Annotated in this window: 81 protein-coding genes; 34 read left to right on the forward strand and 47 right to left on the reverse strand. The window is 68.4% G+C overall.

Features of this window, described 5'->3' with window-relative positions:
• Window positions 1-119: 119 nt before the first annotated feature.
• Genes AC1DXX_RS11060 through recA form a run of 3 tightly spaced genes read right to left on the reverse strand, consistent with a single transcriptional unit; the run spans window position 120 to window position 2,145 of the window.
• Window positions 120-548 (reverse strand): SRPBCC family protein, encoded by a 429-nt coding sequence (locus AC1DXX_RS11060; protein WP_478134231.1) that lies wholly within the window; start codon window positions 546-548, stop codon window positions 120-122.
• Window positions 532-990 carry a recombination regulator RecX gene (gene recX / locus AC1DXX_RS11065; RefSeq protein ID WP_478134232.1) on the reverse strand — a complete coding sequence of 153 codons (459 nt, stop codon included), beginning with the start codon at window positions 988-990 and terminating at the stop codon, window positions 532-534. The genes AC1DXX_RS11060 and recX overlap by 17 nt, the downstream gene beginning before the upstream one ends.
• Before the next feature lie 48 nt (window positions 991-1,038).
• On the reverse strand, window positions 1,039-2,145 hold the full coding sequence (gene recA, locus AC1DXX_RS11070) for a recombinase RecA (RefSeq protein WP_478134233.1): 1,107 nt from the start codon (window positions 2,143-2,145) through the stop codon (window positions 1,039-1,041).
• Between the two features lie 146 nt (window positions 2,146-2,291).
• On the opposite strand from recA, the gene AC1DXX_RS11075 reads away from it, so the two are divergent.
• Complete coding sequence (locus tag AC1DXX_RS11075; protein ID WP_478134234.1) at window positions 2,292-2,777, forward strand: MarR family winged helix-turn-helix transcriptional regulator; 486 nt, start codon at window positions 2,292-2,294, stop codon at window positions 2,775-2,777.
• Between the two features lie 57 nt (window positions 2,778-2,834).
• Window positions 2,835-3,509, forward strand: a complete 675-nt coding sequence (locus AC1DXX_RS11080) for a response regulator transcription factor (RefSeq protein ID WP_354352822.1) — start codon at window positions 2,835-2,837, stop codon at window positions 3,507-3,509.
• 22 nt (window positions 3,510-3,531) lie between these two features.
• Here the strand turns inward: AC1DXX_RS11080 and AC1DXX_RS11085 are convergent, their stop codons facing one another.
• Window positions 3,532-4,485, reverse strand: a complete 954-nt coding sequence (locus AC1DXX_RS11085) for a hypothetical protein (protein WP_478134235.1) — start codon at window positions 4,483-4,485, stop codon at window positions 3,532-3,534.
• A 149-nt stretch (window positions 4,486-4,634) separates the two neighbouring features.
• Between AC1DXX_RS11085 and AC1DXX_RS11090 the strand changes: the two genes are divergently transcribed.
• Window positions 4,635-6,077, forward strand: coding sequence for a sensor histidine kinase N-terminal domain-containing protein (locus AC1DXX_RS11090; protein ID WP_478134236.1), 1,443 nt, complete (start codon window positions 4,635-4,637; stop codon window positions 6,075-6,077).
• 18 nt (window positions 6,078-6,095) lie between these two features.
• Here AC1DXX_RS11090 and AC1DXX_RS11095 read toward each other — a convergent pair whose 3' ends face one another.
• The 3 genes from AC1DXX_RS11095 to AC1DXX_RS11105 are packed head-to-tail and all read right to left on the reverse strand — an operon-like array spanning window position 6,096 to window position 7,797.
• Window positions 6,096-6,293, reverse strand: a complete 198-nt coding sequence (locus AC1DXX_RS11095) for a sporulation protein (RefSeq protein ID WP_478134237.1) — start codon at window positions 6,291-6,293, stop codon at window positions 6,096-6,098.
• A gap of 8 nt (window positions 6,294-6,301) precedes the next feature.
• Window positions 6,302-7,114 carry a biotin--[acetyl-CoA-carboxylase] ligase gene (locus AC1DXX_RS11100; RefSeq protein WP_478134238.1) on the reverse strand — a complete coding sequence of 271 codons (813 nt, stop codon included), beginning with the start codon at window positions 7,112-7,114 and terminating at the stop codon, window positions 6,302-6,304.
• Window positions 7,115-7,116: 2 nt separating this feature from the next.
• Entirely contained in the window at window positions 7,117-7,797 is a 681-nt protein-coding gene (locus AC1DXX_RS11105) for an SET domain-containing protein (RefSeq protein WP_478134239.1), read from the reverse strand.
• An 85-nt stretch (window positions 7,798-7,882) separates the two neighbouring features.
• Between AC1DXX_RS11105 and AC1DXX_RS11110 the strand changes: the two genes are divergently transcribed.
• Window positions 7,883-10,843: a DNA topoisomerase III gene (locus AC1DXX_RS11110; protein WP_478134240.1), complete on the forward strand. Its 2,961-nt coding sequence runs from the start codon at window positions 7,883-7,885 to the stop codon at window positions 10,841-10,843.
• Between the two features lie 6 nt (window positions 10,844-10,849).
• On the forward strand, window positions 10,850-11,830 hold the full coding sequence (locus AC1DXX_RS11115; protein ID WP_478134241.1) for a tripartite tricarboxylate transporter substrate binding protein: 981 nt from the start codon (window positions 10,850-10,852) through the stop codon (window positions 11,828-11,830).
• 12 nt (window positions 11,831-11,842) lie between these two features.
• Here the strand turns inward: AC1DXX_RS11115 and AC1DXX_RS11120 are convergent, their stop codons facing one another.
• Window positions 11,843-12,766: a LysR substrate-binding domain-containing protein gene (locus AC1DXX_RS11120; protein ID WP_478134242.1), complete on the reverse strand. Its 924-nt coding sequence runs from the start codon at window positions 12,764-12,766 to the stop codon at window positions 11,843-11,845.
• A 110-nt stretch (window positions 12,767-12,876) separates the two neighbouring features.
• Between AC1DXX_RS11120 and AC1DXX_RS11125 the strand changes: the two genes are divergently transcribed.
• The 3 genes from AC1DXX_RS11125 (at window position 12,877) to AC1DXX_RS11135 (ending at window position 15,104) form a co-directional block, all read left to right on the forward strand.
• On the forward strand, window positions 12,877-13,839 hold the full coding sequence (locus tag AC1DXX_RS11125) for a tripartite tricarboxylate transporter substrate binding protein BugE (protein ID WP_478134243.1): 963 nt from the start codon (window positions 12,877-12,879) through the stop codon (window positions 13,837-13,839).
• Window positions 13,840-13,942: 103 nt separating this feature from the next.
• Window positions 13,943-14,815, forward strand: a complete 873-nt coding sequence (locus tag AC1DXX_RS11130; protein ID WP_478134244.1) for an N-formylglutamate amidohydrolase — start codon at window positions 13,943-13,945, stop codon at window positions 14,813-14,815.
• Between the two features lie 97 nt (window positions 14,816-14,912).
• Window positions 14,913-15,104 (forward strand): hypothetical protein, encoded by a 192-nt coding sequence (locus tag AC1DXX_RS11135; protein WP_478134245.1) that lies wholly within the window; start codon window positions 14,913-14,915, stop codon window positions 15,102-15,104.
• A 4-nt stretch (window positions 15,105-15,108) separates the two neighbouring features.
• Here AC1DXX_RS11135 and AC1DXX_RS11140 read toward each other — a convergent pair whose 3' ends face one another.
• On the reverse strand, window positions 15,109-15,990 hold the full coding sequence (locus tag AC1DXX_RS11140; RefSeq protein ID WP_478134246.1) for a gamma-glutamyl-gamma-aminobutyrate hydrolase family protein: 882 nt from the start codon (window positions 15,988-15,990) through the stop codon (window positions 15,109-15,111).
• 136 nt (window positions 15,991-16,126) lie between these two features.
• Here AC1DXX_RS11140 and AC1DXX_RS11145 point away from each other — a divergent pair, with 136 nt between their 5' ends.
• A complete protein-coding gene (locus tag AC1DXX_RS11145) occupies window positions 16,127-17,182 on the forward strand; it encodes a sugar phosphate isomerase/epimerase family protein (protein WP_478134247.1) in 1,056 nt (351 codons plus the stop codon).
• A gap of 11 nt (window positions 17,183-17,193) precedes the next feature.
• Here the strand turns inward: AC1DXX_RS11145 and pdxR are convergent, their stop codons facing one another.
• The gene (pdxR, locus tag AC1DXX_RS11150) at window positions 17,194-18,669 is read right to left on the reverse strand and encodes a MocR-like pyridoxine biosynthesis transcription factor PdxR (protein ID WP_478134248.1); all 1,476 of its coding nucleotides are present in this window, start codon (window positions 18,667-18,669) and stop codon (window positions 17,194-17,196) included.
• An 81-nt stretch (window positions 18,670-18,750) separates the two neighbouring features.
• Between pdxR and AC1DXX_RS11155 the strand changes: the two genes are divergently transcribed.
• The 4 genes from AC1DXX_RS11155 to dbpA all read left to right on the forward strand — a co-directional run bounded on the left by AC1DXX_RS11155 (window position 18,751) and on the right by dbpA (window position 22,510).
• Complete coding sequence (locus tag AC1DXX_RS11155) at window positions 18,751-19,995, forward strand: MFS transporter (protein ID WP_478134249.1); 1,245 nt, start codon at window positions 18,751-18,753, stop codon at window positions 19,993-19,995.
• A 389-nt stretch (window positions 19,996-20,384) separates the two neighbouring features.
• Window positions 20,385-20,645, forward strand: a complete 261-nt coding sequence (locus tag AC1DXX_RS11160; protein ID WP_478134307.1) for a hypothetical protein — start codon at window positions 20,385-20,387, stop codon at window positions 20,643-20,645.
• Between the two features lie 61 nt (window positions 20,646-20,706).
• A complete protein-coding gene (infA, locus tag AC1DXX_RS11165; protein WP_013544282.1) occupies window positions 20,707-20,976 on the forward strand; it encodes a translation initiation factor IF-1 in 270 nt (89 codons plus the stop codon).
• Window positions 20,977-21,079: 103 nt separating this feature from the next.
• Entirely contained in the window at window positions 21,080-22,510 is a 1,431-nt protein-coding gene (gene dbpA / locus AC1DXX_RS11170; protein WP_478134250.1) for an ATP-dependent RNA helicase DbpA, read from the forward strand.
• On the opposite strand, the gene AC1DXX_RS11175 is transcribed toward dbpA, so the two are convergent.
• Window positions 22,485-23,945, reverse strand: coding sequence for an MATE family efflux transporter (locus AC1DXX_RS11175; protein ID WP_478134251.1), 1,461 nt, complete (start codon window positions 23,943-23,945; stop codon window positions 22,485-22,487). The two genes, dbpA and AC1DXX_RS11175, sit on opposite strands and share 26 nt — an antisense overlap.
• 59 nt (window positions 23,946-24,004) lie before the next feature.
• On the opposite strand from AC1DXX_RS11175, the gene AC1DXX_RS11180 reads away from it, so the two are divergent.
• The 4 genes from AC1DXX_RS11180 to AC1DXX_RS11195 all read left to right on the forward strand — a co-directional run bounded on the left by AC1DXX_RS11180 (window position 24,005) and on the right by AC1DXX_RS11195 (window position 26,877).
• Window positions 24,005-24,175 carry a hypothetical protein gene (locus AC1DXX_RS11180; RefSeq protein ID WP_177224862.1) on the forward strand — a complete coding sequence of 57 codons (171 nt, stop codon included), beginning with the start codon at window positions 24,005-24,007 and terminating at the stop codon, window positions 24,173-24,175.
• A gap of 81 nt (window positions 24,176-24,256) precedes the next feature.
• Window positions 24,257-24,577 (forward strand): hypothetical protein, encoded by a 321-nt coding sequence (locus AC1DXX_RS11185; RefSeq protein WP_478134252.1) that lies wholly within the window; start codon window positions 24,257-24,259, stop codon window positions 24,575-24,577.
• A gap of 17 nt (window positions 24,578-24,594) precedes the next feature.
• A complete protein-coding gene (locus AC1DXX_RS11190) occupies window positions 24,595-25,629 on the forward strand; it encodes a MerR family transcriptional regulator (protein WP_478134253.1) in 1,035 nt (344 codons plus the stop codon).
• 33 nt (window positions 25,630-25,662) lie between these two features.
• On the forward strand, window positions 25,663-26,877 hold the full coding sequence (locus tag AC1DXX_RS11195) for an acyltransferase family protein (protein ID WP_478134254.1): 1,215 nt from the start codon (window positions 25,663-25,665) through the stop codon (window positions 26,875-26,877).
• On the opposite strand, the gene AC1DXX_RS11200 is transcribed toward AC1DXX_RS11195, so the two are convergent.
• On the reverse strand, window positions 26,784-27,701 hold the full coding sequence (locus tag AC1DXX_RS11200) for a LysR family transcriptional regulator (protein ID WP_478134255.1): 918 nt from the start codon (window positions 27,699-27,701) through the stop codon (window positions 26,784-26,786). The two genes, AC1DXX_RS11195 and AC1DXX_RS11200, sit on opposite strands and share 94 nt — an antisense overlap.
• Window positions 27,702-27,782: 81 nt before the next feature.
• On the opposite strand from AC1DXX_RS11200, the gene AC1DXX_RS11205 reads away from it, so the two are divergent.
• Window positions 27,783-28,673, forward strand: a complete 891-nt coding sequence (locus AC1DXX_RS11205; protein ID WP_478134256.1) for an EamA family transporter — start codon at window positions 27,783-27,785, stop codon at window positions 28,671-28,673.
• Window positions 28,674-28,681: 8 nt separating this feature from the next.
• Here the strand turns inward: AC1DXX_RS11205 and AC1DXX_RS11210 are convergent, their stop codons facing one another.
• From AC1DXX_RS11210 to AC1DXX_RS11260, 11 genes are all read right to left on the reverse strand, one after another.
• The gene (locus tag AC1DXX_RS11210; protein ID WP_478134257.1) at window positions 28,682-29,614 is read right to left on the reverse strand and encodes a fatty acid desaturase family protein; all 933 of its coding nucleotides are present in this window, start codon (window positions 29,612-29,614) and stop codon (window positions 28,682-28,684) included.
• Window positions 29,615-29,686: 72 nt separating this feature from the next.
• Window positions 29,687-30,382, reverse strand: a complete 696-nt coding sequence (locus AC1DXX_RS11215) for a GntR family transcriptional regulator (protein ID WP_478134258.1) — start codon at window positions 30,380-30,382, stop codon at window positions 29,687-29,689.
• Entirely contained in the window at window positions 30,379-31,659 is a 1,281-nt protein-coding gene (locus AC1DXX_RS11220) for an FAD-dependent oxidoreductase (RefSeq protein ID WP_478134259.1), read from the reverse strand. The genes AC1DXX_RS11215 and AC1DXX_RS11220 overlap by 4 nt, the downstream gene beginning before the upstream one ends.
• A 5-nt stretch (window positions 31,660-31,664) precedes the next feature.
• The gene (locus tag AC1DXX_RS11225) at window positions 31,665-31,913 is read right to left on the reverse strand and encodes a (2Fe-2S)-binding protein (protein WP_478134260.1); all 249 of its coding nucleotides are present in this window, start codon (window positions 31,911-31,913) and stop codon (window positions 31,665-31,667) included.
• The gene (locus tag AC1DXX_RS11230) at window positions 31,910-33,013 is read right to left on the reverse strand and encodes an NAD(P)/FAD-dependent oxidoreductase (RefSeq protein ID WP_478134261.1); all 1,104 of its coding nucleotides are present in this window, start codon (window positions 33,011-33,013) and stop codon (window positions 31,910-31,912) included. Before AC1DXX_RS11230 ends, AC1DXX_RS11225 begins: the two co-directional genes overlap by 4 nt.
• 2 nt (window positions 33,014-33,015) lie before the next feature.
• Window positions 33,016-33,951 (reverse strand): 4-hydroxyproline epimerase, encoded by a 936-nt coding sequence (locus tag AC1DXX_RS11235; protein ID WP_478134262.1) that lies wholly within the window; start codon window positions 33,949-33,951, stop codon window positions 33,016-33,018.
• Window positions 33,952-33,961: 10 nt separating this feature from the next.
• A complete protein-coding gene (locus AC1DXX_RS11240) occupies window positions 33,962-35,104 on the reverse strand; it encodes a branched-chain amino acid ABC transporter substrate-binding protein (RefSeq protein WP_478134263.1) in 1,143 nt (380 codons plus the stop codon).
• A 38-nt stretch (window positions 35,105-35,142) separates the two neighbouring features.
• On the reverse strand, window positions 35,143-36,057 hold the full coding sequence (locus tag AC1DXX_RS11245) for a dihydrodipicolinate synthase family protein (RefSeq protein WP_478134264.1): 915 nt from the start codon (window positions 36,055-36,057) through the stop codon (window positions 35,143-35,145).
• A gap of 177 nt (window positions 36,058-36,234) precedes the next feature.
• A complete protein-coding gene (locus tag AC1DXX_RS11250) occupies window positions 36,235-37,233 on the reverse strand; it encodes a tripartite tricarboxylate transporter substrate-binding protein (protein ID WP_478134265.1) in 999 nt (332 codons plus the stop codon).
• A gap of 17 nt (window positions 37,234-37,250) precedes the next feature.
• Window positions 37,251-38,453: a M20 aminoacylase family protein gene (locus tag AC1DXX_RS11255; protein WP_478134266.1), complete on the reverse strand. Its 1,203-nt coding sequence runs from the start codon at window positions 38,451-38,453 to the stop codon at window positions 37,251-37,253.
• 68 nt (window positions 38,454-38,521) lie between these two features.
• Entirely contained in the window at window positions 38,522-39,544 is a 1,023-nt protein-coding gene (locus tag AC1DXX_RS11260) for an alcohol dehydrogenase catalytic domain-containing protein (protein ID WP_478134267.1), read from the reverse strand.
• A 119-nt stretch (window positions 39,545-39,663) separates the two neighbouring features.
• Here AC1DXX_RS11260 and AC1DXX_RS11265 point away from each other — a divergent pair, with 119 nt between their 5' ends.
• Window positions 39,664-40,590, forward strand: a complete 927-nt coding sequence (locus AC1DXX_RS11265; RefSeq protein WP_478134268.1) for a LysR family transcriptional regulator — start codon at window positions 39,664-39,666, stop codon at window positions 40,588-40,590.
• On the opposite strand, the gene AC1DXX_RS11270 is transcribed toward AC1DXX_RS11265, so the two are convergent.
• From AC1DXX_RS11270 to AC1DXX_RS11335, 14 genes are all read right to left on the reverse strand, one after another.
• Window positions 40,587-41,861, reverse strand: a complete 1,275-nt coding sequence (locus AC1DXX_RS11270; protein ID WP_478134269.1) for an aspartate aminotransferase family protein — start codon at window positions 41,859-41,861, stop codon at window positions 40,587-40,589. The genes AC1DXX_RS11265 and AC1DXX_RS11270 overlap by 4 nt on opposite strands.
• Window positions 41,854-42,930, reverse strand: a complete 1,077-nt coding sequence (locus tag AC1DXX_RS11275; RefSeq protein ID WP_478134270.1) for a phosphotransferase — start codon at window positions 42,928-42,930, stop codon at window positions 41,854-41,856. Before AC1DXX_RS11275 ends, AC1DXX_RS11270 begins: the two co-directional genes overlap by 8 nt.
• Window positions 42,927-43,955, reverse strand: a complete 1,029-nt coding sequence (locus AC1DXX_RS11280) for a histone deacetylase family protein (RefSeq protein ID WP_478134271.1) — start codon at window positions 43,953-43,955, stop codon at window positions 42,927-42,929. The genes AC1DXX_RS11275 and AC1DXX_RS11280 overlap by 4 nt, the downstream gene beginning before the upstream one ends.
• Complete coding sequence (locus AC1DXX_RS11285) at window positions 43,952-44,695, reverse strand: GntR family transcriptional regulator (protein WP_478134272.1); 744 nt, start codon at window positions 44,693-44,695, stop codon at window positions 43,952-43,954. The genes AC1DXX_RS11280 and AC1DXX_RS11285 overlap by 4 nt, the downstream gene beginning before the upstream one ends.
• 14 nt (window positions 44,696-44,709) lie before the next feature.
• Window positions 44,710-45,624, reverse strand: coding sequence for a DMT family transporter (locus AC1DXX_RS11290; RefSeq protein ID WP_478134273.1), 915 nt, complete (start codon window positions 45,622-45,624; stop codon window positions 44,710-44,712).
• Window positions 45,621-47,015, reverse strand: coding sequence for an aspartate aminotransferase family protein (locus AC1DXX_RS11295; protein WP_478134274.1), 1,395 nt, complete (start codon window positions 47,013-47,015; stop codon window positions 45,621-45,623). Before AC1DXX_RS11295 ends, AC1DXX_RS11290 begins: the two co-directional genes overlap by 4 nt.
• A 49-nt stretch (window positions 47,016-47,064) precedes the next feature.
• Window positions 47,065-48,003 carry a 2-hydroxyacid dehydrogenase gene (locus AC1DXX_RS11300; RefSeq protein WP_478134275.1) on the reverse strand — a complete coding sequence of 313 codons (939 nt, stop codon included), beginning with the start codon at window positions 48,001-48,003 and terminating at the stop codon, window positions 47,065-47,067.
• Window positions 48,003-49,655 (reverse strand): ABC transporter ATP-binding protein, encoded by a 1,653-nt coding sequence (locus AC1DXX_RS11305; protein WP_478134276.1) that lies wholly within the window; start codon window positions 49,653-49,655, stop codon window positions 48,003-48,005. Before AC1DXX_RS11305 ends, AC1DXX_RS11300 begins: the two co-directional genes overlap by 1 nt.
• Window positions 49,652-50,494, reverse strand: coding sequence for an ABC transporter permease (locus AC1DXX_RS11310; RefSeq protein ID WP_478134277.1), 843 nt, complete (start codon window positions 50,492-50,494; stop codon window positions 49,652-49,654). The genes AC1DXX_RS11305 and AC1DXX_RS11310 overlap by 4 nt, the downstream gene beginning before the upstream one ends.
• Before the next feature lie 2 nt (window positions 50,495-50,496).
• Complete coding sequence (locus tag AC1DXX_RS11315; protein ID WP_478134278.1) at window positions 50,497-51,471, reverse strand: ABC transporter permease; 975 nt, start codon at window positions 51,469-51,471, stop codon at window positions 50,497-50,499.
• 34 nt (window positions 51,472-51,505) lie between these two features.
• Complete coding sequence (locus tag AC1DXX_RS11320; protein ID WP_478134279.1) at window positions 51,506-53,074, reverse strand: ABC transporter substrate-binding protein; 1,569 nt, start codon at window positions 53,072-53,074, stop codon at window positions 51,506-51,508.
• A gap of 75 nt (window positions 53,075-53,149) precedes the next feature.
• A complete protein-coding gene (locus AC1DXX_RS11325) occupies window positions 53,150-53,941 on the reverse strand; it encodes a class II aldolase/adducin family protein (RefSeq protein ID WP_478134280.1) in 792 nt (263 codons plus the stop codon).
• 277 nt (window positions 53,942-54,218) lie between these two features.
• A complete protein-coding gene (locus AC1DXX_RS11330; protein ID WP_478134281.1) occupies window positions 54,219-55,082 on the reverse strand; it encodes a pirin family protein in 864 nt (287 codons plus the stop codon).
• A gap of 35 nt (window positions 55,083-55,117) precedes the next feature.
• Complete coding sequence (locus AC1DXX_RS11335; protein ID WP_478134282.1) at window positions 55,118-55,492, reverse strand: DoxX family protein; 375 nt, start codon at window positions 55,490-55,492, stop codon at window positions 55,118-55,120.
• A gap of 84 nt (window positions 55,493-55,576) precedes the next feature.
• On the opposite strand from AC1DXX_RS11335, the gene AC1DXX_RS11340 reads away from it, so the two are divergent.
• Window positions 55,577-56,506 (forward strand): LysR family transcriptional regulator, encoded by a 930-nt coding sequence (locus AC1DXX_RS11340; protein WP_478134283.1) that lies wholly within the window; start codon window positions 55,577-55,579, stop codon window positions 56,504-56,506.
• A 37-nt stretch (window positions 56,507-56,543) separates the two neighbouring features.
• Window positions 56,544-57,020: an FKBP-type peptidyl-prolyl cis-trans isomerase gene (locus tag AC1DXX_RS11345; protein ID WP_478134284.1), complete on the forward strand. Its 477-nt coding sequence runs from the start codon at window positions 56,544-56,546 to the stop codon at window positions 57,018-57,020.
• 99 nt (window positions 57,021-57,119) lie between these two features.
• Here AC1DXX_RS11345 and AC1DXX_RS11350 read toward each other — a convergent pair whose 3' ends face one another.
• Window positions 57,120-58,676, reverse strand: a complete 1,557-nt coding sequence (locus AC1DXX_RS11350; RefSeq protein WP_478134285.1) for a CYTH and CHAD domain-containing protein — start codon at window positions 58,674-58,676, stop codon at window positions 57,120-57,122.
• Window positions 58,677-58,718: 42 nt separating this feature from the next.
• Between AC1DXX_RS11350 and AC1DXX_RS11355 the strand changes: the two genes are divergently transcribed.
• The 3 genes from AC1DXX_RS11355 to AC1DXX_RS11365 all read left to right on the forward strand — a co-directional run bounded on the left by AC1DXX_RS11355 (window position 58,719) and on the right by AC1DXX_RS11365 (window position 61,832).
• Window positions 58,719-60,089: an amidase family protein gene (locus tag AC1DXX_RS11355; RefSeq protein ID WP_478134286.1), complete on the forward strand. Its 1,371-nt coding sequence runs from the start codon at window positions 58,719-58,721 to the stop codon at window positions 60,087-60,089.
• 106 nt (window positions 60,090-60,195) lie between these two features.
• Window positions 60,196-60,618: a VOC family protein gene (locus AC1DXX_RS11360; RefSeq protein WP_478134287.1), complete on the forward strand. Its 423-nt coding sequence runs from the start codon at window positions 60,196-60,198 to the stop codon at window positions 60,616-60,618.
• Window positions 60,619-60,773: 155 nt separating this feature from the next.
• Entirely contained in the window at window positions 60,774-61,832 is a 1,059-nt protein-coding gene (locus tag AC1DXX_RS11365) for a pirin family protein (protein WP_478134288.1), read from the forward strand.
• 22 nt (window positions 61,833-61,854) lie between these two features.
• On the opposite strand, the gene AC1DXX_RS11370 is transcribed toward AC1DXX_RS11365, so the two are convergent.
• The 3 genes from AC1DXX_RS11370 to AC1DXX_RS11380 all read right to left on the reverse strand — a co-directional run bounded on the left by AC1DXX_RS11370 (window position 61,855) and on the right by AC1DXX_RS11380 (window position 64,397).
• Complete coding sequence (locus AC1DXX_RS11370; RefSeq protein WP_478134289.1) at window positions 61,855-62,145, reverse strand: YciI family protein; 291 nt, start codon at window positions 62,143-62,145, stop codon at window positions 61,855-61,857.
• Window positions 62,146-62,265: 120 nt separating this feature from the next.
• The gene (locus AC1DXX_RS11375; RefSeq protein ID WP_478134290.1) at window positions 62,266-63,273 is read right to left on the reverse strand and encodes a Bug family tripartite tricarboxylate transporter substrate binding protein; all 1,008 of its coding nucleotides are present in this window, start codon (window positions 63,271-63,273) and stop codon (window positions 62,266-62,268) included.
• Window positions 63,270-64,397 (reverse strand): tartrate dehydrogenase, encoded by a 1,128-nt coding sequence (locus tag AC1DXX_RS11380; protein ID WP_478134291.1) that lies wholly within the window; start codon window positions 64,395-64,397, stop codon window positions 63,270-63,272. The genes AC1DXX_RS11375 and AC1DXX_RS11380 overlap by 4 nt, the downstream gene beginning before the upstream one ends.
• A gap of 112 nt (window positions 64,398-64,509) precedes the next feature.
• Here AC1DXX_RS11380 and AC1DXX_RS11385 point away from each other — a divergent pair, with 112 nt between their 5' ends.
• The 6 genes from AC1DXX_RS11385 (at window position 64,510) to AC1DXX_RS11410 (ending at window position 68,650) form a co-directional block, all read left to right on the forward strand.
• Window positions 64,510-65,439, forward strand: a complete 930-nt coding sequence (locus AC1DXX_RS11385; RefSeq protein WP_478134292.1) for a LysR substrate-binding domain-containing protein — start codon at window positions 64,510-64,512, stop codon at window positions 65,437-65,439.
• A gap of 106 nt (window positions 65,440-65,545) precedes the next feature.
• Complete coding sequence (locus AC1DXX_RS11390) at window positions 65,546-66,613, forward strand: M4 family metallopeptidase (protein WP_478134293.1); 1,068 nt, start codon at window positions 65,546-65,548, stop codon at window positions 66,611-66,613.
• Entirely contained in the window at window positions 66,610-66,945 is a 336-nt protein-coding gene (locus AC1DXX_RS11395) for a protealysin inhibitor emfourin (RefSeq protein ID WP_478134294.1), read from the forward strand. Before AC1DXX_RS11390 ends, AC1DXX_RS11395 begins: the two co-directional genes overlap by 4 nt.
• 102 nt (window positions 66,946-67,047) lie before the next feature.
• Window positions 67,048-67,356, forward strand: coding sequence for a putative quinol monooxygenase (locus tag AC1DXX_RS11400; RefSeq protein WP_478134295.1), 309 nt, complete (start codon window positions 67,048-67,050; stop codon window positions 67,354-67,356).
• A gap of 88 nt (window positions 67,357-67,444) precedes the next feature.
• A complete protein-coding gene (locus tag AC1DXX_RS11405) occupies window positions 67,445-68,041 on the forward strand; it encodes a hypothetical protein (protein ID WP_478134296.1) in 597 nt (198 codons plus the stop codon).
• 18 nt (window positions 68,042-68,059) lie between these two features.
• Window positions 68,060-68,650 (forward strand): hypothetical protein, encoded by a 591-nt coding sequence (locus tag AC1DXX_RS11410; protein WP_478134297.1) that lies wholly within the window; start codon window positions 68,060-68,062, stop codon window positions 68,648-68,650.
• 66 nt (window positions 68,651-68,716) lie between these two features.
• On the opposite strand, the gene gap is transcribed toward AC1DXX_RS11410, so the two are convergent.
• Together gap and AC1DXX_RS11420 are read right to left on the reverse strand one after the other, a co-directional pair.
• A complete protein-coding gene (gene gap / locus AC1DXX_RS11415; RefSeq protein WP_478134298.1) occupies window positions 68,717-69,718 on the reverse strand; it encodes a type I glyceraldehyde-3-phosphate dehydrogenase in 1,002 nt (333 codons plus the stop codon).
• Window positions 69,719-69,781: 63 nt separating this feature from the next.
• Window positions 69,782-71,893 carry a transketolase family protein gene (locus AC1DXX_RS11420; RefSeq protein ID WP_478134299.1) on the reverse strand — a complete coding sequence of 704 codons (2,112 nt, stop codon included), beginning with the start codon at window positions 71,891-71,893 and terminating at the stop codon, window positions 69,782-69,784.
• 145 nt (window positions 71,894-72,038) lie between these two features.
• Between AC1DXX_RS11420 and speD the strand changes: the two genes are divergently transcribed.
• From speD to AC1DXX_RS11435, 3 genes are read left to right on the forward strand one after another with little or no spacing between them, the layout of a single operon-like run.
• Entirely contained in the window at window positions 72,039-72,419 is a 381-nt protein-coding gene (gene speD, locus AC1DXX_RS11425; RefSeq protein WP_478134300.1) for an adenosylmethionine decarboxylase, read from the forward strand.
• Between the two features lie 23 nt (window positions 72,420-72,442).
• Window positions 72,443-73,153, forward strand: coding sequence for a nucleotidyltransferase family protein (locus tag AC1DXX_RS11430; RefSeq protein WP_478134308.1), 711 nt, complete (start codon window positions 72,443-72,445; stop codon window positions 73,151-73,153).
• Window positions 73,150-74,544 carry an aminopeptidase P N-terminal domain-containing protein gene (locus tag AC1DXX_RS11435; RefSeq protein WP_478134301.1) on the forward strand — a complete coding sequence of 465 codons (1,395 nt, stop codon included), beginning with the start codon at window positions 73,150-73,152 and terminating at the stop codon, window positions 74,542-74,544. Before AC1DXX_RS11430 ends, AC1DXX_RS11435 begins: the two co-directional genes overlap by 4 nt.
• Here AC1DXX_RS11435 and AC1DXX_RS11440 read toward each other — a convergent pair.
• Window positions 74,465-75,430 (reverse strand): LysR substrate-binding domain-containing protein, encoded by a 966-nt coding sequence (locus AC1DXX_RS11440; RefSeq protein ID WP_478134302.1) that lies wholly within the window; start codon window positions 75,428-75,430, stop codon window positions 74,465-74,467. The two genes, AC1DXX_RS11435 and AC1DXX_RS11440, sit on opposite strands and share 80 nt — an antisense overlap.
• Window positions 75,431-75,585: 155 nt before the next feature.
• Between AC1DXX_RS11440 and AC1DXX_RS11445 the strand changes: the two genes are divergently transcribed.
• Window positions 75,586-75,993: a tautomerase family protein gene (locus tag AC1DXX_RS11445; RefSeq protein WP_478134303.1), complete on the forward strand. Its 408-nt coding sequence runs from the start codon at window positions 75,586-75,588 to the stop codon at window positions 75,991-75,993.
• 58 nt (window positions 75,994-76,051) lie between these two features.
• On the opposite strand, the gene AC1DXX_RS11450 is transcribed toward AC1DXX_RS11445, so the two are convergent.
• From AC1DXX_RS11450 to AC1DXX_RS11460, 3 genes are all read right to left on the reverse strand, one after another.
• A complete protein-coding gene (locus AC1DXX_RS11450) occupies window positions 76,052-77,404 on the reverse strand; it encodes an esterase-like activity of phytase family protein (RefSeq protein WP_478134304.1) in 1,353 nt (450 codons plus the stop codon).
• Window positions 77,405-77,505: 101 nt separating this feature from the next.
• Window positions 77,506-79,791 carry a penicillin-binding protein 1C gene (gene pbpC / locus AC1DXX_RS11455; RefSeq protein WP_478134305.1) on the reverse strand — a complete coding sequence of 762 codons (2,286 nt, stop codon included), beginning with the start codon at window positions 79,789-79,791 and terminating at the stop codon, window positions 77,506-77,508.
• A gap of 140 nt (window positions 79,792-79,931) precedes the next feature.
• Window positions 79,932-85,946 carry an alpha-2-macroglobulin family protein gene (locus AC1DXX_RS11460; RefSeq protein ID WP_478134306.1) on the reverse strand — a complete coding sequence of 2,005 codons (6,015 nt, stop codon included), beginning with the start codon at window positions 85,944-85,946 and terminating at the stop codon, window positions 79,932-79,934.
• Window positions 85,947-86,243: the final 297 nt, after the last annotated feature.

Here is an 86,243-nt window from a genome sequence, read left to right on the forward strand (position 1 = left end):
GGGCACCGGGTGCTCCCCGCAGCGAAATAAAGGAGGAGCGAAGCGGGGGACATTCGCGGAGGGGAGCACCCGGTGGCCTGTGCACGCCCCCCCGAATTCCCCGTGCACCAGTGGCCGAGTCAGCCAGCTTCGAGCAGGTGCCGCAGCGACTGCAGGTCGCGCGCCACCCATTCCGCATCGCGCTCGAAGGCCGCATCGTCCATGTGCGGCTGGCGCAGCAGCGTGAACTGCAGTTCGCAGGCGCCCGGCGCCACACCGATCACGCGGAACGGCAGGTAGACCTCGGGCACGCCTTCGGGCGCGACCCAGTGGTCGAGCACGCCGAACTCGTTGGCCGGCGCAAAGCGCAGGCGGGCTTCGCCATCGGGTGTCGTCGCCACCCAGTGATCGCCATGGCGCACCAGCGCGCTCTTGGCCAGTCCACTGGCCCAGTCGGGCAGGCGCGCCGGGTCGGCGGCCAGTGCGTAGGCGCGGCGCCATTCGCAGGCCACGCGCTGCGTGATGACGCGCGACTGCGCGGCGCTGTTGTCTTCATTCGTCTGCTTCATCGAAGTCGCTCCTGAGGACCTTGGCCACCACCGCGCCCGAAAAGCCGCGCGCCAGCAGGAACCGGGTTTGCCTGGCCCGCTCTTTCGCGTCCGTGGGCGCCGCGTCGAAGCGGCGGCGCCACAGGGCCGTGGCGCGTTCGACTTCCGTGTCCTGCAGGCTGGCCACCGCTTCGGCGATGGCTTCGGGCGCGATGCCCTTGGCCTGCAACTCCTGGCGCACCCGCAATGCGCCCGAGCGGGCGGCACGCTGATTCAGCACCGAGGCCACCACGCGCGGCTCGCTGATGAAGTCCTTGGCCGCCAGTTCGTCGAGCGCGCGGGCCAGCGTGCCGGGTTCTTCTTCGTGCCTGGCCAGCTTGCGCTCCAGTTCCGCGCGCGAATGCTCGCGCTGGCTCAGGAGCCGCAGTGCGCGGCCTTTGAGGGAGGGGGCACCGAAGGCCATCTGGAGGTCGCTCGCGCGGCCCTCGTCGGAGAGAGCCGCATCGGGGCTTTATTCGCCCTTGTCAGCCTTGGGCGCCTTGGCAGGCTTCTCGGCCTTTTCGGGCTCGGTCCCGGCATCGGCCGCCAGCAGCGGAATGCCCAGCGATTCGCGCACCTTGTTCTCGATCTCGCGCGACAGCTCGGGGTTCTCGCGCAGGAACTCGCGGGCATTGTCGCGGCCCTGGCCGATCTTCTCGCCGTTGTAGGCATACCAGGCGCCCGACTTGTCGACGATCTTGGCCGTGACGCCCATGTCGATGATTTCGCCTTCGCGGCTGATGCCCTCGCCGAACAGGATGTCGAACTCCGCCGTCTTGAACGGAGGGCTGACCTTGTTCTTCACCACCTTGACCTTGGTTTCGTTGCCGATGGCCTCGTCGCCCTTCTTGATGGTGCCGATGCGGCGGATGTCCAGGCGCACCGAGGCGTAGAACTTCAGCGCGTTGCCGCCGGTGGTGGTTTCGGGCGAGCCGAACATCACGCCGATCTTCATGCGGATCTGGTTGATGAAGATGACCATGCAGTTGGTCTTCTTGATGGTGGCGGTGAGCTTGCGCAGCGCCTGGCTCATCAGGCGGGCCTGCAGGCCGGGCAGCGAGTCGCCCATTTCGCCCTCGATTTCGGCCTTGGGCGTGAGCGCGGCGACCGAGTCGATCACGATCAGGTCGACGGCGCCCGAGCGCACCAGCGAGTCGACGATTTCGAGGGCCTGCTCGCCGGTGTCGGGCTGGCTGATCAGCAGGTCGGACAGGTTCACGCCGAGCTTCTGGGCGTACTGCACGTCGAGCGCATGCTCGGCATCGACGAAGGCGCAGGTGCCGGCCTGCTTCTGCATGGCGGCGATGACCTGCAGCGTGAGCGTGGTCTTGCCCGACGATTCCGGGCCGTAGATTTCGATCACCCGGCCGCGCGGCAGGCCGCCGACGCCCAGGGCGATGTCCAGGCCCAGCGAGCCGGTGGAGACCACCTGGATGTCCTCGAGGGCCTCGCCTTCGCCGAGCCGCATGATCGTGCCCTTGCCGAATTGCTTTTCGATCTGGGCCAGCGCGGCCTGCAGGGCCTTGGCCTTTTCACTGTTGGCGACCGAGATGCTGGTGCCCTTGACGACTGCGTCCATGTGGAAAACTCCTTGAAGATCAATGGTTTGTGTCGGGTTTCATCCATCTGCTTTTAATCACAGGCTGGATGCTTGAACAGTAGTGTAGGGGCTCATGGGTTTCCGTAAACCCATTTTTTGATCAGTTTGCTTTACCATTCCGGACCATGCCAGAAGCCGCCTTTCCGCCCGATTCCGACGCCTGGCGCCAGACCCACCTGGGCCGCCTGCTGGGCCACGCGATGCGCCGCTTCGACGAGCGCGTGCTGGCGCTGATGGCGCACGACGTCGACGTGCCGCTGGCCCTCTCGAACCTCGCCGCCCGCGCCCAGGTGAGCGCTGCGCACATCCACATCACACGCCATCTGTCGCGCGAGGGTTCGCGCCTGACCGAACTGGCCGAGCGCGCCGGCATGACCAAGCAGGCGATGGGCGCGCTGGTCGACCAGTGCGAGGCCTGGGGGCTGGTCACGCGCGGCCCCGATCCGCTCGACGCGCGGGCGCGGCGCGTGCTCTTCACGGCCGACGGGCTGGCCTGGCTCGACGCCTTCCGCAGCGCGGTGACCCAGGCCGAGCGCGAGTTCCGCAGCAGCGTCGGCGACGAGATCGCCACCGTGGTAACCATCGGACTGGAAGCCTACACAGAGGGCTAGACTCCAAGGCGGAGATCAACGCGCGCCAAGGGGCGCCGACACTGCCGGAGGTGGCCTATGCGGATTCTGATTGCCGAAGACGACCAGGTGCTGGCCGATGCCCTGCTGCGCAGCCTGCGCACCTCGGGCGCGGCGGTCGACCACGTGGCGAACGGCTCGCAAGCCGACACCGCGCTCATGACCCACAACGAGTTCGATCTGCTGATCCTCGACCTCGGGCTGCCCAGCCTGCACGGCATCGAGATCCTGAAACGCCTGCGTGCCCGCGGCTCGCAGCTGCCGGTGCTGGTGCTCACCGCGGCCGACAGCGTGGAAGAGCGCGTCAAGGGCCTGGACCACGGCGCCGACGACTACATGGCCAAGCCCTTCAGCCTGCAGGAGCTCGAGGCGCGCGTGCGCGCCCTCACGCGGCGCGGCATGGGCGCCACCAGCAACGCGATCCGCCACGGCCCGCTGGTCTACGACCAGGCCGGCCGCGTGGCGACCATCGACGGCAAGATGATCGAACTGTCGGCGCGCGAACTCGGCCTGCTCGAGGTGCTGCTGCAGCGCGCCGGCCGGCTGGTGAGCAAGGACCAGCTGGTCGACCGCCTGTGCGAATGGGGCGAGGAGGTGAGCCTCAACGCCATCGAGGTCTACATCCACCGCCTGCGCAAGAAGATCGAGAAGGGCCCGGTGCGCATTGCGACGGTTCGCGGACTGGGCTATTGCCTCGAGAAGATCCCTGGCTGAGCCCTGTCCGCGAGGGGGATCGCTACAACTGCTTGCGAAGGTTCGCGGAGAGCGTGGCGCCAGCGCCGCTCTTGACCAGGAACGAGATCCCCCGGAAATAGCCGTTGCTGTCGAAGTTGCCCGCCGGCACCAGCGATATGACGGCAGGTCCCGCATAGGGCAGGGTGGTATCGAGCTGGCAGGCTGTCTTCGTATCGGTACCGGCGTCGACCGCCGTCATCGTAACGCCGTACATGTTCTTGGACGTGCCGGGCTGCGCCTGTGCCACTGTGCCCGAGATGCTGCAGTTGCCCACCTGCACGCCGGTCGTCTTGCCGGTGAATGCTCCCTTGGCGTCGACTTCGACCGAGATGCTGATGCCGAAGCTGGTGTCCGTGTTGGCCCACTTGCCCACGACACTGTCCTGCGAGACCGCCAGGGCGTTCTCGATCGCGTAGCTCAGCGGCCCGAACGCCGACGACTCGCGCGAACCATAAGCATAGGTCCCGTCCATCGAAACCTTCGGCGAAAAGGTGCCGGAGCCCGTCACGGGAGATGCACCGACGAAGTAGAAGGTCGTGTCCGGATTGAAAGTCCAGTTGAGGCCGGTCGTCTTGATCGACCCCCATAGCGAGCCGACGTTGAACTGCCGCGCGATCGCGCCATCGGCGCCGACGTAGGCGAGGCCGCGCAGCGTGACATAGACGCCTTCGCTGTCGTTGCCCACCGCGGCGGTCGACCCGGCCTGGGGTGCACTCAACGACGGCAGCGCCTCGCTGCCTGGAAGCGGATCGCGATTCGGCGCAGGAGCCGGCGCAGGGGCCGGTGCGGGAGCGGGTGCCGTTGCGACCGGCGGAACCAACGGCAACGGAAATCCACCGCCGCCGCCTCCACCCCCGCCACCGCCCCCACATCCGGTCACCCCGACACCTGCGGCCAACACGGTCGCGGCGATCCACAACGGCTGCGGACAGCCGCCCAACGATTTGTTTTTCATGACTCTCTCCCTGAGATTTTTTGAATTGCAGAAACTGCATGCAGAGACTACAACCGGACACCCATGCGACCGCCCGCGAAGCGGCTCGTTGCAACGGCACTAAGTCACGCGGATTAGAAATTTCTCGCGCCTCATCAGGAACCTGTCCCTTGAAGCTCTTCCAGCGCGCCCAGCGCTCCCTGTTCGGCGAGATCCTCGACTGGATGCTCACGCCGCTGCTGCTGCTGGTGCCGGTGAGCATCGGCGTTACCTGGCTGGTGGCACAGGGCATCGCCAACGCACCCTACGACCGCGCGCTTTCGCACAACATCAAGGCGCTGGCCGAACTGGTGACGGTGAAGCAGGGCCAGACCCAGTTCGTGCTCTCGCAGCCGGCGCGCGAGATCCTGCGCGCCGACGAAGCCGGCCATGTCTACTACCAGCTGCTCGACGGTCACGGCACGCTGCTCGGCGGCGAGCGCGAGCTGCCGCGCCCGAACGTGGACGACCCGCCGAGTCCCGGCGTCGTGCTGCTGAGCAACAGCGAAGTCCACGGAAACCCCGTCCGGGTGGCCTCGCTCTGGATCGCCAGCGGCACCGACGAGGTCCCCCCCACGCTGCTGCAGCTGGCCGAGACGCGCGAGAAGCAGTCCGTGCTCGCCATCGAGATCATCAAGGGCGTGCTGCTGCCGCAGTTCGCGATCCTGCCGCTCGCGGTGCTGCTGATCTGGCTTGCGCTGGTGCGCGGCATCAAGCCGCTGTCGGTGGTGGAGGCGCGCATCCGCGAACGGCGCCCCGGCGACCTGAGCCCGCTCGACGAATCGTCGGTGCCGCTCGAGGTGGTGCCGCTGGTGTCGTCGGTCAACGAGCTCCTGAACAAGCTCAACGACTCCATCGACACCCAGAAGCGCTTCCTCGCCGACGCAGCCCACCAGCTTAAGACGCCGCTCGCGGGCCTGCGCATGCAGGCCGACCTGGCGCAGCGCGAAGGCGCCAATGCCAACGAGCTCAAGCAGTCGCTCAAGCAGATCGGCCGCGCCAGCGTGCGCGCCACGCACACGGTGAACCAGCTGCTGTCGCTGGCGCGCGCCGAAGGCAACAGCGCCAACACCCATCGCCAGCCCTGCGACCTGGCGCGGCTCACGATCGAGGTGGTGCGCGAGGCCGTGCCGCGCGCGATCGAAAAGCGCATCGACATCGGCTACGACGGCGCGGAGGCGGGCGCGCCCGGCGTGGTGTTCGACGGCAACCCGACGCTGTTGAAGGAGCTGGTGCGCAACCTGGTCGACAACGCACTCAACTACACGCCTTCGACCCCCGAGCGCCCCGGTGTGATCACCGCGCGCGTGCTGGCCGATCCCTTCGGCCATGTGCTGCTGCTGCAGGTGGAGGACAACGGCCCGGGCATCGCCGAGTCCGACCGCGAACTGGTGTTCGAGCCGTTCTACCGCGTGCTCGGCAACGAGGCCGACGGCTCGGGGCTGGGCCTGCCGATCGTGCGCGAGATTGCGAACCAGCACCTCGCGCAGATCAAGCTGGAAGACGCGCACCCCGGCAAGCAGCCGCCCGGTGCGCGTTTCACGGTGCGCTTCGATAGCGGGGCACCAGGATGAAACCCGCCCCCTGTGGAATTACGGCGCGGGCGCGCCGGCCTTCGCTTCCTTGCGGATCTGCACCCACTCGGGCTTGATCTGCCGCGCCATGCGCTGCGGCTCGCGCTCGTTGAGGCTCGCCGGCGCGAGGCCGAAACCCACCAGGTCGCCACGCGCCCACAGGAAATAGCCGGCATTGGCCAGCAGCAGGGCGATGAGTAGCAAGCGCAGTTTCATGATGATGTTCAGAAGGCCATGCCGCGAGGGCGCACGCTCACTTCGTCGCTCGTGATCGTTTGCAGGCCCGCGGCCGTGCGCACCTGCAGCTCGCCGCTCCAGGCCACGCCTTCGCAGACGCCCGCAGTACCATCGCTGAGCACCACCTCGCGGCCGCGCAACACGTCGCGCGCCGCAAAGCGCTCGGCAAACTGCGCGAAGCCCTGTGCCTCGAAGGCGAGCACGCTGCGCACCAGCGGTGCGGCCAGTTCGCGCAGCACCTCGGGCGCGGTCGCGTCCGGGCGCCATTGGCGCAGCCAGGCCGGTGGTGTGCGCATGCCGTCGGCCTCGCGTGCGCCGATGTTGATGCCGATACCGATCACCAGATAGCGCTGCGCATCGGGCCCACCGGCGTGCGGCAATGCGGTTTCGATCAGGATGCCGGCCAGCTTGCGGTCGTCCACCCAGAGGTCGTTGGGCCACTTGAGGCCGACCTTGTGTTCGCCCGCAGGGTCGAGGCTTTCGGCCACGCTGACACCGACGGCAAGCGACAGGCCCGACCAGTCGGCCGGCGCGAGCGGCAGGCCGAGCGAGAAGGTCAGCGAGGGCTGCTCTTCCTGCTGCTGCGCGCTCTGCCAGGGCCGGCCGAGGCGGCCGCGACCTGCGGTCTGGCGCTCGGCCACCAGCAGCACGGGCTCGACACGGCCTGCGCGCGCGCGGCGCATCAGCTCGGTGTTGGTGGAGTCGATTTCGGCCACGGCCTCGACCGTGAACCCCGGCAACAGCGGCGCCACCGCCGCGGCGATCCGGTCTTCGAACCAGGCGGCCGTGGTGTTGCTCATGCTCAGTCCTTGTCGGACTTGTCCTTTTTGGACTTCTTCTCGGCCTTTTTGTCGGCTTTCTTCTCAGCCTTTTTGGCTTCCTTCTTCTCAGCCTTTTTCTTTTCAGCCTTCTTCTTCGCCTTTTTCTTCTTTTTCTTCTCTTCGTCCTCGTCCTTGGGTGTCAGCAGCGTGCCGCGGCACTGCTCGGAGCCGCACCAGCAAGGAAATTCGGACAGGAGCTTCGGCGTGTACGGCTCGTCGATGATCAGGCCGTAGTCGTAGTTGAGCTCTTCGCCTGCTGCGATGTTGCGCAGCGCCTTGATATAAACGCGCCCATCGACTTCGTCGGCCTCGCAGTTCGGCTCGCACGAGTGATTGATCCAGCGGGCGGCATTGCCATTGACATGGCCGTCGATCACGCGCCCGTCATCGATGTGGAAGTAGAAGGTGTGGTTCGGCTGGGCCGGGTCATGCGGATGGCGGCGCAGCGCCTCTTTCCAGTTGATGACCTCGCCCTTGTATTCGATCAGCGTTTCGCCTTCGGCCAGGTCCTGTACGGCAAACACGCCGTTGCCATGGACGGTGGAACGGCGCGTCTGGATGCGGCGGCCGCTGGGCCGCCTCGAGGCAGGCCGCGCCTCCCCCTCGGGGGGATGAAGGGCTTCCGTGTCGCGGCCGCCGGAAAGTGGGGATTTGGAAGGCATCGCCGAAGTCTGTTAGTTTGAATATGCACACATGCGCGTGTGCGCGTGCGCACGCGGGAAGCCGCAGAGTATAGAGAGCCCTCAGATGACAAAGACTTTGGTAATTGCAGAAAAGCCGTCGGTGGCACAGGACATCGTCCGTGCACTCACGCCGGTGGCCGGCAAATTCGACAAACATGACGAGCATTTCGAGAACGACAGCTATGTCGTGACCAGCGCTGTCGGTCACCTGGTCGAAATCCAGGCGCCCGAGGAGTTCGACGTCAAGCGCGGCAAGTGGAGCTTCGCCAACCTGCCGGTGATTCCGCCGCATTTCGACCTGAAGCCGGTCGACAAGACGAAGACGCGCCTGAACGCCGTGGTCAAGCAGGCCAAGCGCAAGGACGTGACGCAGCTCATCAACGCCTGCGACGCGGGCCGCGAGGGCGAGCTGATCTTCCGCCTGATCGAGCAATACGCCGGCGGCAAGAGCCCGCTGGGCAAGCCGGTCAAGCGCCTGTGGCTGCAATCGATGACGCCGCAGGCGATCCGCGACGGCTTCGACGCGCTGCGCACCGAGAAGCAGATGCAGGGCCTGGCCGATGCCGCGCGCTCGCGCTCCGAGGCCGACTGGCTGGTGGGCATCAACGGCACGCGCGCCATGACGGCGTTCAATTCGCGCGACGGCGGCTTCTTCCTGACGACCGTGGGCCGCGTGCAGACGCCAACGCTGTCGGTGGTGGTGGAGCGCGAGGAGCAGATCCGCAAGTTCGTCTCGCGCAACTATTGGGAAGTGCACGGCAGCTTTGCGGCCGAGGCCGGCGAGTACCCGGGCAAGTGGTTCAACCCCGACTGGAAGAAGGCCAACGCGCCGCTTCTCGCGAATGGAGAACCGGACCCTGAACAACGGGCGGACCGCGTCTGGCACGAGCAGGAAGCGCTGGCCATCGCCAACGCCTCGCGCGGCAAGCCCGCCACCGTCACCGAAGAGAGCAAGCCCACCACGCAGGCATCGCCCGGGTTGTTCGACCTGACCTCGTTGCAGCGCGAGGCCAACGGCCGCTTCGGCTTCAGCGCCAAGACCACGCTGGCGCTGGCGCAGAGCCTGTACGAACGCCACAAGGCGCTGACCTACCCGCGTACCGATTCGCGCGCGCTGCCCGAAGACTATCTGCCGGTGGTGAAGCAGACCATGGAGATGCTCGCCGAGAGCGGCATGAAGCACCTGGCGCCGTTCGCCAAGCAGGCGGTCGACGGCAACTACGTCAAACCCAACAAGCGCATCTTCGACAACGCCAAGGTGTCGGATCACTTTGCGATCATCCCGACTCTGCAGGCCCCGAGCGGCCTGAGCGAAGCCGAGCAGAAGCTGTATGACTTCGTGGTGCGGCGCTTCATGTCGGTGTTCTTCCCGAGCGCCGAGCACCAGGTGACCACGCGCATCAGCACGGTCGAGCAGGGCGGCAAGAAGTATCCGTTCCGCACCGACGGCAAGGTGCTGGTGAAGCCGGGCTGGCTGGCGATCTACGGCAAGGAAGCGCAAGACGACGAGAAGGAAGACGACAAGGACGGCAAGCGCCTCGTGCCGGTGAAGCCGGGCGAGATCGTCAAGACCGAGTCGGCCGACATCAAGGGCCTGAAGACGCGCCCGCCGGCTCGCTACTCGGAAGCCACGCTGCTCGGCGCCATGGAAGGCGCCGGCAAGACCATCGACGACGACGAGCTGCGCGAGGCCATGCAGGAGAAGGGCCTCGGCACGCCAGCCACGCGCGCCGCCACCATCGAAGGGCTGATCGCCGAGAAGTACATGCTGCGCGAAGGCCGCGAGCTGATCCCGACCGCCAAGGCCTTCCAGCTCATGACGCTCTTGCGCGGTCTGGGCGTGGAAGAACTCTCCAAGGCCGAGCTGACCGGCGAATGGGAATACAAGCTCGCGCAGATGGAGAAGGGCGCACTGAGCCGCGACGCCTTCATGCGCGAGATCGCCGAGATGACGGAGCACATCGTCAAGAAGGCCAAGGAATACGACCGCGACACCGTGCCGGGCGACTACGCGACACTCTCGACGCCGTGCCCCAACTGCGGCGGCGTGGTGAAGGAAAACTACCGCCGCTACGGCTGCACCGGCAAGAGCGGCACGGGCGAGGACGCCTGCGGCTTCTCGTTCGGCAAGTCGCCGGCCGGACGCACCTTCGAGGTGGCCGAGGCCGAGGCGCTGCTGGCCAACAAGCACATCGGTCCATTGGAAGGCTTCCGCTCCAAGGCGGGCTGGCCCTTCACCTCCGAGATCATCCTCAAGTTCGACGAGGAAGCGAAGAACTGGAAGCTGGAGTTCGACTTCGGCGACGACAAGAATGGCGACACCGGCGAGATCGTCGACTTCAGCGAGCAGGACACGGTGGGCCCATGCCCGGTCTGCGGCGCGCCGGTGTTCGAGCACGGCAGCAACTACGTCTGCGAGAAGTCGGTGCCGACCACCGCGCAGCCCACACCGAGCTGCACCTTCAAGACCGGCAAGATCATCCTGCAGCAGCCGGTGGAGCGCGCGCAGATGGAAAAGCTGCTCGCCACCGGCAAGACCGACCTGCTCGACAAGTTCGTGAGCATGCGCACCCGCCGCGCCTTCAAGGCCTTCCTGACGTGGAACGCCGAGGAGGGCAAGGTGACCTTCGAGTTCGCGCCGCGCGAAGGCGGCAGCAAGTTCCCGCCGCGCAAGACCTTCGGCAAGGCGCCCGCGGGCAAGACCGCTGCGGCCAAGAAGGTCGCGGCGAAGAAGACACCTGCCGCCAAGAAGGCGCCGGCCGCGAAGAAGGCCGCCGCGCCGCGCAAGCCGGGCGCAGGCCTGAAGCCGAGCGATTCGCTGGCCGCGGTGATCGGCGCCGACCCGGTGGCGCGCACCGAGGTCATCAAGAAGCTGTGGGACTACATCAAGGCCAACGGCCTGCAGGATGCGGCCAACAAGCGCGCGATCAACGCCGACGCCAAGCTCAAGCCGGTGTTCGGCAAGGACCAGGTGACGATGTTCGAGCTCGCGGGCATCGTGGGCAAGCACCTCTCGGCGCCCTGAAGACGCATGCAGCGCCGATACCTTGCCGCCAGCCTGGCCGCAGCGATGCTGCTGGGCGGCGCGGGCCTGGCCCAGGCCGCCGCGTGGCCTGACAAGCCCGTCAAGCTGGTCGTGCCTTTCCCGCCGGGACAGGCCACCGACATCTTCGCCCGCGCACTCGCCGAACAGCTCGGCAAGCGGCTGGGCCAGCCCGTGATCGTCGACAACAAGGCCGGCGCGGGCAGCAACATCGGCACCGAATTCGTGGTGCGCGCGCCGCCCGACGGCTACACGCTGGTGGTGGCCGGCAGCGCGATGGCGGTGAACCAGACGCTCTATGCCAAGCCGGGCTTCGACCCGCGCCGCGACCTGGTCGGCATCTCGCTGATCGCGAAGGTGCCGCTGGTCTTTCTCGCGACGCCCGAGAGTGGCATCCGCACGCTGGGCGACCTCACGGCGCGCGCCAGGGCCGAGCCCGGCCGGCTGAGCTACGCCAGCGCGGGCATCGGCGGCACACAGCATCTCTCGGGCGAGATGTACAAGTCGGCAGCGCATGTGTTCATCACGCACATTCCGTACCGGGGCAGCGGCCCGGCGCAGTCGGATTTCCTGGGCAACCAGATTCCGCTGATGGTCGATTCGGTGACGGCCGCGCTGCCGCACATCAAGGCGGGCAAGGCGATTGCGCTCGCGGTGACCTCGGCGACGCGCTCGTCGCAGCTGCCCGAGGTGCCCACCGTGCGCGAAAGCGGCGTGGCCGGCACGAAGAACTTCGAGGCCGTGGGCTGGCTCGGCCTGATGGCGCCGCGCGGCACGCCGCCCGAGATCGTGGCGCGGCTGAACCACGAGGTGACGGACATCCTGAAGAGCGAGCAGATGGCGCGCTTCATCCGCGACCGGGGCTCCGAGCCCGCGCCCACGAGCGGGCCCGAATTCGACCGCTTCGTGGCGAGCGAGATCGGGCTCTGGGGTGCGGCGGTGAAGGCCTCAGGCGCCAAGCCCGAGTAGCCCGCGGCCGGGTCAGGGCGGGGCGGGCACCGCCTCCCCGCCGCGGTCGACCTCCGCCAGCAGCCAGCTGCGGAAGTGGTCGAGGGTGGCCAGCTGGCCGCGTCCTTCGGGATAGCAGAACCAGTAGCCCTCGTTGCCGCGGTAGCCGCCGCCCGGCAGCGGCTCGTCGACCAGCCCGGAAACGATCTCGTCCTGCACGAGGCAGCGCGGCACCAGGGCCACGCCCATGCCCACCATCACCGCGCGGATCATGGTCTGGAACTGGTCGAACTGCGGACCGGCGAGCGGGTCGAGTCCGCGTACGCCGTGCGCCTCGCTCCATTGCACCCACGATTGCGGCACGGTCACGTGGCGCAGCAGCGTGCAGCGCGCCACGTCCTGCGGTGTGCGGATGACGGCTTCGGCCTGTGCCGCGCGCGGCGCGATCAGCGCCACGTCCTGCCCGGCCAGGTAGTGCGAACGGGCGCCGGGCCAGTGGCCGTCGCCGAACAGGATGGCGCAGTCCAGCTCGGGCCGCTCGAAGTCGTAGCCGTGCACGAAGGGCACGAAATGCAGCGTGATCTGCGGGTGGCGTCGCTGGAAATCGGGCAGGCGCGGAATCAGCCACTTGGCGCCGAAGGTGGGCAGGGTGGAGAGGTGCAGTGCGCCGCCGCCGTCGCCGCTGGTGATGAGTTCCAGCGTGGCGGCCTCCAGCTGCGCGAGCGTGGCGCGCACTGCCTTCTCGTAGCGTTCGCCCGCGGGGGTGAGGGCCAGCCGCTTGCGGCTGCGTTCGAAGAGCGGTGCGCCGATCCAGCGCTCGAGCTCCTGCACCTGCTTGCTGACCGCGCCCTGCGTGAGGTGCAGCGCCTCGGCCGCGCGCGAGACGCCGCCGAAGCGCACCACCGTCGAGAAGGCGCGCAGCAGGTTCAGAGGCGGGTTGAGGCGGCGAAGGGACATGGCCGGATGCCCATTAAATCATTCCAGATTGGAATGATAGCGGGTATATCCTTTGCTTGAAGTGATGCAGCAAATCGCTCCACCACTCTCTGTCTCATTGGAAGAATCCCATGCAACGTCGCCATTTCCTCACCACACTGGCCGCCGCCTCTATCGCTCCTGGAATATCCTTTGCCCAAGGCAAGCCGATCCGGATGATCGTGCCGTTCCCGCCCGGCGGTGCCACCGACATCACGGCGCGCGTGTTGTCCGAACCCCTCGCGAAGATCCTCCAGCAGCCCGTGGTGATCGACAACCGCGCCGGCGCCGGCGGCTCCATCGGCATGGCCGAAGTGGCCCGCTCCGCGCCGGACGGCCTGGCTTTCGGGGTGGCGACGCTCTCCACCCACGGCGTGAACCCGGCCGTCTACCAGAAGCTGCCCTACGACCCGGTCAAGGGCTTCGTCGGCGTGACCGAACTGGTGAAGGCGCCGGGCGTGATCGTCATCAACCCGCAGGTGCTGCCGGTCAAGAGCTTCGCCGAACTCGTGAAGTACCTGAAGGCGAACCCGGGGAAGGTGTCGTACGCCTCGCCGGGCAACGGCACCATCGGCCACATGTGGGGCGAACTCTTCAAGAGCAGCACCGGAACCTCGATGGTGCACATCCCCTACCGCGGTGCGGGCCCCGCCATCAACGACGTGCTCGCGGGCCAGGTGCCGGTGTACTTCGACCAGGTCGCTTCCTCGCTGCCGCATGTGAAGGCGGGCAAGCTGAAGGCGCTGGCCGTCTCCTGGAGCGGCCGGCTCGACGTGCTGCCCGAGGTGCCGACCTACGGCGAGCTGGGCTACGCGGCCAACAACGATCCGTCGTGGTTCGGCCTGGTGGCACCCGCGGGCACGCCGGCCGACATCGCGCTGCGCATGCAGCAGGCCGTCGTCACCGCGCTGAAGGACGCCTCGGTGCGCGAGCGTCTCTCGCTGCAGGGGCTGTACGCCTCGGGCACCACGCCGGCCGAGTTCACGGCACAGGTCGCGAGCGAGATCGAGAAGATGAAGAAGGTGGCCGCCTTCGCCCGCATCCGATTGGACTGACCCCGATATATGAACCCCCACGCTCATCACTTCGTGTATTCGCAGCCCCCCGAGGGGGCGCAGGCCTCCCTTGGGGCGGCCCGGCGAGAGGCCTGAACTGCCTATGCATCCTGTTCTGAAACTGATTCAAACCCGCGCCCAGGTGACGAGCGTCGCCGGGCACACGCCGCTGGTGCTGGACTCGCCGCACAGCGGCACCGTCTACCCCGAGGACTTCCGGCCCGTGTGCGACCTCGCCACGCTGCGCCGGGCCGAGGACACGCACGTCGAGAAGCTCTATGCCTTCGCGCCCGCCATGGGTGCGGCCTGGATCGAAGCCCACTTCCCACGCAGCTACCTCGATGCCAACCGCGACACCGCCGAGCTCGACACCGCGCTGCTCGACGGCCCCTGGACCGAGCCCCTGTCGGCCGACCCGCGCGTGCTCGCCAAGGTGCGGCTCGGCAAGGGCCTGGTCTGGAAGCTCACGGACGAGGGCCTGCCGGTCTACGACCGCCTGCTCACGGTGGACGAGGTGCGCCATCGCATCGACAGCTGCTGGCGGCCGTACCACGCCGCGGTGGCGCAGGCCATCGACGCGGCCCACGCGCGGCACGGCTACAGCATCCACATCAACTGCCACTCGATGCCGGCGATTGCGGGCAGCCACGCCACGGACTTCCCGGGCCTCGCGCATGCCGACTTCGTGATCGGCGACCGCGACGGCAGCACCGCCGACCCGGCGCTGTCGCAGAAGCTCTGCGCGCACCTGCGCGCGCTGGGCTACAGCGTGGACTACAACCATCCCTACAAGGGCGTGGAGCTGGTGCGCCGGCACGGCCGGCCGGCGGAGAACCGGCACAGCATCCAGGTCGAGATCAACCGCAGGCTCTACATGGACGAGGCCACGCTGGCGCTGGACGAGGCCGGCGCGGCGCGGCTCGGGAAGCACCTGCGGTCGATGGTCGAGATGCTGATGGCTGCCGACCCGCGCTGATCAACAATCAACCCTGCCGCCGGCGGGTGTGTTGTTACAGGGCCGAAAAAGCGCCGGCCTATAGTGGCCGCAGTCTCACCATTGCCTGRAGTTTTCCGTGAAGCCATTCATTGCAGCAGTTCTCGCCATCGCGATGGGCGCCCTGGCGGCGGGCTGTGCCGGCACGGGGCCAGCGGGCAGCGGTGGCAGCGGTGACCGCGCCACCTCGTCATCGGGCAGCGGCGTCACGGTGTTCGGCACCATCGACGCCGGCGTCAGCGGCAGCACGAACCGCTCCGACCGACGCTGATCCGTCAGCGCCGCAGCAGCGCCTGGCGCAGCACCCGCGCCGCGCGGTCGCGGATCTTGCCGGGGCCGGAGCGCGGCAGTGCCTTGGGCGCGACCTTCGCGGTGGCGCAGGCCCACAGGAAGTCATGCAGGATGGGCGAGTCGTCGACCGTCTCGGTGCTGCCGTACTTGTGGAATTCGGGGTGCCACTGGGTCGCGGCGATGTAGCTGCGGCCCTTGTCGGACCGGCGGCGGATGGCCTCGGGCACGCGGTCGGGCAGGCTCCAGGCCTCGACCTCGAAACCCGGCGCGAGCCCCTTGATGCCCTGGTGGTGAATGCTGTTGACGCGCGCCGTGTCCACCTGCGGAAAGAGCTTCGACAGCCGCGTGCCCTTCACGATTTCGATCTGGTGGAAGTTCTGGTCGTAGGTCACCGGGTCGCGGTGGCGCAGCCCGTTGGGGTGCTGGGCCTCGATGTCCTGGTAGAGCGTGCCGCCGAAGGCGACGTTGATGAGCTGCAGCCCGCGGCACACGCCGAAGATGGGCTTGCCGGCCTGCTCGAAGGCTTCGACCAGTGCCAGGTCGTACAGGTCGCGGATCTGGTCGCCGATCCAGGCGTCCTTGAGCGGCACCTCGCCGTAGCTGCCGGGCCAGACGTCGGCGCCGCCGTGCATCACCACGCCGTCGAGCCATTCCGCATAGTGCGAGAGCTTGGTGTCGCCGCGCGCGGTTTCGCCGGTGGGGCAGGGCACCATCACGACCATGGCGCCGGCGGACATGAGCCAGTGGGCGATCGACTGCTCGACGTACTGCAGCGTCTTGTTGGTGAAGAGCGATCGAGCCGGGTCGGCGTGCGAGAAGCAGGCGGACAGGCCGATCTTGAGCCGGGCGGAAACGGGTTGCGTCATCGCGGGACTGTCAGCGCGAACTGAGCGAGAGGTGCGAAAAGGAAAGTCCATTGTGGCTCGTTGGCCTCTCGCACGGGGTCGGACGACACGCCAAGTATGCTTTCAACGCCGCCACGGCGCATAAGGAAGACAAGCCATGAAAACGATCAAGGGCCCGGGCATTTTTCTGGCCCAGTTCGCGGGAGACACCGCCCCCTTCAACTCGCTCGACGCCATCGCCGGCTGGGCGGCCGGCCTGGGCTACAAGGGCGTGCAGATTCCGAGCTGGGATGCACGCCTGTTCGATCTGAAAAAGGCCGCCGGGAGCAAGACCTACTGCGAGGAGGTCAAGGGCACGCTGGCGAAGCACGGGCTGGAGATCACCGAGCTCTCGACCCATCTGCAGGGCCAGCTGGTCGCGGTGCATCCGGCCTACGACGCGGGCTTCGACGGCTTCGCGGCACCCGAGGTGCGCGGCGACCCGGTGCGGCGCCAGCAATGGGCGGTGGAGCAGTTGCACTTCGCGGCCAGGGCCTCGGCCAATCTCGGCCTCACGGCGCATGCGACCTTCTCGGGCGCGCTCGCCTGGCCGTACCTCTATTCGTGGCCGCCACGCCCGCCGGGACTGATCGAGGAAGCCTTCGACGAACTCGCGCGCCGCTGGCGCCCGATCCTCGATGCCTTCGATGCCGCGGGCGTGGACGTGGGCTACGAGATCCACCCCGGCGAAGACCTGCACGACGGCGTGAGCTACGAGATGTTCCTCGAGCGCGTGAACAACCACCCGCGCGCCTGCCTGCTCTACGACCCGAGCCACTTCATGCTGCAGCAGCTCGACTACCTCGCCTACATCGACCACTACCACGAGCGCATCAAGATCTTTCACGTGAAAGACGCCGAGTTCAACCCGACCGGCAAGCAGGGCGTGTATGGCGGCTTCCAGAGCTGGATCAACCGGGCAGGGCGCTTCCGCTCACTGGGCGACGGGCAAGTGAACTTCAAGGCCATCTTCTCGAAGATGGCGCAATACGACTTCCCGGGCTGGGCGGTGCTCGAATGGGAGTGCTGCATCAAGCATCCCGAGGACGGCGCGCGCGAAGGCGCGGCCTTCATCGCCGACCACATCATCCGCGTGGCCGACCGGGCCTTCGACGACTTCGCGGCGGGCGGCGTCGACGTGGCCGCGAACCGGCGGATGCTCGGGATCGGTTGAAGCCCCTTCTTTCAGAGCAGCGCCACGAGCCGCCGGATCGCGCCGTCGATCTGCGATTCGCCGATCAGGCCGTAGCCGAACGCGAGGCCATTGGGCGCGTCGGGCGCCTGCGGGTCCAGCGCGAAGCGTGAAAGCGGCGGCAGGGTGATGCCGGCTGCGGCAGCGCGCGCGACCACGGTGTGGTCGCGCGTGCCGGTGCGCAGCCAGGCCGACAGGTGCAGCCCCGCGTCGGAGGGAATCACWTCGAGCCGCCCCGCGCCATGCCGCGCCAGCGCCTCGCGCAGCGCGGTGCGCCGCGCCCCGTAGATCTTGCGCATCTTGCGGATGTGGCGCGCGAGGTGCCCTTCGGCGATGAAGGCGGCCAGCGCTTCCTGCCCGAGCACCGGCCCATGCCAGTCGGCCAGCTCGCGCGCCCGCACCAGCGCGGCGCGCGCCCATGGCGGCGCCACCACGAAGCCCAGCCGCAGTGCGGGGAACAGGCTCTTCGAGAAAGTGCCGACGTAGCAGACCGACTCGGCCCGGTCGAGCGTCTGCAGCGCATCGAGCGGGCGGCCGGCGAAACGGAATTCGCTGTCGTAGTCGTCCTCGATGACGACCGCGTTGCGCGCCCGCGCAAAGGCCAGCAGCGCCGCGCGCCGCTGCGGCGACATCACGACGCCAGTGGGGAACTGGTGCGAGGGCGTCACGCAGATCACGCGCACCTCGGGCGGCAGGCGCTCGACGCACAGGCCTTCGGCGTCGGTCGGCACAGTGACCACCTTCGCGCCCGCGGCCGTCAGGGCCTCGCGCAGCGAAGGATAGAAGAGCTGCTCGACCGCGACCACGGTGCGCCCCGGCACGACGAGGATGCGCGCGAGCAGCCCGAAGGCCTGCTGCGCGCCGGCCGTGACCACGATGTCGTCGGCGGTGCAGCCGACCGCGCGCGTGAACGACACATGCTTGGCGATCGCCTCGCGCAGCGCGGCTTGGCCTTGTGGGTCGGCGTAGTCGGCCGGCTCGCGCGAGATGCGGCGCAGCGCGCGGTCGGACAGGCGGCGCCAGATGTCGAAGGGAAAGGCGCCGGTGTCGGGCAGGCCGACGCGGAAGTCGTCGCGTGCGCGCTGGGGTTGCAGCGTGGGCGCGAGATCGGCGCCCGGCACGTTCAGCGGCACCAGCCGCGGGTCGCGGCGGGCAGGCCGGGAAGGCGGGACAGAAGCGCCTTTGACGACCCGGCCGCGACGCGACTGCGGCAGCGTGTCGGCCACATAGGTGCCGGCGCCGGGGCGCGCCAGCAGATAGCCCTCGCTCAGCAGCAGGTCGTAAGCCGCGAGCACGGTGTTGCGCGACACGCCCAGCCGCTGTGCGAGCGCGCGCGTGGCGGGCAGGCGCGCGCCGGGCTGCAGCCGGCCGTCGAGGATGGCGGCGCGCAGCTGCCGGTGCACCTCGCGCAGCAGATCGCGCGAGCCGGCGCCCGGCAGGCGGATGGCGAGTTCGAAAAGTGGCTCCATGAACTTCGCCAATTGTGGTTCTTTTGAAGAGCCAATCGCAAGCCTATTCTGAAGGCCTCAGAACGCTCACCGGAGTCCCGCATGAACACCGATCCCGCCATTGCCCCGCAGCCGCAGCCCGCCGAACGCCTGCCCCTCGGCCTGGCCTGGCTGGCATTGGGCGCCTTCGCCATCGGCACCGAAAGCTTCATGGTCGCCGGCCTGCTGCCGGCGCTGGCGGCCGACCTGCAGGTGAGCGCCACGCGCGCCGGGCAGTTGGTGCTGCTGTTCGCGCTGAGCTACGCCATCGGCTCGCCGCTGATGGCCGCGCTGTGCGCGCGCTTCGGCCGGCGGCCCCTGTTGATCGCCAGCCTCGCGGCCTTCTCGGGCCTCACGCTGGCCGCCTCGATGGCGCAGGGATTCGCCCAGTTGGCGCTGGCGCGGGTCGCACTGGGCCTGGTGGCCGGCGTGTTCCTGCCGACCGCGAGCGCGGTGGCGGCAGCCATGGTGTCGCCTGCCCTGCGCGGCCGGGCGCTCGCCATCGTGACCGGCGGCGGCACGGTGGCGGTCGCGCTCGGCGTGCCGCTGGGTGCCTGGATCGCGGGCTGGGGCGGCTGGCGCACGGCCTACCTGCTGATCGCCGCGGTGGCGGCGCTGGCGACCTGGGGCCTGGCCATCGGTTTGCCGCGTGGCCTGGCATCGGCACCGGCCGCCGCGCGCACGCCGTCCTTCTCGGTGGCCCGCGAGCCCGGCGTGCTGCCGGCGCTGTTGACCACCATGCTGTGGGCCACGGGCGGCTTCAGCTTCTACACCTACATCGCGCTGTTCCTGTCGGGCACGCTGGGCTTCGGCGCCGAGGGCGTGAGCGCCGTGTTCTGCGCCATCGGGGTGGCGGCCGCATTCGGCACCGCGGCCGGCGGCTGGGCCACCGACCGCTTCGGTGCCGACCGCGTGGCGCAGGGCTTCGCGCTGATGCTGGTCGCGATCCTGGGCGGACTCTCGTTCTCGGCGCAGATGCTGCCGCGCGGCCTGGCGCTGCCGCTGATCGTCGGGCTTTCGACACTCTGGGGTTTCGCGGGCTGGGGCTTCGGCCCGGCACAGGCGGTGCGGCTCATTCGCCTCGCGCCGGACCGCGCGCCGATGACGCTGTCGCTCAACGCCTCGGCGATCTACCTCGGCATCGCGGCTGGCTCGGCGCTGGGCGGCATGGTGATCGACCTCATCGGCGTGAGCGCGGTGGGCTGGGTCGGCGCGGCCTGCCAGCTCGCTGGACTGGGCCTGATGTTGCGCGCAGCCCACAAGTCGCGGGCCGCGCTTTCGTCGTCGACATCGCCGTTTGCTGCCTGACAGCACCATGTCGCGCTATATTTTCAATAGCAAACATTGCAGGAACGACCGTCCCTTGCAGCGCGATCCCAGCTCGGCTTGCTTTTAAGACGAGCAACTGTCATGCCCGTCAAGCTATAATGGCGGGTTCGTTTCGATACCACGACGAAGCACTTCGTCATTACGCCGGCTGACCTGTACTGTCCCTTGGATTTTCCAGGCCCCCTCACTTTCAGCCGGCTTCACAGTGTGTTGGAGCGCCAGACCGGGCGCCCATGATTGCCACCACTGCCTTCGTTCTTGTTGAAGCGAATAGCGCGTCCGCCGCGCCGTTCCGGCCGGCCCACGCCCGTTTTCAATTATTTTTCAGGCACTTCGCGTCCAATATTCGCGCGCTGTGCCAAGGCTTCATGGACATCATTCAACACAGTATCGCGGTGGGCAAGTACCTTGTTTCCCCGCTCATTCGACACCAGGACGACGGCAACTTCGCCGCATCCGTCTCGATCCGCTCCGGCCACGGCAGCGGCATGCACGACCGCGTGATGCGTTTCACGCCGCGCTTTGCCAGCCACGCCGCCGCCGCACGCTATGCAGTCTCGGAGGGCCTCGGCTGGGTGCGCGAACGCCATCCACGCCGCGCTCCGCTCGCTTTGCAGTGCGCAGGCTGAAACAATCACGCCCATCTTCATATCCAACACACATCGAACGAGAATTCAGAGGTAATCACACATGCCCAAGGAAGAACTGATCGAAATGAACGGCGCAGTGACCGAAGTCCTGCCCGACTCGCGCTACCGCGTGACGCTCGACAACGGCCATCAGCTGATCGCCTACAGCGGCGGCAAGATGCGCAAGCACCACATCCGCATCCTGGCGGGTGACAAGGTGTCGCTCGAACTCTCGCCTTACGACCTGACCAAGGGTCGCATCACCTTCCGTCACCTGGAGCGTCGCGGCCCGCCGCCGACCTCCGGCGGCAACAACTCACCCCGCCGCTGATCCGCGACTGACGAAAAGCCTTGCGGCGCCTCGTAACAGGCGCCGGCAAGGCTTTTGTTTTTTTGCGCATCCCCGGCCTATCGGCCCTCCCGGCTGCTGAACGATGACCACACCCAACCCCACGGCCGGCGGCCCCGCAGCTGACAACGGCTTCGCCACGCTGGCGCTCGCGCCCCAGATGCTGGCCAACCTCACGCAGCTCGGCTACACGCAGATGACGCCGATCCAGGCGGCCGCCCTGCCGCCGGCACTGCTCGGCAAGGACCTGATCGCCCAGGCCAAGACCGGCAGCGGCAAGACCGCCGCCTTTGCGCTCGCGCTGCTCGCCAACCTCAATGCACGCCGCTTCGCCATCCAGGCGATGGTGCTGTGCCCGACGCGCGAGCTGGCCGACCAGGTCACGACCGAAATCCGGCGCCTGGCGCGCGCGGAGGAAAACATCAAGGTGGTCACGCTCTGCGGCGGCGTCGCGCTGCGCGGACAGATCGCGAGCCTGGAGCACGGCGCGCACATCGTGGTCGGCACGCCCGGCCGCATCATGGACCACCTGGACCGCGGCAACCTCGACCTCTCGGCGCTCAACACGCTGGTGCTCGACGAAGCCGACCGCATGCTGGACATGGGCTTCTTCGAAGACATCGTGAAGGTCGCGCGCCAGTGCCCGAAGGAACGCCAGACCTTGCTGTTCTCGGCCACCTACCCCGAAGGCATCGCCAAGCTCGCGCAGCAGTTCATGAAGAGCCCGCAGCAGATCACGGTGCAGGCACAGCATGAAGGCAGCAAGATCCGCCAGCGCTGGTACCAGGTGAAGGACAGCGACCGGCTGCACACCGTGAGCCTGCTGCTCGACCATTTCCGCCCCGTCAGCACGCTGGCCTTCTGCAACACCAAGCAGCAGTGCCGCGACCTCGTCGAAGTGCTGCAGGCCCAGGGCTTCAGCGCACTGGCCCTGTTCGGCGAACTCGAACAGCGCGAGCGCGACCAGGTGCTGGTGCAGTTTTCCAACCGCAGCTGCTCGGTGCTGGTCGCGACCGACGTGGCGGCGCGCGGACTCGACATCTCGCACCTCGAAGCGGTGATCAACGTCGACGTGACGCCGGACTCCGAAATCCACATCCACCGCATCGGCCGCACCGGCCGCGTGGGCCAGTCGGGCGACGCCGAAGGGCTCGCGCTGAACCTCGCGAGCATGAACGAGATGGGCAGCGTCGGAAAGATCGAACAGCTGCAGGGCCGCGAGTCCGAGTGGCACGAACTGGCCGAGCTCACGCCCGGCAAGGGCGCACCGCTGAAACCGCCGATGGCCACGCTGCAGATCGTCGGCGGGCGCAAGGAAAAGATCCGCGCCGGCGACGTGCTGGGTGCGCTCACGGGCGACTGCGGCTACGCCAAGGACCAGGTCGGCAAGATCAACGTCAACGAATTCTCGACCTATGTGGCGGTCGACCGCGCCATCGCGGCCGAGGCGGCGCACAAGCTCGGCAACGGCCGGGTCAAGGGCAAGTCGGTCAAGGTGCGGCTGCTGGAGCTCTAGCAACCGCGGGCTGCGGTGTGGCCAGCGCCGAGGTGGGTGCCGCCGGCGGCGCATCGAGCACCGGCGCGGGAGTCCCTTGCAGCGGCTCCTGCCGCGCCAGCTTCGACGCCAGCCTGAACGCCACCACCACCGCCAGCAACCCGAAGATCGACGAGCCCACGGCCTGTCCGATCAGCACGCCGGCCGCGCCGTGGTGCGAGCCCCACCAGGCGAACGGAATCGTGCCCAGCGTGGCGCGCCCCCAGTTGAAGAAGGTCGACAGCAGCGGATGGCCGAGGTTGTTGAACGAGGCATTGGCCACGAACAGCCCGCCCGAGAAGAAGAAGCTCGCCGCCAGCCACGTGCAGAACAGCGCGATCAGCTCGGCCGCCAGGCCTTCGGCCGAGAACGCACGGATCAGCACGCCCTGGCCGAGCGCCAGCACCAACCAGGCGACGGCCACCGAGGCCACCATGAACAGCAGGCTGTCGCGCAACCCCTCCTGCACGCGGCGGTACTGTCCGGCACCGAGGTTCTGCGCGAGGATCGGCCCGACCGCGCCGCTCAATGCATAGACCAGCCCGAACGCCACCGGGGTCAACCGGTCGATGGTGGCCGCGCCCGCCACGGCCGACGAGCCGAACTGCGCGATCGCATGCGTGACGAAGGCGGCGCCCACGGGCGTGGCCAGGTTCGTCAACACCGCCGGCCCCGCGACCGTCGCGAGCGAGCGCGCATCGCCGCCCAGCCGTGACGCTTCGAAGCGCCCGAGCATCCGGTGCTTCACCATCACGCCATGCAGCCCGATGGCTGCCAGCACCGTGCGCGAGACCACCGCGCTGATGGCAGCACCATCGAGCCCCAGCCCGAAACCGAAGATCAGGATCGGGTCGAGCACCGCCGTCACGAAGGCCGCAGCCAGCGTGACCGTCATCGAGCGCCGCGCATCGCCAACGGAGCGCAGCAGCGCCGAGCACGCCATGCCGGTGCCCAGCAGGGGCAGCGTGTGCACCGTCACCGAGAGGTAGCGCTGCGCGAGCCGCGCCGTTTCGCCTTCGGCCCCGAGCGCCTGCAGCGCAGGGTGCAGGAAGAAGGCCGTGCCGCTGCCGACCACCACCGACAGCGCCGCCATCAGCACCAGGCTCGACGTGCCGATGCGGCGCGCATCCGCCGCGCGGCCGGCGCCCACCGTGCGCGACACCACCGCCGCGATGCCGATGGTCAAGCCGATGCACAGCGAGGTATGAAAGAACCCCACCACGCCCGCGAAACCGACCGCCGCGGCCGTCGCCTTCTCCCCGAGCAGCGAGATGTAGAACAGGTTGATCAGGTCGACCGCGAACACCGCGATCAGGCCGATGGCACCCGTGCCGGCCATGACGCAGACGTGGCGCAGCAGCGACCCCGAAACGAAGCGCGGACGCTCGACGGCACCCGCTGTTTCGGTTATTGGCATATGAAATCCTCGATGTGGCCTAATTGCAGGTTCGAACATTACTTTTACCCGAGCTTTTCATGCCCAAGACATTCCGTACCGAAGCCGAACGCGTTGCCACCCCGAAGCCGACGCCGCTGCCCGGCTACGCCCTGCCCAAGACCGGTGGCGGCCAGAAGGTCAGCCTGGAACGCGGCACCGCAACGCGCAGCAAGAAGAACCCTGGCAAGCGCGCCAAGAAGGGCGGCTGATCCAGCCCCTCTGGCTCCCTGGGAGCCACGACGAACGCGCCCCCGGGCGCGTTTTGTCATTGGGCCAGCTATAAAGCCGCGATGTCCGACGACAACCAGATCTTCATCCCGCCCTCGTTCTTCGCGGTCTACAGCGATGCGCGCCAGCGCCTGTGCGAACCGATCGGCGTGGTGCGCGAGCGCTACGAGATCTGCGAGGACCTCGCGAACCACCTCGTGGGCCACGCGCAGATCCAGCACCACACCGAGGTGCCGGTCGAAAGCGAGATCCTGCGGCGCATCCACGCGGGGCTGGCCACGCCCGAAGCCGGCGTGACGACGGCCGAGGCCGGCTGGATCGTGCAGCGGCTGGCCGAACTGCTGGGCTGGCCCGGCCCCGAGCCGGTGCCGGCCGACGAATAAAAAGCAGGGGGCGCACGGTGCTGCTCAAGGTCGGCGAACTCGCGAAACACACCGGCCTCACGGTGCGCACCCTGCACCACTACGACGCCATCGGCCTGCTCGCCCCCTCGGCGCGCTCGGACGCCGGCTACCGGCTCTACAACGCCGCCGACATCGGCCGGCTGCACGCCATCCAGGCGTTGCGGCTGCTCGGGCTGCCGCTGGCGGAGATCGGCGGGCTGCTCGGCGCTGAAAGCGGCGCGCTGCCCACGATCATCCAGCGGCAGATCGCATCGCTCGACCAGCAGATCGCCCAGGCCACGGTCCTGCGCGAGCGGCTCGCCTTGCTCGAAGAGCGGCTCGCCGAAGGCGCCCAGCCCGACATGCAGGACTGGCTCGCTACGCTGGAGCAGATGACCGCCTATGGCCGCTATTTCAGCCCCGCGGAGATCAAGTCCCTGATGACCAACTGGGACGCCGTGGCCGGCCAGTGGCCCCCGCTCATCGCCGACGTGTCCGCGCTGATGGCGCGCGGCGTGCCCGCCGATGCACTCGAGGTGCAGCCGCTCGCCTTCCGCTGGATGAACCTCATGGGCCAGTGGATGGACGGCAACTACGACCTCATCGCGCGCTGGGGCGAAATGTACCGGCGCGAGCCGGTGGCGCGGCGCGACGACGGGCCGCCGGCCGAACTGATCGACTACATCGGCGCGGCCATCGGCGTGCGCATGGCCGCGCTGCTGCGCCACCTGGACACCGAAGACTTCGCGCGCCTGGGCAAGCCGCCCGAAGACGAATGGCGACGCCTCGGCAACGAGCTCGCGGCCCTCCAGGCGCGCGGCGCATCGCCGGAAGACGATGCGGTGCAGGCCATCGCGCTCGCCTGGGTGCGGCTCTTCGACGCCTTCACCGACCACGACCCGGCACTGGCCGCGCGGCTGATGAAGGCCATGGCCACGGAACCGGTGCTGCAGGCCGCCGCCGTGGTCGGCCCCGCGGTGCGCAACTACCTGCTGCAGGCCATCGCCGTGCTTCAGCAAAAAAGTCCGGCGCCCGGCCCCGCGGCCCCTTGACCCTGACGTTGCGTGAGGCCCGACAGTGACCCCATGAACAACGCCAACACCCCCCAAAGGCTCCACGCGCTCGACAACCTCCGCGCCCTCATGATGTGGCTCGGCATCGTGCTGCATGTGGCGATCAACCACATCACCACCGTCTCGCCGCTGCCCTGGCGCGACCCGAAGACCTCGCCGGTGGCCGACCTGCTGCTGCTCTTCATCCACAGCTTCCGGATGCCGGTGTTCTTCGTGCTGGCCGGCTTTTTCGTCGCGCTGCTGGTCGAGCGGCGCGGCGCTGGCGGCATGCTGAAGAACCGCGGGTTGCGGCTCGCGCTGCCCTTCGCATTGTTCTGGCCGCCGCTCTTCGTGCTGACCGCCGTGCTGTCCATGGTCTACATCCATTTGACGGTGCGCGGCGTGCCGGGCCTCGACACCGCGCTGACGCCCGCGCGGCAGCCGGGCGGTTCGCCCTTCAACACCATGCACCTGTGGTTCCTCTACCAGCTGTTCTGGTTCAGCGTGCTGGCCTGGGCCGGCGTGCGGCTGCAGCGCTTCGTGCCGGCGCGGCTGCGCGATGCGGTCGCCCGCGGCTTCACGCTGCTGGCGGAACGGCGCTGGGGCTTCGCCGTGCTCGCATTGCCGCTGGCGCTGGTGGGTTCTCTCTATCCGTCCGGGATCGTGATGGGGAGCGGCTCCTTTCTGCCGCCGTTTTCCGAGTGGGTGCAGAGCGGCCTGTTCTTCGTGTTCGGCGGGTACCTGTATCGCGAACAGGAGCGCCTGCTTGCGCTCTTTGCAGCGCGCAGCCTCGGCCTTGCGCTGGCCGGCCTGGTCTTCTTCGTTGCGGCCGTGATGCTGCTGGGCGCGCTGCGCGGCAAGGGCCTGCATCACCTGCCGCACCCCGAGTTCTGGATCGCCTTCGTCTACAACGCGGCCTCGTGGCTCTGGAGCCTGGCGCTGATCGGCGGCTTCGTGCGCTACATGCCGCGCCAGAACGCCGTGCTGGCCTACCTCTCGCAAAGCTCGTACTGGGTGTACCTGGTGCACATGCTCGGCACCATCGGCTTCGGCATCCTGCTGTTCAACGCCCCCTTCGGCGCGCTCGCGAAGATGGGCCTCAACATCGCGGCCACCTCGCTGGTGGCGCTCGCGAGTTACCAGCTGCTGGCGCGCTACACGCCCGTCGGCACGCTGCTGAACGGGCGCCGCGCCGAGAAGCGCTCGACCAAAAAGTCGACGAAGGCGCGCGTCTTGGCCGTCAAGTGACGCGAGGGGTAGACCGCGTAGACAGGCGTCCTGTCCGCCTCCCAGTCTTCGAGCACCGCCTGCAGACGCCCCGACGCCAGTTCCTCTTCGACGTAGATGCGCGGGATCAGGCTCACACCGAAGCCCGCGAGCACCGCATCGCGCACGGCGATGCTGGAGCTGACCTTGTAGCGTCCGTCGATGGGCACCGCCACGCTGCGCCCGGCACGGGTGAAGGTCCACTTGTTCGCGTGGCCCGACAGGGTGAACTGCACGCACTCGTGGGCCTTCAGGTCTTCGGGCGCGGCGGGCCGGCCGGCGGTGGAGAAGTAGCCGGGCGCGCCGCACAGCACATGGGCCATGGTCATCAGCTCGCGCGCGACGAGGCTCGAATCCTCGAGGCGGTCGCTGCCGCGGATCGCGAGGTCGTAGCCCTCGCCGATAAGGTCCGTGCGGCTGTCCTGCAGGTTCAGTTCGAGCCGCAGGTTCGGATAGCGGTTCATGAAGGCCGGGATGTCCGGCGAGATGCAGGTGAGCGCAAAGGTCAGCGGCGCGCTGACGCGCAGCACGCCGCTCGGACTGGCGCCCATCGGGGCGAGCGCGGCATCGGCTTCGGCAAGCGCGTCGAGGATGCGCGACAGGCGCTCGTGGTACGCCGTGCCTGCTTCCGTCAGGCTCATGCTGCGCGTGGTGCGGTTGATGAGCCGCACCTTGAGGTGCGCCTCCAGCTCCGCGATGTTCTTGCTGACGGCCGCGGCGGAAAGCCCCATCTGCCGCGCGGCACCGGCGAAGCTGCCGATGCCCGCGGCGGTGCGGAAGACCTTGAGGGCGGTGAGATGGTCCATCCTGAATTAACAACCATTGGTAGATGATCAATTCATTATTCGAACATTCACAACCAACGGTCAACTGACTAGATTCAGTCCATGACCAGCCGCCGCACCACCGACATCCTCCTCACCGCGGCCGCGCCCGCCATCTGGGGCAGCACCTACATCGTCACCACCGAACTCCTGCCGGCGAACTACCCGCTGACGGTCGCGCTGCTGCGCGCGCTGCCGGCGGGGTTGCTGCTGCTCCTGATCGTCCGCCAGCTGCCCGAGCGGGCGTGGTGGGGACGCATCTTCGTGCTGGGGGCGCTGAACTTCTCGATCCTCTGGGCCATGCTGTTCCTCGCGGCCTACCGCCTGCCGGGCGGTGTCGCGGCGACGATCACCTCGGTGCAGCCGCTGCTCGTGGTGTTCCTCGCGAGCTTCTTCCTGGGCTCGCCCGTGCGCGCCTTGTCGGTCGCTGCGGCGGTGGTCGGGATCGGCGGGGTCGCGCTGCTGGTGCTGACGCCCAACGCCGCGCTGGACGCGATCGGCATCGCCGCGGCCATTGCCGCCGCGGTGTCGATGGCCTTCGGCACGGTGCTCAGCCGCCGCTGGCAGCCGCCGGTTTCCGCGCTGACTTTCACGGCGTGGCAATTGACCGCGGGCGGCCTGCTGCTGCTGCCGGTGGCGCTGCTGCTGGAGCCGCCGCTGCCCGCGCTCACCGCCGCGAACTGGATCGGCTTCGCCTGGCTCGGCCTGGTCGGCGCCGCGCTGACCTACATCGTCTGGTTCCGCGGCGTGGCCCGGCTGGAGCCCTCGGCGATCGCGCCGCTGGCTTTCCTGAGCCCGGTCACGGCCGTGATCCTCGGCTGGGCGCTGCTGGGGCAGCGCCTGTCGGTGCTGCAGGTCGTGGGCATCGGCATCGTGATCGCGAGCATCTGGCTCAGCCAGCATGCGCAGCGCGGCGCGCAGCCACCGGTGCTGGCGAGGCCCGCGACGCGTTAGTTGGTGGGTCAGGCAGGCTGCGCCGCCGTTGCCTGCTTCAGCAGGCTCAGGTAGCCGGGCTGCACTTCCATCCGCGCGGTCGCGCCCCGGCGCTGCAGCAGGCGGTGCGCCTTGGGCAGCGCCCAGCAGGGCAGGTTGGTGAACATGTGGTGTTCGCAGTGGTAGTTGACCCAGTAGGGCGCCACCAGGAGGCGTTCGATCCAGCCCGCGTGCGTGGTGCGCGCCTGGCGCAGCGGATCGGCCTCGTTCTGCGCCACCAGCGCATGCTCGGCGATGTTGCGCACGCGGCTCACGAGCGGCAGCCAGGTCGCCATGGGCAGCAGCCACATCAGCACCCACGCCCACCAGCAGCCCGCCAGTGCGAAGGCCAGCAAGCCGAGTCCGTTGCCGATCAGGAAGCGCTTGTCTTTCGCGATCTCGCGGCCGAACGCCCTGAAGGCCGGCTCGCCCGGTGCGCGGTGACGGATGCCCTCGGCGACGTGGCCGAAGCGCTGCTTGTAGAAGGTCTGGCCGCTCAGGTCGCGCACCACCTTGCGCCACATCGAGTCGCGCGTGATCGGGAAGGGCGCCGACAGCACGAGGTCCGGGTCTTCGGTCTGCTGCACGAAGCGGTGGTGCTGCAGGTGATAGGGCCGGTAGTCGCGCAGCGTGTACGAGCACAGCCAGTGGCCCACCCAGTCGTTGACCTTGCGGTTGCGGTGCAGGCCTGCGTGCGCCGCGTCGTGCATGAGGATGAAGAGCCCCAGCTGCCGCGCACCGACGACCGGCACCATGAGCGGAAGGGTCCATGGCCACACGATGCCCACGAGCATCGCGGCGCCGATCACGCCCCAGCAGTGCGCCACCAGCCACAGGCCTCTCCACGACGAGCGGCGGGTGAGCGATTGCCACTCCTCGGGGGTGAAGAAGTCCTCGGGTTGGGCGCGGGGTGCGACGGCCATCGGGCCAGTATGCGCGGAAGGCCGCGCCAGATCACGCGTAGTTCCCCGGTGCAGGGAACGAGGCCCTTCGGCCTACTTGTCGATGATCTTGCGGGCGAAAAGCTCGAGGTAATCCATGAGTCGCTCGGCACCTGCAATTGCCGCCGCCTCGTCGCCGGTCGCGATGCCCTGCGCGAGTTCGAGGTGTGCATTCGCGCCCTCGACGATCTCGCCTTCATGCTGGTACGCGTACCAGAAGCGCCGGCACTGCACGATGGGCGGGATCACCGCCTTCACGGCCGAATCGTTGTGGCTCGCCTGGTGGTTGACGAGGTCGAGCGCGTGGTCGGCGCGCATGTAGTCGGTCAGGTCGCCGCGGCCCGCGGCCTCGACCATCAGCTCGGCGCAGCGCACGATTTCCTTGCGCTGCAGCGCGGTCGCGCGGCGCGCCGAGCAGGCCGCGATCAGCCGCTCGAGCACGCGCCGGGTCTGGATCACGTCGAGGTGGTCGGCCAGGTCGATGGCCGACACCAGGAGGCCGCGGCGCGGCTGCTGCACGATGAGCCCGATCGACACCATGCGCATCAGCGCCTCGCGCACCGGCGTGCGGCCGAGGCCGGTGCGCTCGGCGAGGTCGGCTTCGACGATCTGGCTGCCGGGCTCCAGCTGCATGGTGGAGAGCAGCGTCTCGATGGCGTCGTAGGCCACGTCGGCGGCGCGGCGCTTGGGCGGGGGGCGGGGAGCGGTCTTCGGGGCGGCCATGGGTTTCTTCTTCTGCTTGGGCCTCATTGTCGGCCCGTATCGGGGCTCGCGAGACCGGCCAGTGTCGCGATGCGCACCGGCAACAGCGGCGGGCGGGGCGCGGGCGGCGTCCAGCCGAAGAGGAACTGCGCCGCATCGCCGCACACGCGGCCCTGGCAGGCGCCCATGCCGCAGCGGCGATGGAGCTTGGCGTCGGTCCAGCCGGTGCAGTCCGCGAGCGCGGAGAAGGGCACGTCTTCGCAGCGGCACACGAGGGTGTCGGGCTGGGGCATCTGGCGGATTTCGGGGGACAGCGCGAAGCTGCGGTGCAGCTGTGCGGCGAAGGCATCCCAGCGGGCGCGCTCGTTTTCGTGCTGCTTCGCTGCGCGTTCGTTACCGATGGCTGCGTAGCCAGCGATGGTGCCCTGCGCGAGGGCGCGCTCGCTGCCGCCGAAGCCGGTGCATTCGCCGGCTGCGTAGATGTCGGGCAGGCTGGTGAGCTGGCGTGTATCGACCGCCAGTGCCTGCGCGCCGGCGCCTTCGGGTGTGAGGGCGCAGCCGAGCATGCGGCCGAGCTGCGTGTTGGGCGTGAGGCCGAAGCCGCAGGCCACGCGGTCGCACGCGATCTCCATCTCGCGATCACCTTGCAGAAGTCGGACCGACTCGACCTGCGTGCTGCCCTGCGCCGACACGATGCGCGACGCGGTGCGGTACTGAGGATCGGCCAGCGTCACAGATTGCGCGGCCTTGCCCGGCCAGCGCCAGAGACTCGCAGCGAAACCCGCGACCGCCGCGAACGTGGCTTGCTCCGCGACGCGCACGACCTTCGCGCCCGCCGCACGCGCAGTCGCCGCGGCGGCGAGCAGCAGAGGCCCGCTGCCCGCGATCACGATGCGCTCGCCTTCGACGGGCAAGCCCGCCTTGATGAGCGCCTGCAAGCCGCCTGCCCCCGTCACGCCGGGCAGCGTCCAGCCCGGGAAGGGCAGCAGCAGCTCGCGTGCGCCGGTGCAGAGGATCAGTTTCTTCCACTGCAGGCGCCAGCCGCGTTCGGCGTCTTCCAGCAGCAGTTCGTTGCGCGAGAGCGCCGCGACGACGCGCGTGCCGCTGCACACGCGGATGTTGGCRTGGCGTTCGAGCGCGCCGCGCCACTTGCGCGCGGCCGGCGGCAGCGTTGCGCCGGGACCGTCGCGCCAGATCTGTCCGCCGGGCGCGGGGTTGTCGTCGATCACGACGATCGATGCGCCGCTGGGCGCGGCCGCCACCGCCGCGGCCATGCCGGCAGGACCCGCGCCGACGATCAGCAGGTCGCAATGTTCCAGCGTCATGCCAGTCACTCGGAGGTCTCCACGCGCATGCCTTCGGCGCAGACGGTCTGGCAGGCGAGCCTGCGCCGGCCGTCGATCAGCACGCGGCATTCCTGGCAGACGCCCATGCCGCAGAAGGGCGCGCGCGCCTGTCCGGTGACGGAGGTGCGGGCCACGCCCATGCCGCCGGCCACGCGCAGCGCGGCGGCGACCGAGCTGCCGGTTTTCACGCGGACCAGGTTGCCGTCGATGTGCAGCAGGGTATGGCCGCTCATGCCGTCTCCAGCAGGCCGCGCGGCGCATACGGCGCCGCGTCGAATTCGGGTACGGCACCGGTCATCAGCGCCGCGAGCAGGTGCGCGCTGCCCGGCGCGGTGGTCACGCCCAGGCCTTCGTGGCCGACGGCGAGCCAGAGCCTGTCGCGCCACGGGTGCTTACCGAGCAAGGGCAGTCCATCGGGCGTCGCGGCACGCATGCCAGTCCACGAACGAACGGCGTTGAGGTTCGCGAGCCCCGGCAGGTAGTCCAGCGTGCGCTGCAGCATGCGCGCGAGCATCGGCGCTTCGACGGCAGGATCGGTCGTGTCGAACTGGCGCGAAGAGCCGATCAGCAGTTGCCCCGTCGGCCGCGGCTGCACGTTGAACGCGACCGAGTCGCCGTCGCTGTGGTGTGCGCTGGTCACGTAGCCGAGCTCGACGAGCTGGTGATGCACCGTGCCCGGATAGCGGTCGGTGATCAGCAGGTGGCCTTTCTTCGGGCGAATAGGAAGTTCGGGGCAGAGCGTCGTCGCCTCGATGCCATTGGCCAGCAGGGTCTGCGGGGCGTTGCGCCGGCTGCCGTCCGCGAGCCGCAGCGTGCCGTCGTCTTCGATCGCATCGACCTTCGCGTGCTCGACGCGGATCGAATCCCCGCCCTGGCCGAGCAGCCAGCGCGCCGCATTCGGCGCATAGAGGATGCCGTCGCCCGGCACTTCGAGCGCACCCGCCAGGCCTTTGCGCAATGCGGGCTCGGCACGTGCCAGCGTGGCCGCATCGAGCAGGCGACTTTCGATGCCGTGCTCGCGCAGCCGCTGCTGCTTGCGCTCGGCCTCGGCCATTTCTTCTTCGTTCGCGGCGATCCAGAGCGTGCCGCAGGCGCTGTACGCGCAGTCCTGGCCCATGTGCGGCGCGAGCGCGCGCCATCGCGCTGTCGAATCGCGGCTCAGCGCGAGCTCGGCGGGGTTGTCGTCCATCACCACGAGGTGCCCCATGCCGGCCCCGGTGGCGCCGCCAAGGCGCGCATCGAGCACCAGCACCCGACGGCCGGCTTGCGCCAGCGCATGCGCGCAGGCGGCACCGACGATGCCCGCTCCGATGACGATGACGTCCGCGTCCATGCCTACGGTCGGATTCCCCACCCGAAAGGATCGTCGTCTTCGATCAGCAGCGTGGCTTCGGCGCTGATGTGCGCGCGGCCGCGCAGGGTCGGAATGACCTTGCCGTCTTCGATCGCGTAGCTGGCTTCGAAGCGGCTGCCGATCACGCTGGCCTGCGTCCACACCTCGCCCGGCGCGAGCTTGCCGTCGGCCGCGAGGCAGGCGATCTTGGCGCTGGTGCCGGTGCCGCACGGCGAGCGGTCGTAGGCGTTGCCGGGGCACAGCACGAAGTTGCGGCTGTCCGCGCCTTCGCTGTCGTTGGCGAAGAGTTCGATGTGGTCGATCTCCGCGCCCCCGGCGCCCGTGATGCCCTGCGCCGCCAGCGCGCGGCGCAATGCGGCGGTGTAGCCGGTCAGCGCTGCGAGGTTGTCGCTCGCCACGCGCTGGCCGTGTTCGCTCACCAGGAAGAACCAGTTGCCGCCCCAGGCCACGTCGCCGTGCACGGTGCCATGGCCGGGCATTTCCACTGCCACCTGGTGCAGATGCCGATGGGCCGGCACGTTGCGCACGCTCACCGAGCCATCGGCATGCAGCGTGGTCGTGACCGTGCCCACGGGCGTCTCGATCCGGTGCTCGCCCACGCCGATGCGCCCGATGTGCGCGAGGCTTGCGACCAGCCCGATGGTGCCGTGGCCGCACATGCCGATGTAGCCGGCGTTGTTGAAGAAGATCACGCCCGCGGCGGCATCGGGCGACACCGGCTCGCACAGCAGCGCGCCGACCACGACGTCGCTGCCGCGCGGCTCCAGCACGGTGGCCGCGCGCCATTTGTCGTGCCGTTCGGCCAGCAGCGCGCGGCGCTCGGCCATGCTGCCGCTGCCCAGATCGGGAAACCCGCCGATCACAAGGCGCGTGGGCTCGCCGCCCGTGTGCGAATCGACGATCTGGATGCGTTGCATGTCTTCGGACTCAGTAGCTGGCCAGGGGAACAGGGGCTGCGTTCTTGAAGGTGAACACCGTGATCGGCGCCTGCTTCATGTTGCCCTTGTCGTCGTAGCTGTAGGTGGCGGCCACGCCCTTGTAGGTCGTCTTGTAGAGCTCGGCGCCCACCTTGTCGGGGTCGATGGAGTTGGCCTTCTGCATCGACTCGCCGATGAACAGCACCTGGTCGTAGTACGAGGCGGCGTACGCATCGGCATCGGCGTTGAAGCGCGTCTTGAACTTCGCCTTGAAGGCCGGGCCGCTCTGCGCCTTCTCGAGGATGGAGCCGCCTTGCGCACAGAACACCAGGTCGTTGACGGCATCGCCGCCGAGCTTGCCGGTGGCCGGGCTGCAGACGGTGTCGCCGCCCAGCAGCTTGCCGGGCACGGCGAGCTGCTTCATCTGGCGCGCCATGGGTGCGGCCTGCGGCGCATAGCCGCCGAAGAAGATCGCTTCGGGCGCCTTGGCCTTCATGTTGGTCAGGATGGCGGTGAAGTCCACGGCCTTGTCGGTGGTGAACTCCTGCCCGACCACCGTGAGGCCCTGCTTCTTCGCTTCCTTGGTGAACTCTTCCGCGAGGCCCTGGCCGAAGGCGGTGCGGTCGTCGATCACGCCAACCTTGGTGACCTTGAGCACCTTGGCTGCGTACACCGCCATGCTGGATCCGATCTGGTTGTCGCTCGCGATGATGCGGTACAGGTTCTTGTAGCCGCCTTGCGTGACCTTCGGGTTGGTGCCCACGGTGGAGACCATGGTGCCGCCATCGCTGTAGATGCGCGAGGCCGGAATGGCCACGCCCGAGCAGTACGGCCCCATGACGAACTTGACGCCGTCGTCCACGAATTTCTGCGCCACGCTCACGCCGGTCTTGGCATCGCACTGGTCGTCTTCCGACACCAGCACGAACTTGAGCGTCTTGCCGCCGACGGTGATCTTCCTGGCATTGAGTTCCTCGACGGCGAGGCGCACGCCGTTTTCATTGTCCTTGCCCGCGAAGGCGTTGGGGCCCGAGAGAGGACCGCTGTGGCCGATCTTGACCACCTGCTCCTGCGCATGCGCCTGGCCTGCAACGGCGAGGGCCACGAGTCCGACGAGACTGAAAAAGGGAACCATGCTTGCTTTTGTCTTCATGCTTCTTCCTAGGTTGGGGACAATGAAAAGAGCGGTTATTACACGACCGACTGGTACTGCGCAGGCCGCGTGGCGAGCGCCTTCCTGACGACCGCTTCGATGAAGGCGCGCTCCTCGCCGATCAGCGGCAGGCGCGGACGGCGCATGTGCTCGGAGCCCACGCCSACCAGCACGTCGATGAGCTTCAGGTTCTGCACCAGCTTGGTCGACACRTCCAGGTGCAGCATCGGCGTCATCCACTGGTAGAGCTTCAGCGCCTCGGCGAATTTGCCCGCCTTCATCAGGTCGTACAGCGCCACCGTCTCGCGCGGGAAGGCGCAGCCCACRCCGGCCAGCAGGCCGTCGGCGCCCAGCGCCAGGCCTTCGTAGGCCAGGTCGTCCACSCCCAGGAACAGCTGGTAGCGATCGCCCACCGTGTTGCGCAGGTCCGTGATGCGGCGGATGTTGTCGGTGCTCTCCTTGATGGCCGCGATCCATTCGCAATCCGCCAGCGCCACCATGTGCTCGGGCTTCAGGTCCACGCGGTAGGCCACCGGGTTGTTGTAGACCATGATCGGCTTCTGAGCGGCATTGGCGATGGTGCGCACATTCAGCATGGCTTCGCGCGCATCGGCCACGTAGATCACCGAGGGCATCACCATGAAGCCGGCCACGCCGAGCTTGTTGGCCCCGTCCACGTAGCGCAAGGCTTCGCGCGTGCTGGTCTCCGACACATTGGCCAGCACCGGGATGCGCCCATCGGCGGCTTTCAGGGCGATCTTGGCGACCTGGAGCTTTTCTTCCAGCGTCAGCGTGCTGGCTTCGCCGAGCGAGCCGCAGGTGACCAGGCCGTGGATGCCGTTGCGGATCTGGAAGTCGATGTGGCGGGCGGTGCCCTCGGCGTCGATGCTTTCGTCGGCGTGGAACTTGGTGGTGATGGCGGGGAAGATGCCTTGCCAGCGGGGATTGCTCACGTGATCGCTCCTGGGATGTGCTGTGTGGAAGGGTGGACTTTAAATATATTAACAATATATCGTCAAGATGCCCGCGCTGAATTCCCCCGCTTATTTCATCGGTGTTTGCCCTGCAACCGAAAGGAATAGCGGCGTGACCGGCCGGTATTCGAACGGCCGGCCGGCCGCCCTGATGCCTCAGTCGATCTTCGCGCCCGACGCCTTCACCACCACCCCCATCGCATCCCAATCCGCGCGCAGCAGCTTCTGGAACTCCTCCGCACTCTGGCTGCGCGGCTCCACGCCCAGGCGCTTGAAGCGCTCCTGGATCGCGGGATCGGCCAGCACCTTGTTGGCCGCGACGTTGATCCGCTCGACCTCGGCCTTGGGCGTGCCGGCCGGTGCGAGCAGGCCGATCCACGAATCGAAGGCATAGCCCGGCAGGCCGCTTTCGGCCACGGTCGGCAGCTTCGGCAGGAAGGGGCTGCGCGTTTGGCCGGTGGAGGCGAGCAGCTTGATGCGCGCGTCGTCCTGGAAGCCGATCACGCCGATGCTCGACGAGATCACGGCCTGCACGCGGCCCGCGAGCACCTCGTTGACGGCCTCGCCGGTCGACTTGGTCGGGATGTGCGTCATCTGCAGCCCGGCCTTCGCGAGGAAGGACGCCATTGCAAGGTGCGTGGCGCTGCCGTTGCCGGCTGAGGCGTAGTTGTACTTGCCGGGGTTGGCCTTGACCTCCTTGATGAAGTCGGCCGTGCTCGACACATTGAGGCCGCTGGCCACCGCCAGCACATAGCCCGCATTGCCGACGTTGGCCACGCCGACGAAATCCTTCAGCGGGTCGTAGCTCAGCTTGTTGTACAGAAAGCCCGCGATGTTGTGGCTCGCGGCCGCCAGCACCAGCGTGTTGCCGTCGGCCGGTGCGCGCGCCACGAGGGCCGCGCCCACGGTGCCGCCCGCGCCCGCACGGTTCTCGACGATGGCGCTGGCATTGAGCGCCGCGCCCAGCTCGGCGTTGAAGGCGCGTGCCACCGTGTCCTGCACGGCGCCGGTGCCGAAGGGCACAATGATGTGGATCACGCGTTGCTGCGCGTAGGCCGGTGCGATGGCGCCGAGCACCGTCGCGGCTGCAAGCGCGGTCAGTGCGCGTCGGGTGAGCAGGGTGGAGGTCATCGGGGTGGCCACTTTCTTCGTCATCGTCAACAGTGAAAAATTCAGGGCCCCGACGGCAGCCAGCGCTGCACCAGCTTCACGAAGTAGCTGGCACCGATCGGGATGATCTCGTCGTTGAAGTCGAACGAGGTGTTGTGGATGATGCAAGGGCCGGGCCCGTGGCCATCGAGCCGGTGGTCGCCGTCGCCATTGCCGAGGAAGGCATAGCAGCCGGGCCGCGCGAGCAGCATGTGGGCGAAGTCTTCGGCCCCCATCACGGCAGGGAAGTTGTCGGTGACCATGTCGTCGCCCACCACTTCGCGCATCACGCCGGCGGCAAAGCGTGCTTCGGCTGGATGGTTCACGGTCGGCGGCGAGGAGCGGTTGAAGTACACCTCGGCCGTGCAGCCGTGCGCCGCCGCCACGCCCGCAGCCACCTCGCGCAGGCGTGCCTCGATCTTGTCGATGGCCTCGATGGAAAAGGTGCGGATCGTGCCACCGACCGTCGCCACATCGGGAATCACGTTCGGTGCATCGGAGCCTTGCAGCTGCGTGACCGCGAGCAGCGCGCGCTCGGTGCTCGGAATGGTGCGCGGCACGATGGTCTGCAGCTGCTGCGCCAGCGTGACCACCGCCGCCACCGGGTCGATGCCGGTGTGCGGCATCGAGGCATGCGTGCCGCGGCCGTGCAGCGTGATCCTGTAGGTGTTGCTCGACGCCATCAGCGCGCCTTCGTTGAGCGCGAAGCGGCCCACATCGCCGACGGGGAAGTTGTGCAGCCCGAACACCGCGTCGCACGGGAAGCGCTCGAACAGGCCGTCCTGGATCATCTTCTTCGCGCCGGCCTTGCCCATCTCCTCGGCGGGCTGGAAGATGAAATGCACGGTGCCGTCGAAATCGTCGGGCCCTTGCTGCGACAGATGCCATGCGGCGGCCAGCAGCATGGTGGTGTGGCCGTCGTGCCCGCAGGCGTGCATGCGGCCTGGGTTGGTCGACTTGTGGGCGAAGTCATTGGCCTCGTGCAGCGGCAGCGCGTCCATGTCGGCGCGCAGGCCGATGGTGCGCGAGCCCTTGCCCTTGCGCAGCACGCCGACCAGGCCGGTGCCGGCGATGCCGCGGTGCACCTCGATGCCCCATTCAGTGAGCAGGTTCGCGACCTTCTCGGAGGTGCGGTGCTCTTCGAAGCCGAGTTCGGGGTGGGCGTGGATGTCGCGCCGGATGTCGACGAAGCGGGCGACATTGGCGAAGGAGTCGACGATGTTCATAAGGCGGCCGTGGGGGCGAGAGTCGTTCGAAGCGAACGATTCTGGCGCAGCCCGCCTCCGCGTGCGGCTCAGTGGTTGATCAGCAGGGTTTTCCCGTCTCTGGCCGTCTGCGCCAGGCCCGCGATGGCGGCGGCGAAATCTTCCAGCGGGTGGCGCCGCGCCGGCGCGAGCAGCGCGGGCTGGCTGCGCACCAGTTGCCACAGCGTGTCGCTCGCGGCGGCCATCTGCTGCTGCGTCAGCCGGTTCAGGTAGCCGTCGATGCCGAAGCCCTGCCAGCGCAGGTTGCGGTAGAGCAATGTCGAGGCCTGGATCTCGAAGGGCCGGTCGTCGAGCACGCCGTAGGAAAGCACGGTGGCACCGGGTGCGGTCACGGCGATGAGGTCGAGCGTCGACGGGCCGCCCACGGCGTCGAGCACGGCCTGGAAGCCGCCGGCCGGCGCCACCGCCTGCAGCACCGAGGCCAGCGTGTCGCCGCTCGCCTGCGCAGCGCCGGCATCGGCATCCGTGGCACGCCATGCCCGGTAGCCCGGCGCCGACGTGTCCACGCCGGTGCGGGCCGCGAGCGTGAGCGAATAGCCCTGTGCCACCGCCAGCGCCACCAGCAGGCGCGACACCGCCGACTCGCCCGCCGTGGCCAGCACCTGCGCGCCGCGCGGAATCGACGCCGTGTCGAGGAGGCCCCAGGCGGTCAGCGGGTTGAGCGGAAATTGGCAGGCCAGTTCGTCACCGATGTCGTCCGGCACGGCATACACGCGCGACAGCGGCGCCACGGCGAAATCGGCCCAGGCGCCGGGGCTGCGAAACGCCACGCGCCGGCCGATCCAACCGCCTTCGACACCGGCGCCCACGGCATCGACCACGCCGACGCCATCGAAGCCCCCGACCTGCGGGAACTGCGGCTGCACGCGGTAGCGGCCCGCCACGAAGAGCAGGTCGGCGGGCTGGATGACGCGCGCCGACAAGCGCACGCGAAGCTGCCCCGCCGCAGGCGTGGGCCGCGGCGCGGTGCCCCAGCGCAGCACCTCGGCCGCGTCGCCGGCACGGTCGAAGACAACGGCGTTCATGGAGGGAGCGGAGACGGTCGAGGACATGGCGGGCTTTCCGGGCGGATGAGTGAATGAATGAGCCTTCATTGGATATTCATGCGCGGCTACCAGCAATAGACCAACGTGCACAGCACTCATGCATTCAGCGCACTAAACTGCGCCGCATGGTTTCACCCGCTTCCACCACCGCCGTCGCACTGGAGGCCACGCACCTCGACGAGGTTCTGGCCTTCGTGGCCGTGGCCCGCTCGGGCAGCTTCTCGGCCGCGGCGCGCGGCCTGTCGCGCGATGCCTCGACGGTCTCGCGCCGCATCGCCGCGCTCGAGCGCCGGCTCGGCGTGCGGTTGATCCAGCGCACCACGCGCCAGCTCGCGCTGACCGAGGCCGGCACCGGCTACCTCGCGCGCATGGGGGCGGTGCTCGACGAGATCGTGCTGGCCGACGCCGAGGTGTCCTCGCGCGGCACCCACCCGCAAGGGCTGCTGCGCGTGGCCCTGCCGCGCACCTACGGGCGCATGTGGGTCGCGCCGCTGCTGCCGCGTTTCATGCAGCGGTTTCCACAGGTGCGCATCGATGCGCGCTTCTCCGACCAGTACACCGATCTGGTGGGCGAGGGCTTCGACGTGGCAGTGCGCCTGGGCGCGCTCAAGGACAGCAGCCTGGTGGCGCGCAAGGTGCGCGACGTGCAGCGCCGGCTCTATGCCGCGCCGGCCTACCTGCGCGCGCACGGCGTGCCCTTGATACCGCAAGACCTGCTGCGCCACCGCTGCCTGGGCTTTGCGGGCTACGAGCGTGGCGCCGAATGGGTGCTGCACAGCGGCAAAAGCAAGGTGGCCTTGAACGTGCCGCTCGCGCTGCATTCCGACGACGCGGATTCGCTGATGACCGCCGCCGGCGCAGGCGCCGGCATCGTGCTGGCCACCGACTGGCTGGTGACCGGCCATACCGCCGGCCGCAAGCTGCGGCCGGTGCTTCCGGCATGGGACGTGGGCGAGCGCAGCGCGATCTACGTCGTCACGTCGTCGGCGCGTTTCCTGCCGGCAAAGACGCGCGTCTTCATCGACATGCTGATGGCCGAACTGCCGCGTTAGAGCCCGGCCAGCACCGCGTCGAGCGTGTCGACCAGCAGGTCGGCGTTGGCTTCGGAGAACACCAGCGGCGGGCGGATCTTCAGCGTGTTCGCATGTTCGCCGGTGGCGCTGAGCAGCACCTGCCGCTCGCGCAGCCCGTTGACGACGCGCACCGTTTCCGCGGTGGCGGGCGTGCGCGCGCGGCGGTCCGTCACCAGCTCCAGGCCCACGAACAGGCCGGCACCGCGCACGTCGCCGATCAGCGCGTGGCGCTCGGCGAGCTTCGCGAGCCCGGCGCGCAGATGGCGGCCGACACGCTGCGCATTGGCCATCAGGCCCTCGCGCTCGATCACGTCGAGCACGGCCATGCCGGCGGCCATCGACACCGGGTTGCCGCCGAAGGTGTTGAAGTAGCGGCACTCGCGGCCGAACGCGGCCAGCACCTCCGGGCGCACCGCCAGCCCGGCCAGCGGATGGCCGTTGCCGAGCGGCTTGCCCATGGTCACGATGTCGGGCACCAGGCCCTCGTGGCGCGTGAAGCCCCAGAAGGCATCGCCGGTGCGCCCGAGGCCGGGCTGCACTTCGTCGGCGATGAAGATGCCGCCGGCTTCGCGGATGGCAGCTACAGCCTCATTCAGGAAACCCGCAGGGTCGGTGAAGATGCCGTCGCTCGAGAACACGGTGTCGACCATCAGCGCGGCCGGTTGCAGGCCATGGGCCTGCAGGTCGGCAATGGCGGCGCGCACGCCGGCGGCGAAGGCCTTGCCCTGCTCCTCGGCCGGCACGCGATAGCTGTCCGGCGGCGGCACCGTCCGCACCGCCTTGCCGAGCTGCACGAAGCGCCCGAGCGAGGGCGAGGCCTGCGCGATCGACTCGGTCACGCCGTGGTACGCGAAGCGCGTGACGATCAGGCCTTCGGCCTTGGTGTGGGCCTTGGCGATGCGCATCGCGAGGTCGTTGGCCTCGCTGCCGGTGCAGGTGAACATCGCATGGCCGAGCGCGGGGGGCATGGTGGCCAGCAGGCGCTCGGCGTAGTCGAGCACGCCCTCGTGCAGGTAGCGGGTGTGGGTGTTGAGGACGCCGGCCTGCCGCGCGATGGCCTCCACCACGTGCGGATGGCAGTGCCCCACCGACGCGACGTTGTTGTACGCATCGAGATAACGCTTGCCGTCTGCATCGTCGAGCCACACGCCTTGGCCGCGCACCGGGTGCAGCGGTGCCTCGTAGAACAGGCGGTAGGCCGGGCCAAGCAGGCGCGCGCGGCGCGCCAGGAGCGATTCTTCTTCAGGCATGTTCGTGGCTCTCGTTCATGCCGCAGGCGCGCCGGAACGCGCGGCTGGCGGCGTCGTTGCCGATGCGGTCGCAAGCCTGCAGGCGGGCCCACGACAGCGGGTTGTTGCGCAGCAGATAGGCCGCGTTGTCGGGATGGCGCGCGGCACGCCAGCCGCTGATCGCGACCACCATCACCAGCCGCGCGGTGATGAGCGTGAACAGCACGTCGATCTCTTCGCGCGCCAGCGGCAGCACCGCGTGGTACGCCGCGACGAAGGGCACGATGCCGGCCAGTGCATCGCCCGCCGGATCGAGCTGGTAGGCCGCGGCCACCGCCAGGTCGTCGATCAGCGGTGCACGCACCATGTCGCCGAAATCGAGGACGCCGGCGATGCGGTCGGTGTCGCCGGGGTCGACCAGCACGTTGTAGATGTTGAAGTCGTTGTGGATGGGCTGCGTGCGCAGGCCCGCGAGCACCGGCTTGGCATCGCGCTCGAACCGGTCGAGCGAGCGCTCCGCCAGCGCGCGGCGCGCCGGGTCGGCGATGTGCTGGAGCAGGCCACGCACGCTGTCGGCGCGCTGGATGTCCCAGGGCAGCGCCAGCGCGCCGGCCGGGTGGTCGAAGCCGCGCAGCGCGAGGTCGAGCCGGGCCAGCGTGCGCGCGAGGTTCAGTTGCTGCGTTGAAGTGCGCGGCGCCTCGGGCATGGGCAGGCCCGGCAGGTAGCTGAACAGGCGCGTCACGCGCGGCAGGCCATCGCCCGGGTCGCTCAGGAATGAAGACTGCCCATCGCGCGTGGGCACGATGCGTTGCACCGGCAGTTCCGGATCGGCACCCGCGATATGCAGCAGCGCCTGGGTCTGGAAATCCGCCACCAGCGGCGTTTCGGACGGGTGCGAGATCTTCAGCATGAAGCGCTCGCCGGTGCGTGCCGATTCGAAGCGGTAGTTGCGGTCGCGTTCGCCGGTCAGCGGCCGCATCTCGCCTTCGATGCCGTAGTGGCGCAGCGCGAGTGCGCGCACCCAATCGGCGTCTAGCTCCGGAGAGCCTTCACTCAGCACCTCGTCGTCGAATCCGGCCGCCACTGTCATGCGCCGCCCGCGAAGCCGCGCAGCGCGCTGGCGAGGTTGGGCCCCAGGTCGTCGGACAGGTAGCCGCCTTCCTGCACCAGCACAGTCGGCAGGCCGAGGCCGGCGATCTCGGTGAGCAGCTGCGCGAAGCCAGGCGTCGTGATCTTCATGCCCTTGTAGGGATCGCGCTCGTGCGTGTCCAGGCCCAGCGCCACCACCAGCGCACCGGGCGCGAAGGCGCGGATGCTCTGGCAGGCGTCGCGCAGGGCCGGCAGGTAGCCGTCGATGTCGGTGCCCAGCGCGAGCGGCTTGTTGATGTTGTAGCCCAGGCCCGCGCCCTCGCCGCGCTCGTGCGCGTAGCCGGTGAAGAAGGGCGTGAAGTTGCGCGGATCGCCGTGCAGCGAGATGGTCAGCACGTCGGCACGGCGATAGAAGATGCCCTGCGTGCCGTTGCCGTGGTGCACGTCGATGTCGAGGATGGCCACGCGGTCGTGCGCCGCGCGCAGCTGCTGCGCGGCGATGGCGGTGTTGTTGAGGTAGCAGAAGCCGTTGGCGCGGTCCGCGTACGCATGGTGGCCCGGCGGACGGCACAGCGCATAGGCCGCGTGTTCGCCCTGCAGCACCAGTTGCGCCGCATGCGTGGCCACGTGGGCCGAGGCCACGGCCGCCTCCCAGGTGTGCGCGCCGATGGAACAGGCGTTGTCGCCCATGTGGTAGCCGGCCTGCCCGACCACGCTCTCCGGATAGGAGCAGGGCTCGCCCGGAAAGGGATGGATGTTGGGCATGACCTCGTCGGACGGATCGTCCAGCAGCCGCCAGCGCGCGTACGCCGTCTCCAGGAAGCGCAGGTACTCCGGCGTGTGGATCGCGGCGCGCGGGCCGGGGCCGAAGTCTTCGCCCGCGATGACCTCGTGGCCGTCCTGCTCGACCGCCGACAGCAGACGGAAGGCCCGCTCGGGCTGCTCGTTGCTGCGCTTCAGGCGGCCGCGCACCATGAAGAGCTGCGGGTCGTGGTCCTTGTGCACATCGCTGTAGACGATCTTCATCGCGCGGATCCTTGCGTGGAAGTAGGGGTGGAGGTGGGTTGGGATGCCGTGCCGTGCTGCTTCACGAACAGCGCGCGCACCTGCTGCCACGCATCGTCCAGGTGCTCGCGCATGGCGAGGCGGGACGCATCGACGTCGCGGCTCTCCAGCGCATCGACGATCGGGTAGTGCGTGTTGGCCATCGTCTCGGGGTCGTGGTAGACCGCGTCGATGAGCGCGATGATCATCTGCATCTCGGTCTGCGTGTTCGAGAACATGCGGTGCAGGTGGGCATTGCCCGAGAGCTCGCTGATCAGCGTGTGAAACGCGAGGTCGGTCGCGATGCGCACGTGCTGCGGCTGCGTGGGCGCGTCGCGCACCATGGCATCGACCAGCGCGCGCAGCCGCGCCAGGCCCGCGTCGTCGGCCTTGCGGCAGGCCAGCTCGACCGAGGTCATCTCCAGGCTCAGGCGCACTTCGAACAGGTCGTCGATTTCCTGGACGCTGATGGTGCGCACCGCGAAGCCGTGGCGCGGCCGCGCCACCAGCACGCCCTGGCGTTCGAGCCGGCGCGCGGCCTCGCGCACCGGGGCGCGGCTCACGCCCATGCGGCGCGCGATCTCGGCCTCCACGATGCGGCTGCCGGGCGCGAGATGCCCTTCGACGATGGCGCGGGTCAGCTGCGCCTCGACCAGCCCGACCAGGTCGGGCGCCTCGACGGACTCGAAAACGGCACTGTCGGAAGGGGAGGAGAAAGCCATGTTGTTTTGTCTCGTTATGTGAGAGGAAGCGGGAGGCTATTTTTCACCGGCCGCCGCGCGAGGTAGACGCCCGCCGCCACGATCAATGCAATGCCCGCCATCGCCAGCCCGTCGGGCGGCCTGTGGAACCAGAAGGTGCTGAAGGCCACCGCGAGCAGCAGCTGGAAGTAATTGAGTGGCGCCAGCGTGGCGGCCTCGACGCGCTCGAACGCGGCCAGCAGCAGCCATTGCGCGAGGCCGCTGCAGGCGCCACCCGCGAGCAGCAACAGCACGGCGCCAACGGCGGGCCGCTCGGCCGGCAGGAAGAAGGGCGCGGGCAGCGCCGTGACGACAAGGCACACCACCGCGGTGTAGGCGTACTGCACCGGGCTCGCGACCAGTCCCGCAAGACGTCGCGTGAGCAACTGGAAGATCGCATAGCAAACCGCCGACACCGCCATCAGCACCGTGCCCAGCCACGGCAGGTTGCCACCGGGCCGCACGATCAGCAGCATGCCGGCAAAGCCCACGCTCACCGCCACCCACTGGCTGCGCCGCACCGATTCGCCGACCAGCCACGGCGACAGCGCCACCATCAGCAGCGGCGCTGTGAAGTAGATGGCGGTGGCCTCGGCCAGCGGCATCCAGATCAGCGCCGTCATGAAGCAGGTGGCCACCGTCGCGAGCATGGTGCCGCGCAGCAGCAGCAACTTCTTCTGCGGCGCGCGCCAGATGCGCAGGTCGCCATGGCGCAGCAGCATGGCAAAAGCGATGCAGATCACCGACAGGTAACGCATCACGTTGATGAACGGCGCCGGGTAGAACTGCAGCATGTACTTGCAGAAGGCGTCGTAGCTCGCAAAGGCCATCAGCGCGCAGAAGAACAGCGCGACGCCGGTGCTCTTGGCGCCCGGCGGGCGCAACCCTATGGCGGCGCTTGCCGTGTTCACGCCAGCGAGGCCTCGAAGCGGACCATCGCGCGGTCGAAGCGCTCGAACATCTCGTCGACCTGCGCGGCCGTGATGACGAGCGGCGGGCAGAAGGCCACGGCATCGCCCATGGCGCGCACGATCAGGCCTTCGGCCAGCGCGAGTTCGGCCAGCCGTGCGCCGGCCTTCATCGCCGGATCGAAGGACGTGCGCTTCGCCGGATCGGCTGCGAGTTCGATCGCACCGATCAGGCCCACGCCGCGCACCTCGCCCACATGCGGATGGCCGGCGTAGCGGCGCAGGCCGGCCTGGAACTTCGGTGCCAGCGACTGCACGTGCGCGAGCACCTTTTCGTCTTCGTAGATGCGCAGCGTTTCGAGCGCCACCGCGGCGGTCACCGGATGGCCCGAGTAGGTGAAGCCATGGCCGAAGGTGCCGATCTTTCCGCTGTTGGCGGCCACGGCCGCATGCACCTTCTCGGACACCATGACGGCCGAGATCGGCACATAGCCCGACGACAGGGCCTTGGCGGCCGTGAGGATGTCGGGCCGCAGGCCGAAGGTGGTGGAGCCGAACATCTCGCCGGTGCGGCAGAAGCCGCAGATCACCTCGTCGGCGATCAGCAGCACCTCGTACTTGCGCAGCACGGCCTGCACCTTCTCGAAGTAGGTGGCGGGCGGCACCAGCACGCCGCCGGCGCCCATCACCGGCTCGGCGATGAAGGCGCCCACGGTGTCGGGCCCTTCGGCCAGGATGCGCTGCTCCAGCGCATCGGCCAGCCGGGTGGCGAAGGCCTCTTCGGTTTCGCCGGGCTCGGCGTAGCGGTAGTGGTGCGGACACTCGACGTGCAGGATGCGGTCGATGGGCAGGTCGAAGTCGCGGTGGTTCGTGACGAGGCCGCTCAGGCTGGCCGCCGCCACGGTGACGCCGTGGTACGCATTGCGGCGCGAAATGATCTTCTTCTTGTCAGGCTTGCCGATGGCGTTGTGGTAGTACCAGACCAGCTTGACGGCGGTGTCGTTGGCCTCGGAACCCGAGTTGGCGAAGAACACTTTCGACATCGGCACCGGTGCCATCGACAGCAGCTTTTCGGCGAGCGCGATGGCGGCGGCGTTGGAGCGGTGGTTGAAGGTGTGATAGCAGGGCAGCGTGTGCAGCGCATCGCTGCCGGCCTTGGCCAGGCGCGCATTGCTGAAGCCCAGCGAGACGCACCACAGGCCCGACATCGCTTCCAGGTAGCGGCGGCCCTGGTCGTCCTCCACGAAGACGCCGTCGCCGCGCTCGATCACGAGCGGGTCGACCTGCGGATGCGCCGCGAGATTGGTGAAGGGATGCAGGTGGGCCGCGATGTCGTTGGCGGCGCGCTCGGCATGCGCCGACTGCAGGGCGGAAGCGGGGATGGATGCGTTCATGGGCCTGTCCGTTTTTTTGGGAGGGAATGCGGGAGGAACACCTCGCGGCTCAATAGCCCCGTTCGAGGTCGACGGCCGTGCGCGGCCGCTCCCCGCGCTGCAGCAGCGCGAGGTTGTGGAGCGTCTGCTGCGCGATCACCGACACGTCGGTGCGGGTGGCGATGTGCGGCGTGACCAGGATGCGCGGGTCGCCCCAGAAGGGATGGTCCGGCGGCAGCGGCTCCTGCGTGAAGGCGTCAAGCGTGGCCGCGGACAGCGCGCCGCGGTCGAGCGCGCGCAGCAGGTCGGCTTCGACCAGGTGCGCGCCGCGTCCGACGTTGATCAGGTGCGCGCCGCGCGGCAACCGTGCGAACAGGTCGGCGTCGAGAAAGCCCTGCGTCTGCGGCGTGAGCGGCAGCAGGCACACCAGCGTGTCGCAGCCCGAGAGGAATTCATCGAGCTGCGCATCGCCGTGAAAGCCCGCGACACCCGGCGGCAGATCGGCCTTGGCACTGCGGCTCCAGCCGCGCACCGAGTAGCCGATGCCGGCCAATGCCTCGGCGCAGGCCAGCCCCAAAGTACCGAGCCCAGCGATACCGACGCGGTGGCGCCCCGGCGGACTCATCGTCTGCTCCCGCCACGCGCCGACGGCCGCGCTCGCCAGGTAAACCGGCATCTGCCGCTGCTGGTGGATCACGGCCCAGCACACGTACGCCCTCATGCCGGTGGCCATCTCGGGATCGACGATGCGGCACAGCGGTAGCGCGCGCGGCAACTGTGGGTCGGCCGTGATGTGGTCGACACCGGCGGCCAGCGATTGCACCAGCTGCAGTTGCGGCAGCTGCGCGAGCAGGCCGTGCGGGGGATACCAGCAGACGGCCGCATCGATCTGGTCGAGCGGGCCGAGGTCTTTGCCCAGACGCAGGTCGATGTCGGGACAGTGCTCGCGGAATGCGGGCGCGAGGTAATGCATGTCGAGCACATCGCTCAGGAGCGCGACACAGGGCATCAGGCCACCTTCGCCTGTGTGTCGGCCTGCCCCGCAAGACGCGGCACCGCGTCGATCAGCTTGCGCGTGTAGGCATGCTGCGGATCGTTCAGCACCTTCTGCGTTTCGCCGTACTCCACGACCTCGCCGCGCTGCATCACCGCGATGCGGTCGCACATCTGGCCGGCCACGCGCAGGTCGTGCGTGATGAACACCATCGCGAGCTGGAACTGCTCGCGCACCTGGGCAAAAAGCTCCAGCACCTGCGCCTGCACCGACACGTCGAGCGCCGACACCGGCTCGTCGGCCACCAGCAGTTCGGGCTGCATCGCGAGCGCGCGGGCAATGCCGATGCGCTGGCGCTGCCCGCCCGAGAACTCGTGCGGATAGCGCTGCGCCGCATCGGCGCCCAGGCCCACGAGCTTCAGCAATTCCATGGCGCGCGCCATCGCCTCGGTCTTGCTCACGCCCTGCGCAATCGGCCCACCCGCGATGGCCGCGCCCACGCGGTGGCGCGGGTTGAGCGAGGCATACGGGTCCTGGAACACCATCTGGATCTTGCCGGCCACGCCGCGCCGGAAGTTCTTGCCCTGCGCGAGCGTGCGGCCCTTGAAGATGATGCGGCCGCTGTCGAAGGGCGCGAGCCCCACCAGGCAGCGCCCGACGCTCGACTTGCCCGAGCCCGATTCACCCACCAGCCCCAGCGTTTCGCCGCGGTGCAGTTCGAAGTTGATGTCCTTGGCGGCCTGCACCGCGCGGCCGCGCTTGAACAGGCCGCCGCTCGAACGGTAGGTCTTGCACAGGTCCTGCACCTGCAGCACGCGGGTCAGGTCGTCGTGCGGCACGGTCTGAGCCTGCCCGTCGGGAATGGCGGCGATGAGCTTGCGCGTGTAGGGATGCTGCGGCGCACTGAGCACCTGCGCAGCGGACCCAGACTCGACCACGTGGCCCGTTTGCATGACCACCACGTGGTCGGCGATTTCGGAGACCACGCCGAAGTCGTGCGTGATGAAGAGCACGGCCGTGCCGCGGCGCTGCTGCAGCTCGCGGATGAGCTTCAGGATCTGCGCCTGCGTGGTGACGTCGAGCGCGGTGGTTGGCTCGTCGGCGATCAGCAGCACGGGCTCGAGTACCAGTGCGCAGGCGATCATCACGCGCTGGCGTTGGCCGCCCGAAAGTCGGAAGGGGTAGGCGTCGATCAGCAGCTCGGGGTCGGGCAGGCCCACGTCGGCCAGCGCGGCGAGGATGCGGCGGCGCTTCTCGGCCGCGGGCACGCTGCCGTGTGCATCGAACACTTCGCCGATCTGCTCGCCGATGCGCATCACGGGGTTCAACGCGGTCATCGGCTCCTGGAACACCATGCCGATGCGCCGCCCGCGCAGCTCGCGCATCTGCGGTTCGGTGAGTTGCAGCAGGTCGTGGCCGTCGAACAGGATGCGGCCCGCCACCGGCGCCACGTGCGGGCGCGGCAAGAGGCCCATGACCGCGTTGGCGATCATCGACTTGCCCGAACCCGATTCGCCGACCACGCACAGCGTCTGGCCCGGCATCACAGACAGCGTGGCGCCTTCGACGGCCAGCGCGCGGTCGGCGCCCGCGGGCAGCGAGATGCTCAGGTCTGCGATTTCGAGAACGGGGTGCAAGGGCTTCATCGGCGTCACGGTGGCGTTCATTTGCCTCTCCCGTCGAGCCGCGTGTTCAGGCCGTCGCTCAGGCCTTCGCCCACGAGGTTGAGCGCGAGCACCGTCAGCACGATGGCCAGGCCGGGGAACAGCGCCATCCACCAGGCCTGGCGCAGCACGGTGCGCGCTGCGCCGACCATGTAGCCCCAGCTCATCTGGTTCGGGTCGCCGAGGCCCAGGAAGCTCAGGCTGCTCTCGAGCAGGATGGCCGTGGCCACCATCAGCGAGGCCATCACGATGATGGGCGACATGGCGTTGGGCAATATCTGCGTGAGGATGATGCGTGGCGTCGACTGCCCCGCGAGCAGCGCGGCCTGCACGAAGTCGCGCTGGCGCAGCGTGAGGAACTCGCTGCGCACCAGCCGCGCGACCGGCGGCCACGAAACGATCGCAATGGCCACGACGATCGACTTGATCGAGGGCTCGAAGATCGCCACCAGCACGATCGCCAGCGCAAAGCTGGGCACCGCCTGGAACAGCTCGGTGAATCGCATCAGCGCCGCATCGATCCAGCCGCCGAAGTAGCCGGCCACCGCGCCCAGCGTGACGCCGATCAGCAGCGCCACGAGCGTGGACACCACGCCGATCAGCAGCGATACGCGCGCGCCATAGACGAGGCCCGAGAGAATGTCGCGCCCCAGTGTGTCGGTGCCCATCAGGAAGCCGGGTTCGGTCCACGGCCGCACGAAGGGCTGCTCCACCATGGCCCAGGGGTCGTTGGTGGCAAGCCAGGGGCCGAGCAGCGCGACCGCGGCCACGATCAGCAGCACGACCATGCCGGCCACTGCCCCTTTGTTGCGGCGGAAGCGCCGCCAGAAAGGACTGTTCATCGTCATGTCAGTTCGATCCGTGGGTCGACCAGCGTGTAGACGAGGTCGGTGATGAGATTGAAGAGCACCGCCATTGCCGCCGTCACCAAGAAGGCGCCGAGCAGCAAGCTGTAGTCGCGCTGCAGCAGTGCGTCGAACATGAGGCGGCCGATGCCGGGCCAGGCGAACACGGTCTCGGTGAGCACGGCGCCGCCGATCATCCCGCCGGCCTGGATGCCCGCGAGCGTGACCACCGGCAGCAGCGCGTTGCGCAGCACGTGGGCGCGCAGGATGCGACCAGGCCGCACGCCCTTGGCGCGCGCCGTCTTCACGAAGTCCATCTGCGCCACCTCGAGCATCGCGGCGCGCGTCATGCGTGCGTAGACGGCCATGTAGAACAGCGCGAGCGTGAGCGCCGGCAGCACCAGGTGCTTGGCCACGTCGAGCGCGAGCGCGAAGCCGGTGGCGCCCGAGCCCACGGTCGAGAGGCCGAAGCCCGGCAGCCATTCGAGCTGCACCGTGAACACCAGCACCGCCATCAGCGCGAGCCAGTAGAGCGGCGTGGCATAGAACAGCAGCGCCACCACGGTGATGCCGCTGTCGACCCAGGTGCCCGCGCGCCGCGCCGACAACGCACCGAGCGTGATGCCGAACAGCAGCGAGAGCACGAAGGCCGTGCCGGTGAGCAGCAGCGTGGCGGGCAGCCGGTCCATGATGAGCTTCAAGACCGGCTGCTGCTGGCGGTACGAGTAGCCGAGGTCGAGCTGCACCACCTTGCCGACGTAGGTGGCGAGCTGCGTCGACAGCGGCTGGTCGAGCCCGAACTGCGCGCGCAGCTGCGCGACGAACTGCGGATCGGACGCGCCGGCCTCGCCGGCCAGCACCGACACCGGATCGCCCGGCGCGGCGCGCACCAGCATGAAGTTGACCGTGGCGATCAGTAGGATCGCCACCAAGCCCTGCAGCACGCGGGTGAGCATGAACTGCGTGCGTTTCATCGGCGGCTCCTTGGTTGCGCGTGCAGGCTTGCCGTCATGCGACCGACGCAGTGCCGAGGCTGTCGTTCAGGCCAATGCCCGAGCTGATGATGTTGCTCAGCTTGCTGCGGTAGAGCGTCGGGAAGTTGAGCTCCAGCATCCAGGCCACCGGCACCTCGTCGAGCAGGATCTTCTGCGCCTGCAGGTAGATGGCCTTGCGCTTCTCGGGATCGGTCTCGCGCGCGCCCGAATCGAACAGCTCGTCGACCTTCGGGTTCGAATAGCCCTCGACGTTGTTGAAGGGCGAGCCCTTGGCGATGTTGGCGGTGGTGTAGTTGCGCGCCACGCCCAGCGCCGGGTCGCCGTACTGGTAGACGTAAGTGAAGGCGAGGTCGTAGTCCCAGTCGTTGAGGCGCTGGTTCCAGCCGGCCACGTCGGTGGCGGTCATCTCGACCTTGATGCCGGCCTGCGCCAGGTTCTGCTTGAGGATCTCGGCCTGCCGCGACCAGGTCTCGCCATAAGGCAGCGGCAGCAGCCGCAGCGTCTCGCCCTTGTAGCCCGATTCGGCGAGCAGCTTCTTGGCCGTCTCGATGTTGCGCGGATACTTGGCGACGTCGGTGCTGTAGAACTTGATGTTGCTGTTGAAGGGGCCGGTCGCCGGCTTGGCAAAGCCCTGCCATGCGATCTTGGCCATGGCCTCGCGGTCGATGGCGAACATCACGGCCTGGCGAAACTTGACGTTGTCCATCGGCGCCTTGCGGTTGTTCAGCCACAGCCACGAATGCGGCGCGAAGAACTCCCAGCCCTTGGTCGTGACCGCGACGCCCGGCAGCTTGGACAGGCGCAGCACGTCGAAGTATTCGACGGCGCCGCCGGGCACCAGGTCGACCTTGCCCGACTCGAAGGCCGCCGCGCGCGAGGCCGCATCGGGAATGACGTGGAAGTACACGCTCTCGACCAGCGGCACGTCCTTGACGTGGTACTTGTCGTTGGCCACGAGTTGGATGTACGAGCCCTTGACCCACTCCTTGAACTTGAACGGCCCGGTGCCGATGGGCGTGGCGTTGGCGGGATTGGTCGCGAAGTCGGTGCCGTCGTAGATGTGCTTCGGGATCATCGGCATGCTGCCGACCTCGAAGATGCCGATGAACGGGCCGAAGGGGTACTTGAGCTTGAACTCGACCGTCAGCGGATCGATGGCCTTGATGCTCTCGACCGAGGCCAGGTTGGCCCGCAGGCGCGCATGCGTCTTGCGCAGGAACACGTCGGCCGAGAACACCACGTCGGCCGAGGTGAAGGGCTTGCCGTCATGCCAGGTGACGCCGGGCTTGAGCTTGAAGGTGTAGAGCGTGCCTTCCTTGTTGACGGTCCACGAAGTGGCCAGCGAGGGCAGCGGGGTGATCTTCTCGTCGTAGCGCAGCAGGCCTTCGTAGATGTTCCCGGAGATCATCTGCGTCGGGCCGTTCTGCGTGATGCCCAGCATCAGCCCCGGCGGCTCGGGCTGGACGACGGCGTTGATCACGCCGCCCTTTTTGCCCGCGGCCAAAAGGTGGAGGGGAACGCCGGCCAGCGTCAGGCCGGCGGTGGCAGCGGCACCCATCTGGATGAGGTTGCGACGTTTCATGAGGGCGAACTCCTTCTGGCTCTTTCGAGGTGGTGGACAGGGTCAGGGGACGGGAGGGAAAAACGAGGGAACGGGTCAGTCGCGGAACGAGGTCGCGGGTGCGGGCTCGATCCGCTGCAGCATCGCGCGCCATTCGCGCGCGTTCGGGTCGGAGTGGCCGGGCAGGTTGCTGCCGCCGCCGGCTTCGTACTGCTGCGCGGTCTTTTCGCAGACCTCGGCCGGCACCGGGTACACCGGCAGGCCGCTCGACTGGATGGCCACCTGCACGCGGCAGGCGCGCTCCAGGTTCAGCATCAGGATGAAGGCTTCCGACACCGTGCGGCCCAGCGTGACGAGGCCGTGGTTGCGCAGGATGAGCGCACGGGCCGTCGGGCCCAGGTCGGCCACCAGGCGCTCGCGCTCCTCGGGGTCGAGCGCGATGCCCTCGAAGTCGTGATAGACCACGCGCTGATAAAACTGCAGCGCCCACTGGTTGCAGGGCTGCAGCCCGCCGGCGAGCGACGACACCGCCACGCCCGCCACCGTGTGCGTGTGCAGCACGCAGGCCGCGTCGTGGCGCGCCGCATGCACGGCGCTGTGGATGGTGAAGCCGGCCGGGTTCACGTCGTGGGGCGAGTCGTCGAGGATGCGGCCCTCCAGGTCGATCTTGACCAGCGACGAGGCCGTGATGTCGCGGAACAGCATCCCGAAGGGGTTGATCAGGAACTGGTCTTCGGTTCCCGGCACACGCGCGGAGATGTGCGTGTAGATGCTGTCGTCCATGCCGTAGTGCGCCACCAGCCGGTAGGCCGCGGCCAGGTCTTCGCGGACCTGGCGCTCGGCGTCGGAAACGGGTGGGGCCTTGCGGTCCACTGCGTGCAATTGCATATCGCGTTCCTTTGTCAGGCCCGACGGGAAGTCGCCGGCGCCTTGTTCGGGTTCATCGGATCGACTTTGTAAACTGTCGACAGTTGACCCGCGACAGTCTTAAGCAATATGCAGGCCCGCGTGATGGGGTAAGCCCTTGGGTGGGGCGCCGGAGGACGGAAAAGTGGCGCCGTGCAAGGCGCGGAGCGCCAAAACGCCAAGGGCGCGCACTTTCAAGTGCGCGCCCTTGGCGTGGCCGGAAGCGGCCGGTCGTGCGCCCGGGCGCACCGATGAAGTGCTAGGCCAGGCGCCCTTCCTGGCGCAGCCGTGCACCGATGCGCCGGATCTCGGCCTCGCCCTGGTCGAGCGTCGCCTTGCTCGTGTGGACCGAGTAATGGCCCATCACCAGCTCGTGCGGGTGCTTCACCGCCGAACCCAGCACGAAGGACACGTCGCCCTGCGCCACGAAATCCACGGCCTCGCCGGATTCCTCGAACACCGCCAGCTCGCCGGTGCCGATCGGCCCACCCGTGCTGTCGCCCGCATCGAGCCGGCCCGCGTTGACCGCGACCCAGCCCACCGTGTGGCCGGCGGGCGGCGTGTAGCGCCAGTGCTCGCCATCCTTCAGCTGCACGGCCAGGTAGTTCATCGGGGCCGGCGCCGGAATGGCGCTCTGCGCCGCGCCGTAGCGCCCGAGCAGCACGCGCGCCGGGCCTTCCTGCGGCACCTGCGAGGGCGCGAGGTAGATGCTCTGGGCGGGCGCGTTTTCCTCCGAAGCCGGCAGGGCCACCCACAACTGGAAGCCCCGCACGCGCTTCACGCCGGGTGCTGGCGCGCCGGTGTGCCACACGCCGTTGCCGGCGCGCATCCACTCGACGCCGCCGCCCCGCAGCACGCCCTGTTCGCCGGTCGTGTCTTCGTACAGCGTGTCGCCTTCGATCAGCCAGGTCAGCGTGGCGATGCCCGAGTGCGGGTGCATGCCGAAGCCCTTGTGGCCGCCGCCAACGTCGAAGCCGAACAGGTCGAGGAACACGAAAGGCTTGAGGAATTCGCCCAGGTCGCCCGGGCTCATGAGCCGCGTGATCGGCCCGTGCTGCGAGCCGCGCGTGCGGTAGACGATGGCGCGGGCTTCGGTGGTGACTGCGGCGGTTGCGGTGGTCATGGGGTACTCCTGAATGAGGGATGGGGAAGAGGCGATCAAGCCGCCGCGGCAACCGGCCGCAGGCGCCAGGCCACGAAGGCCGACAGCCCCGTGAGCACGATGGCCGGTGCGGGATTGCCGCCGATCAGCACGAGGTGCGTGGCCACGGCAAAGACCATGGTCACGGCCAGCAGCAGGCCGCCGAGGAAGCCGGTCGCCGGCACGAGCAGCAGCAGCGCGCCGCCCACCTCGACCACGCCCGTCACGTAGCGGAACCACTGGCCGAAGCCGATCGCCTCGAACACCTGGACCATCTGCGGCACGCCGGCCAGTTTGGAAAAACCGGCCGCGCCGAAAGCCAGCGCCAGAAGGATGCGAACGCCCCAGACGACGCGGCGCTGGGTCGGGGAGATAGAGGATGAGGAAGTCATGGGTACAAGGTTAGGGCCGCCCCCATTGATCGACTAGACGGTAGAGTCGGATTGCACTCGTCCATGAATAGAAGGAATCTCGCCATGCTCGACCTCAACGACATCGCCATGTTCGTGCAGGTGGTGCGCCACGGCAGCTTTGCCGAAGCGGGCCGCCGGCTGGGCCTGCCGCCCAACACCGTGAGCCGGCGCATCCAGCAGCTCGAGGCGCAGCTCGGCACGCGGCTGATGCAGCGCTCCACCCGCAAGCTCACGCTCACCAGCGCCGGGCAGGCTTTTCACGAGCGCTGCGCGGGTGCGGTCGACGGGCTGGTCGAAGCCGGACAGGCGCTGATCACCGGCAGCCAGGAACCCAGCGGCCTCGTGCGCGTGGCGGCGACCGCCGACTTCTTCGATTTCTTCCCGATGGAATGGGTGGCCGACTTCCTGGCCGCGCACCCGCTGGTGCGCGTCGACTTCGTGCTCAGCGACGCCAAGGCCGACCTGATCGCCGATCAGATCGACGTCGCCTTTCGCGGCGGGGCGTTGCCCGATTCAGGCTATGTCGCCCGCAAGCTCCTCGGCCCCCGCACCGACGGCATGGTGGCCAGCCCCGCGTACATCGCCGCGCGCGGCGCCCCCGCCACGCTGCAGGACCTGGCAGACCACGACTGCGTGACCGCCGCGCACCCCAGCGGCCGCGCCACCTGGCGCGTGACCGGGCCCGACGGGGCGGAAGAGGAAGTGCAGGTCTCCGGGCGCTTCAGCGGCAACACCGCGCAAGCGCTGCGCAAGGCGGCACTGGCCGGCCTTGGCATCGCGCTGCTGCCGCCGGCCATGGGCAGGCTGGACGTGGAGGCCGGCCGGCTCGTGCCGGTGCTGCCGCAGTACCAGCGCACGGGGCAGGGGCTGAGCGTGCTGTATCCGAGCCGGCGGCAGCTGCCGCTGGCGGTGTCGGCGTTTGTCGGGTTGGTGATGGAGAAGCTGAGTACGGTGGAGGCGTTGCCGGAGGTGTTGCGGCCGGGGAAGACCTAGCCTCAACGGCTTATCGATTTCCACAGAAAATGCCCCCATGAAAATCGAAAAAGACACCGTCGTCACCCTCAAGTACAAAGTCGCCGACGCCCAGGGCAAGCTCATCGAAGCCAGCCCCGAGCCGATGGCCTACCTGCATGGCGGTTACGAGAACACCCTCCCCAAGATCGAGGAAGCGCTCGACGGCAAGGCAAAGGGCTTCCAGACCACGCTGAACCTCGCACCCGAAGACGCCTTCGGCCTGCGCGACGAGGCGCTGGTGCGCAGCATTCCCAAGACCGACTTCCCGCCGGGCGTGAAGGTGGGCGGGCAACTGCAGGGGCGGCTCGACGATGGCACCGAACACGTTTTCACCGTGACGAAGATCAAGGGCCCGGTCGTGCTGCTCGACGGCAACCATCCGTGGGCCGGCAAGGCGCTGAAGTTCAGCCTTCAGGTGACGGACGTGCGCGCGGCGCTGCCGGTGGAGATCGAGCACCGGCATGTGCATGGTGCGCACGGGCACCATCACTGAAAAAAGAAGCTGCCAGAGGCCTGCCGGCGGCGCTTCGGGCATCGGCTCGACGGGACTGTTCGCCAGCACGCGGGCGGCCGCCTCGTCGGCGATGAATGACTATTTCTTCCAGAACGTGGCCGCCTTCTCGATCTTGCCCAGCGCCTTGCGGCACGCCTTCGCGCCCGCCGCATGCCTTGCGCTGAACCAGCCCACCGCAAACCACGCCCGCGCATCGCGTTCCGTGGCCTCGCGGTAGAGCGCGAGCGCCACTGCTTCGTCGTTGAACTCGCCCAGCGCGTCCTGCGCAGGACGCAGGTGCTCAAGGTAGCGCTCGGCGGCTGACGACGGCTTTCCATCCCCATCGGCGAACAGCGGCGCGACGAACTCGGCGAGGTAGCGCAGGCGCTTGAGCCGCTTGCGCACGCGGTGTTGGCTCTCCGTCGGCAGGGACTCGAAGCGCCGGCCGTCGCGCACCGTCTGCTTGTGCAGGCGTTGAAGGCGCTTGCGCAGGATGCGGCGGGCGTCGTGGGCCTTCGGCTCGGCTTCCACAGGCGTTGCCGCAGTGAAACCGATCAGCGAGACCAGCGCCGACTGGAAGGCCGGCGCACGCACGACCTCGCCGGGCGACGGTACGTCGGCCGCCGCATCGTCGCTCGCCAGCGGATCGAATTCAGGCGCGCCCGCCCCGCGCAATTGCGGCTGCGCCAGCTTCACCACCTGCTCGCGGTCGCGCAGGGCGCCAAGCGCTCGGAAGGCATCGACCAGCGGCGGCTCCCACGCGGCCGCGTCGAAGAGGCCGGGGCTCGTGTCGAGTCCCGCCAGTTCGCGCAGCGCCGTGCGCAGGCGGCGGATGCCGATGCGCAGTTGATGGATCTGCTCTTCATCGGTGCTGCCCGCCGCGATCTCGCTGGCGTTGGGCAGCATCTGCGCCAGGCAGGATGCCACCACGGCCTGCTGGATGGCGCGGCCGTCGAGCTTGTGGTCTTTCTCGTCGGGGAAGCGGGGCGTCTCGGCCTTCACGGCCGGCACCACCTCGAGCTTCGCCAGCAGGCGCGCGCCACGCTCAGCCTTGGACACGGTGCTGAACCACAGGCCGTGCTGCTGCGACCAGCGGCGCGCGAGCAAGACCAGGCCCTGCACGTCGCCGCGCTTGAGTTCGAGCTCCAGTTCGCACACGGGCGATTCGCACCGGTCGGGCGTCCCCGCATGGGCGACGACCTTGCCGACGTCGAGCGCCAGCTCCGCCACGGCGGCGCCGGCTCCCGTGGTGCGCACGTCGCGCGTGAGCCGCACGATGTCGGTGGACTGGCGCTCGACCAGCGGCGCGCCGCTCGCGGCCAGCACCTTGGCGAGCCGGTCGCCCACGGGCGTGCCCTGGTGGCGTTGCGGGTCGATGACCGGCGATGCGCTGCCCGCGGTGACACCAAGGTCGACGTTGTGTTCCAGCCGGTGCAGCGCGTTGTCGCCCGTCGCTTTGACGGTCTGCACCCAGCGCCGCCCCTCCTTGCGCAGCCGCAGCATGATGCCTTGGGCGGCCAGCGCCTGGTCGGCGGTGTCGAAATAGCGCGCCTGCAGACGCGTGCGGACGACGGTACCGCGCCGCAGAGCGGCCTCGACGGCCTTCAGGCGCCCTGCGGGAATGTGAAACTTGAACTCGATTTCCATGGGGGCCATGATGCCCCGTCTTTCAAGGACGCAGTGGAAGGAAAGCTCGCCATGACCATGCTCGATCCCACCGCCTTGCTGGCCGCTGGCGCCGTACAGTCGGCCAAGGCACTCGCCGCCAAACAGGTGAGCGGAGTGGAACTGTGCGAAGCCGCCATCGCCCGCATCGAGGCGCTCGACGGCCCGCTCAATGCAGTGGTGGTGCGCGATTTCGACCGCGCACGCCGCCAGGCGGCCGAAGCCGATGCGGCCCTCGCGCGTGGAGAACGCCGGCCGCTGCTGGGCGTGCCGATGACGGTGAAAGAGGCCTTCAACGTCGCCGGCCTGCCGACCAGCTGGGGCCTGCCGCCGTTCCGCGATTTCGTGCCGCAGCAGGACGCAGTGGCCGTGCAGCGCCTCAAGGCGGCGGGCGCGGTGATCCTCGGCAAGACCAACGTGCCGACGGCGCTGGCCGACTGGCAGTGCGCCAACCCGGTCTATGGCCGCACGGTGCACCCGCTCGACCCGAAGCGCACGCCGGGCGGTTCGTCGGGCGGCGCCGCGGTGGCGGTGGCCACGGGCATGGTGGCGCTGGAGATGGGCTCCGACCTGATGGGTTCGCTGCGCATTCCCGCGGGCTTCTGCGGCGTGTACGCGCACAAGCCGAGCCATGGCCTGCTGCCGGTGCGCGGCTTCGCGTTTCCGGGCACCGAAGAGGCGCCGGCCGGGCTGCCCTCGGTGATCGGGCCGATCGGCCATGGCGCGGACGACCTTTCGCTGGCGCTCGATGTGCTGGCCGGGCCCGATGCGGCGCATGTCGCGGAAGGCCGCTTCGCTCTACCCCCGCCGCGCCACACGGCTGCGAAGGAGTGGCGCGTGCTCGTGGTGACGGCGCATCCGCAGGCCGCCGTGGCCGCCGACGTGCGCGCGGCGGTCGAAGGAGCCGGGCAGCGGCTGGCGAAGGCGGGCGCTTCGGTGGCCCACGAATCCGGCCTGCTGCCTGACCTGGCCGAGATCGGCGACACCTACAACCAGATCGTCCAGACCGTGCTCGCACATGCCGAGCCGAGCGGCCAGTCGCCACTCTCGCTGCGCGCCTGGTTCGACCTGCTCGCCACGCGCACCCGCATCCGGGCACAGCTGCGAGCGCTGTTCGCCCGGTTCGACGCGGTGCTGTGCCCGGTATTCGGCTGCGCTGCCTTCGAGCACGTGACCGAGCTGGACTGGGATAAGCGCATGCTCACTATCGACGGAAAGCCCACGCCATATGGTGCACAAGGCGCCTGGGTCGGCCTGGCAAGCCTGGGCGGACTGCCGGCCACGGTCGCCCCTGCAGGCTTCACGGCAGACGGCCTGCCCCTTGGCGTGCAAATCGTCGGTCCCTACTTCGAAGACCGCAGCACCATCGCCCTGGCCCATCTGCTGGCAAGAACCGAGGCTTGAAAAAATAATGTGGACGCCGTCCATTTTCTTTGGTATCTTTTGTGGACGGTGTACACAAGACATCGGCAAACACCCCATCCACCCTTCATCGAAACAGGAAGACACCATGGCCAACAAGCAAATCTTCGTGAACCTCGCCGTCAAGAACCTCGACAAGACCAAGGCTTTCTTTGCCGCGCTCGGCTACACCTTCAACGAGAAGTTCACCGACGCCAACGCCGCCTGCATGGTCATCCAGGAAGACAGCATTTACGCGATGCTGCTGGTCGAGGATTTCTTCAAGACTTTCACGAGCAAGAGCCTCACCGACACCAGCAAGAGCACCGAGGTGCTGGTGTGCCTGTCGTGCGAGAGCCGCGCCGAGGTCGACGCGATGGTCGCCAAGGCGGTGGCCGCCGGCGGCACGACGCCGCGCGAGCCGCAGGACTACGGCTTCATGTACGGCCACGGCTTCCAGGACATCGACGGCCACCTGTGGGAGCTGATGTACATGGACCCGAACGCCGAAGTGCCCCATCAGAACCAGTAACGCCGCAACGCCGAAGAACAAGAACGATGCCTATCGTTCCATACGCGCTCTTCACTGTTGCACGGAAGGCCCCTACCGGAAGGCGGCGGCGCCCCGATATTCCCCCCACTGGCACGGCATCATCGGCCGAGCCCCCCATGGAAAGGAATAGCTACATGTCCGACAACAACAAGAGCCCCATCGTCCAGGTCAAGCCTCTCGGCTTCCCGTGGCAGACGATCGACCCGTTCCTGTTCTGCGTCTACCACGACGACGCCTATCCCAAGGCCAACGGCCAGATGGGCCCCGAGGCCTCGCTGGCCGGCCGCCAGATCGGCCAGGACTTCAGCCGCAAGGACGGCTGGAGCATGTACCACGGCGACACGGTGCCGGGCTTTCCCTCGCACCCGCACCGCGGCTTCGAGACGGTGACCATCGTGCGCAAGGGCCTGGTCGACCATTCCGATTCGCTGGGCGCCACCGCGCGCTTCGGCGGCGGCGACGTGCAGTGGCTCACGGCCGGCAAGGGCATCGTGCATTCGGAGATGTTCCCGCTGCTCGACGCGGGCGCGCCCAATCCGCTCGAGCTGTTCCAGATCTGGCTCAACCTGCCGGCGAAGAACAAGATGGCCGAGCCGCACTTCACGATGTTCTGGTCGGACGCGATTCCGCGCTTCGCCTCGGACGACGCGAAGGGTGGCCGCACCGAGGTCGCGGTGATCGCGGGCCGGCTCGGCGATGCCGCCAACGGGCAGGACCCGATCCAGCCGCTCGCCCCGCCGCCCGATTCATGGGCCGCGCAGGCCGATGCCGACGTGGCGATCTGGACGATCAAGATGACGCCCGGCGCGCAATGGACGCTGCCGGCCGCCACGGGCGAGGGTACGCGGCGCATGCTGTACTTCTTCAAGGGCGCGGTGGCGCACATCGCCGGCGAGCGCGTGGACGGCCCGGCCGCTGTCGAGCTGCGCGCAGATGCCGCCGTCGAGCTGGTCAACGGCAACGACGAAACGGGCGAATTCCTCGTGCTTCAGGGCCGGCCGATTGCCGAACCGGTGGCGCAGTACGGCCCTTTCGTGATGAACACGCAGGCCGAGATCAGCCAGACCATGGCCGACTACCGCCGCACGCAGTTCGGCGGCTGGCCCTGGGACGATTCGGCGCCGGTGCATGACGCCAAGGCCGCGCGCTTTGCGCGGCACCCGGGCGGGCGCGAGGAAGTGCCGGGGGCTTGAGCGAAAGAAAGACGTTCTGGATTCAGAACGTCTTCAATACCTCGATGCTCGGAGCGGTCATGCTGGGGACGAACTCGGTCACGTCCATCCGCGCCACGCCGCCCTGCACGAACGGGTCGCGCGCCAGCACCATCTCCAGCGCCTCGCGGTCGCCCGAGCGCGCGAGGATCACGCCTCCCGTGCGCGGCACCTGCCGGCCCGAGGCCACGAACAGGCCGCTTTCATAGTGCTTCTTGAGCCAGACCATGTGCGGATCCATCAGCGCGTCGACTTCTTCGAGCGGGCGAATGTAGGTGAGGGTGACGATGAACATGGGCGGGATGGCGGATGAATGCGAAGGCCCCGATCCTATGGCCTCCGCGCGACCCCGGCATCACCAGTGTGTGTCATACCCGTAACGTGCCACCGGCACGCCAGGGCCTGTCAACAGGCCCTAGTCGATCGTCACGCCGCCTTCCTTCACCAACTTCGCGAATTTGGCGGTTTCCTCGCGGATCTGCCGCGCCATGTCTTCCTGCGTGCCGCCCAGCGGCTCGGCGCCGATGGCCTGCATGCGCTGCGCAAAGTCGGGCGAGCGGATGACTTTCACCATCTCGGCGTTGAGCCGCGCCACGACGTCCTTCGGTGTCGCGGCCGGCGCGAGGACGCCGAACCAGGTGCCGATGTCGAAGCCCTTGAGGCCCGCCTCCTCCAGCGTGGGCACGTCGGGCAGCACCGACGAGCGGCGCGCGGTGGTCACCGCCAGCGCGCGCAGCTTGCCGCTCTTGATGTGCTGCAGCACCGGCGTGATGGTGTCGAAGGACATCGCCACCTGGCCGCCGAGCAGGTCGGTGGTGAGCGGGCCGCTGCCCTTGTAGGGAACGTGCAGCAGGCTGGTGCCGGTGCTGGCCTGGAACTGCGTGCCGATCAGGTGTTGCGCGGTGCCGTTGCCGTTGGAGCCGTAGGCCAGCTTGTCCGGCGCGGCCTTGGCGAGCGCGACCAGCTCGGCCACGTTCTTCGCGGGCGTGTTCGCCGCGTTGATCACCAGCACGTTGGGCACCATGGCCACGACGGTGACGGGCGCCAGGTCTTTCTGGAAGTCGTAGGGCAGCTTCTTGTAGACGCTGGTGGCGATGGTGTGGTGCACCGCGCCCATCAGCAGCGTGTAGCCGTCGGGCTTGGCCTTGGCCACGTAGTCGGCGCCGAGCGTGGCGCCCGCGCCGGGCTTGCTCTCGACGATCACGGGCTGGCCGAGGGATTGGGAGAGCTTGTCGGCCAGCGCGCGGGCCAGCACGTCGGTGGTGCCGCCGGCCGGGAAGGGAACGACCAGGCTGATCGGCCGCGTGGGCCAGGCCGGCTGCGCGGAGGCCAGCGCTGCAACGCCGAGGCCAAGCGCCATCGCGCCGGCCTGCAGCAGGACACGCCGGTGGCGTGGGCTCCGGGTGAAAGAAGAAGCTGTCATGGTTTTGTCTCCGGCTCGTTGTGTTCGTGTCCGCGCGCATCGAGGCGCTGCCGCGCGCCGGCGATGTGCTCGCACACCGCGCGCGTCACCTGCTCGGTGGTGGCGCTGCCGCCGAGGTCGCGGGTGTGCAGCGACGGATTGGCGGTGACGTGCTCCACCGCCTCCATCACGCGGCGCGCCGCTTCCGCTTCGCCCAGGTGCTCGAGCAGCATCACGACCGACCAGAAGGTGCCGACCGGGTTGGCCAAGCCCTTGCCCATGATGTCGAAGGCCGAGCCGTGGATCGGCTCGAACATCGAGGGATAGCGGCGCTCGGGGTCGATGTTGCCGGTGGGCGCGATGCCCAGGCTGCCGGCCAGCGCGGCCGCCAGGTCGCTCAGGATGTCGGCATGCAGGTTGGTCGCGACGATGGTGTCGAGCGACGCGGGCCGGTTGACCATGCGCGCGGTGGCGGCGTCGACCAGCTCCTTGTCCCAGGTCACGTCGGGAAACTCCTTCGAGATCTGCAGCGCGATCTCGTCCCACATCACCATCGCATGGCGCTGCGCGTTGCTCTTGGTGACCACGGTAAGCAGCTTGCGCGGCCGCGAACGGGCCAGCCTGAAAGCGAAGCGCATGATGCGTTCGACGCCGGCGCGGGTCATCATGCTCACATCGGTGGCGGCCTCGATCGGATGGCCCTGGTGCACGCGGCCGCCGACGCCGGCGTATTCGCCTTCGGAGTTCTCGCGCACGATCACCCAGTCGAGCTGGCCGGGGGCGCAGCGCTTGAGCGGGCCGTCGATGCCCGGCAGGATGCGCGTGGGCCGCACGTTGGCGTACTGGTCGAAACCCTGGCAGATCTTCAGGCGCAGGCCCCACAGCGTGATGTGGTCGGGAATGTGCGGATCGCCCGCCGAGCCGAAGAGGATGGCGTCCTTGCCGCGCAGTGCGTCGAGGCCGTCGGCCGGCATCATCTCGCCGTGTGCGCGGTACCAGTCGCCGCCCCAGCCGAAGTCCTCGAAGCTGAAGTGCAATGCGCCGCCGGAGGCCGCGGCCAGCGCCTCCATCACTTCGCGCCCGGCCGGGATCACTTCCTTGCCGATGCCGTCGCCGGGAATGGTGGCAATGCTGTAGCTGCTCATCGATGTCTTCCTTGGGTGCTTCTGGGAGTTGCCACTGTAGGATTCGATGCACCGAACGATTCACGCCCCGAGTGAATCCATCCTTAACTTCAATTCAACAATCGGATCGCCCGTGGTTTCTCCGATCCAGCCCGCCGAACTCGGCTTCTTCTCGACCCTCGCGGCCTGCGGCAGCCTGAGCGCCGCGGCGCGCGAGCTCGGCATCAGCACGCCGGCGGTGAGCAAGCGGCTCGCGCAGATGGAGGCGCGCATCGGCGTCACGCTGGTGAACCGCACCACGCGGCGCATGAGCCTCACGCCCGAAGGCGAGCTCTACGTGGCGCACGCGCGCCGCATCCTCGGCGAGATCGACGACATGGCGCAATTGCTGGGCGACGCGAAGGCCGAGCCCCGGGGCCTGCTGCGCGTGAATGCCACGCTGGGTTTCGGGCGCAGCCACGTGGCGCCGCTGATCTCGAAGTTCGCGCGCAAGCACCCGCAGGTGGAGGTGCAGCTGCAGCTCTCGGTCAACCCGCCACCGCTGACGGACGATGCCTTCGATGTCTGCATCCGCTTCGGCGCGCCGCCCGAGGCCCGCGTGATCGCACGGCGCCTCGCGTCGAACCGGCGGCTCCTGTGCGCCTCACCCGCCTACCTGGCACGTGCTGGGCAGCCCAAGGTGCCCAACGACCTGACGCGCCACCGCTGCATCGGCATCCGCCAGGGCGACGAGGCCTATGGCGTGTGGCGCCTGAGTTCGGGCCGCGGCGCCGCGCAACACACCGAGGCGGTGAAGACGCGCGGCGCGCTCAGCACCAACGACGGCGAGATTGCGGTCAATTGGGCGCTCGACGGCCACGGCATCCTGATGCGCGCCGAATGGGACATCGCGCGCTACCTGCGCAGCGGCCGGCTGGTGCAGGTGCTGGCCAACTACCGCACACCCGATGCCGACATCTACGCGGTGTACCCACAACGTCATCAGTTGTCGGCACGCGTGAGAGCTTTCGTTGACTTCATGGCGGCCGCGCTGGGCAAGGACGACGCACCGCCCGGGGCTTGAATCCGACAGCATGCGGTGACATCTGGAGAGAGACTGCCGTGCCCCGGGCCGGCAGGTTTCTGCTACTGTCTTTCGCATCGCCGAACCGCTCACCGGAGAACCGTCCATGCCGCTTCGCCCGCCACCGATCCTGCCACCCAGCTTCGTACCGCCGTACCTGCTGGACCGGCTCGCGGAGCGGGCCGACGCGTCCGTTCGCGCGCGTGCGGCCAACACGCTGATGATCGACCGCGAGCACCGCGGCCTGCGCGAGTTCCTGGCGCCGCGGGTTTCATCGGGCGCTGCGCCGCGCTACGCGAAGCGCGACGCGCCCGTACGTGCCATCCACGACGCGGGCCACACCACGCAGCTGCCCGGCAAGCTGGTCCGCTCGGAAGGGCAGGCCGCCACCAAGGACGTGGCGGCCGACGAGGCCTACGAATACCTCGGCGCGACCTGGCGCCTGTACCACGACATCTACGAGCGCGACTCCATCGACGGCGCAGGCATGCCGCTCAAGGGCAGCGTGCACTACGGCGAGGACTACGACAACGCCTTCTGGAACGGCACGCAGATGGTGTTCGGCGATGGCGACGGCGAGGTGTTCAACCGCTTCACCATCGCCGCAGACATCATCGGCCACGAGCTCACGCACGGCGTGATCGACCACGAGGCCGGGCTGCTCTACCAGGGGCAGCCGGGAGCGCTCAACGAGTCGGTCTGCGATGTGTTCGGCGCACTCGTGAAGCAGCACCTGCTCAAGCAGACGGCGCAGCAGGCCGACTGGCTGGTGGGTGCGGGGCTCTTCATGGACACGGTGAAGGCGCGCGCCCTGCGCTCGATGGCCGAGCCCGGCACCGCCTACGACGACCCCGTGCTCGGCAAGGACCCGCAGCCCGCGCACATGAAGGACATCGTCGTCACACGCCAGGACAACGGCGGGGTGCACATCAACTCGGGCATTCCGAACCGTGCCTTCTACCTGGCTGCAACCGCCATCGAAGGCCCGGCATGGGAAACCGCCGGCCGCATCTGGTACGACGCGCTGCGCGACAGGCGGCTGCGGCAGGACGCGGATTTCGCCGCCTTCGCCCAGCTGACCGTGGACGTGGCCGCGAAGCGCTTCGGCGCCGACAGCACGGCGCACGGGGCGGTCGCCAATGCATGGAACACCGTGGGAGTCAGCGCATCATGATCCAGCTTCCGCCCCTGAACGAAACCTCCGTCGTGCGCGTGACGCGCGAAGGCGGCATTGCCTACGTGCCGGGCCTTGCGCGCCCGCGCAGTTTTCAGCTGGGCGACTGCACCGCGGAATTGCGCCAGCAGATCGACGACGCGCTGCGGAGCGCCGCGCCGCACGCCGAGGAAAGCGGTGCAGCCTCACCGGGCGGCGACCAGCGGGTCTACCGCGTCGAAGTGGTGGTGCAGAGCGCGGCCGCCGGCAGTTCGGTCAGCTTCGACGTGCCCGAGACCGAGGCGCCCGAGGCGCTGGTGCATCTCTGGAAGGATGCCGGCAAGCGCCGCTGACGATCGGTCACTGGGTCCGGGGTCGCACGCGAGACCAGCGCCGAAGTGCCGGATCTCTTAGATTCGACGCTCGCAACCCACAACCACAACGGAGCCTCTTCCATGATTCACGTCGTCGCCGTCATCACCGCCAAGCCGGGCCAGCGCGCCAGACTCCTCGAAGCCTTCGCCGCCAACCGCGCGGCCGTGCTGGCCGAAGAGGGCTGCATCGAATACGGCGCCATGGTCGATGCGCAGGGCGTCCCGACCTCCAAGGCCAGCTTCGGCCCCGACACCTTCGTCGTGATCGAGAAGTGGGAAACGCTGGCCCACCTGCAGGCGCACGCCGTGGCGCCGCACATGAAAGCCCATGGAGAGAAGACCAAGGAGCTGGTCGAGAGCAAGCTGATCCATGTGCTCGAACCGGTCTGAGGTTCTTCCCTGACGAGCTTCGCGCGCGACGCGAGGCATGCTACCGTCGCGCCGGGGAGCAGGCATCTCGGACGAGGGGACTCAAGGCATGGCGATCTTTTTCAGACCGCATGGTTTCCGTTTGCGCGCGTTCACCGTCAGGCTCTGTGCAGGGGCTGCAGTTCTGCTGGCCGCCGGCTGCGCGCAGCTCGGGGCGCCGCCTTACGCCGCCGACTATGAGGCGCTCGACCGGCTCGAGGCGAACCGCCCCGGCAAGGTGGCGGTCGCCAAGGTGCAGCCAACCGACCCGAACGACAAGATCAACACCCTGAGCCTGCGCCGCGCGAGGCTGGTGTCGCCCAGCGGCACCTTCGCCCAGTACCTCGAAGACGCGCTGATGCGCGACCTGGGCGAGATCTCGGTCTATGACCCGAAGGCGCCGACCCGCATCACGGCGCGGATCCTCGTCAATGAACTCGATCTTGGCGTGATCAACGGCAGCGGCCGCATGGACGTGGAAGTCGTCGTCACCCGCGAGGCGGCGCAGAAGCTGCGCAAGACCTACCGCGGCGAGATCGCCTTCGATTCGAGCTACGCGAACATCGTGGCCGTGCCCGCCGGGCAGGCCGCCTACCCGAGGCTGGTGCGCGCGCTGCTGCGGCAGGTGTATGCCGACCCGCAGTTCGTCGCGGCCATTGCGCCGTAGAACCACCGGAAAAGCACCATGCCGTTTCCTTCCATCGCCCGCCTGGCCGCCACCGCCGCACTGGCGGTCCTGCTCGCCGGCTGCTCTCATCCGATCACGATGATCACCGAGACCGCGCCGCCGCGGTCGCTGGCGCATCTCGTTCCGAAGAAGGTGGCCTACGTGATGACCGATGCGCAGCGGGACCAGCAGGTGACGACCGCCGGCGGCAGTGGCGACCGCGTGAGCTACTACCCGTACCGCGACCTGGAGAAGTCGATCCGCGATGCGCTGCGCGCGGTGTATCGCGACGTGGTCGTCCTGCGCACCGCCGGCGATGCGAAAGCCAACGAGGCGGCGGGCGTCTTGCTGGTGTTCACGCCGCAGATCAAGACCGATTCGAGCTCGTCCTCGTGGATCACCTGGCCGCCCACCTCGTTCACCGCCGAGGTGGCCTGCGTGGTGAGCGACACCGCGGGCACCGAGGTCACGCGCGTACGCGCGGTCGGCAATGGCACGGCGGAATTCGGCCAGTTCAACGGCGACTACGGGCTGGCCGCCCGGCGGGCGGCGACGCAGTTGACTTCGCAGCTCAGCAGCGAGATTCGCAGGAACGAGAAGCTGCGCTGAGCCGGTGATCGACGAACCCATGAAAAAACGCGCCCTCGGGCGCGTTTGCGTTCAGGCGCCGAAGTCTTACTTCGAGACGACCTTCACCATCTCCAGGCACTTGTTCGAATAGCCCCATTCGTTGTCGTACCAGCTCACGAGCTTCACGAAGGTGCTGTCGAGGGCGATGCCGGCTTCGGCGTCGAAGATCGAGGTGCGCGGGTCGCCGCGGAAGTCGGTGGCCACGACCTTGTCTTCGGTGTAGCCCAGCACGCCCTTGAGCGCGCCTTCGCTCTGCGCCTTCATTTCAGCGCAGATTTCCTTGTACGTGGCTTCCTTCACCAGCTCGACCGTCAGGTCGACCACCGACACGTCGGAGGTCGGCACGCGGAAGCTCATGCCGGTGAGCTTCTTGTTGAGCTCGGGGATCACCACGCCCACGGCCTTGGCAGCGCCGGTGCTCGAGGGAATGATGTTTTCCAGGATGCCGCGGCCGCCGCGCCAATCCTTGTTGCTCGGGCCGTCCACGGTCTTCTGCGTGGCGGTGGCAGCGTGCACGGTGGTCATCAGGCCGCGCTTGATGCCCCACTTGTCGTTCAGCACCTTGGCAAGCGGCGCCAGGCAGTTGGTGGTGCAGCTGGCGTTGCTGATGATGGCTTCGCCGGCGTACTTCTTGTCGTTCACGCCGTAGACGAACATGGGGGTGTCGTCCTTCGAGGGGGCCGAGAGAATCACCTTCTTGGCGCCCGCGTCGATGTGCTTCTGCGCCGTTTCCTTCGTGAGGAACAGGCCGGTCGATTCGAGCACGACGTCGGCGCCGACTTCGTCCCACTTCAGTTGCGACGGGTCGCGCTCCTGCGTGAGGCGGATCTTCTTGCCGTTGACGATCAGCGTGTTGCCTTCGACCGTGACTTCGCCCTTGAAGCGACCATGCACCGAGTCGTACTGGAGCATGTAGGCGAGGTATTCGGGCTCGAGCAAGTCGTTGATGGCAACGATCTCGACGTCGTTCTTGAAGTTCTGCACCGCTGCGCGCAGCACGTTGCGACCGATGCGGCCGAAGCCGTTGATACCGAGTTTGATAGCCATCTGACTTGCTCCTAAGGTTGAAAAACTTTTTGATCGAACAGAAAGGAAAACGCCTTGCCGGACTCAGTCGCGCAGGGCGGCTTCGACCGTGGCGGCAACGTTCTCTGCCGTGAACCCGAAATGCTTGAACAGTTGCGGTGCCGGCGCCGACTCGCCGTAGGTGTCGATGCCGACGACGGCCGCGCAGCCGTATTTCCACCAGCCGCCGGTGCAGCCCATTTCGACGGCGATGCGCGGCAGCTTCTTCGGCAGCACGCTCTTCTTGTAGGCGACATCCTGGCGGTCGAAGGTGGTGGTCGAGGGCATCGACACCACGCGCACGGCGATTTTCTTCTCGGCCAGCAGCTTCTGCGCGGCCAGCGCGAGTTGCACTTCGGAACCGGTGGCAATGATGACCGCGGCGGTCTTCTTGCTCTTGAGGCCGACCGTTTCGGGCTCCGACAGCACGTACGCACCGCGGCTGATGTCGCCGAGCTCGCCCTTGGGCGCATAGGCGATGTTCTGGCGGCTCAGCAGCAGCGCGGTCGGGCGCGCCTGGTTCTGCAGCGCCACGGCCCAGGCCACGGCGGTTTCGGCGGTGTCGCCCGGACGCCAGACGTCGAGGTTCGGAATCAGGCGCAACGATGCGGCGTGCTCGATCGACTGGTGCGTCGGGCCGTCTTCGCCGAGGCCGATGGAGTCGTGCGTGAACACATGCACCACGCGGCGCTTCATGAGCGCGGCCATGCGGATGGCGTTGCGGCTGTAGTCGCTGAAGGTCAGGAAAGTGCCGCCGTAGGGAATGAAGCCGCCATGCAGCGCAACGCCGTTCATGATGCCCGCCATGCCGAACTCGCGCACGCCGTAGTTGATGTGGCGGCCGACCACGCCGTGGGGCGGTTCGGCGTTGTCGGCCGTGCTCTCGGGCGCGGCTTCGTCTTCGGCACCCTGGTTCGGCTGCTGGACCGGCACATCCATGACCACGGCGCCGGTCTTCGCATCGAAGCGCAGGGCGGCCGTGCTCTTGGTGTTGGTGAGGTTGGAGCCGGTGAGGTCGGCGCTGCCGCCGAGCATTTCGGGTAGCGCGGCCGTGAAGGCCTCCAGCGCGAGCTGGCTGGCCTTGCGGCTGGCCACGGTTTCGCCCTTGGTGTGGGCGGCCACCACGGTGTCGAACGCCACCTGGTGGAAGTTCTTGGGCAGCTCGCCTCGCATGCGGCGGGTGAACTCGGCGGCGAGTTCGGGGAAGGCCTTCGCGTAGGCGGCGAACTTGTCGTTCCAGGCGGCTTCGGTCTTGGCGCCTTCGGCCTTGTGGTCCCAGTCGGCGTAGGCTTCCTGCGGCACTTCGAAGGCCGCGTACGGCCAGTTCAGCGCGGTGCGGGTGAGGGCGATTTCCTCGGCGCCCAGCGGCTCGCCGTGGGCCTTGGCGGTGTTGGCGCGGTTCGGGCTGCCCTTGCCGATCTGCGTCTTGCAGATGATGAGGGTGGGCTTCGAATCTTCCTTCTTCGCCTTGGCGATGGCCTTGGACACGTCCTTGGCGTCGTTGCCGTCGATCGGGCCGATCACGTTCCAGCCGTAGGCCTTGAAGCGTTCTTCGGTGTTGTCGATGAACCAGGGCTTGACCTGGCCGTCGATGCTGATGCCGTTGTCGTCGTACAGCGCGATCAGCTTGTTCAGGTGCCAGGCGCCGGCCAGCRCACAGGCTTCATGGCTGATGCCTTCCATCATGCAACCGTCGCCCAGGAAGGTGTAGGTGTGGTGGTCGACGATGGCGTGGTGCTTGCGGTTGAACTCGGCTGCGAGCAGCTTCTCGGCCAGCGCGAAGCCCACCGCGTTGGTGATGCCCTGGCCCAGCGGGCCGGTGGTGGTTTCCACGCCGGGGGTCACGTCGACCTCGGGGTGGCCCGCGGTCTTGCTGTGCAGTTGGCGGAAGTTCTTGAGTTCGCCGAGGGGCAGGTCGTAGCCCGTGAGGTGCAGCACCGAGTACAGCAGCATCGAGGCGTGGCCGTTCGACAGCACGAAGCGGTCGCGGTCGAACCAGTGCGGGTTGGCGGGGTTGTAGCGCAGGTGGTCGCCCCAGAGCGCGACGGCCATGTCGGCCATGCCCATCGGTGCGCCCGGATGTCCGGAATTTGCTTGTTGGACGGCATCCATAGCCAGGGCGCGGATTGCGTTGGCCATCAGGGCGTGGTTTGCCATGTGCGTTGGACTTTCGGAGGGAAAAGGGAGGGTTGGGGTCGGGAGAACCCGCGATTTTACCGGGCGAGCCCCAACCCGCCCCGATACAGGCCGAACACCCGGCCGATGTTCTTGTGCGGCGGGCTGGCTGCTAGAGTTGCCACCCATGCAAGGGCTGCACCTCACCGCCGATCTCCACGACTGCCAATGCGGCTTCCAATGGCTCACCGACGGCGAGGCTTTGGGGGCGGTCTGCCTCAAGGCGGTRTCGGCCGCCGGACTGCAGGCGGTGGGCAAGCTGGTCCATGCTTTTCCGGCCACGCCGCAGGGGCCGGGCGGCGTGACGGCCACCGTGCTGCTGGCCGAATCGCACCTCTGCATCCACACCTGGCCCGAGCAGCGCGGCGTGACGCTCGACGTGTACGTCTGCAATTTCGGCGGCGACCATTCGGCCAAGGCGCATGCGCTGATGGAATGCCTGGTGGCGCTGTTCCGGCCCATCCACAGCGAACGCAACGAGCTGCAGCGCGGCCGTATCGCGGCGTGAGCACGACGATCCCCGTGCGCGCGATGATCCTGGCCGCGGGCCGTGGCGAGCGCATGCGGCCGTTGACCGACGCCACGCCGAAGCCACTGCTCGAAGTGCGCGGCAAGCCGCTGATGCAGTGGCCGATGGAGGCGCTGGCCGACGGCGGATTCACCGATCTGGTCGTCAATACGGACTGGCTGGGCGCGCAGATTTCGGCCCGATTCGGCGCGAGCCCCTTGCTGGATGGGCACAGCGCGCTATCAATTTCATACTCCGACGAGGGCCGCGACTTCGGTGGCGCGCTCGAAACGGCGGGCGGCATCGTGCGCGCGCTGCCCCTGCTGGGCGAGGCTTTCTGGGTGGCGGCCGGCGACGTGTTCGCGCCGGACTTCCGCTTCACGCAGGCTTCGGTGGACCGCTTCCTGGCCAGCGGCAAGCTGGCCCACCTGTGGCTGGTGCCGAACCCGGCGCACAACCCGAAGGGCGACTTCGGCCTGTCCGCCGAGGGACTCGCGCTGAACCAGGCCGCCGAGAAGCACACTTTCTCGACCATCGGCCTCTACCGCGCCGCCCTTTTTGCGCCGCCGTATTGCGACATCCCGGGCGGCAACCCGGCCGGCCGCAAAGCCCCGCTGGCGCCGATCCTGCGCGCCGCGATGGACAATGAACTCGTGACCGCCGAGCTCTACACCGGCCCCTGGACCGATGTGGGAACCCCCGAACGGCTCGCCCAACTGAACACGCCAAGATGACTTCAGACACCACCACGATCTACGCCGAGCGCCGCGCCCGCCTCGCCTCGCAACTGGGCAAGGACGGCATCGCGATCATCCCGACCGCGCCCGAGCGCCCGCGCAACCGCGACACCGACTTCCTGTACCGCCACGACAGCTACTTCTACTACCTGACCGGCTTCACCGAGCCCAACGCCTGGCTGGTGCTGGCCGGCGACGGCCGCGCCACGCTGTTCTGCGCGCCCAAGGACCTGGAGCGCGAGATCTGGGACGGCTTTCGCCTCGGCCCCGACGCGGCGCCCGCGGCGCTCGGCGTCGACGAGGCCTTCTCGGTCAACGACCTCGACGCCAGGCTGCCGAAGCTGCTCGAGAACCGGTCGACCGTGTGGTTTCCGTTCGCCATCCACAAGGGCCTCGAGACCCGCATCGACGGCTGGCTGCAGTCGGTGCGCGCCCGCGTGCGCTACGGCGCGCTGTGCCCCGAGGAGCAGCGCGACCTGTGCGGCCCGCTCGACGAGATGCGCCTCTTCAAGGACACGCACGAGCAGGACATCATGCGCCGCGCCGCGCAGATCAGCGCGCGCGCCCATGTCCGCGCCATGCAGCTCTCGGCCCGCATGCTGCGCGAGGGCAAGGACGTGCGCGAATACCACCTCGACGCCGAGCTGCTGCACGAGTTCCGCTTCGGCGGCTCGCAGTACCCGGCCTACTACTCCATCGTCGCGGCCGGCGCCAACGCCTGCGTGCTGCACTACCGCGCCGACGCGGCACCATTGCGCCGCGGCGAGCTGGTGCTGATCGACGCGGGCTGCGAACTCGACGGCTACGCGAGCGACATCACGCGCACCTTTCCGGCCGACGGCAAGTTCAGCGGCCCGCAGCGCGCGCTGTACGACCTCGTGCAGGCCAGCCAGGACGCCGCGGCCGCGGCGACCAGGGCGGGCAGCCGCTTCACCGACCCGCACGATGCCGCGGTGAAGGTGCTGGCGCAGGGCATGCTCGACTTCGGCCTGCTCGACGCCAACAAGGTCGGCCGCGTCGACGACGTGATCGACTCGCGCGCCTACTTCCAGTTCTACATGCACCGCACCGGCCACTGGCTCGGCATGGACGTGCACGACTGCGGCAGCTACGTCGAGCCCACGCAGGTCGGCGAGGTGAGCGAGCGCAAGGATCCGCTGTCGAACGAGGTCATCAAGAACCGGCCGAGCCGCATCCTGCATCCCGGCATGGTGCTGACGCTGGAGCCCGGCATCTACGTGCGGCCTGCCGACGGCGTGCCCGAGCAGTTCCACAACATCGGCATCCGCATCGAGGACGATGCGATCGTCACCGCAACGGGTTGCGAGCTGATTTCGCGCGGCGTGCCGGTGAAGGCGGACGAGATCGAGGCGTTGATGCGGGCCTGACGGCCCGCTCGCCGAGCGGCCCGGGCTGCGGCATTGCCGTGGCCTGCGCCTGAAGCCAGTCGCAAAACAGCCGCGCCGCCTCGTCCCGGGTGCCGTTGCGCCTGGCGACATAGCGGTAGCCGCTGGCGCGAAAGCCCAAGGGCGCGGCCAGTCGCCCCGCCCGCACGTCGTCCATCACGAGATGCCAGGGCGCGATGCAGATGCCCAGGCCGCCGATCGCAGCCTCCAGCGTGAAGTAGTAGTGCTCGAACTCCGTGCCGGGCAGAACCCGCACCGCGCTGCCGACCGATGCGCTCCACATCGACCAGGCATTGCGCCGCGTGCGTGTCTGCAGGATCTCCTGGTTCTCGAGATCGGCCGGCTCGCCGAGCCGCAACCGGTCGGCCAGGCCGGGCGCCAGCACGGGGCCGAGCAGTTCGTCGAACAGGAACACATCGGCGGACGTCGCCTCCTCGTCTTCGTCCCCCACCACCGTGATCGCGACGTCGCTGCGTGACAGCGGCGTCGCCGCACTCTGGTCGGTGGCCTTGAGCCGCACGCCGATGTCCGGGTGGCTCGCATGAAAATCGTAGAGCCGCGGAATGAGCCAGCGCATCGTGAAGGTGCTGAGGCAGGAGACGTCCAATGTCGCGTGCTGCCGCTCCAGCATGGCATCCACGGCCTGTTCGATCTGCATGAAGGCCGCCGACAGGGTCGGCTGCAAGTGCTTGCCGGCAGCGGTCAGCGCAGGCCGGTTCTTCGGCCCTTCGAACAACACGACGCCGAGCGCATCCTCGAGTTGGCGCACCTGCCGGCTGATCGCGCCGGGCGTGACATGCAACTCGTCGGCGGCCAGGGTCATGCGGCCCAGACGGCCGGCCGCTTCGAAGGCGCGGAGCGCGTTCATGTGGCGAAGATGCTGTTTCATGGTGAAGTGACTTTATTGCACATAGCGCCAGCAAATTCGTCGGTTCGTTTTTTCCCTTGCGGCGCCTACAAACGGCGCATGAGCTGTCCGGAATCGTCCGGCGGCATGCATCGCTTTTGCTGGAGTCCGTCACCATGCCTTTCATTCGTACCGCCGTCCCCGAGGACACGCCTCCCGCCCAATGCCAGGCCATCGTGCGAGGCATCCACGACGCGCTGGTCGGCAGCATCGGGATGCCGGAGGACGAGCTGTTCAACCTGGTGAACCCGTACAGGGCCGATCATTTCTTTTTCGATCGCAGGTTCAATGGCGTGGCGCGTTCCGATCGCGTGATCGTGGTCGAGATCACCATGCGCCGAGGGCGCAGCGACGCGAYGAAGCGGGCACTCTATGGCCAGATCGCGCACAACCTGGAACACCAGGCCGGCATCGCACCCGCCGATGTCTTCATCTTCACGCACGAAAACGACTACTCGGACTGGTCGGTCGGCAACGGCCAGTTCGCGATGGCCCTGGTGCAGCAGCGCGGCACGGCGACCTGAAAACGACGGGCGCGCGCCCGGCCAGAGCGCCCGGGGCATTGCGCCCCGGTCCCGATGTTTACTTTGCCTGCAGCAACGCGCCGGCTTCGAGCAGCACCAGCTCGTTGTCGTCCGCCTTGTTCGGCTCGCGGCTGCTCGAGAAGGGCAGGTTGTTGTCGTTGCCCACCACGATGTGCGTGGCATCGACGACGTCGACGTTCTCGATGGTGAAGAACGGGAACTTGAGCACGCCGTCGTTCAGCGGCTTGCGTGCGAGCTTGTTCGGGTCGGCGATGTTCAGCAGGTCGATGTAGCCGATCTTGCGCACCGCACCGCCCACGTTGGCGTCGTTCAGCTCGACCTTGTAGACGCGCTTGAACTTCGCGATGTCGTGGAAGCAGTCGGTGCGCTTCTGGCCTTCGGGGCAGGCCTTGTCGCTCGTGCCCTCGCCGTTGTCGCGCTCGATGATCAAGCCGGTGGTGCCGTCGATCATGTTGAAGTCGCCGATCGCGTTGCCGTTGGCTTCGAGCACGTATTTCCAGTGGCGGCCGGTCCATTTTTCCGAGGCCACGTCGAACTCCAGCACGCGCAGCGCTTCCTTGCCTTCGACGCGCTCGTAGTCCTTGGCTTCGGCATTCCACACCGGGCCTTCGAGCAGCGCGTAGAGCTTGCTGCCGTCCTTCGACGAGGCCATGCCTTCGAAACCCTTGGAGCGCTTGATCTGGAAATCGACCGCACCGCCCGGTGCGCCCGGCGTGGTGACGGCCGGGTGGTCGGGCGAGCGCACGGCCTTGCCGTCGACCAGGGTGTCGAACACCGCGAGCACCTTGCCCTTCAAGTCGGCCTTGATCAGGAAAGGGCCGAACTCTTCGCCGATCCACAGCGCGCCGCCGGCGAACTGGAAGCTCTCGGGGTCGAAGTCCGAGCCGGTCAGGTAGCGCTGCTTCGTGCCTTCGTGAACGATGCGGAAGGGCACCTTCTTGTCGGGGTCGTGCAGGAAGATCGTGTCGAGACGGTTGAACTTGCCGTTCTTGAAGTCCACCTTGTAGTGGTTCAGGTAGAGCATGAAGTCGGGCGAATTGGCCTTGGCGCCGGCACCGTTGTCGGTGAGGATCCAGAACGAACCGTCTTCCATCTTCTTGATGCCCGAGTGGCCCTGCAGCGGCTGGCCCTTGAAGGGCACCGAGACGCCGGTGCCGCGGCCCGCCGAAAGGCCTTCGACCGTGCCGAGCGCCTCGACGCGCTTGCCCGAGGTGAACTTGCCGCTCACCTGCAGGTCGGCCGGCGCATCCTTGGGCGCGGCCACGAAGCTCTGCGCGGGCAGCACGGCGTGGCCGGCGAGCGTGGCGGGGAAGGCGGTCTGTGCGGATGCGCTGCCGCAGGCGAGCGCGGCGGCAAGAGCGATAGAGGAGAGGGAAGCGAGGCGCGTCATGAGCAAGAAAAAAGGGTTCAGTCGAAACGCGAGACCATGCCGATTTCGCGTGACGCGGCCATGACATGCACGATGCGGGTGCCGCCGGGGCGGTCTGCAAGCTACGGTGCGATGTCCACCGTCACTTCGCGCGACTCTGCGCGTCCTTGGTCGTCCACCGCGCGCAATACATAGCGCCGGCCCGAGTCCGCGAGATCGGGCATCCAGGTGATGCCTTCGCCGGGTGCCGCGCGGCCGATCAGCGCGTCATCGGCAAACCAGTAGATCGTCTGCGTGCCCGCCGCCGCTTCGGCGCGCAGCACCAGCGGCTCGGGCTTCTTCACCCGCAGCGTGTGCCGCACGCCGCGCAACGGCGAGGTGATGAGCGGCGCGCTCTCCGACGACGCATTGCCTTTCTCGCAGCCATCGGCCGGCAGGCTCGCGCGCGGCAGTCCGGCCTGGCGGAACAGCCGGCGCATGTCGCTGCCCCACTGCTCGACCACCTGCTGGCGTGCATGGGGCTGCGGGCCGCACACCACCTTGCCGGTCGTCTCGTCGACCCACACCGCGCGATGCAGGTTGCTGACCTGGATCGGCGATTTGCCGGCGATGAACCAGGTGTTGGTGCGCACCGGGCACAGCGTGTCGGGCAGGCCGCCCGTCGCGGCGCAGACCTCGACCTGGCGCAGGTCGGGCGGTTGCCGCACCGCGACTTCGCCCGGGTCGAGCCGCTCGGCGCGCAACGCGTCGACCATGCGCAGGAACAGCGGCGCGGCCGCATCGACACCCACCAACGCGGGGTTGCTCGTGCCATCGAAATTGCCGACCCACACCACGAGCACGTGGCGGCCGAACACGCCCGCAGTCCAGGCATCGCGGAAGCCCCAGGAGGTGCCCGTCTTCCACGCGACGGCGGGGCGCGCGGGCAGGGTGGTGTCGGGCCGCGGGGTGTGGCGCAGCATGTCGAGCGTGATGAACGAGGCCTCTTCGCTCAACAGGCGCAGCGGCTGGGTCGGCCGCTCGTCGGGCGCGGGCTGCGTGTAGCGCAGCGGCTGCGAGATGCCGCCGTTGGCCAGCGTTGCGTAGAGGCCCGCGAGCTCCTCGGGCGTGACCTCGCCTCCTCCCAGCACCAGCGCGAGGCCGTAGTGCGATTCGCTCTGCAGTTTCGACACGCCTGCAAGCCGCATGAAGTCGTAGAGCCCGGGCTTCGAGAGCTTCGCGGCGACGGCCACCGCCGGGATGTTGCGGCTGCGGATCAACGCCTCCTGCGCGGGCAGAGGGCCGGCGAAGCGGTGGTCGAAGTTCTCGGGCGTGTAGGGCCCGAAGGAAGTCGGCGCATCCTTCAGCATCGTCTTCGGATGCAGGAGGCCCTGGTCGAGCGCCAGCGCATAGATGAAGGGCTTGAGCGTGGAGCCCGGCGAACGCTTGGCCTGCGTGCCGTTGACCTGGCCCGCGATGGCGTCGTTGTGCCAGTCGGCCGAGCCGATCAGCGCACTCACCTGCATGGTCGAGGCATCGAGCAGCAGCGCGCTCGCGTTGGTCATGCCCACGTCGGCGTGCGTGCGCAGGTACTGGCCCATCACGCGTTCGAGCGTGGCCTGCATGCGCAGGTCGATGGTGGTGCGCACCTCCTGCACGCCGCGCTCCTGCGCAAGCAGCATGTCGGTGGCGTGCGGCGCAAGAAAAGGCAGGCTGCCGCGCGACTGCGCCGAGAGCGCGAGCTGCGCGTCGGGTGCGTGCTGCTTCGCGGTCGGGTCGCGCTCGGCCCACAGCGCCCACAACCGTTCGCGCGCCGACTGCAGCTCGGCATTGCGGCCGCGCTCGGCGATGCGCTTGACGGGGTTCTGCGGAATCACCGCGAGCGTCAGTGCTTCGGGCAGGCTGAGCTTGGCGGCGTCCTTGCGGAAGTAGATGAGGCTCGCGGCCTGCACGCCTTCGATGTTGCCGCCGTAAGGGGCGGTGTTGAGGTACGCCTCGAGGATCTCGCGCTTGCTGAAGCGCGCCTCCAGCCAGAGGGCCGCACCGATCTGCGCGACCTTGCCCATGGCCGTGCGGCTGTCGATGCCGTAGACACGCCGCGCGAGCTGCATCGTGAGCGTCGAGCCGCCCTGCCGGCGCTCACCGCTGGCGATGCGCCACGCGCTGCGCACCAGCGCGGCGGGGTTGACGCCGGGATGCGCATGGAAGCGCCGGTCTTCATAGAGCAGCACCGCGTCGACCAGTGTCGGCGAGATGCGGTCGAGCGGCACCCAGAGTCGGTACTGCTCGTCGCCTGCGAGCGTGAGCCGCAGGAGTTCGCCGCCCTGCGCATACACGGCGCGCGAACTGCCGACGGTTTCGCTCAGCGGCGCATGGGGCCAGAAGCGCAGCAGGGCGAGCAGCAAGGCAACAGCCGCGAAGGCGACCAAGGTCTTCCTCCCTCTCCCTCTGGGAGAGGGTTGGGGTGAGGGCAGCGGCAGTGGATCAAGCTGCGTGGTCATGGTGGCGCCGGAGCCCTCACCCTAGCCCTCTCCCAGAGGGAGAGGGGACAAGACGGGGCTCGTCGAGGTCAATTCGCCACCACCTGGAAGCGCGCACCGGCCGAGCGCGAGTACACGCGCCGGTCGTACATCGCCTCGCCGTACGCGGCCGGCACCACGAAGTCGCCCACGTTGGTGGCGCGCGCCTTGTAGGTCACTTCGAGCAGGTCCTTGCCGACGCCGCCGTAGAACACCACGCGGTCTTCGCGGATGTCGGCGTACTGCACCTTCCACGAGCCGCCGCCGCCCAGGCGCTTCTTCCAGATCGGCGCGTCGGCGTTGGCGTCCTCGTCGTCGCCCACGGCCTGCAGCACCGGCTCCAGCCCGCCGGGCAGCACGTCGACCAGCGCCACGTCGTTGAGCTGCGCGCGCTCCAGGCTGCGCACGCGCACCCGCACCGTGACCTCTTCGCCAAGCCTGGCCTTGGTGACCGGGTTGCCCTTGGCATCGAGCACTTCATGGAAGATCTCGAGGCCCTTGTTCACCGGCGTGGCAGGCACGTTGCGTTCGAAGCCCTGTTCGGCCCAGCTGTAGTAGAGGTTGAAGTCGCTGTCGTTCGACAGCTTCAGCTTGGCGGTGCCGGTCGGCACGGCGGCGCGCGTGATCGGGTTGACCGCGCCCAGCGCGAGCGCCGCGGCCTGGCCTTGCGCGTTGACGGTCTGCGCCGTGAGCTTGCCCTCGGCGTTCTGCGCCACCGCTTCGAAGTAGGCATCGACCGCAAGCAGCATCGAGGCCGACGACAGGCTGTTGTACCAGCCGTCGCGCACCATCGCGCCCATGCGCTCCCACACCGCGGGCTTGAGCGTCTTCAGGCGGCTCGGGAAGTGCCGCGCCACCAGGTGCAGCGTCATGCTGTCGTGCACCAGCGGGTCGTAGTAGGCGCCCCAGACATTGCGGCGCGTGTTCTTCTCGGTGCGCGCGAGCAGGTCGGACCACACCGGGCCGAGCAGCTCGTTGGCCACCTGTTCCTGCTTCACGAGCTGGTAGCTCGCGGCGAGGTACACGGCGCCGAGGTCGTCGCTCCAGCCCTGGGCCTGCCGTGTCTGCTGGGTGCGCCAGGCTTCGCGCAGGTTGGCCAATGCGGCCGGCGCGATGATGCCCTGGCGCGTCAGCAGGTAGGCCGCCTGCGTGCGCTGGCGCCAGCCGTCGAGCGAGGCGTCGCCGCTGCCGAGCCAGCCCTGCAGGTAGGTGTTGGCCTTCTGCAGCAGGTCTTGCGGCACGGGCAGCTTGTGGTCCTTGGCTTCGACCAGCAGGTGCACCGCGTAAAGCGTGGCGAAGGCATCGGTGCCGGCGCCGGGCCACAGCGAGAAGCCGCCGTCGGCCGTCTGCCGTGCACGCAGCTGCACGAGGTAGCGCTCGAAGGTCTTGCGCGCCTCGGGCATCGGGCCCTGCTCGGCAGTGCGGCCGCGCGCCATTTCCTTCACCAGCTCGGGCCTGCCCGACAGCAGCACGGCCGGGAAGGTCTGGCTCGTGATCTGCTCGGTGCAGCCGTGCGGATAGGCCTCGAGGTACTGCATGAGGCCGGTCGCAAAGGCCCACGGCGCGGCCGACACCGCCACATCGCTCTTGCGGAAGTTGGGGTACAGGTCGGCCTGGCTCGACAACTCGCCCGCGCGCTGGAAGCTGCCGGCCTGCACCAGCGTGACGAACGGCGATGCGGGCCGCACRCTCACTTCGGTCGACAGGCGTGCGCTGAAGGTCTTGTGTGCCGAGGTGAACACCAGCGCCGACGAACCCAGCACCGCCTGTTCGCCCGGCTTGGCGCGCACGTTGAACTTCGTGCTCGCTTCGCCGCGCTCGTTGACCTTGAGCGTCTGCGTGGCATCGCCCACCACTTCGAGCCCGCCCGAGGCGGTCAGCGTGAGCGCGATGGGCGCTTCCTTGCCCGAGCCCACGATGTTGTTCGCGAGGCCCACGCCCACTTCGACCGTGTCGCCGGGCGCCATGGCCAGCGGTGCGTTCGGCAGGATCACCATGTCGCCGCGCACCACGGTGCGGGTGCTCTTGGCGGCGGTGGTTTCGTCGTTCACCGCGACGGCCATCACGCGCAGGCTGCCGTTGAAGCTCTCGGGCACGGTGTAGCTGAACTCGCGGCTGCCGTTCACGTCGACCAGCCCCGACCAGTAGGCCACCGGCTTGTCGCGCTTGCGCTTGAACGGGTTCAGGTGCTTGCCGAGTTCGCCTTCGCCGTCACCGCCGGGTGCTGCCCCCTGCATGAGCTTCTTGAACTCGGGCAGGATCAGGTCGAGCGTCTGCAAGGTGCCGACCTCGAGTGCACGCTTCTGGAAGAAGTGCTTGAGCGGATCGGGCGTCTTGTAGCGCGCCACCTGCAGGATGCCTTCGTCCACCGCGAACAGCACGGCGCGCGTAGGCTTGTCGCTGGTGAGCTTCATCTTCACGGTCTGGCCGGGCTTGACGAGTTCGCTGCTGGTGAGCTGCAGGTTGGCGGTGCGCTTGGTCAGCGCGGTGGCGAAGGGCACGACGCCGTACGACAGCGGGCTCATGTAGACCTCGTCCGAGGCCGGATCGCGCACGAAGTGCACGTTGATGTAGCCGGTGCCTTCGAAGTCCTTGGGCAACACGATCTTCTGCACCGACGCGGTCTTGTCGGTCTTGAACCAGGCATGGGCGTAGACCTTGTCGCGCTCGATGGTGATCAGGCCGGCGCCCACGTACGGCGCGCGGATGCTGACCTCGATCTCCTGGCCCGGCTCGTAGTCCTTGCGGTCGAGCGTGAGCTGCAACTCGGCGTTGCGGTCGAGCGAGCGCGAGACGTTCGCGTTGCCCGCCACGCTGTACTCCACGCGGTTGAGCTCCAGCCCGCCGGCGTTGCGCACCACGTAGGCGAAATTGCCGGGCGCGGCGGTGTTGAGCGCCACGGTGTTGCCGGCCGCGACGATGGCCATCGGCTTCTCGTCGAGCACGACTTCCTTCTTGCGCGACTCGTAGCGGTAGAGGCCGTTGTCCTGCTTGACCAGCACCGACAGCACCTTGCGCTCGACGCGCTCGATCTTCAGGTCGGCCACGGCGGTCTTCTTCGCCTGCGGGTCGATCGCGATCACGGTGGCGTTGCGCGCGGCGCCCTTGCTCACGTAGCTGGTGTCGCCATCGACCTTGACGCCCACGAGGTAGGGCATGTCGCTCACCAGCGTCTGGGCCTCGGCCGAGACACTGCGCCCGCCCTCGGGTTCGAAGGCCTTGGCGAGCACGTGCACCTGGTAGGTGGCGGCATCGAAGCGCGAGAGGCGCAGGTCGAACTCGGCCTTGCCGTCGGTGCTGGTCTGCACGCTGCCCAGGTCGTCGACCTGCTTCTCGGTGGCGCGCTGCGGATCGAAGAAGGCGTAGTCGGCGAACGCGCGGAACACCGGGAAGGCCGGGCTCAGCGTGAGCGTGCCTTCGACCTTGCGATCGGGCGCGGGTGTGCCGAAGAGGTTCTGCACATCGATCAGCGCCTTCAGGTCCTTGGGCTTGACCCAGCCTTCGGCGGCTTCGCTGCTGAGCTTGGCGACGACCTTGGTGCGGTCGGGCAGGAACTCCTGCACCTTCACGGTGGTGCTGCCGATCAGCAGGCCTTCCACCTCGGGGTTGCCAGGCGACGATTCACGCGGCAGGTAGAGGTTGACGGTGTAGTTGCCGGTGGGCGAGGTGTCTTGCGTGGCGTGGGCGATTTCCGCCGCGCCGCYGGGGCCGAGCTTGAGCTTTTCGCGTCGCACGCTGAGGCCGCGCGCGTCGATGATCTCGGCTTCGAGCGGCAGGTCGCGCAGCGACGTGCCCCAGTTGCCGGCCTTGACCATCATCGCGATGTGCATGGTGTCGCCCGGGCGGTAGATGCCGCGGTCGCTGAACACGTAGGCCGTCATCTGGTTCGGCACGCCGGCCGCGCGCAGGCCGCCGACGTCGAAGCGCGAGATGTCGAGCGTGCGGTCGGTGCGGTTGAAGGGCAGGAAGCTCAGGTCGCCGTCCTTGCGCACCACCAGCACCACGGGCGCCTTCTCGCGCTGGTAGCCGGCGAGGTTGGGCAGCTTGGCGGCGCCGGTGGCGTCGGTGGCTTGCGACGCGACGATCATGCCGTTGCGGCCCCACACCTCGACCAGCGCACCGGCCACGGGCTGGCCGTTGGCGATGCTCTGCACGAACACGTCGCGCGTGCCGTCGAGCGACTTCTTGGCGACGATGCCCAGGTCGGTGACGAGCACGAGGCGCTGGTCCTTCTGGTCTTCGGGGTTGCCGCTTTCGGGGTCGCCTTCGCCCTCGGACGACTGTTCTTCTTGCGCCTCTTCCGGCTGAGCCTGTGCGGCATCGCCCTCGGGCTTCTTCTTCGCCTTGGGGTCGTAGCCCTGCACCTTGAGCAGGAACACGCCGCGGCGGTCGGCCACGTCGCTGCGCAGGTATTGGGCGAAGTCGACGGTTTCGTAGTGGGCCTTGCCGGCGGGAATGCTGAGCGGAATCTCCTTCTGGAAGCGGTCGACGAGGCTGTCCGACTGCAGGCTGCCGAAGAACTGCGGGTGCGCGAAGTCGCCGTTGCTCTGCGTGACCAGGTGCTGCAATTGCTGCGGCAGCAGGCGGCCGATTTCGAGGCGGATGCCCGGCAGGTCGCGCACCAAAATCGGCAGCTTGCGCTCGCCCGACAGCGCGAGCAGCGAGCCCTGGCTCATGATGGTGAGCTCGGGCGCGAAGGTCTTGAGCAGCTGCACGTCCTGCCGCGCAGCGCCGAGCTGGTAGCCGCCGGGCGTTTTGAGGCCCTTGGCCACGCGCACCAGCAGGTAGCGGCCGCCTTCGGCCTGGGGCATGCGGAAACTGACCATCTCGGTCACTTCACGCTCGCTCGCGATGGGCTGCAGGTTGAGCTTTTTCGCGCGGCGCAGCACGGCGTCGGTGACCTTCGAGGGCTCGGCGGACCAGTCGAACTTCTCGTCCGGATCGCCCTTGGCTTCCTCCGTGGCAGGCAGCAGCCAGGCCTGCACCACGCGCGCCATTTCGCGCTCGTGCACCGGCATCGAGGCGGTGACGTGCATCACATGCTCGGGCTCGCCGTTCTCGCCGGTGACGATGGTGGGGTCGACGCTCGAGATGTCGAGGCTGAAGAGGCCGGGGATGTCGACGGCGCGCGACACGTCGTTGCGCAGGCCCGGGCCGCCCTTCTGCGCGACCGTGCCGGCCGTGAGGCTGAGCACCACGGGGCGCGTCTTCTCGGGAATGGGCAGCGGCTCGGACTGGAGGGTGGCGGTAAGACGCAGCTTGTCGTAGCTCACCGTGAACTTCTCGCTCGCGCACTTGCCCACGCTGAAGAACGAGGTGCTGCAGGCCTGGTCGTAGGTCAGCACCAGCCGCTTCTCGAACTCGGCCGTGTTCACGGGGTGCGAGAAGCGCACCTGGAAGAGGGCGCGGCGCACGTTGGCCTGCACCGGGTCTTGATAGAACTCCGCGCCTGCGATCTTCGCGGTGAATTCGGGCGAGGTGAACTCGTACTTGCGCTGCTCGATCTCGATGTGCGGCGCGAGCGCGTCCTTCGAGAGCTGCACCTTGTAGGGCTGGCCCACCGGCCAATCCTGCGCGGGCAGGAACTCCAGCTTCTTCTGGCTGCTCCACGTCCAGCGCCCGGCAATGGCGGGCTCGATGGCGATGCCGGTCGCCTCCTGGCCGATGCGCGCGATTGGCGCAACCGAGGCCGAGAAGTTGATGACGAGCGGGTTCGGCCCCCTGTCGTTCTCGATCTGCGTGCGCGACGGCGGCACGATCTGCGCGGTGGCGACGATGGGCTCGACGCGGTCGGGCGTGAGGCCATGCCACCATTTCAGGACGTGCGGGCTGGCCATCCATCCGGCCAGCACCAGCAGTGCGAGCAGCACCAGCCAGGCCAGCCGTTGCTGCAGCCACTGCAGCCCGAAGAGGAGAAAGGCGCCCGCGATGCGCAGCCAGCCCGGGGGTCGCCAGGAACCGATGAGTCCGCGCGCAAGCGGACGCAGGAAACCGAGCACGCGGCCCAGTCCGGTGAAGAGCACGTCGCTGAGCGACGCGAGTTTTCGATTGGCAACTTGAAGCATGGAAGCTCCCCCGATGTTTTTGTTGGCGCCTGGCAGTCTGCAGGCGATCTGTGAAGAGACGGCGCTGTGTGTGAAGTTTGCGTGAAAACTGCACGGGCCCGCGCTGGGGCTATCTCAGTGATCCATGGCGTGTTGTGCTGGAGGTTGCTTGTGTTCTGGATGCATTGGTTCGGGGCGCTGTTGTTCGGGGCGCGTGCACAGGCCACCGGGTGCTCCCCTCCGCGAATGTCCCCCGCTTCGCTCCTCCTTTATTTCGCTGCGGGGAGCACCCGGTGCCCTGTGCACGAGGGCACGCTG

This window comes from Variovorax sp. P4_B10, assembly GCF_056402375.1.

Coding starts and splice junctions, on each gene's coding strand:
- AC1DXX_RS11060 (WP_478134231.1), bottom strand. CDS start 548: ATGAAGCAGACGAATGAAGACAACAGCGCCGCGCAGTCGCGCGTCATC.
- recX (WP_478134232.1), bottom strand. CDS start 990: ATGGCCTTCGGTGCCCCCTCCCTCAAAGGCCGCGCACTGCGGCTCCTG.
- recA (WP_478134233.1), bottom strand. CDS start 2,145: ATGGACGCAGTCGTCAAGGGCACCAGCATCTCGGTCGCCAACAGTGAA.
- AC1DXX_RS11075 (WP_478134234.1), top strand. CDS start 2,292: ATGCCAGAAGCCGCCTTTCCGCCCGATTCCGACGCCTGGCGCCAGACC.
- AC1DXX_RS11080 (WP_354352822.1), top strand. CDS start 2,835: ATGCGGATTCTGATTGCCGAAGACGACCAGGTGCTGGCCGATGCCCTG.
- AC1DXX_RS11085 (WP_478134235.1), bottom strand. CDS start 4,485: ATGAAAAACAAATCGTTGGGCGGCTGTCCGCAGCCGTTGTGGATCGCC.
- AC1DXX_RS11095 (WP_478134237.1), bottom strand. CDS start 6,293: ATGAAACTGCGCTTGCTACTCATCGCCCTGCTGCTGGCCAATGCCGGC.
- AC1DXX_RS11100 (WP_478134238.1), bottom strand. CDS start 7,114: ATGAGCAACACCACGGCCGCCTGGTTCGAAGACCGGATCGCCGCGGCG.
- AC1DXX_RS11105 (WP_478134239.1), bottom strand. CDS start 7,797: ATGCCTTCCAAATCCCCACTTTCCGGCGGCCGCGACACGGAAGCCCTT.
- AC1DXX_RS11110 (WP_478134240.1), top strand. CDS start 7,883: ATGACAAAGACTTTGGTAATTGCAGAAAAGCCGTCGGTGGCACAGGAC.
- AC1DXX_RS11115 (WP_478134241.1), top strand. CDS start 10,850: ATGCAGCGCCGATACCTTGCCGCCAGCCTGGCCGCAGCGATGCTGCTG.
- AC1DXX_RS11120 (WP_478134242.1), bottom strand. CDS start 12,766: ATGTCCCTTCGCCGCCTCAACCCGCCTCTGAACCTGCTGCGCGCCTTC.
- AC1DXX_RS11125 (WP_478134243.1), top strand. CDS start 12,877: ATGCAACGTCGCCATTTCCTCACCACACTGGCCGCCGCCTCTATCGCT.
- AC1DXX_RS11130 (WP_478134244.1), top strand. CDS start 13,943: ATGCATCCTGTTCTGAAACTGATTCAAACCCGCGCCCAGGTGACGAGC.
- AC1DXX_RS11140 (WP_478134246.1), bottom strand. CDS start 15,990: ATGACGCAACCCGTTTCCGCCCGGCTCAAGATCGGCCTGTCCGCCTGC.
- AC1DXX_RS11145 (WP_478134247.1), top strand. CDS start 16,127: ATGAAAACGATCAAGGGCCCGGGCATTTTTCTGGCCCAGTTCGCGGGA.
- AC1DXX_RS11155 (WP_478134249.1), top strand. CDS start 18,751: ATGAACACCGATCCCGCCATTGCCCCGCAGCCGCAGCCCGCCGAACGC.
- AC1DXX_RS11160 (WP_478134307.1), top strand. CDS start 20,385: ATGGACATCATTCAACACAGTATCGCGGTGGGCAAGTACCTTGTTTCC.
- infA (WP_013544282.1), top strand. CDS start 20,707: ATGCCCAAGGAAGAACTGATCGAAATGAACGGCGCAGTGACCGAAGTC.
- dbpA (WP_478134250.1), top strand. CDS start 21,080: ATGACCACACCCAACCCCACGGCCGGCGGCCCCGCAGCTGACAACGGC.
- AC1DXX_RS11175 (WP_478134251.1), bottom strand. CDS start 23,945: ATGCCAATAACCGAAACAGCGGGTGCCGTCGAGCGTCCGCGCTTCGTT.
- AC1DXX_RS11180 (WP_177224862.1), top strand. CDS start 24,005: ATGCCCAAGACATTCCGTACCGAAGCCGAACGCGTTGCCACCCCGAAG.
- AC1DXX_RS11185 (WP_478134252.1), top strand. CDS start 24,257: ATGTCCGACGACAACCAGATCTTCATCCCGCCCTCGTTCTTCGCGGTC.
- AC1DXX_RS11195 (WP_478134254.1), top strand. CDS start 25,663: ATGAACAACGCCAACACCCCCCAAAGGCTCCACGCGCTCGACAACCTC.
- AC1DXX_RS11200 (WP_478134255.1), bottom strand. CDS start 27,701: ATGGACCATCTCACCGCCCTCAAGGTCTTCCGCACCGCCGCGGGCATC.
- AC1DXX_RS11205 (WP_478134256.1), top strand. CDS start 27,783: ATGACCAGCCGCCGCACCACCGACATCCTCCTCACCGCGGCCGCGCCC.
- AC1DXX_RS11210 (WP_478134257.1), bottom strand. CDS start 29,614: ATGGCCGTCGCACCCCGCGCCCAACCCGAGGACTTCTTCACCCCCGAG.
- AC1DXX_RS11215 (WP_478134258.1), bottom strand. CDS start 30,382: ATGAGGCCCAAGCAGAAGAAGAAACCCATGGCCGCCCCGAAGACCGCT.
- AC1DXX_RS11225 (WP_478134260.1), bottom strand. CDS start 31,913: ATGAGCGGCCATACCCTGCTGCACATCGACGGCAACCTGGTCCGCGTG.
- AC1DXX_RS11230 (WP_478134261.1), bottom strand. CDS start 33,013: ATGGACGCGGACGTCATCGTCATCGGAGCGGGCATCGTCGGTGCCGCC.
- AC1DXX_RS11235 (WP_478134262.1), bottom strand. CDS start 33,951: ATGCAACGCATCCAGATCGTCGATTCGCACACGGGCGGCGAGCCCACG.
- AC1DXX_RS11240 (WP_478134263.1), bottom strand. CDS start 35,104: ATGAAGACAAAAGCAAGCATGGTTCCCTTTTTCAGTCTCGTCGGACTC.
- AC1DXX_RS11250 (WP_478134265.1), bottom strand. CDS start 37,233: ATGACGAAGAAAGTGGCCACCCCGATGACCTCCACCCTGCTCACCCGA.
- AC1DXX_RS11255 (WP_478134266.1), bottom strand. CDS start 38,453: ATGAACATCGTCGACTCCTTCGCCAATGTCGCCCGCTTCGTCGACATC.
- AC1DXX_RS11260 (WP_478134267.1), bottom strand. CDS start 39,544: ATGTCCTCGACCGTCTCCGCTCCCTCCATGAACGCCGTTGTCTTCGAC.
- AC1DXX_RS11265 (WP_478134268.1), top strand. CDS start 39,664: ATGGTTTCACCCGCTTCCACCACCGCCGTCGCACTGGAGGCCACGCAC.
- AC1DXX_RS11270 (WP_478134269.1), bottom strand. CDS start 41,861: ATGCCTGAAGAAGAATCGCTCCTGGCGCGCCGCGCGCGCCTGCTTGGC.
- AC1DXX_RS11275 (WP_478134270.1), bottom strand. CDS start 42,930: ATGACAGTGGCGGCCGGATTCGACGACGAGGTGCTGAGTGAAGGCTCT.
- AC1DXX_RS11280 (WP_478134271.1), bottom strand. CDS start 43,955: ATGAAGATCGTCTACAGCGATGTGCACAAGGACCACGACCCGCAGCTC.
- AC1DXX_RS11285 (WP_478134272.1), bottom strand. CDS start 44,695: ATGGCTTTCTCCTCCCCTTCCGACAGTGCCGTTTTCGAGTCCGTCGAG.
- AC1DXX_RS11295 (WP_478134274.1), bottom strand. CDS start 47,015: ATGAACGCATCCATCCCCGCTTCCGCCCTGCAGTCGGCGCATGCCGAG.
- AC1DXX_RS11300 (WP_478134275.1), bottom strand. CDS start 48,003: ATGCCCTGTGTCGCGCTCCTGAGCGATGTGCTCGACATGCATTACCTC.
- AC1DXX_RS11305 (WP_478134276.1), bottom strand. CDS start 49,655: ATGAACGCCACCGTGACGCCGATGAAGCCCTTGCACCCCGTTCTCGAA.
- AC1DXX_RS11310 (WP_478134277.1), bottom strand. CDS start 50,494: ATGAACAGTCCTTTCTGGCGGCGCTTCCGCCGCAACAAAGGGGCAGTG.
- AC1DXX_RS11315 (WP_478134278.1), bottom strand. CDS start 51,471: ATGAAACGCACGCAGTTCATGCTCACCCGCGTGCTGCAGGGCTTGGTG.
- AC1DXX_RS11320 (WP_478134279.1), bottom strand. CDS start 53,074: ATGAAACGTCGCAACCTCATCCAGATGGGTGCCGCTGCCACCGCCGGC.
- AC1DXX_RS11325 (WP_478134280.1), bottom strand. CDS start 53,941: ATGCAATTGCACGCAGTGGACCGCAAGGCCCCACCCGTTTCCGACGCC.
- AC1DXX_RS11330 (WP_478134281.1), bottom strand. CDS start 55,082: ATGACCACCGCAACCGCCGCAGTCACCACCGAAGCCCGCGCCATCGTC.
- AC1DXX_RS11335 (WP_478134282.1), bottom strand. CDS start 55,492: ATGACTTCCTCATCCTCTATCTCCCCGACCCAGCGCCGCGTCGTCTGG.
- AC1DXX_RS11340 (WP_478134283.1), top strand. CDS start 55,577: ATGCTCGACCTCAACGACATCGCCATGTTCGTGCAGGTGGTGCGCCAC.
- AC1DXX_RS11345 (WP_478134284.1), top strand. CDS start 56,544: ATGAAAATCGAAAAAGACACCGTCGTCACCCTCAAGTACAAAGTCGCC.
- AC1DXX_RS11350 (WP_478134285.1), bottom strand. CDS start 58,676: ATGGCCCCCATGGAAATCGAGTTCAAGTTTCACATTCCCGCAGGGCGC.
- AC1DXX_RS11355 (WP_478134286.1), top strand. CDS start 58,719: ATGACCATGCTCGATCCCACCGCCTTGCTGGCCGCTGGCGCCGTACAG.
- AC1DXX_RS11360 (WP_478134287.1), top strand. CDS start 60,196: ATGGCCAACAAGCAAATCTTCGTGAACCTCGCCGTCAAGAACCTCGAC.
- AC1DXX_RS11365 (WP_478134288.1), top strand. CDS start 60,774: ATGTCCGACAACAACAAGAGCCCCATCGTCCAGGTCAAGCCTCTCGGC.
- AC1DXX_RS11370 (WP_478134289.1), bottom strand. CDS start 62,145: ATGTTCATCGTCACCCTCACCTACATTCGCCCGCTCGAAGAAGTCGAC.
- AC1DXX_RS11375 (WP_478134290.1), bottom strand. CDS start 63,273: ATGACAGCTTCTTCTTTCACCCGGAGCCCACGCCACCGGCGTGTCCTG.
- AC1DXX_RS11380 (WP_478134291.1), bottom strand. CDS start 64,397: ATGAGCAGCTACAGCATTGCCACCATTCCCGGCGACGGCATCGGCAAG.
- AC1DXX_RS11390 (WP_478134293.1), top strand. CDS start 65,546: ATGCCGCTTCGCCCGCCACCGATCCTGCCACCCAGCTTCGTACCGCCG.
- AC1DXX_RS11395 (WP_478134294.1), top strand. CDS start 66,610: ATGATCCAGCTTCCGCCCCTGAACGAAACCTCCGTCGTGCGCGTGACG.
- AC1DXX_RS11400 (WP_478134295.1), top strand. CDS start 67,048: ATGATTCACGTCGTCGCCGTCATCACCGCCAAGCCGGGCCAGCGCGCC.
- AC1DXX_RS11405 (WP_478134296.1), top strand. CDS start 67,445: ATGGCGATCTTTTTCAGACCGCATGGTTTCCGTTTGCGCGCGTTCACC.
- AC1DXX_RS11410 (WP_478134297.1), top strand. CDS start 68,060: ATGCCGTTTCCTTCCATCGCCCGCCTGGCCGCCACCGCCGCACTGGCG.
- gap (WP_478134298.1), bottom strand. CDS start 69,718: ATGGCTATCAAACTCGGTATCAACGGCTTCGGCCGCATCGGTCGCAAC.
- AC1DXX_RS11430 (WP_478134308.1), top strand. CDS start 72,443: ATGATCCTGGCCGCGGGCCGTGGCGAGCGCATGCGGCCGTTGACCGAC.
- AC1DXX_RS11435 (WP_478134301.1), top strand. CDS start 73,150: ATGACTTCAGACACCACCACGATCTACGCCGAGCGCCGCGCCCGCCTC.
- AC1DXX_RS11440 (WP_478134302.1), bottom strand. CDS start 75,430: ATGAACGCGCTCCGCGCCTTCGAAGCGGCCGGCCGTCTGGGCCGCATG.
- AC1DXX_RS11450 (WP_478134304.1), bottom strand. CDS start 77,404: ATGACGCGCCTCGCTTCCCTCTCCTCTATCGCTCTTGCCGCCGCGCTC.